This window comes from Vibrio taketomensis (assembly GCF_009938165.1).
Lineage (GTDB): Bacteria > Pseudomonadota > Gammaproteobacteria > Enterobacterales > Vibrionaceae > Vibrio > Vibrio taketomensis.
On the sequence record NZ_AP019649.1, the window covers coordinates 2,306,861 to 2,422,203 of the forward strand.

At 44.6% G+C, this 115,343-nt stretch carries 100 protein-coding genes, 4 tRNA genes, 3 rRNA genes, 6 pseudogenes and 1 other annotated feature (2 of these 114 running past the window's edge); of the genes and pseudogenes, 32 read left to right on the forward strand and 81 right to left on the reverse strand.

Annotated elements, in window-relative coordinates:
- The 5 genes from uppS to rpsB all read right to left on the reverse strand — a co-directional run.
- Window positions 1-521, reverse strand: the 5' portion of a protein-coding gene (uppS, locus tag Vt282_RS10630; RefSeq protein ID WP_162063349.1) for a polyprenyl diphosphate synthase. It extends 235 nt beyond the left edge of the window; 521 of the gene's 756 nt are visible here — the first part of the coding sequence; its start codon is at window positions 519-521; the stop codon falls past the left edge of the window.
- Window positions 522-614: 93 nt separating this feature from the next.
- Window positions 615-1,172, reverse strand: a complete 558-nt coding sequence (gene frr / locus Vt282_RS10635; protein WP_162063350.1) for a ribosome recycling factor — start codon at window positions 1,170-1,172, stop codon at window positions 615-617.
- A gap of 93 nt (window positions 1,173-1,265) precedes the next feature.
- A complete protein-coding gene (pyrH, locus tag Vt282_RS10640; RefSeq protein WP_162045738.1) occupies window positions 1,266-1,997 on the reverse strand; it encodes a UMP kinase in 732 nt (243 codons plus the stop codon).
- 135 nt (window positions 1,998-2,132) lie between these two features.
- Window positions 2,133-2,978, reverse strand: coding sequence for a translation elongation factor Ts (gene tsf / locus Vt282_RS10645; RefSeq protein WP_162063351.1), 846 nt, complete (start codon window positions 2,976-2,978; stop codon window positions 2,133-2,135).
- A gap of 129 nt (window positions 2,979-3,107) precedes the next feature.
- Window positions 3,108-3,836, reverse strand: a complete 729-nt coding sequence (gene rpsB, locus Vt282_RS10650) for a 30S ribosomal protein S2 (protein WP_162045736.1) — start codon at window positions 3,834-3,836, stop codon at window positions 3,108-3,110.
- 346 nt (window positions 3,837-4,182) lie between these two features.
- On the opposite strand from rpsB, the gene map reads away from it, so the two are divergent.
- The 3 genes from map to Vt282_RS10665 all read left to right on the forward strand — a co-directional run bounded on the left by map (window position 4,183) and on the right by Vt282_RS10665 (window position 8,306).
- The gene (map, locus tag Vt282_RS10655) at window positions 4,183-5,061 is read left to right on the forward strand and encodes a type I methionyl aminopeptidase (RefSeq protein WP_162045735.1); all 879 of its coding nucleotides are present in this window, start codon (window positions 4,183-4,185) and stop codon (window positions 5,059-5,061) included.
- 130 nt (window positions 5,062-5,191) lie between these two features.
- Entirely contained in the window at window positions 5,192-7,816 is a 2,625-nt protein-coding gene (glnD, locus tag Vt282_RS10660) for a bifunctional uridylyltransferase/uridylyl-removing protein GlnD (RefSeq protein WP_162063352.1), read from the forward strand.
- A gap of 106 nt (window positions 7,817-7,922) precedes the next feature.
- The gene (locus Vt282_RS10665; protein WP_162063353.1) at window positions 7,923-8,306 is read left to right on the forward strand and encodes a DUF3461 family protein; all 384 of its coding nucleotides are present in this window, start codon (window positions 7,923-7,925) and stop codon (window positions 8,304-8,306) included.
- A 161-nt stretch (window positions 8,307-8,467) separates the two neighbouring features.
- Here Vt282_RS10665 and pgpA read toward each other — a convergent pair whose 3' ends face one another.
- The 14 genes and pseudogenes from pgpA to Vt282_RS10735 form a co-directional block, all read right to left on the reverse strand.
- Window positions 8,468-8,971, reverse strand: coding sequence for a phosphatidylglycerophosphatase A (gene pgpA, locus Vt282_RS10670; RefSeq protein ID WP_162045732.1), 504 nt, complete (start codon window positions 8,969-8,971; stop codon window positions 8,468-8,470).
- A 9-nt stretch (window positions 8,972-8,980) separates the two neighbouring features.
- Window positions 8,981-9,952: a thiamine-phosphate kinase gene (gene thiL, locus Vt282_RS10675; RefSeq protein ID WP_162063354.1), complete on the reverse strand. Its 972-nt coding sequence runs from the start codon at window positions 9,950-9,952 to the stop codon at window positions 8,981-8,983.
- An 80-nt stretch (window positions 9,953-10,032) separates the two neighbouring features.
- A complete protein-coding gene (gene nusB, locus Vt282_RS10680; RefSeq protein WP_162045730.1) occupies window positions 10,033-10,500 on the reverse strand; it encodes a transcription antitermination factor NusB in 468 nt (155 codons plus the stop codon).
- Window positions 10,500-10,970, reverse strand: a complete 471-nt coding sequence (gene ribH / locus Vt282_RS10685) for a 6,7-dimethyl-8-ribityllumazine synthase (RefSeq protein WP_162045729.1) — start codon at window positions 10,968-10,970, stop codon at window positions 10,500-10,502. The genes nusB and ribH overlap by 1 nt, the downstream gene beginning before the upstream one ends.
- A 178-nt stretch (window positions 10,971-11,148) precedes the next feature.
- Window positions 11,149-12,258, reverse strand: a complete 1,110-nt coding sequence (ribBA, locus tag Vt282_RS10690; RefSeq protein WP_162045728.1) for a bifunctional 3,4-dihydroxy-2-butanone-4-phosphate synthase/GTP cyclohydrolase II — start codon at window positions 12,256-12,258, stop codon at window positions 11,149-11,151.
- A gap of 40 nt (window positions 12,259-12,298) precedes the next feature.
- Window positions 12,299-12,955 (reverse strand): riboflavin synthase, encoded by a 657-nt coding sequence (locus tag Vt282_RS10695; protein ID WP_162063355.1) that lies wholly within the window; start codon window positions 12,953-12,955, stop codon window positions 12,299-12,301.
- Complete coding sequence (gene ribD, locus Vt282_RS10700) at window positions 12,955-14,064, reverse strand: bifunctional diaminohydroxyphosphoribosylaminopyrimidine deaminase/5-amino-6-(5-phosphoribosylamino)uracil reductase RibD (RefSeq protein WP_162063356.1); 1,110 nt, start codon at window positions 14,062-14,064, stop codon at window positions 12,955-12,957. Before ribD ends, Vt282_RS10695 begins: the two co-directional genes overlap by 1 nt.
- Window positions 14,065-14,077: 13 nt before the next feature.
- On the reverse strand, window positions 14,078-14,527 hold the full coding sequence (gene nrdR / locus Vt282_RS10705) for a transcriptional regulator NrdR (RefSeq protein ID WP_162045725.1): 450 nt from the start codon (window positions 14,525-14,527) through the stop codon (window positions 14,078-14,080).
- Between the two features lie 118 nt (window positions 14,528-14,645).
- On the reverse strand, window positions 14,646-15,896 hold the full coding sequence (locus tag Vt282_RS10710; protein ID WP_162063357.1) for a glutamate-5-semialdehyde dehydrogenase: 1,251 nt from the start codon (window positions 15,894-15,896) through the stop codon (window positions 14,646-14,648).
- An 84-nt stretch (window positions 15,897-15,980) separates the two neighbouring features.
- Window positions 15,981-17,120: a glutamate 5-kinase gene (gene proB / locus Vt282_RS10715; RefSeq protein ID WP_162045723.1), complete on the reverse strand. Its 1,140-nt coding sequence runs from the start codon at window positions 17,118-17,120 to the stop codon at window positions 15,981-15,983.
- 117 nt (window positions 17,121-17,237) lie between these two features.
- Entirely contained in the window at window positions 17,238-17,627 is a 390-nt protein-coding gene (gene crl, locus Vt282_RS10720) for a sigma factor-binding protein Crl (protein ID WP_162063358.1), read from the reverse strand.
- Window positions 17,628-17,700: 73 nt separating this feature from the next.
- Window positions 17,701-18,947, reverse strand: a pseudogene (gene frsA / locus Vt282_RS10725) (esterase FrsA).
- Between the two features lie 156 nt (window positions 18,948-19,103).
- The gene (gpt, locus tag Vt282_RS10730; protein ID WP_162045721.1) at window positions 19,104-19,568 is read right to left on the reverse strand and encodes a xanthine phosphoribosyltransferase Tet(34); all 465 of its coding nucleotides are present in this window, start codon (window positions 19,566-19,568) and stop codon (window positions 19,104-19,106) included.
- Between the two features lie 243 nt (window positions 19,569-19,811).
- Window positions 19,812-21,101, reverse strand: a complete 1,290-nt coding sequence (locus Vt282_RS10735; protein WP_162045720.1) for an NCS2 family permease — start codon at window positions 21,099-21,101, stop codon at window positions 19,812-19,814.
- A 1,025-nt stretch (window positions 21,102-22,126) separates the two neighbouring features.
- On the opposite strand from Vt282_RS10735, the gene Vt282_RS10740 reads away from it, so the two are divergent.
- From Vt282_RS10740 to Vt282_RS10755, 4 genes are all read left to right on the forward strand, one after another.
- On the forward strand, window positions 22,127-23,596 hold the full coding sequence (locus tag Vt282_RS10740) for an aminoacyl-histidine dipeptidase (protein ID WP_162063359.1): 1,470 nt from the start codon (window positions 22,127-22,129) through the stop codon (window positions 23,594-23,596).
- Window positions 23,597-24,007: 411 nt separating this feature from the next.
- Complete coding sequence (locus Vt282_RS10745; RefSeq protein ID WP_162063360.1) at window positions 24,008-24,451, forward strand: ATP-dependent zinc protease family protein; 444 nt, start codon at window positions 24,008-24,010, stop codon at window positions 24,449-24,451.
- Complete coding sequence (rimK, locus tag Vt282_RS10750; RefSeq protein ID WP_162063361.1) at window positions 24,451-25,356, forward strand: 30S ribosomal protein S6--L-glutamate ligase; 906 nt, start codon at window positions 24,451-24,453, stop codon at window positions 25,354-25,356. Before Vt282_RS10745 ends, rimK begins: the two co-directional genes overlap by 1 nt.
- Window positions 25,316-26,407, forward strand: coding sequence for a succinylglutamate desuccinylase/aspartoacylase family protein (locus tag Vt282_RS10755; RefSeq protein WP_162045718.1), 1,092 nt, complete (start codon window positions 25,316-25,318; stop codon window positions 26,405-26,407). Before rimK ends, Vt282_RS10755 begins: the two co-directional genes overlap by 41 nt.
- A 70-nt stretch (window positions 26,408-26,477) precedes the next feature.
- On the opposite strand, the gene Vt282_RS10760 is transcribed toward Vt282_RS10755, so the two are convergent.
- The 4 genes and pseudogenes from Vt282_RS10760 to dinB all read right to left on the reverse strand — a co-directional run bounded on the left by Vt282_RS10760 (window position 26,478) and on the right by dinB (window position 30,429).
- Window positions 26,478-27,836 (reverse strand): sodium-dependent transporter, encoded by a 1,359-nt coding sequence (locus tag Vt282_RS10760; protein ID WP_162045717.1) that lies wholly within the window; start codon window positions 27,834-27,836, stop codon window positions 26,478-26,480.
- Between the two features lie 203 nt (window positions 27,837-28,039).
- The gene (locus Vt282_RS10765) at window positions 28,040-28,783 is read right to left on the reverse strand and encodes a YggN family protein (protein WP_162063362.1); all 744 of its coding nucleotides are present in this window, start codon (window positions 28,781-28,783) and stop codon (window positions 28,040-28,042) included.
- 61 nt (window positions 28,784-28,844) lie between these two features.
- Complete coding sequence (locus tag Vt282_RS10770) at window positions 28,845-29,324, reverse strand: GreA/GreB family elongation factor (RefSeq protein ID WP_162063363.1); 480 nt, start codon at window positions 29,322-29,324, stop codon at window positions 28,845-28,847.
- Between the two features lie 45 nt (window positions 29,325-29,369).
- Window positions 29,370-30,429 (reverse strand): annotated as a pseudogene (dinB, locus tag Vt282_RS10775) (DNA polymerase IV).
- A gap of 161 nt (window positions 30,430-30,590) precedes the next feature.
- On the opposite strand from dinB, the gene Vt282_RS10780 reads away from it, so the two are divergent.
- A complete protein-coding gene (locus tag Vt282_RS10780; RefSeq protein ID WP_162063364.1) occupies window positions 30,591-31,805 on the forward strand; it encodes a GGDEF domain-containing response regulator in 1,215 nt (404 codons plus the stop codon).
- Window positions 31,806-31,861: 56 nt separating this feature from the next.
- On the opposite strand, the gene nqrM is transcribed toward Vt282_RS10780, so the two are convergent.
- The 9 genes and pseudogenes from nqrM to Vt282_RS10825 form a co-directional block, all read right to left on the reverse strand.
- A complete protein-coding gene (nqrM, locus tag Vt282_RS10785) occupies window positions 31,862-32,095 on the reverse strand; it encodes a (Na+)-NQR maturation NqrM (protein WP_162063365.1) in 234 nt (77 codons plus the stop codon).
- A gap of 22 nt (window positions 32,096-32,117) precedes the next feature.
- A complete protein-coding gene (locus Vt282_RS10790; protein ID WP_162063366.1) occupies window positions 32,118-33,122 on the reverse strand; it encodes an FAD:protein FMN transferase in 1,005 nt (334 codons plus the stop codon).
- Between the two features lie 259 nt (window positions 33,123-33,381).
- On the reverse strand, window positions 33,382-34,605 hold the full coding sequence (gene nqrF, locus Vt282_RS10795) for an NADH:ubiquinone reductase (Na(+)-transporting) subunit F (RefSeq protein WP_162063367.1): 1,224 nt from the start codon (window positions 34,603-34,605) through the stop codon (window positions 33,382-33,384).
- A 33-nt stretch (window positions 34,606-34,638) separates the two neighbouring features.
- Window positions 34,639-35,229: pseudogene (gene nqrE / locus Vt282_RS10800) on the reverse strand (NADH:ubiquinone reductase (Na(+)-transporting) subunit E).
- A gap of 7 nt (window positions 35,230-35,236) precedes the next feature.
- Window positions 35,237-35,869: an NADH:ubiquinone reductase (Na(+)-transporting) subunit D gene (locus Vt282_RS10805; RefSeq protein ID WP_162045710.1), complete on the reverse strand. Its 633-nt coding sequence runs from the start codon at window positions 35,867-35,869 to the stop codon at window positions 35,237-35,239.
- Window positions 35,869-36,654, reverse strand: a complete 786-nt coding sequence (locus Vt282_RS10810; RefSeq protein ID WP_162045709.1) for a Na(+)-translocating NADH-quinone reductase subunit C — start codon at window positions 36,652-36,654, stop codon at window positions 35,869-35,871. Before Vt282_RS10810 ends, Vt282_RS10805 begins: the two co-directional genes overlap by 1 nt.
- A complete protein-coding gene (locus Vt282_RS10815; RefSeq protein WP_162045708.1) occupies window positions 36,644-37,885 on the reverse strand; it encodes an NADH:ubiquinone reductase (Na(+)-transporting) subunit B in 1,242 nt (413 codons plus the stop codon). The genes Vt282_RS10810 and Vt282_RS10815 overlap by 11 nt, the downstream gene beginning before the upstream one ends.
- 5 nt (window positions 37,886-37,890) lie before the next feature.
- Complete coding sequence (locus Vt282_RS10820) at window positions 37,891-39,231, reverse strand: Na(+)-translocating NADH-quinone reductase subunit A (protein WP_162063368.1); 1,341 nt, start codon at window positions 39,229-39,231, stop codon at window positions 37,891-37,893.
- A gap of 414 nt (window positions 39,232-39,645) precedes the next feature.
- Window positions 39,646-39,951 carry a BolA family protein gene (locus Vt282_RS10825; RefSeq protein WP_162063369.1) on the reverse strand — a complete coding sequence of 102 codons (306 nt, stop codon included), beginning with the start codon at window positions 39,949-39,951 and terminating at the stop codon, window positions 39,646-39,648.
- 138 nt (window positions 39,952-40,089) lie between these two features.
- Here Vt282_RS10825 and Vt282_RS10830 point away from each other — a divergent pair.
- The 4 genes and pseudogenes from Vt282_RS10830 to Vt282_RS10845 all read left to right on the forward strand — a co-directional run bounded on the left by Vt282_RS10830 (window position 40,090) and on the right by Vt282_RS10845 (window position 43,821).
- Window positions 40,090-41,218: pseudogene (locus Vt282_RS10830) on the forward strand (methyltransferase).
- A 55-nt stretch (window positions 41,219-41,273) separates the two neighbouring features.
- On the forward strand, window positions 41,274-41,843 hold the full coding sequence (locus Vt282_RS10835) for a YajG family lipoprotein (RefSeq protein WP_162045704.1): 570 nt from the start codon (window positions 41,274-41,276) through the stop codon (window positions 41,841-41,843).
- Window positions 41,843-42,388, forward strand: a complete 546-nt coding sequence (locus Vt282_RS10840; protein WP_162063370.1) for a peptidylprolyl isomerase — start codon at window positions 41,843-41,845, stop codon at window positions 42,386-42,388. Before Vt282_RS10835 ends, Vt282_RS10840 begins: the two co-directional genes overlap by 1 nt.
- An 80-nt stretch (window positions 42,389-42,468) precedes the next feature.
- Window positions 42,469-43,821 carry an AmpG family muropeptide MFS transporter gene (locus Vt282_RS10845; RefSeq protein WP_162063371.1) on the forward strand — a complete coding sequence of 451 codons (1,353 nt, stop codon included), beginning with the start codon at window positions 42,469-42,471 and terminating at the stop codon, window positions 43,819-43,821.
- 81 nt (window positions 43,822-43,902) lie between these two features.
- Here Vt282_RS10845 and Vt282_RS10850 read toward each other — a convergent pair whose 3' ends face one another.
- The 3 genes from Vt282_RS10850 to Vt282_RS10860 are packed head-to-tail and all read right to left on the reverse strand — an operon-like array spanning window position 43,903 to window position 45,777.
- Entirely contained in the window at window positions 43,903-44,565 is a 663-nt protein-coding gene (locus tag Vt282_RS10850) for a ChrR family anti-sigma-E factor (RefSeq protein ID WP_162063372.1), read from the reverse strand.
- Window positions 44,562-45,146 carry an RNA polymerase sigma factor gene (locus Vt282_RS10855; RefSeq protein ID WP_162045700.1) on the reverse strand — a complete coding sequence of 195 codons (585 nt, stop codon included), beginning with the start codon at window positions 45,144-45,146 and terminating at the stop codon, window positions 44,562-44,564. The genes Vt282_RS10850 and Vt282_RS10855 overlap by 4 nt, the downstream gene beginning before the upstream one ends.
- A 58-nt stretch (window positions 45,147-45,204) precedes the next feature.
- Window positions 45,205-45,777, reverse strand: coding sequence for an LON peptidase substrate-binding domain-containing protein (locus Vt282_RS10860; protein WP_162045699.1), 573 nt, complete (start codon window positions 45,775-45,777; stop codon window positions 45,205-45,207).
- 336 nt (window positions 45,778-46,113) lie between these two features.
- Between Vt282_RS10860 and Vt282_RS10865 the strand changes: the two genes are divergently transcribed.
- From Vt282_RS10865 to csdA, 4 genes are all read left to right on the forward strand, one after another.
- A complete protein-coding gene (locus tag Vt282_RS10865) occupies window positions 46,114-46,896 on the forward strand; it encodes an outer membrane protein OmpK (protein ID WP_162045698.1) in 783 nt (260 codons plus the stop codon).
- A 129-nt stretch (window positions 46,897-47,025) separates the two neighbouring features.
- Window positions 47,026-47,907: a 2-dehydropantoate 2-reductase gene (gene panE, locus Vt282_RS10870; protein ID WP_162063730.1), complete on the forward strand. Its 882-nt coding sequence runs from the start codon at window positions 47,026-47,028 to the stop codon at window positions 47,905-47,907.
- 3 nt (window positions 47,908-47,910) lie between these two features.
- Window positions 47,911-48,510: a DJ-1 family glyoxalase III gene (locus Vt282_RS10875; protein WP_162045697.1), complete on the forward strand. Its 600-nt coding sequence runs from the start codon at window positions 47,911-47,913 to the stop codon at window positions 48,508-48,510.
- Complete coding sequence (gene csdA, locus Vt282_RS10880) at window positions 48,510-49,721, forward strand: cysteine desulfurase CsdA (RefSeq protein WP_162063373.1); 1,212 nt, start codon at window positions 48,510-48,512, stop codon at window positions 49,719-49,721. The genes Vt282_RS10875 and csdA overlap by 1 nt, the downstream gene beginning before the upstream one ends.
- A gap of 58 nt (window positions 49,722-49,779) precedes the next feature.
- Here the strand turns inward: csdA and ndk are convergent, their stop codons facing one another.
- From ndk to trmJ, 11 genes are all read right to left on the reverse strand, one after another.
- Window positions 49,780-50,205, reverse strand: a complete 426-nt coding sequence (gene ndk / locus Vt282_RS10885) for a nucleoside-diphosphate kinase (RefSeq protein ID WP_162063374.1) — start codon at window positions 50,203-50,205, stop codon at window positions 49,780-49,782.
- 72 nt (window positions 50,206-50,277) lie between these two features.
- A complete protein-coding gene (gene pepB / locus Vt282_RS10890; protein WP_162045694.1) occupies window positions 50,278-51,564 on the reverse strand; it encodes an aminopeptidase PepB in 1,287 nt (428 codons plus the stop codon).
- Between the two features lie 151 nt (window positions 51,565-51,715).
- Window positions 51,716-51,910, reverse strand: a complete 195-nt coding sequence (iscX, locus tag Vt282_RS10895; protein WP_162063375.1) for a Fe-S cluster assembly protein IscX — start codon at window positions 51,908-51,910, stop codon at window positions 51,716-51,718.
- A gap of 186 nt (window positions 51,911-52,096) precedes the next feature.
- On the reverse strand, window positions 52,097-52,435 hold the full coding sequence (fdx, locus tag Vt282_RS10900) for an ISC system 2Fe-2S type ferredoxin (RefSeq protein ID WP_162045692.1): 339 nt from the start codon (window positions 52,433-52,435) through the stop codon (window positions 52,097-52,099).
- A gap of 11 nt (window positions 52,436-52,446) precedes the next feature.
- A complete protein-coding gene (gene hscA / locus Vt282_RS10905; protein WP_162063376.1) occupies window positions 52,447-54,300 on the reverse strand; it encodes a Fe-S protein assembly chaperone HscA in 1,854 nt (617 codons plus the stop codon).
- A gap of 20 nt (window positions 54,301-54,320) precedes the next feature.
- Window positions 54,321-54,836, reverse strand: a complete 516-nt coding sequence (gene hscB, locus Vt282_RS10910) for a co-chaperone HscB (protein WP_162063377.1) — start codon at window positions 54,834-54,836, stop codon at window positions 54,321-54,323.
- A 58-nt stretch (window positions 54,837-54,894) separates the two neighbouring features.
- A complete protein-coding gene (iscA, locus tag Vt282_RS10915; RefSeq protein ID WP_162045689.1) occupies window positions 54,895-55,221 on the reverse strand; it encodes an iron-sulfur cluster assembly protein IscA in 327 nt (108 codons plus the stop codon).
- 67 nt (window positions 55,222-55,288) lie between these two features.
- Window positions 55,289-55,669, reverse strand: a complete 381-nt coding sequence (gene iscU / locus Vt282_RS10920) for a Fe-S cluster assembly scaffold IscU (protein ID WP_005592829.1) — start codon at window positions 55,667-55,669, stop codon at window positions 55,289-55,291.
- Between the two features lie 44 nt (window positions 55,670-55,713).
- The gene (locus Vt282_RS10925) at window positions 55,714-56,928 is read right to left on the reverse strand and encodes an IscS subfamily cysteine desulfurase (RefSeq protein ID WP_162045688.1); all 1,215 of its coding nucleotides are present in this window, start codon (window positions 56,926-56,928) and stop codon (window positions 55,714-55,716) included.
- Between the two features lie 30 nt (window positions 56,929-56,958).
- The gene (gene iscR, locus Vt282_RS10930) at window positions 56,959-57,465 is read right to left on the reverse strand and encodes a Fe-S cluster assembly transcriptional regulator IscR (protein WP_162045687.1); all 507 of its coding nucleotides are present in this window, start codon (window positions 57,463-57,465) and stop codon (window positions 56,959-56,961) included.
- Window positions 57,466-57,580: 115 nt separating this feature from the next.
- Window positions 57,581-58,309, reverse strand: coding sequence for a tRNA (cytosine(32)/uridine(32)-2'-O)-methyltransferase TrmJ (gene trmJ / locus Vt282_RS10935; protein WP_162063378.1), 729 nt, complete (start codon window positions 58,307-58,309; stop codon window positions 57,581-57,583).
- Between the two features lie 176 nt (window positions 58,310-58,485).
- On the opposite strand from trmJ, the gene suhB reads away from it, so the two are divergent.
- Window positions 58,486-59,289 carry an inositol-1-monophosphatase gene (suhB, locus tag Vt282_RS10940; protein ID WP_075652173.1) on the forward strand — a complete coding sequence of 268 codons (804 nt, stop codon included), beginning with the start codon at window positions 58,486-58,488 and terminating at the stop codon, window positions 59,287-59,289.
- 60 nt (window positions 59,290-59,349) lie between these two features.
- Here the strand turns inward: suhB and Vt282_RS10945 are convergent, their stop codons facing one another.
- From Vt282_RS10945 to rluD, 11 genes are all read right to left on the reverse strand, one after another.
- Window positions 59,350-60,111: a hypothetical protein gene (locus tag Vt282_RS10945; RefSeq protein ID WP_162063379.1), complete on the reverse strand. Its 762-nt coding sequence runs from the start codon at window positions 60,109-60,111 to the stop codon at window positions 59,350-59,352.
- A 273-nt stretch (window positions 60,112-60,384) separates the two neighbouring features.
- Window positions 60,385-60,460 (reverse strand) — tRNA-Trp (locus tag Vt282_RS10950).
- A gap of 33 nt (window positions 60,461-60,493) precedes the next feature.
- A tRNA-Asp gene (locus tag Vt282_RS10955) sits at window positions 60,494-60,570 on the reverse strand.
- 44 nt (window positions 60,571-60,614) lie between these two features.
- Window positions 60,615-60,729: ribosomal RNA gene (gene rrf, locus Vt282_RS10960) — 5S ribosomal RNA — on the reverse strand.
- 85 nt (window positions 60,730-60,814) lie between these two features.
- Window positions 60,815-63,679: ribosomal RNA gene (locus Vt282_RS10965) — 23S ribosomal RNA — on the reverse strand.
- Window positions 63,680-63,943: 264 nt separating this feature from the next.
- A tRNA-Glu gene (locus tag Vt282_RS10970) sits at window positions 63,944-64,019 on the reverse strand.
- A 3-nt stretch (window positions 64,020-64,022) separates the two neighbouring features.
- Window positions 64,023-64,098: transfer RNA gene (locus Vt282_RS10975), tRNA-Ala, on the reverse strand.
- 62 nt (window positions 64,099-64,160) lie between these two features.
- Window positions 64,161-65,700, reverse strand: a 16S ribosomal RNA gene (locus Vt282_RS10980).
- Together the 16S, 23S and 5S rRNA genes with 4 tRNA genes alongside form the textbook arrangement of a ribosomal RNA operon.
- 475 nt (window positions 65,701-66,175) lie before the next feature.
- Window positions 66,176-68,749, reverse strand: a complete 2,574-nt coding sequence (gene clpB, locus Vt282_RS10985; protein ID WP_162063380.1) for an ATP-dependent chaperone ClpB — start codon at window positions 68,747-68,749, stop codon at window positions 66,176-66,178.
- A 127-nt stretch (window positions 68,750-68,876) separates the two neighbouring features.
- Window positions 68,877-69,602: a peptidoglycan editing factor PgeF gene (gene pgeF / locus Vt282_RS10990; protein ID WP_162063381.1), complete on the reverse strand. Its 726-nt coding sequence runs from the start codon at window positions 69,600-69,602 to the stop codon at window positions 68,877-68,879.
- Between the two features lies 1 nt (window position 69,603).
- Window positions 69,604-70,581 (reverse strand): 23S rRNA pseudouridine(1911/1915/1917) synthase RluD, encoded by a 978-nt coding sequence (gene rluD, locus Vt282_RS10995; protein ID WP_162045683.1) that lies wholly within the window; start codon window positions 70,579-70,581, stop codon window positions 69,604-69,606.
- A 130-nt stretch (window positions 70,582-70,711) separates the two neighbouring features.
- Here rluD and Vt282_RS11000 point away from each other — a divergent pair, with 130 nt between their 5' ends.
- The 7 genes from Vt282_RS11000 (at window position 70,712) to yjjX (ending at window position 79,124) form a co-directional block, all read left to right on the forward strand.
- Window positions 70,712-71,437, forward strand: a complete 726-nt coding sequence (locus Vt282_RS11000; protein WP_162063382.1) for an outer membrane protein assembly factor BamD — start codon at window positions 70,712-70,714, stop codon at window positions 71,435-71,437.
- 126 nt (window positions 71,438-71,563) lie between these two features.
- Entirely contained in the window at window positions 71,564-73,000 is a 1,437-nt protein-coding gene (locus tag Vt282_RS11005) for an MltF family protein (protein ID WP_162063383.1), read from the forward strand.
- Between the two features lie 342 nt (window positions 73,001-73,342).
- Window positions 73,343-73,672, forward strand: coding sequence for a ribosome hibernation-promoting factor, HPF/YfiA family (hpf, locus tag Vt282_RS11010; protein ID WP_162045682.1), 330 nt, complete (start codon window positions 73,343-73,345; stop codon window positions 73,670-73,672).
- Between the two features lie 107 nt (window positions 73,673-73,779).
- Window positions 73,780-73,899: a sequence feature (Phe leader region), on the forward strand.
- A gap of 14 nt (window positions 73,900-73,913) precedes the next feature.
- Window positions 73,914-75,092 (forward strand): prephenate dehydratase, encoded by a 1,179-nt coding sequence (gene pheA, locus Vt282_RS11015; RefSeq protein WP_162063384.1) that lies wholly within the window; start codon window positions 73,914-73,916, stop codon window positions 75,090-75,092.
- Between the two features lie 160 nt (window positions 75,093-75,252).
- Window positions 75,253-76,299 (forward strand): polyamine ABC transporter substrate-binding protein, encoded by a 1,047-nt coding sequence (locus Vt282_RS11020; protein WP_232055052.1) that lies wholly within the window; start codon window positions 75,253-75,255, stop codon window positions 76,297-76,299.
- Window positions 76,283-78,625, forward strand: coding sequence for a putative bifunctional diguanylate cyclase/phosphodiesterase (locus Vt282_RS11025; protein WP_162063385.1), 2,343 nt, complete (start codon window positions 76,283-76,285; stop codon window positions 78,623-78,625). The genes Vt282_RS11020 and Vt282_RS11025 overlap by 17 nt, the downstream gene beginning before the upstream one ends.
- Window positions 78,591-79,124 (forward strand): inosine/xanthosine triphosphatase, encoded by a 534-nt coding sequence (gene yjjX, locus Vt282_RS11030; protein WP_162063386.1) that lies wholly within the window; start codon window positions 78,591-78,593, stop codon window positions 79,122-79,124. The genes Vt282_RS11025 and yjjX overlap by 35 nt, the downstream gene beginning before the upstream one ends.
- 55 nt (window positions 79,125-79,179) lie before the next feature.
- On the opposite strand, the gene trpR is transcribed toward yjjX, so the two are convergent.
- Window positions 79,180-79,476, reverse strand: a complete 297-nt coding sequence (gene trpR, locus Vt282_RS11035; protein ID WP_162045680.1) for a trp operon repressor — start codon at window positions 79,474-79,476, stop codon at window positions 79,180-79,182.
- A 15-nt stretch (window positions 79,477-79,491) separates the two neighbouring features.
- Entirely contained in the window at window positions 79,492-81,444 is a 1,953-nt protein-coding gene (gene sltY / locus Vt282_RS11040) for a murein transglycosylase (protein ID WP_162063387.1), read from the reverse strand.
- A gap of 348 nt (window positions 81,445-81,792) precedes the next feature.
- Between sltY and ettA the strand changes: the two genes are divergently transcribed.
- From ettA to Vt282_RS11055, 3 genes are all read left to right on the forward strand, one after another.
- On the forward strand, window positions 81,793-83,460 hold the full coding sequence (ettA, locus tag Vt282_RS11045; RefSeq protein ID WP_162045678.1) for an energy-dependent translational throttle protein EttA: 1,668 nt from the start codon (window positions 81,793-81,795) through the stop codon (window positions 83,458-83,460).
- 199 nt (window positions 83,461-83,659) lie between these two features.
- Window positions 83,660-84,031 carry a PilZ domain-containing protein gene (locus tag Vt282_RS11050; RefSeq protein ID WP_162063388.1) on the forward strand — a complete coding sequence of 124 codons (372 nt, stop codon included), beginning with the start codon at window positions 83,660-83,662 and terminating at the stop codon, window positions 84,029-84,031.
- Between the two features lie 9 nt (window positions 84,032-84,040).
- Window positions 84,041-85,033, forward strand: a complete 993-nt coding sequence (locus Vt282_RS11055; RefSeq protein ID WP_162063389.1) for a M23 family metallopeptidase — start codon at window positions 84,041-84,043, stop codon at window positions 85,031-85,033.
- Between the two features lie 37 nt (window positions 85,034-85,070).
- Here the strand turns inward: Vt282_RS11055 and tyrA are convergent, their stop codons facing one another.
- From tyrA to nagZ, 3 genes are all read right to left on the reverse strand, one after another.
- Complete coding sequence (tyrA, locus tag Vt282_RS11060; RefSeq protein WP_162063390.1) at window positions 85,071-86,198, reverse strand: bifunctional chorismate mutase/prephenate dehydrogenase; 1,128 nt, start codon at window positions 86,196-86,198, stop codon at window positions 85,071-85,073.
- A gap of 20 nt (window positions 86,199-86,218) precedes the next feature.
- Window positions 86,219-87,292: a 3-deoxy-7-phosphoheptulonate synthase gene (locus tag Vt282_RS11065; protein WP_162045675.1), complete on the reverse strand. Its 1,074-nt coding sequence runs from the start codon at window positions 87,290-87,292 to the stop codon at window positions 86,219-86,221.
- A gap of 218 nt (window positions 87,293-87,510) precedes the next feature.
- Window positions 87,511-88,497, reverse strand: a complete 987-nt coding sequence (gene nagZ / locus Vt282_RS11070; protein ID WP_162063391.1) for a beta-N-acetylhexosaminidase — start codon at window positions 88,495-88,497, stop codon at window positions 87,511-87,513.
- Window positions 88,498-88,597: 100 nt separating this feature from the next.
- Between nagZ and Vt282_RS11075 the strand changes: the two genes are divergently transcribed.
- Complete coding sequence (locus Vt282_RS11075; RefSeq protein WP_162063732.1) at window positions 88,598-89,707, forward strand: anhydro-N-acetylmuramic acid kinase; 1,110 nt, start codon at window positions 88,598-88,600, stop codon at window positions 89,705-89,707.
- A 71-nt stretch (window positions 89,708-89,778) separates the two neighbouring features.
- Here Vt282_RS11075 and Vt282_RS11080 read toward each other — a convergent pair whose 3' ends face one another.
- From Vt282_RS11080 to murJ, 8 genes and pseudogenes are all read right to left on the reverse strand, one after another.
- On the reverse strand, window positions 89,779-90,126 hold the full coding sequence (locus tag Vt282_RS11080) for a DUF2799 domain-containing protein (protein ID WP_162063392.1): 348 nt from the start codon (window positions 90,124-90,126) through the stop codon (window positions 89,779-89,781).
- A gap of 158 nt (window positions 90,127-90,284) precedes the next feature.
- A complete protein-coding gene (locus Vt282_RS11085) occupies window positions 90,285-93,047 on the reverse strand; it encodes a M16 family metallopeptidase (RefSeq protein ID WP_162063393.1) in 2,763 nt (920 codons plus the stop codon).
- A 208-nt stretch (window positions 93,048-93,255) separates the two neighbouring features.
- Window positions 93,256-94,221: a 4-hydroxy-3-methylbut-2-enyl diphosphate reductase gene (ispH, locus tag Vt282_RS11090; protein ID WP_162045672.1), complete on the reverse strand. Its 966-nt coding sequence runs from the start codon at window positions 94,219-94,221 to the stop codon at window positions 93,256-93,258.
- Between the two features lie 23 nt (window positions 94,222-94,244).
- Entirely contained in the window at window positions 94,245-94,676 is a 432-nt protein-coding gene (gene fkpB, locus Vt282_RS11095; RefSeq protein ID WP_162045671.1) for an FKBP-type peptidyl-prolyl cis-trans isomerase, read from the reverse strand.
- A gap of 106 nt (window positions 94,677-94,782) precedes the next feature.
- Window positions 94,783-95,292 carry a signal peptidase II gene (lspA, locus tag Vt282_RS11100; RefSeq protein WP_162045670.1) on the reverse strand — a complete coding sequence of 170 codons (510 nt, stop codon included), beginning with the start codon at window positions 95,290-95,292 and terminating at the stop codon, window positions 94,783-94,785.
- 143 nt (window positions 95,293-95,435) lie between these two features.
- Window positions 95,436-98,262, reverse strand: a pseudogene (ileS, locus tag Vt282_RS11105) (isoleucine--tRNA ligase).
- 64 nt (window positions 98,263-98,326) lie between these two features.
- Window positions 98,327-99,262, reverse strand: coding sequence for a bifunctional riboflavin kinase/FAD synthetase (ribF, locus tag Vt282_RS11110; RefSeq protein WP_162063394.1), 936 nt, complete (start codon window positions 99,260-99,262; stop codon window positions 98,327-98,329).
- A 65-nt stretch (window positions 99,263-99,327) separates the two neighbouring features.
- The gene (gene murJ / locus Vt282_RS11115; protein WP_162063395.1) at window positions 99,328-100,890 is read right to left on the reverse strand and encodes a murein biosynthesis integral membrane protein MurJ; all 1,563 of its coding nucleotides are present in this window, start codon (window positions 100,888-100,890) and stop codon (window positions 99,328-99,330) included.
- 259 nt (window positions 100,891-101,149) lie between these two features.
- On the opposite strand from murJ, the gene rpsT reads away from it, so the two are divergent.
- Complete coding sequence (rpsT, locus tag Vt282_RS11120) at window positions 101,150-101,410, forward strand: 30S ribosomal protein S20 (RefSeq protein ID WP_075651474.1); 261 nt, start codon at window positions 101,150-101,152, stop codon at window positions 101,408-101,410.
- A gap of 252 nt (window positions 101,411-101,662) precedes the next feature.
- On the opposite strand, the gene nhaR is transcribed toward rpsT, so the two are convergent.
- Window positions 101,663-102,556, reverse strand: coding sequence for a transcriptional activator NhaR (nhaR, locus tag Vt282_RS11125; RefSeq protein ID WP_162045667.1), 894 nt, complete (start codon window positions 102,554-102,556; stop codon window positions 101,663-101,665).
- Window positions 102,557-102,971: 415 nt separating this feature from the next.
- Here nhaR and Vt282_RS11130 point away from each other — a divergent pair, with 415 nt between their 5' ends.
- Window positions 102,972-104,117, forward strand: coding sequence for a Na/Pi symporter (locus tag Vt282_RS11130; RefSeq protein ID WP_162045666.1), 1,146 nt, complete (start codon window positions 102,972-102,974; stop codon window positions 104,115-104,117).
- Window positions 104,118-104,557: 440 nt separating this feature from the next.
- On the opposite strand, the gene Vt282_RS11135 is transcribed toward Vt282_RS11130, so the two are convergent.
- The 5 genes and pseudogenes from Vt282_RS11135 to rppH form a co-directional block, all read right to left on the reverse strand.
- Window positions 104,558-105,409 (reverse strand): thymidylate synthase, encoded by an 852-nt coding sequence (locus tag Vt282_RS11135; RefSeq protein WP_162063396.1) that lies wholly within the window; start codon window positions 105,407-105,409, stop codon window positions 104,558-104,560.
- Between the two features lie 9 nt (window positions 105,410-105,418).
- A pseudogene (gene lgt / locus Vt282_RS11140) lies at window positions 105,419-106,260 on the reverse strand (prolipoprotein diacylglyceryl transferase).
- Window positions 106,261-106,281: 21 nt separating this feature from the next.
- Window positions 106,282-107,049: a sulfite exporter TauE/SafE family protein gene (locus Vt282_RS11145; protein WP_415663449.1), complete on the reverse strand. Its 768-nt coding sequence runs from the start codon at window positions 107,047-107,049 to the stop codon at window positions 106,282-106,284.
- A gap of 33 nt (window positions 107,050-107,082) precedes the next feature.
- Window positions 107,083-109,329 (reverse strand): phosphoenolpyruvate--protein phosphotransferase, encoded by a 2,247-nt coding sequence (gene ptsP / locus Vt282_RS11150; RefSeq protein WP_162063398.1) that lies wholly within the window; start codon window positions 109,327-109,329, stop codon window positions 107,083-107,085.
- 2 nt (window positions 109,330-109,331) lie between these two features.
- The gene (rppH, locus tag Vt282_RS11155; RefSeq protein WP_162045661.1) at window positions 109,332-109,850 is read right to left on the reverse strand and encodes an RNA pyrophosphohydrolase; all 519 of its coding nucleotides are present in this window, start codon (window positions 109,848-109,850) and stop codon (window positions 109,332-109,334) included.
- Between the two features lie 613 nt (window positions 109,851-110,463).
- Here rppH and mutH point away from each other — a divergent pair.
- Window positions 110,464-111,129, forward strand: a complete 666-nt coding sequence (gene mutH / locus Vt282_RS11160) for a DNA mismatch repair endonuclease MutH (RefSeq protein ID WP_162045660.1) — start codon at window positions 110,464-110,466, stop codon at window positions 111,127-111,129.
- Between the two features lie 11 nt (window positions 111,130-111,140).
- Here mutH and Vt282_RS11165 read toward each other — a convergent pair whose 3' ends face one another.
- Window positions 111,141-111,452 (reverse strand): DUF6482 family protein, encoded by a 312-nt coding sequence (locus Vt282_RS11165; protein WP_162045659.1) that lies wholly within the window; start codon window positions 111,450-111,452, stop codon window positions 111,141-111,143.
- Window positions 111,453-111,621: 169 nt separating this feature from the next.
- Between Vt282_RS11165 and Vt282_RS11170 the strand changes: the two genes are divergently transcribed.
- The gene (locus Vt282_RS11170) at window positions 111,622-112,656 is read left to right on the forward strand and encodes an NADP(H)-dependent aldo-keto reductase (protein ID WP_162063399.1); all 1,035 of its coding nucleotides are present in this window, start codon (window positions 111,622-111,624) and stop codon (window positions 112,654-112,656) included.
- A 52-nt stretch (window positions 112,657-112,708) separates the two neighbouring features.
- On the opposite strand, the gene Vt282_RS11175 is transcribed toward Vt282_RS11170, so the two are convergent.
- From Vt282_RS11175 to arcB, 4 genes are all read right to left on the reverse strand, one after another.
- Window positions 112,709-112,960, reverse strand: a complete 252-nt coding sequence (locus Vt282_RS11175) for a DUF1127 domain-containing protein (RefSeq protein WP_162063400.1) — start codon at window positions 112,958-112,960, stop codon at window positions 112,709-112,711.
- Between the two features lie 110 nt (window positions 112,961-113,070).
- On the reverse strand, window positions 113,071-113,193 hold the full coding sequence (locus tag Vt282_RS21250) for a hypothetical protein (RefSeq protein WP_269472553.1): 123 nt from the start codon (window positions 113,191-113,193) through the stop codon (window positions 113,071-113,073).
- Between the two features lie 295 nt (window positions 113,194-113,488).
- Window positions 113,489-113,935 carry a hypothetical protein gene (locus tag Vt282_RS11180; protein WP_162063401.1) on the reverse strand — a complete coding sequence of 149 codons (447 nt, stop codon included), beginning with the start codon at window positions 113,933-113,935 and terminating at the stop codon, window positions 113,489-113,491.
- Between the two features lie 4 nt (window positions 113,936-113,939).
- Window positions 113,940-115,343 carry the 3' portion of an aerobic respiration two-component sensor histidine kinase ArcB gene (gene arcB, locus Vt282_RS11185; protein ID WP_162045656.1) on the reverse strand. Its footprint extends 942 nt past the window's final position, so only the last 1,404 of its 2,346 coding nucleotides appear in the window; its start codon lies beyond the right edge, outside the window — the gene reads right to left on this strand; it ends in the stop codon at window positions 113,940-113,942.

Consider the following 115,343-nt stretch of genomic DNA (forward strand, 5'->3'; position numbering starts at 1 on the left):
TGTTGAGTAATAAGAGCTTCATCAATCTGCTCAGGTGAAATGTCACCCTGCTGGACTTGCTGTGCAAGCTGCTTTGCGGCTTGAGTAATATCCCATTTACCACCGTAATTAGCAGCAATATTGATCACCATGCCTGTATTGTTTGCAGTTAATGCTTCTGCTTGAGCGATTTTTGCTTGTAGTTTTTCATTGAAGCGACTGGTATCGCCAATCACACGCAGGCGAAGCCCATTTTTGTGCAGTTTTTTGACTTCTGTTGAAAGCACTGTAATGAACAGTTCCATTAGCACACCTACTTCTTCTTGAGGTCGGCGCCAATTTTCACTGCTAAATGCAAATAAGGTGATGGCTTTGATGCCCAAACGTGCAGCGGTTGAAATGGTTTTACGCACGGCTGCCACGCCATTTTTATGCCCGAAGACTCTTGGTTTGCCTTGTGCTTTAGCCCAACGACCATTACCGTCCATAATAATAGCGATATGTTTAGGAAGCACTTCAGGTGAGAGTTGTGAATTTTGCATAGGAGTTTAAGGGTTACTAGCAGGGGTCAAAGAGTAGCACAAAAAAGCACTGCGCGGTGAGCACAGTGCTTTTTTTTGAAGAAGGTTGAGAAATTAAACTTCCATCAACTCTTTTTCTTTTGCAGCTAGTACGTCGTCAACATTCTTCACTGCTGCGTCAGTAAGCTTTTGAATCTCGTCTTGGCCTTTACGCTCTTCATCTTCAGAGATTTCTTTGTCTTTAAGTAGACCTTTAAGATCGCTGTTTGCGTCACGACGGATGTTACGTACAGCAACACGTGCGCCTTCCGCTTCGCCACGAACGATCTTTACTAGATCCTTACGGCGCTCTTCTGTTAGCGGTGGAAGTGGAACGCGAATAATTGTGCCTGCAGACATAGGGTTTAGACCTAGGTCAGATTGCATGATCGCTTTTTCTACTTTCTGTGTTAGTTCGCGGTCAAACACTGTGATTGCTAGAGTACGTGCGTCTTCTGCAACAACGTTAGCCACTTGGTTAAGAGGCGTTGGAGCACCGTAGTACTCGACAGAAAGACCTGATAGTAAGCTTGGGTGTGCGCGACCCGTACGAACTTTAGAAAGGTTGTTTCTAAGAGCTTCTACGCTCTTTTCCATGCGCTCTTGCGCGTCTTTTTTGATTTCGTTAATCACGGTTTCACCTTAATAATTCTTCTTTCTCAAAAGAAATTCTAATCGGGTTATTCGTTAAAGCGCCGCAGGTTATATCTACGGCGATTTTCTCGATTAAGCTTTATCGGTAATTAGTGTACCTTCAGCTTCACCCATCACCACGCGGCGTAGTGCGCCTGGCTTGTTCATGTTGAATACGCGGATTGGCATTTTGTGGTCACGAGCCAGTGTGAACGCTGCTAAATCCATCACTTTCAGTTCTTTATCAAGAATCTCTGCGTAAGATAGCTTATCATACAGCTCTGCGTCTGGGTTTGCTACTGGGTCAGCACTAAATACGCCATCAACTTTGGTCGCTTTTAGAACTACGTCAGCTTCGATTTCGATACCACGCAGACATGCAGCAGAGTCTGTTGTAAAGAATGGGTTACCAGTACCTGCAGAGAAGATTACTACACGGCCTTGGCGCAATTCACGAATTGCATCAGCCCAATTGTAGTCGTCACATACACCTTTTAGAGGGATAGCTGACATCACGCGAGCATTTACGTACGCACGATGAAGTGCATCACGCATTGCTAGACCATTCATCACTGTCGCTAGCATACCCATGTGGTCGCCTACAACGCGGTTCATACCAGCTTCTGCTAGACCAGCACCACGGAACAGGTTACCGCCACCGATTACCACGCCAACTTGAACACCTAGCTCTACCAGCTCTTTTACTTCTTGAGCCATACGGTCAAGAATCGCAGGATCAATGCCAAAACCTTCTGAGCCTTGAAGTGCTTCGCCACTCAGTTTTAACAGAATACGTTGATATGCTGGTTTAGGGTTCGTAGTCATGGATTATACCTTCCAAAAAGAGAGTTATTAATTAACAGTCATGGATAGAGACTCTCAAAATCTGTATCCATCACGACTAATCGTAAAAAGACCGCAGCCTAGGCTACGGTCTTAGATTCTCTGTATCGCTAAGGATTAACCTTTTTGAGCTAGAGCTACTTCTTCTGCGAAGCTTAGGCCTTCAGCTTTCTCGATACCTTCACCAACTTCTAGGCGAACGAAAGTAGAAACAGCAGCGCCTTTTTCTTTCAGCATTTCACCTACAGTTTTCTTAGGTTCCATGATGAAAGCTTGACCAGTTAGAGAAACTTCGCCAGTGAATTTCTTCATGCGGCCTTCAACCATTTTCTCTGCGATTTCTTTTGGCTTGCCTTCGTTCATAGCGATTTCAACTTGAACTTCACGCTCTTTAGCTACTACATCTGCAGGTACGTCTTCTGGGTTAACGTATTCTGGACGAGAAGCTGCTACGTGCATAGCAACGTGTTTTAGAGTTTCAGCATCGCCTTCACCAGCAACAACTACACCGATTTTCTCGCCGTGACGGTAAGAAGCGATTGCAGTACCTTCAACGTATTGTACGCGACGGATGTTGATGTTTTCGCCGATTTTAGCTACTAGAGTAACGCGAGCTTCTTCGAATTGAGCTTGTAGCTCTTCTACAGATGCTTTAGACGCTAGAGCTGCAGCAGCAACTTCTTGTGCGAATGCAGTAAAGTTACCATCTTTAGCAACGAAGTCAGTTTGGCAGTTAACTTCAAGAAGAACAGCAGAACCGTTTTCTTCTTTGATGATGATCGCGCCTTCAGCTGCAACGTTACCAGCTTTTTTAGCTGCTTTAGCTGCGCCAGATTTACGCATGTTGTCAATTGCTAGTTCGATGTCAGCGTTTGCTTCTACAAGCGCTTTTTTACATTCCATCATGCCAGCGCCAGTGCGCTCGCGAAGTTCTTTAACTAGAGCAGCAGTTACAGTTGCCATTCTCTATTCCTCGTTTGGTTCGAATAAGGTAAAAAACAGGGGCCTACATTGTCGGCCCCTGCTGATAACTATAGCTCAATCTATGCACGAAAAAACGTGCAAATAGACCAAGTAGACTCGGAGCCGCTATTATTCAGCTTCTACGAAACCGTCTTTTTCAGCTACAACAGCAACGTCTTTGTTACGACCTTCAGTTACAGCAGAAGCTGCAGCGTTTAGGTATAGTTGTACTGCGCGGATCGCGTCGTCGTTACCTGGGATGATGAAGTCTACGCCGTCTGGGTTAGAGTTAGTATCTACCACTGCGTATACTGGAATACCTAGGTTGTTAGCTTCTTTGATCGCGATGTGTTCGTGGTCAGCGTCGATTACGAATAGAGCGTCTGGTAGACCGCCCATATCTTTGATACCACCAAGAGATTTCTCAAGCTTCTCCATTTCGCGAGTACGCATTAGAGCTTCTTTCTTAGTTAGTTTGTCAAAAGTACCGTCTTGAGACTGTGCTTCAAGATCTTTTAGACGCTTGATAGACTGACGAACAGTTTTGTAGTTTGTTAGCATACCGCCTAACCAGCGGTTGTTAACGTAGTACTGGTTGCTTGCGATAGCAGCTTCTTTAACAGCTTCAGATGCAGCGCGTTTAGTACCTACGAATAGAACTTTACCTTTCTTCTCGCCAACTTTAGCTAGTTCAGCTAGAGCTTCGTTGAACATTGGTACAGTTTTTTCTAGGTTAATGATGTGAACGCGGTTACGAGCACCAAAGATGAATGGCTTCATTTTTGGGTTCCAGTAACGAGTTTGGTGACCGAAGTGAACACCAGCTTTCAGCATATCGCGCATTGATACAGTTGCCATTTTAAAATCCTCTACGGGGTTAGGCCTCCACATCCCCCATGATTCCGACTAAGCTTCTGCTCAGCACCCCGGAATATGTGTCGGAATGTGTGTGATTTAAAGATAAAAGTTTATGGAGCTTACCAGCTTCGCCATCTCGACTAAGCAAGATGAAGAGAACAGATAAGGTATCCGGCGCGCTTTATACCATATTTCACCCTTATTTGGCTAGTATAAATTCCTTTCCAGCAATTTTAAGCCAAGTTCAAAAGCTCAGGTTTCGAGCTAGATACACTTTATGCTCGCTTAATGTTAAAATGTGCTAATTCGCACACTTCTGTGCAGTTGAATAAGTAGAGATCAGCCAATGTCAATCAAGATTAAAACGGCCACTGAAGTCGAACGTATGCGTCTAGCAGGTAGTTTAGCTGCCGATGTTCTAGAAATGATTGAGCCTCATATTAAAGAAGGCGTTACAACTGAAGAGTTGAACCAAATCTGTCACGATTACGCTCTAGAACGAGGCGCTTACTCTGCTCCACTCGATTACCATGGTTTTCCTAAGTCTATCTGTACCTCAATTAACCATATTGTGTGTCACGGTATTCCTGCAACTGAAGACCAAATGGGTGCAAACGGCCACATGAAGCCTGCTGTACTTAAAAACGGTGACATCATCAACGTCGATATCACAGTTATTGTTCCTGATGATGAAAACGCAGACCTAAGCGTACGCCCTGCAGGTTACCACGGTGACACTTCAAAAATGTTCCTAGTAGGTGATGTATCGCCAGAAGACAAACGCCTGTGTATGGTGACTCAAGAAGCACTTTATGTCGGTATGCGCCAAGTTAAACCGGGTGCAACCGTGGGTGATATTGGTACCGCGATTGAGAAGTACATCAAGACCAACAACAAAAATAACCCACGCAATAAATTCTCTATTGTGAAGGATTTCTGTGGTCACGGCATCGGCAATGAGTTCCATGAAGAACCACAAGTTGTGCACTACCGCAACATGGATCGCCGAGTGCTTAAAGAAGGCATGTGTTTCACTATCGAGCCGATGATCAATGCAGGTAAATTCGGTTGTACTGTTGACGCACAAGATGACTGGACGGTTTACACAGGCGACGGTAAAAAATCAGCGCAATACGAACACACCATCGTGGTAACGAAAGAAGGTTGTGAAGTACTGACACTGCGCAGCGACGACACCATCCCACGTTTCATGAAAAACGCTTAATCGACTTATCTATCCCCGCTTTATGCGGGGATATTTTTTTGTCGGCCATGATTTGATAAAGTGAAAAAAATCAGACATTCAGTTCGAATCTGTCGCATCTTCGAACTGAACTACAGCACGGATAGCCGCTATGCCTTTTCAATCGCCGCTTACCTTCAGTGACGAGCAAATCACAGTCAGTGAACTGAAATCCCAACTAGAAGTCTTCGCTGAATACCAAAAGCAAGAGTTTAGCAATCACCACCCTGTGAGTGACTTGGTGCTTGGCCGCTCAGAATACACCGATCTATTGCTGACCCGCTTATGGCAGCACTATGAATTTGACCAAATACCTCATCTTTGTTTGGTGGCCGTCGGCGGTTATGGCCGTGGTGAACTGCACCCACTCTCAGATATCGACATTCTCGTTGTATCACAAAAAAACTTACCTGAATCACTTGGGGCCAAAGTCAGTGAATTTATCACTCTGCTTTGGGATTTGCGGCTAGAAATTGGCCATGCGGTGCGCACGGTTGAAGAGTGTGGTCATATTGGCCGCACCGATTTAACTGTTGCGACCAATCTGCAAGAAGCTCGGTTGCTCACCGGATGTGAAGAGACTTTCCACCAACTTAAAATGTTGGTGCACTCTGAATCATTCTGGCCAAGCGAGATTTTCTACAAAGCCAAAGTTCAAGAACAGCGTGAACGCCATGCTCGTTATCACGACACCACTTACAACTTAGAACCTGATATAAAGTCCACCCCCGGAGGACTGCGTGATATTCACACGCTAAGTTGGGTTGCTCGCCGTCATTTTGGTGCTACCTCATTATTTGAAATGAGTCGTTATGGCTTTCTCACCGACGCAGAATATCGAGAACTGCTCGAGTGCCAGGAATTTTTATGGCGAGTACGCTTTGCTCTGCATATTGAATTAAGACGCTACGACAATCGCCTCACTTTTGCTCACCAACCATCCGTTGCGAGCTCTCTCGGCTTTGTGGGTGAAGGTAATCGCGGTGTCGAAATGATGATGAAAGAGTTTTACCGCACTTTGCGACGCGTGGCAGAGCTCAACAAAATGTTGCTCAAGTTGTTCGGCCAAGTCATTCTCAATCGCGGCGTTGAAAGCTCAGTACAAATCATTAGCGATGATTTCCAGCGCCGTGGCAATTTGATTGAAGCTCGCAAACCTGCGCTATTTCAAGCTCGCCCTGAAACCATTTTGGATATGTTTTTGCATATCGCCAACGACTCCACCATTGACGGTGTCGCACCGCCTACGCTGCGACAGTTGCGCACCGCAAGACGCCGACTCAATAAGTTTTTACACACCATTCCTGAAGCGAGAGAGAAATTCCTCGAACTCTGTCGCCACCCGAATGCACTACATAAAGCTTTTAGCTTAATGCACAAGCTCGGCGTGTTATCCGCTTACTTGCCTCAGTGGAACCAAATTGTTGGGCAAATGCAGTTTGACCTGTTCCACGTCTATACGGTCGACGAGCATAGCGTGCGCCTGCTTAAGCACATCAATACCTTCAGCTATGCTAAAAACCATAGCAAGCATCCGATCTGCTGCGAAGTGTTTCCAAGAATTCAAAAGAAAGAACTGCTTATCATTGCGGCTATTTTCCACGACATCGGCAAAGGTAGACCTGGTGATCACTCTGTCATCGGTGCAGAAGAAGCCTATGCATTTTGCCGAGAACACGGTTTATCAACACCAGAAGCTAACCTCGTCTCATGGCTGGTGCGCCATCACTTATTGATGTCTGTGACCGCTCAGCGACGTGATATTTACGATCCTGATGTGATCGCTGAATTTGCCAAACAGGTGCGCGATGAAGAGTATCTCGAATACTTGGTGTGTTTAACCGTCGCAGATATCTGTGCGACTAACCCAGAATTGTGGAACAGTTGGAAACGCACACTATTAGCCGAGTTGTTTTATTCTACTCAGCGAGCTTTGCGTCGCGGGCTCGAAAACCCAGTCGATGTGCGCGAGCGTATTCGTCACAACCAGCAAATGGCGTCAGCGCTGTTACGTAAAGAAAACTTCTCAAGTCGTGAAATAGAACTGGTATGGCAACGTTTTAAAGCGGACTATTTCTTGCGTCATACGCCAAAGCAAATTGCTTGGCATTGTACTCATTTACTGCGCCACGAAGACAGTACTCAGCCATTAGTGCTGATCAGCAAAAAACCAACCCGTGGTGGCACTGAGGTGTTTGTTTATACCCAAGACCAAAAAGGTATATTTGCCAAAGTCGTCGCAGAGCTTGACCGTCGCAACTTTAACGTTCATGACGCTCAGGTCATGACGAGTAAAGATGGTTATGTGTTGGATACCTTTATGGTGCTCGACCAAAACGGCAATCCTATCGAAGAAAACCGACATAATGCGGTCGAAAAACATCTGGTTTCAGTCTTACAAACCGCTGGTGCAATGCAAATTCGTACTCGTCGCATACCCAGAAACCTACAGCACTTTACTGTCAAAACCAAAGTGGACTTTCTGCCAAGTAAGAGCAAAAAAAGCACCACGATGGAGTTTGTCGCTTTAGATACTCCCGGACTTTTGGCAACTGTTGGCGCCACCTTTGCCGATCAAAATATCAATTTGCATGCTGCTAAAATCACCACCATCGGTGAGCGAGCTGAGGACTTTTTTATTATTACTGGCGCTGAAGGCGGCAAGTTAAGTGAGCAAGAAGAGTTACTGTTGCGAGAAGCCTTGATTGCCAATGTGGCTGAGCTGGCGCCAAACTGATCTCAACCACAATTTGCTAAAAATATAGGCAATTCAACTATATTGTGACCACATCGGCTGCTACATTAAAAGTGTTCAATTTATCAACACGATTAAGAGGCAGCCTATGTTTCCCTACCTTACCGGTCTAGGCATTCAAGATCCCCAGCAGATTGAGCGCTACTCATTACGTCAAGAAGCTCACAAAGACGTGCTCAAAATCTACTTTCGCAAACAAAAAGGCGAGTTATTTGCCAAAAGCGTCAAATACAAATACCCACGTCAAACTAAAAACGTTCGTGTCGACAGCAGTAGCAATAGCTACAAGCAAGTTTCTGAAATCAACCGTAACCTAACGCTGGTGATGGATGAGCTGAATAAAATCACCAAACCACAGAAAATAGCATATGTGGATGTGAAACAGAAAATTCTGTCTGACTTGCGCCATTTAGAGAAAGTCGTCTCAAGTAAGATAGCCGAGATAGAGGCGGACTTGGAGAAATTGAAATAAATTGAAGAATTGAAAAGCAAGAAATAAGAGTTGCGATGAAGCGTTATCGTATAGTTTGAGGCTCTTAAATCTCTAAACGAGGCTTTTCGAGTGTTCGAAGCTCCCAACGCAAGGTTCGACATTAGCGTACCTTGCGTTCTTTAGTTAGTGTATAGCTACGACTACATCCAACCTGCGTACTTGCCCACTAGATACAGAGCAATTCCGGCCATCGCACCAGCAACGATATCATCAAGCATAATACCGACACCACCATGTACACGCTTATCTAACCAGCCAATAGGCCATGGTTTTAGCATGTCAAAGAAGCGGAACAGAATGAAGCCAGTAATAAGCCACTTCCAATCGGTAGCAGAAAGCTGAAATACCGGCACCACCAGCATCGTGATCCAAAAACCAACAAATTCATCCCATACGATGGAGCCGTGATCATGCACACCCATATCTGTCGAGGTTACTTGGCAAATTTTAACCCCGACCAAACACGCTGCAATGACCACAATCACATACCAACTCAGAGGTAATTGAACCAACAGTAAATACAAAGGAATGGCAGCCAAAGTGCCCATAGTACCTGGAACAACAGGTGATAACCCACTACCAAATCCGGTAGCCAGCAAGTGCCATGGGTTCTTCAGTGAAATAAGAGAGAGAGGGTTGGGCATAGTCATTTCTTAATTAATTCTAAAATGGTCATAACCACAAAGCTGCCAAGATATTACTTGATCATTTTGGGTTAGCTCTATGGTATTACTATCAGTGATTCGACCGATACAAGTGATTTGGCAATCTAAATTTTTAGCTACCATTTCCAATTGCACTTGCTTGTCTGACGGCACAGTGAAACATAACTCGTACTCTTCCCCACTGCTCAAGGCGTATTGCAAAGCAAGATCTCGGTCACCAACAAAAGCGACCAGCTCTGGAGAGACAGGTAACGCCTCAACGTCAAGGCAAGCGCCAACATCAGAGCGCTTTATGATGTGGCCAAGATCGGAAGTCAAACCATCGGAAATATCAATCGCTGCGCTCGCAATATTACGCAGTGCTTCACCAACATGAGTACGCGGCAAAGAAAGATAATGGCGCTGTTCAAGATCCGCGGCAAACGGCTTAGTAATATTTTCAGGCGTAAGCACTACATCCAGCCCAGCTTTACTATCACCTAATGTACCAGTGACATAAATCAAGTCACCCACTTTAGCACCGCTGCGCAAAATCGCCTGCCCTTTTGGCATTAAGCCTTGCACGGTCAAGGTCAAACTGAGCGGCCCTTTGGTGGTGTCACCGCCAATTAACTGAATGCCATAGTGATCAGCAAGAGCGAAAAAAGCATCACAAAAAGGTTGCAGCCAAGCTTCATCTAACTCAGGCATGGTAAGTGCAAAAGAGACCCAAGCTGGCGTGGCGCCCATGGCTGCGAGGTCACTGATATTTGAAGCTAATGCTTTATGCGCCACCCAAGCAGGGTTCGCCTCAGCGAGAAAATGCGTACCAGCGACCAGCGTATCGGTACTGATTGCAATCACACTACCCGATGGGACTTCTACCACCGCGCAATCATCGCCGGCAGCGAGCAGTACATCATCGCGCTGCGCCTGACGACCAACTAAATACGTATCTATAAAATTAAATTCACCAGACATAGAATAACTACCTGATTTAGCATGGTCGTAGTATATAAAAAAGGTCAGCAAATGCTGACCTTTTTAGTTTTTAAATTCGATTATTTCTTACGAACGTGTGGTGCAGCTTTATCTAGCACACCGTTAACGAATTTGTGGCTGTCTTCCGCTGCGAATACTTTCGCAAGTTCGATAGCTTCGTTAATTACCACTTTGTAAGGAACGTCTTCACGACGAGTCATCTCATACATAGCTAGACGTAGCAGTGCAAGTTCCATTAGGTCAAGATCTTGCATTGGACGTGAAGTGTATGGACGAATCTTACTATCTAGCTCTGTGTGACTTAGCACAACACCTGCAAGCAGGTCACGGAAGTAAGCAACGTCTGTGTCTGGTGCAGCTAGTGCAGGTTCTGCAGCGCGATGTTCTTCTTCATCGTACTTATCACCTGATAAAAACTGCTCTTCAATTGTGGCAACATTTTCTTTAGTAATTTGCCAAGAGTAGATCGCTTGTAGAGCGAATCGACGTGCATTACGACGTGCGGCTGGTTTCACACTGGCCCCCATTAGGAATCAATTTCTGAAAGAACGTTAATCATCTCAAGTGCGCTTAGTGCAGCCTCTGCACCTTTATTACCAGCCTTGGTTCCTGCGCGCTCAATTGCTTGGTCAATTGTATCAACCGTCAATACACCAAATGCTACTGGAAGGCTGTATTCCAGAGATACTTGTGCAAGACCTTTGTTACATTCACTGCAAACATAGTCGAAGTGAGGTGTACCGCCACGAATTACTGTACCTAAAGATACAATCGCATCGTACTTACCTGTTTTCGCTACACGCTGAGCAACCAATGGTAGCTCAACTGCACCTGGACAGCGTACAACAGTGATGTTGTCTTCGCTTACTTGCCCATGACGCTTTAAAGTATCGATTGCACCAGACAATAGACTTTCGTTAATAAAACTGTTGAAACGAGAAATAACGATAGCAATTTTTGCGTGTGGAGCTGGGAAGCCACCCTCGATCACTTTCATAAGCCTTCCTTTAACTATGTTCATCAAGTGAGAATCGCCGGATTCTAGCACAAAACTGTGAGCAATATCTAATAGGTTTTTACAGAATAGAAACGAAAAAACGAGATGTCATCGACACCTCGTTTAATTAGTTGAAAATAAAAGCGCTTGCGAACACTATGCTCGCACTGCGATTTCATTATTCAGTAATGTACTCAACCACATTGAGACCAAAACCGCCCAACGCATGGTAACGTTTATTAGTTGAAGACAATAAGCGCATGTCGTGTACGCCAAGATCCGCCAAAATTTGTGAACCAACGCCGACTCGACGTGATGTGCCCTGTTTTTTTGCTAGAGTTGGCGCGGTGCCTTGATCTTGTGCTTCAAACATTTTCACGCGGTGAATCAGCAGATCCGTTGGTTCTTCATTACCAAGAATCACCAGCACACCACCCTCTTGGCCGATGCGCTTCATCGCTTTGTCTAACGTCCAACTGCGTTCTGCGTTGCGATCGCTGCGCAGCAAATCGGTAAAGGTATCTTGCAAATGCACGCGAACTAACGGGGCTTGCCCAGCTTTGCTTTCTCTGCATAGTGCGTAATGAACTTGGTTATCAATCGTGTCGCGGTACGTCACCAAATTGAACTCACCGAATTCGGTTGGCAATTTACACTCTGCCACTCGCTCAATCGTTGTTTCAGTATTATTGCGGTACTCGATTAGATCGGCGATGGTACCAAGCTTTAAGCCGTGTTTCTCTGCAAAAATTTCCAGATCAGGGCGACGAGCCATGGTGCCGTCTTCATTAAGGATCTCGACAATCACCGAAGCAGGTTCAAGACCGGCTAAACGCGCTAAATCGCACCCGGCTTCCGTATGACCAGCACGGGTTAAGACACCGCCCTCTTGTGCTGCAAGTGGGAAAATATGACCCGGCTGAACCAAGTCCGCCGCTTTTGCATTTGGCGCAACGGCTGCTTGCACCGTACGTGCACGGTCTGCTGCTGAAATGCCGGTGGTAACACCTTCCGCAGCTTCAATCGATACCGTAAAGTTAGTGGTATATTGTGCATTGTTGTCTTGCACCATTGGTGGCAAGCCAAGCATGTCACAACGAGCACGAGTCATCGTTAAGCAGATCAAACCACGGCCATATGTGGCCATAAAGTTGATCGCTTCAGGCGTGATATGCTCTGCGGCCATAATAAGATCGCCTTCATTCTCACGATCTTCATCATCCATTAGGATGACCATTTTTCCTAAACGAATATCTTCAATGATTTCTTGAGGCGTACTGATTGGCATGTTCTGTTCCTATTAATGGCTGATGTTATGGCTTTATCAATTAAGCAAAGCCATTTTGTTGTAGAAATTCCATCGTAATTCTTGATTCTGGTGCACTCGCCTCTGTTTGAGCCGTTAACAAGCGCTCCATATAACGAGCTAATACATCCACTTCCAAGTTTACTTTACGGCCAACATGAAAGTCAGCAATCGTGGTTTCTGCGCCAGTATGTGGCACGATAGTCAATTTAAAGGCGTTTTTGCGTAGGCCGTTTACTGTCAGGCTTATGCCATCAACCGTAATGGAACCTTTCTCTGCCACATATTTGCTTAGAGATTCTGGCATCGCAACCCAAAACTCGATCGCTCTGCCAACAGAATTACGCTCGATGATTTCACCCACTCCGTCAACGTGACCAGAAACAATATGGCCGCCAAAACGAGTGGTTGGCAGCATCGCCTTTTCAAGGTTGACACGATCACCCACTTGGTAATGGGCAAACCCGGTTTTTTGCAGGGTTTCTAAAGAAAGGTCTGCGGTGTAGCTGTTGCCATTAAACTCAACAACGGTTAAGCACACCCCATTGGTTGCGATACTGTCACCCAGTTTCACATCTAACATATCAAGTTTGCCACTGCGCACTGTTACGCTGATGTCTTCGCCTTTCGGCGTGATAGCAGCAAGCGTACCCACTGCTTCTACAATTCCAGTAAACATTAGTTTGATTCTTTATAAATCGGTGTAGCAATAATACGGATATCACTGCCCACTTGTGTCAATTGTTTAATCTCGAGTTCAATCACTTGTGACATCGCTTCGAGCCCCAATGCGCCAATCAAACCTCGACCATCACTGCCCATTAGTTTCGGGGCAAGATACAGTACGAGTTCATCAACCAAGCGGGCTTGGATAAATGCACCAGCGAGTGTCGCTCCAGCTTCCACCCAAAGATGGTTAATGTTGTATTCGCGAGTAAGCGCATCCAAAGTTGCGGCTAAGTCAATCTTTCCTTCACTGTTGAGCTCGGGAGCCATGTCGCCTTGGGGGCTGACTTGAACCACATCACCTTCCGTGTGGAATAGTTTCAAATCTGATGTCAATTGACCGGTTCGGTCGAGAATTACACGTAGTGGTTGGCGCAAGTTGCTACGATCATAACGAGCTTGAACTGAGGCTGGCAGATCATCAAAACGCACATTCAGCGAAGCGTTATCATCGATAACCGTCTTACTCGTAGAAAGAATTGCGCCAGATTTGGCGCGCCATGCTTGCACATCTTGACGTGCTTGCGAAGAGGTAATCCACTGGCTCTGACCATTGGCTAATGCAGTTTGACCATCCAAACTCGCCGCCATTTTCAGTTGTACGAACGGTCGCCCTGTTTCCATGCGCTTAATAAATGCAGGATTGAGCGCTCGAGCATCCTCTTCAAGTAAGCCTACTTGCACTTCAATGCCCGCATCACGCAACATTTGAATGCCTCTGCCGGCAACTTGTGGATTAGGATCTTGCATCGCACAAATCACTTTGGCGACTTTGGCTTTAATCAACCCTTCAGCGCAAGGCGGTGTACGGCCATAGTGAGAGCAAGGCTCTAGAGTTACATAAGCAGTAGCACCCACCGCTTTATCACCCGCCATACGCAGCGCATGTACTTCAGCGTGTGGCTCACCCGCTTTAAAGTGAAAACCCTCACCAACAATTTCACCATTATTGGTGATGACACAACCAACATTTGGATTTGGCGGAGTGGTAAATACGCCACCGCGGGCAAGTTTAATCGCACGCAGCATCATCGCGTGATCTTGTGGTGTAAATTGAGCCATTATCAAAACCGTCTTAGTCTTCTAATTTGGCGATCTCTTCACCAAATTCACGAATATCTTCAAAACTACGATAAACGGAAGCAAAGCGAATATAAGCCACTTTATCGAGCTCTTTTAATTGCTCCATAACTAAGTTACCGACCATTTCACTTGGTACTTCACGCTCACCTGTCGCTCTAAGCTTAGATTTGATCATGCTAATTGCTAGCTCAACCGCATCTGCGCTGACTGGACGTTTTTCTAACGCACGTTGCAACCCGCCAATCATCTTATCTTCATTAAATGGTTCGCGGTTACCGTTAGATTTGATCACACGTGGCATGACAAGTTCAGCGGTTTCAAAAGTGGTAAAACGCTCATTACACGTTAAACACTGTCTGCGACGGCGCACTTGATGACCATCGGCTACGAGTCGAGAATCGATAACTTTAGTATCAGTCTCGGTGCAAAAAGGACAATGCATATCACCTCCATATCAATGCTGCTAGTGTAACGGAATTAACAACTTGAGGAAAAGAAAAAGGGGCTAGACAGCCCCTTTTCACTACATATTTCGCAGAATACTGCCAATCGCTAACAAATTAGCTACGCGACAGATAATTCGCTTTGCCTACCCATTTGTAACTGGTGAGCTCTTCTAAACCCATAGGGCCACGTGCATGCAGTTTTTGCGTCGATACCGCCACTTCAGCTCCTAGGCCAAACTGCGCGCCATCAGTAAAACGGGTTGACGCGTTTACATAAACCGCCGCCGAACCGACCGAGTTAATAAAACGTTCAGCATTCTCTAGACTATTCGTCATAATCGCATCAGAGTGGCTCGCATTGTGTACATGCATATGCTCAATAGCTTCAGCTACGTCTTGCACGACTTTTACGCCTAGTGTGTAGCTCAGCCATTCAGTATCAAAATCACCTTCGCCTGCGTCACGCACATCTTGCGCATTACCAAGCAATGCTTTTGCTTTAGGCTCAGCAACAAAAGCCACTTTACCGTTCAGACGCTCTGCAAGCATTGGTAAAAACTCAGTGGCAACCGCTTGATGTACCAATAGTGTATCTAGTGAGTTACATGCTGATGGACGTTGTACTTTAGCGTTTTCTATCACATCGACAGACTTCGCTAAATCTGCACTGTCATCGACAAAGATATGACTGATACCAAAACCACCGATAATCACTGGAATAGTGCTGTTTTCTTTACACATTTTGTGCAAACCTGCACCGCCACGTGGAATGATCATATCCACGTAATCATCCAGTTTAAGAAGTTGAGAAACTAATTCACGGTCTGGTTTTTCAATGTATTGCACTGACGCTGCTGGTAAACCTGCTTTTGCGAGTGCCAATTGAATCACTTTCACCAACTCCATATTTGAGAAGAAGGTTTCTTTGCCGCCACGCAAAATGCTGGCATTACCGGTTTTTAGACATAGAGCTGCAATATCAATCGTCACGTTCGGGCGCGCTTCATATATCACACCCACCACGCCAAGTGGCACGCGGCGACGAGAGAGCGACATGCCGTTTTCCAGTACTTTGCTGTCAATTTCACTGCCAACAGGATCGTTTAGACTGATCACGTTTCGTACATCATTAGCAATCGCGCTTAAACGTGCTTCATTAAGCATTAGACGATCAATCAACGCTTCCGTTAGACCCGCTTGACGAGCCAACTCTAAATCTTTTTCATTTGCAGCCAAAATGTCGGCTGCATTCGCTTCTAGCTCATCGGCAATAATCGCTAAAGCCTGGTTTTTTTGCGCAGTCGCTGCTGTCGCTAGTTGAAAAGCCGCCTCTTTGGCCGCTTTACCCATAGTAATTAGTTCCACGTTACTTCCTTCTGTCCCTGCCCACTTGAAACTGCCTCTGGCACTAACCATATTTAGCATTCCAAGTGGTGGGATGATTACTTGTTATTCTTGAATCACGACCATATTGTCGCGGTGCATCACTTCTGAGCCATAGTCATAGCCTAAAATGGTTAGGATATCTTTACTATGATGACCAAGGATTTTATCCATATCGCAGCTAGAATAAGCCGAAATACCACGGGCAACCAATTTGCCCTGTTGATCATTGATGCGTACTACATCACCACGACTGAATTTGCCGCTGACTTTAATTACACCTTTTGCCAGCAAGCTACTGCCTTTACCGACAACCGCATTGACTGCGCCTTGGTCAATCACAAACTCGCCCGTTGCTGCAGGACCAGCCAAAATCCAACGCTTGCGGTTTTCTAACGACTCTTCACAAGGAATAAAACGTGTACCTTGCGGCTCAGCACCCAGTGAATCAAAAATCACGTTTGGTGCACTGCCTGCAGCGATAATCACTTCAATACCTGCGCGGCGAGCAATGTCAGCGGCTTGCAGTTTGGTTGCCATACCACCAGTACCTAACGTTGTACCGCTACCACCTGCAATTTTACGCAACGTATCATCGATAGTTTTGACTTCTTTGATCAGCTCTGCATTTGGGTCTTTACGTGGATCCGCAGTAAACAAACCTTTTTGGTCAGTCAGAAGCAATAGCTTATCCGCACCACATAAAATACCAACTAATGCAGATAGGTTGTCGTTGTCACCGACTTTGATTTCGTTGGTTGCAACGGCATCGTTTTCGTTCACGACCGGGATAATTTCATGTTCGATCAGGGCATTAATGGTGTCACGCGCGTTAAGAAAACGCTCACGATCATTCAGATCGGCACGCGTTAGCAGCATTTGACCAATTTTCATGCCGTAAATAGCAAACAGAGATTCCCAAGTTTGAATCAACTGGCTCTGACCAACCGCCGCAAGCAACTGTTTGCTCGACATCGCGTTGGGCAGTGCGGGGTAACCAAGGTGCTCACGACCTGCCGCAATGGCGCCAGACGTTACAATAACCACTGAGTGGCCAAGTTTCTTGAGCTCTGCACACTGACGTACCAACTCCACCATATGAGCACGGTTTAGTTGTAGCGTACCGCCAGTTAATACACTGGTACCTAGTTTTACAACCACTGTTTGTGGCTGTGCAACTTTTCCGCTTTGTTGATTCGTTGTCATGATAAATTGATTTAATAAAAAACAAGAGCTGTTGTTTTATCAATCAAAGGAAATTAGACAAGCAGAAAAGGCGCTTTCAAGCGCCTTTTATTCGTCAATGAGAAATCTCAATATCAATTACACAAATTCGACCGATTCTTGGTGTAAAACCACTTCAATTTCATATTCATCTTTGAGCATTTCAAGCAACGACTGATGAAAACTGTTTTGAATGCGATAGACATCTTCAATCGCCGATTTTGGCAATGATTCTTCGACCCACTCACCGGATTTATTATATTTACCAATCCGATAACGCGCGGCAAATTGAGATTCCTGTTGCTCAAGTTCAAGCCACCAGCCCCAAAACTCGCGTTCTTCCGGTGATTTCTTGTCACTGACACAAACGCCAAGACAATCAAATAAATAATAACCTTCCTGACTTTGAGGCTCCCTTAAATAAGGCCCTAGCGCGCGTAAACTGGTTAGCAAGCGAAAATGAGTCGGAATTTTTGTCACTTTTGACATTGGACTCTCCATGTTTTTAGTTATTAATCAACGTGTACCCTAACTACAACTGTTAACTAATTTTACAAACATGTCACCTTAATAACTCATCTTCTAGCCATTTAATCGCTAAATCGAGGGATTGCTCATATCCTTGTGAAATTGTCTTTGCACTTATTTTCTTTGCTTTGCCGTAATCACTAAATAATGCCACCAATTGATTATCGCTATAAGGTGAGACCGGATCGCCCTCTAAACTCATTGCTAAAATTGGCACTCGAGTCTTACGGCTCGCCAAAATACCTTGAGCTTTCAAAGACCAAGCTCGCATTTGTCCTGCCAAGCTATTGATGTCCACCACTTCCTTACCCAAACGTGCCGCCAATAAATCGAGATACATTTTCGACATTTTCTTCAATTTATCCGGCGAAGAAAGCACATCATGAATTGGAGCGCCCATGGTCACGCAGGCTTTAATTTTCGTTGGTTCCATAAAAGACAAACGCACCAACGCATTGCCACCAAAGCGAAAACCGATTAAGCCAACGCGGTAATGATTACCCATGGGATTGACGGTAATTCATTGAGTACCGCTTGATGCAAACACGACGAATCCTCGCTCAACGGCCAGTGACTAGAATAACCGACCGACGGCATGTCCACGGTTAACATCGCAATATTTTTCTTTGAAAGATAATCACGGAATAATCGCCACATATCCCCTTGCAGCGTATCCAAACCAGCACTAACGATCACCACGGGTTGAGGTTTTTCAGTGCTTGTCAGATGAAGATGAGCGGTGATTTTTTTGCCTTTGTACGGCACTTCGATACGTTTAATAACAAATTGCGTTTTCTTAGCAGCATCATTATAAGCCTTAGTGGCTAGGGTTTGCGCTTGAAGTGCAAGATTGTCATTTTTGAGGTGTGGGTAACCAGCAATACTAAAACACAGTGAGGCGGTAAACAGTTCATTCGCCCCCTCATCGCCGACTAATTCATGCCCTTTTTTTTGGTGCTCCATACCCAGTTTGGTCCACTCATAAGTCCAGTTGCCACTGTGATAACCCATTACCGTGTCGAGCCATTTATCATGCGTACGAGAGTGTTGTGAGCCAGCAATCCTCGCTAACACTTCTTCCATTTCAATCGGGTCGATACCCTGCCATGACCATTGCAGACGATGTAAATTGCGGTACCAGTTGGATTGCCCTTTCTCACGCATTTCATCCAGCAACTCTTGGTTGGTTGGCATGTAACGCGTTAACTCTGACGTTTCTTTAGCTTGTTTATGTTTCACAAAAAGAGTTTCAGAGAGGTTGGTGTTATCTGTTTCTGACATGGTGCTACCTAACTAAGACATTCGTAATCATAATAAACCTAATCAGCAATAACAGAGAAGGCAATTCATGGCTTACCGTATTATGAATTCACACCATAAATAACGAATAGGTAAAAAAAATGACCCTTGCGGGTCATCTTTGAATATCTGCAAACTTTATTTCTGCTTGCGATTGATAGGCTCAACGTACTGAACAGTTGTATCCCATGGTTGCTCAATCCATGTGTCTTGAGCGATATCAACCACGTATTCGTCCAGCAGTGCAGCACCTGATGGTTTAGCACAAACCGCAATCAGTTTTGCTTTCGGGTACATTTCACGCAGTTTACGTGCAGTATCACCGCTATCTACTAGGTCTTCTACGATTAGGTAACCTTCACCATCACCTTCTGGCGCTTTTAGTACACTCATATCACGTTGGTGATCGTGGTCGTAGCTTGAGATACAGATGGTATCTACGTAACGAATACCCAGTTCACGCGCAAGGATTGCGCCAGGAACTAGACCACCACGGCTAACCGCCCAAATACCTTTCCATTGTTCAGCAGGCATTTGTTTTTCTGCCAATTGACGGCAGTAATTCTGCATGGTGTCCCAAGTGATAACGAATTTTTTACTCATTGTAGTAACCTAATTATTTGAAAGTTTTACGTCCCGCTGATACGCCAAATTAGCGTTCATACAGCAACCAGCAGAAAGCGAACAGCTATACGGGGACAGAAGCTACGCAAACGATTATTCTACCTAAACAGCGTAACAATACCAACTATAAAAAAAGCCATAGTAGACAGTTCCACTATGGCTTTCGCTCCCGATAAATGACTTAATTCCACTAATCGTCAATTGGTTAGTGGAATCTACCTACTACATTGCTAGGTATTTAAGAATAAATAGCGCGGATAGACACCATACACTGATCGATACTTCACGACCTTTACCACTTAGCAATTTGATTGCCGCGTAAGAGATAAAGCCAAACGCAATACCTTCTGCAATCGAGTATGTCAGTGGCATCAGCAAACACGTTACAACCACTGGCGCCGCTTCTGTTAGGTCACGCCAATCAACGCTTACCAAACCAGACATCATTAGAATTGCAACGTAGAACAGTGCACCTGCCGTCGCATATGCTGGGATCATGCCCGCTAGCGGAGCAAAGAATAGCGCTAATAAGAATAGTACGCCTACAACCACTGCCGTTAGACCAGTGCGACCACCAGCAGCAACACCTGCTGTTGATTCAACAAATGATGTCGTGCTCGAAGTACCTAGCATTGCACCCACTGACGTTGCTGTTGAGTCAGCCAATAGCGCTTTACTTAGACGAGGTAACTTACCGTCTTCAGTCATTAAGTTTGCTTTAGTCGCAACTCCCACCAAAGTACCTGCGGTATCGAACAAGTCGACAAATAGGAACGCAAATACAACCGTGATCATGCCAACTTCAAATACGTCAGCAATGTTCATTTGCATAAATGTTGGTGCGATGCTTGGAGGTGTAGACATGATGCCGCCGTACTGAACATCACCCACCACAATACCGATCGCAGTGATGATAAGAATGGCAATTAAAACTGCACCGCGAACGCCACGATAAACAAGCGCTATTGTTAAAAAGAAACCCAGTGCTGCTAGCGCAGGCTTAAGGCTAGTGATATCACCACGACTAACCAGTGTTGCTGGGTTATCCACTACAATACCCGCATTTTGCAAGCCGATGAATGCAAGGAACAAACCGATACCGGCAGAAATACCTGTACGCAGTGACAGTGGAATCGAGTTAATGATCCATTCACGGACTTTAAAAACACTCAATGCCATAAATAGCAAACCAGACACAAAAACTGCGCCCAACGCAACTTGCCAAGTATGCCCCATGCCCAAAACAACACCGTAAGTGAAGAATGCGTTAAGACCCATACCCGGAGCCAAAGCGATTGGGTAGTTCGCCACGATACCCATAACAAAACAGCCAATAGCAGCAGCAAGACAGGTAGCAACAAACACTGCACCCTTATCCATGCCAGCATCAGCCAACATTGCAGGGTTAACAAAGATGATGTAAGCCATCGTCAAAAAGGTAGTAATACCCGCGACGAGCTCAGTTTTTACGTTCGTGCCGTTTTCGCTGAGCTTGAACAGTTTTTCGAGCATGATTGAATCCTATTGGAAAATTAAGTAAACGTTTGCGTAATCGATTGGCACGGATTATAGAGTTATCAAAAAGCAAATTCTAGATAGAATTATCACTCTAAGTTATATTTTCTTTCAAATTTTTCATCCCTTGCAAAACATCATTCGAATCAAACAAATATTTTCTTTATTTTCAACAAATAAGATTAAATTCGTTGCAAGCATAAAATTGTAGATTTAGCGAGCGATGTAATAAATTTTCAAGGTAATTTGACTCGAAGTGGCCAAAGAAAAGCGTGGAATATGGTCAAGCAAAGCGAAATATCTCTGCCTCGGTAGGATTTGAAGAGGAATTTTGCTCAAATCATCAAACTGCAGATAAAAAACGCCACTCAATTTGAGTGGCGGTTGAATCATGTCAGCAAAAAACAGGCTGCTGTAAAAAATTCTAAAAATAGGGGGTGAACAAAACTGTTCGAAACAAACTAAAACTTAGTAGCCAAAGCTTGTTGGGTATACAAAATTACTAGTATAAACAGAGCTGTTTATCCAGAACATTGCACTTGGTAAACCTTTCATGCTATCACCTTTTAAATCAATGCAATTAAACAAAACGTTGATTTCTCGGTTCCTTGGAGGCGATAAATCGGACTCATCCTTTGAGCATTTTTTCCTTCGAATAACGAAGTTGGTGCAAATATACCCTAAAGAAATAAAATTACAATAGCATTGATGATAAAAGTCACACTTTTCTTAAAAATGATCTAGATCAAGCTTATTCTGTAAGTAAATTACATTTTCAGAACGTTTTACGACCAATCACAACAAAACCATACGCACACGATTGGGCACACGATTGGCTAAGCACCGCCGGCAAGATTTCAACAATAAAGCTGTAACAAATCGTCTTTATCCCCTACTCACTAATAAAGGAGAGTGATATGCTAGCTTCTTCTAATTTTGTAGACCAACCCTAGTATTTCATGCCATCCGTGGCAGTTATCACTTCAATATACTCTGGTCTTTAGTATTTTAAGGAGTCATCCGTGTCTGAATTCCATTCTGAAATCAGTAAATTATCACCTGCTCCACTTTGGCAGTTCTTTGACAAAATTTGTTCTATCCCTCACCCATCAAAACATGAAGAAGCGCTAGCGCAATACATTGTTAGCTGGGCACAAGAGCAAGGTCTAGATGTTCGCCGCGATCCTACTGGTAACGTATTTATCAAAAAACCAGCGACACCAGGCATGGAAAACAAAAAAGGTGTGGTACTACAAGCGCACATAGACATGGTGCCGCAAAAAAATGAAGACACACAACATGACTTCACGACTGACGCAATCCAACCATATGTAGATGGTGAATGGGTTACAGCGAAAGGCACTACGCTCGGCGCAGATAACGGTATGGGTATGGCATCTTGCTTGGCAGTGCTTGCATCTACTGATATCAAACACGGTCCAATTGAAGTTCTGCTAACGATTGATGAAGAAGCAGGCATGACTGGTGCATTTGGCCTTGAGGCGGGTTGGTTAGAAGGTGACATCCTTCTTAATACAGACTCAGAGCAAGAAGGTGAAGTCTACATGGGTTGTGCTGGCGGTATTGATGGTGAACTGACTGTCGCTGTTGAGCGTGAAGCAATCCCTGCAGGTTACACCACACGTCAACTGATTCTAAAAGGTCTAAAAGGTGGTCACTCAGGCTGTGACATTCACACTGGTCGTGGTAATGCGAACAAGCTTCTTGCTCGCTTCCTAGCTGGTCACGCACAAGAGCTAGACCTACGCTTGGTGGAATTCCGTGGAGGCAGCTTACGTAACGCTATTCCTCGTGAAGCATTTGTGACTGTTGCTGTTCCAGCCGCGAACGAGGCAAAACTTGCCGAGTTATTTGAATTCTACACAGATCTATTGCGCGCTGAACTAGGTCGAGTTGAAACCGATATCGTGACATTCAATCAAGACGTTGCTGTTAACGATGGCGTATTCACTCAAGCAACTCAGCAACGCTTGATTGCAACGCTAAATGCGCTACCAAATGGCGTTGTACGTATGAGCGATGATATTCAAGGCGTGGTTGAAACATCACTAAACGTTGGTGTTATCACGACTGATGCAGATAAAGTGACTATCCTTTGTTTGATTCGTTCTCTGATTGACTCAGGTCGCCAACAAGTAGAAAGCACGCTAACCTCTGTTGCTCAACTGGCCGGTGCTGAAATCAAATTCAGCGGCGCATACCCTGGCTGGAAGCCTGACGCAGATTCAGAAATCATGCATGTCTTCCGCGATCTGTATGAGAACATCTATGGTCGTAAGCCAAACATCATGGTAATTCATGCCGGTCTTGAGTGTGGTCTATTTAAAGAACCATACCCACACATGGACATGCTGTCATTTGGCCCAACGATCAAGTTCCCACACTCACCTGATGAGAAAGTAGAAATCAGCAGCGTGGCACTATTTTGGGAACAAATGGTTGCACTATTGGAAAATATTCCAAACAAATAGTGAATAAGCCATTTCGCATAAGTTAAATTAATCTGAAAAACCAGCTTGCATTAGCTGGCTTTTTACTGTAACAAATAAATTTTATCGTAACGATAGTGTATTTTCGTTAGTCACAGGTAAGTCAGGTTGTTACAGTCCCCCACCTTGAAGCGTCTTTGGGCAAACCATCTTGCCTTCTTCAAGCCATAACACCGTGTTGTTATGTTGGGAGCACTCCATCCCGGAGTGTCTTATTTCTCTCATGTACTAATCTGTAATAGGTAGTCGTTCTCAAGCGCACACTTTGAGACATTGATTGTTGGCATTGATTATAAATCAAGCTAATTCTAATGTGCTCTCGGCATGCCTGCCATATTTGGTAAAGGACGATATTGACACTTTTTGGTACTAACAAATAACTGAATGACTGCGATGAAGAAAGAAAAAATGCTCGTGGGTTGGCGTGAGACGCTAAGCCTACCAGGCCTAGGTATTGATAAAATTAACGCTAAAATCGATACCGGTGCTAGAACATCTTGCTTACACGCGTTTAAAGTAGAGAGCTTCTCAAAGGAAGAGACACAATGGGTGCGTTTTTGGTTACACCCAATTCAGCACAACACGGAAGTAGAAGTGGTATGTGAAGCAAAAGTAATTGACGAACGTGTTGTTCGTGATTCAGGCGGCCACGAAGAAAAACGCTACGTAATCGAAACAGAAATGAGTCTAGGCGGCCAAACTTGGCCAATCGAGTTGACTCTAAATAACCGTGAAAACATGGCGTTTCGTATGCTACTTGGTCGTACAGCAATGCACGATCGTATTCAAGTGGACCCTGTTGAATCGTTTTTAATCCCGTTTGAGGAAAATAATTAATGAAAATTGGTATTCTGTCTCGCAATGCGAATCTGTACTCAACTCGTCGTCTGATCGAAGCGTGTGAGATTCGAGGCCATGAAGTAAAAGTCGTTGATGCTCTGCGCTGTTACATGAATATCAATTCCGAAAAGCCAGAAATTCACTATAAAGGTGAAGAGCTTTCGGGCTATGATGCGATCATTCCTCGCATCGGTGCATCAGTAACTTTCTACGGCACAGCAGTACTACGTCAGTTTGAAATGATGGGTGTTTACCCAGTCAACGAATCTGTAGCGATCACACGCTCTCGAGACAAACTGCGCTCAATGCAATTGCTATCTCGTCAGGGCGTAGGCATGCCTATTACTGGCTTTGCGAGCAAGCCGGATGACGTTAAAGACCTACTAGAAATGGTTGGTGGTGCACCCGTTGTAATCAAATTGCTTGAGGGTACTCAAGGTATCGGTGTTGTTCTAGCTGAAACTCGTAAGGCAGCAGAGAGCGTAGTTGAAGCGTTCATGGGCCTAAAAGCGAACATCATGGTTCAAGAGTACATCAAAGAAGCCGGCGGTGCGGATATCCGTTGTTTCGTTATCGGTGATAAAGTGATTGCAGCAATGAAGCGTCAAGGTGCAGAAGGTGAATTCCGTTCTAACCTTCACCGTGGCGGTACTGCGTCATTAGTAAAAATTACTCCTCAAGAACGCCGTACAGCGGTTGCTGCTGCGAAAATCATGGGGCTAAATGTGGCTGGGGTTGACCTACTGCGTTCTGAACGTGGTCCACTAGTGATGGAAGTGAACTCATCTCCAGGTCTTGAAGGTATTGAGGCCGCAACTGGTAAAGACATTGCTGGAATGATTGTCGAATTTATTGAGAAAAATGCGGCAAGCAAAAGGACTAAAACACGTGGCAAAGGCTAAAAAGAATCGTGCTTTTGAATTTCTCGGTGCCGTTGTGGCACCGGGAGAAAGAAAGGTCATCGAGTTAGAAGCTGCCAAGCTTTACACTCACTCTCCTTTATCGATTCCGGTCGAAATCATCAATGGCAAACTGGAAGGCCCTGTATTGATGGTGAACGCCGCTATCCATGGTGACGAGCTAAATGGCGTAGAAATTGTGCGCCAACTGATCAACACCATTGATGCTAATAAGTTAAAAGGCACGCTAATTGCTGTGCCTATCGTTAACGTCTTCGGCTTTATCCATAAGTCTCGTTACTTACCGGATCGCCGAGATCTTAACCGCTGCTTCCCGGGAAGTGAAAAAGGTTCGCTGGCTTCACGTATGGCGCATACCTTCTTCTCTCAAGTAGCAAAACGTTGCGACTATATCCTCGATCTGCACACAGGTGCAATTCACCGAACTAACCTGCCACAAATTCGTGCTGATTTAAGTAACCCTGAAACGTTACGCATCGCACAAGCATTTGGCACACCAGTAACGGTTGATGCACCACTTCGCGATGGTTCATTGCGCAGTGAAGCTGAGCGTCTAGGCATTCCGGTACTGACTTATGAAGCGGGTGAAGCGCTACGCTTCGAACCAATTTGTATTAATGCAGGTTTCCTTGGCGTACAGCGTGTCATGCAGGCGATTGGTATGCTTCGTGCGAGCCGTAAAAAGCTCCCGACAACAGTGATTGCTAAATCAACCAGTTGGTTGCGAGCTGAAAGCGATGGCATTCTGCGCACCCTCGTTACTTTGGGTGAAAAAGTAGAAAAAGGCCAAGTACTTGCTTATATCAGTGCACCTCTAGGCCATAGTGAAATTGAACTAAAGGCCAGTAAAGGTGGCATTGTCATTGGTCAACAAACGCTCCCTCTTGTTAATGAAGGTGACGCAATCTTCCACCTTGCTTACTTTGAAGGTGATGACGAAGAAGTAGAACAAGCAGTAGAAGAATTTATCGAAGATGTTATCGATGCCGACCTTGAGCCTCTAACGACCGGTCAAATCGTGACACCATCTTAATTAATGACTCGATGCCAAAAAGCCCGCTCTCAAAGCGGGCTTTTTATTAGCTGAACGTTAGTGATTGTAATTAACCAAATGAAGCCCAAATAACCGTTGCCACCAATAATGGGCAAACAAACTTCACGTATACTGGCCATACTTTGCCAAACCAACCTTGGGTGAACTCAGGGAAACCTTGTTCCAGCTCTTTGATTTTGGCATTACGGCTCCATACCCAACCACCAAAGATACAGAACAATAGTGCAGCAATGGGTTGTAAATATTGCGTCGCTATCATCGCAACAAAACCAAACATCGAACCAAAGTTAAATACAATGACGATACTAAATAGAGCGATCAAACCACCTAGCACCCAGCTTGTTGGCCCACGTTTGGTGTTAAAGCGCTCACCAACTAAAGCAACTGGACATTCCAACATTGAGATTGACGACGTTAATGCCGCAATCGTCAACAGAACAAAGAACACCATCGCAAATACTTGACCAAGTAAACCCAAGCTATCAAACATCAATGGCAGTACGGTAAATACCAGCGTATCTGAACTGAGTAGTGAACCATCATCTGCGTAGATTTGAACCCCTTTTTGCATTGCGACAAACATCGCAGGCATCACCACTAGACCAGCAATAAATGCCACTGCAGTATCGACCAAGGTCACGTTGAACGCCATCTTTGGTAGGTTCTCTTTCTTACTCAAGTATGAACCGTAGATAAGCATTGAACAGCCGCCGATCGTCAATGAAAAGAAACCTTGACCCATTGCAGCAAGAATCATCTTACGATCGAGTAACTTGTCAAAATCAGGAACCAAGTAGTGCTTTAAGCCTTCCATCGCACCGTTTTGTGTCATGATGTACACAAACAATACCGCAAACAAAATAAATAGCGCAGGCATTAAGCGAGTCGACCATTTTTCAATGCCTTGTTTCACGCCGCCTTGAACGATCAAAATAGTGAGAACATAGAAAACGACAGTACCAAACAGATTGCGTTCTACACTAAACCCTTTCAACCAAGCCGTTGCCCCTTCCAAACCTAAAATGTCAGTAAATGCGCCTAACAAGAAGCAGATCAACCAACCGCCAACGATGCTGTAAAAAGCCAATACGGCACAAGGAACACTTAAGCCAATCCAACCAACAAGGCTACCAACATTCTTACCTAAAGGATTGGAAGTGAGTGAACGCATGCTATCAACTGGGTTTGCTTGACCATAGCGACCAATAGCCATCTCTACCACCAGCATTGGAAATGCCACAACAAAGATCAGGATAAGGTAAACCAATAAGAATGCGCCGCCGCCATTGCTCGCCGCTTGGGTTGGAAAGCCCCAAATATTACCTAAACCTACCGCAGCACCCGCTGCGGCAAGAATAAAGCCGAGACGCGAACCAAACAGTTCACGATTTGAATTTTCTTGCGCCATACTACTCACACAAACATCAACAAACTAGTTGACTAGTACATTATATCGTTCGGTAAATTAAATCAATATCCGATAGTGAAATATTTCGGTGATTCAGCGAGCTTGCAGGTCATATCACTATTCAATAACGGCACAAAACAGACTAATCGTGACTCACAGGTATAAAAAAAGGCACTCGAAAGTGCCTTTTCATCCTCGATGTACTAAATCAAGAACACCTGATAATCTTTTAACTCGGGAACTTTTTTCAACACATCCTGCTCTTGCTGTGCCATGTCATCGAGAGATTCACAGAACTCTTTGCTCTGCTGTTCTGTCTGTTTGGAATATTCCGCCATGCGCTGTTCGATACGAGCTTTCAATGCATACAACTGCTCGGACAGTTCAGTTAAATTCAGACCACCATCTTGCTGCATCTTTTCTGACAAGACCCCCATCGCATTACCAATAAACTCATTGGTAAAAATCTCTTTCGCTTTAGCAAAATCATCGACCCACTCTTGAGTCATCTCATCGAAGCTTTGAGCTGGTAATACAAGATCGCCATTTTTGTAGTAACGTGCTTCTACATCGGCATAAAACTCTTTTACCGCTTCTTTCACATCATCAAACGCCCCTGGGGCATCGAGACTTTGGGCAATATCGTCAATCATCTTATCTGCCAAAGCGATACTATCACTGGCAATACGTTTCGCCTGAGGGAGGTATTCATTCATCTTTTGACGATAAGCAGCGATAGCAGCCTCTTGTTCAGGGGTTAAGTTCAGCTTTTTACCATCAATAAAGACGTTATTGTCAGCATCAACCGTTGCCACATCACCATCGGCTTGAGTGATAGCGATTTTTTCACCATCTAAAGTGACTTGATTTTGCAAATCAACACGACACTGAGCGGCATAGCTGCCGCTGCTGATCAAAATCAATGATAACGCTAGTAACTGCTTCATAACTTACTCTTAATCACTACTTGTCTTTACTTCACTATAACACCATTGCGAACAACAAGTGTTAGCGTACTGTCACTACCTGATAAACAGTTGATAAGTCGCCCATTTTAAGTACAACCTCATCGCCTTCATACGCACCCTTAAGTTGCTTTCCCAAAGGAGATTGAGTGGTAAGTAGATAGATTTTCCGCTCCTCAAAACGAACCTCAAGCCCGCCGGCACAAGGAGCAATAAAAAAGCACTGCATCATGCCTTCATCATTCTCCAATTCAACATAAGCGCCCACACCGACAGCTTGCTCCCTATAGTCACGCATTTGAAATTGTTGGATTGAGGCGAGTTCCGCTTCGCAAGCTTGTACCCGCATAGCTTGACCATGAGCAAGATAAGAGGCTTCGAGCGCTAAAGTATCGTATTTATGTTCTGGGATGGTCTCTTCGTCCGTTGCTGCATCAATCGCTCTTTGAGTCGATGAGCGAGCCACTTCAAGCTTATCTTGCAATGCGGCAATGATGGCATCGAAAATTGGTTGTTTATCCATAGGAATTAAAGAAAGTGTTCAATAAGGCAAGAATATCACGTTGACTCAGAAGAAGCTTAATTGCTTAGTCTGCTCTTCCGGCTTTAACATCACGTTTAAAACAAACGAATTTCTCGCCCATTTTGCCTTTTAAGCACGTCTCGCAGCAGATACTAAAATCTTCCAGCTCCAAATAAGGATGAATATGCTCAATCGTCGTTAACTGAAAGTCAGCGAACTTCACCTTAATCCCCTGCTTGATGATGGCTTTATCCGGACTGGCTTTGGCAAGACGCACTTCTAGCTCTGGATAGAGTTTTTCCTCTATTACTTGCCAACACTCTTCATAGCTAGAAATATTGTGCGTGAATGTACGTTCAACCCCGACCGATTTGCGTTCTCGTTCAACAATCACTTCACGCTCATCAATACCATGGCTGCGCTTCCACAATGATTCGCCTTGGCGACCAAACTTACGTAGCAAATCACGATAATCGCTGTTCTTAATGTCTTCACAGACGAAAAAACCCGCTTGGTGCAACTTCTCTAAACTCACTTTGCCAACACCGGGAATTTTTTCCAGTGGCAGTTTATCCACCATTTGCTGTACTTGATCCGGCGGGATCACGCATTGCCCGTTAGGCTTATTGATATCTGAAGCTACTTTGGCAAGAAACTTTATTGGCGCAACGCCCGCTGAGGCAGTCAAATTGAGTTCATTAAAAATATCGCGACGTATTGCTTCAGCGATTAAAGTTGCAGAGCCGCGACACGCCGTTGCATGAGTGACATCAAGATAGGCTTCGTCGAGTGATAACGGTTCAATGATAGGCGTGTAACGCTCAAAAATGGCTCGGATTTGTTTCGAGACTTGTTTGTATACATCCATTCGCCCAGGCACAACCAACAACTCAGGACATAATTGCAGCGCGCGTCCAGTTGGCATCGCACTACGCACGCCGAAGCTACGTGCTTGATAATTGCACGTACTAATCACTCCCCGCTGTTTTTCACTGCCACCGACGGCAAGAGGTCGGTTACGGTATTGAGGAAAATCGCGCATTTCAACAGCGGCATAAAAACAATCCATATCAACATGAATAATTTTTCGAACCAGATCTGACATTTGCGCCCTGAATGGTACTGTTTAAAAACAGTATATTCAATATAACCAATAAAGAAAACCGATATTCTTTACACAAGTATCATTTACGCTACCAGTCGTTAGCGCTGACGATCATAACTCCCTATGATGGTTGACATAATTCAGTAGCAGATGGATGTCGCGTGAATAAGAAAATTTTACTGATTGAGGATAGCCTTACCTTTAGAAACTACTTGGAACTGCAATTAACGCAGGCTGGCTATGACGTATTCAGTGCCGTTAACATTGCAGAAGCACGAGAAATTCTCGCTCATCAGCCTGATTTTTTGTGCTGTATCCTCGATTTTTGCCTACCTGATGGACCCAATGGGGAGGCCATTGAGTTAGCACTAACTTACCAACATAAAGTCATCGTGCTTAGTGCTCGCTTTCAAGCTGAAGTCCGTGAACAGATGCTGGCAAAAGGTGTTGTCGATTATTTACTTAAAGACAATACCGCTTCTGTATCTTATTTACTCGCGCTAGTGCAAAGACTTGAAAAGAACAAACACCACAAATGCCTCGTTGTCGATGATTCCGTTACTATTCGCAATCATGTAGTGCAATTACTTCAGCACCAATATATCGATACCATTGAGGCGGAAAATGGTGAGCAAGCACTTACCCTGTTGAAGCAAGATCCTGCGATTACCTTTGTCATTACTGATCATGACATGCCAGAAAAAGATGGTATCGCGATGATTCAAGAAATACGTCAAACATGGAATAGAAATCAACTCGCTGTACTTGGGTTGTCGGCCTCCGATGACCCAATTTTAACAGCTCAATTCCTCAAAGCTGGGGCAAACGATTTTTTGAATAAACCCTTTCATCCAGAAGAGTTCTATTGCCGAATTCATCAAATTCTCGATATGAAAGAGGCAAATGATGAGCTTTATCGTATGGCCAATCAAGACGCCCTTACTGGTTTGTGGAATCGTCGCTACCTGTTTAACCAAGCCTGTAATGGTTGCCAGGACAGAAATATCGCGATGCTAGATATCGACCATTTTAAGCAAGTTAATGACACCTATGGGCATGATGGTGGCGATAGTGCTCTTATCACGATCGCTAAAATTTTACAGCTCTATTTTCCGGAAGATGTGGTAGCACGATTTGGCGGAGAGGAGTTTTGCATTCAAGCATGTGGCGAGTTCGATAACTTTGTTGAACGACTCGATAAACTGAGACAGCGCGTAGAACAAACGACCATTTATCACAATGGTACCGAAATTCGTGTCACCATCAGCATTGGCGTTGCTATAGCTCAGCCCTCATTGGATACACAGATTAAGTTAGCTGATGACAGGCTCTATATGGCTAAAGAGAACGGTCGCAATAGAGTGATCGCTCACTAACTTTTATCAACACAAAAAAACCGGCAAACGCCGGTTTTTCTTAAACTGTCACCTGATTAGGCAATACGGTCTTTTTCCCACGCCGCCAATTTTTCTGCACGAGCCGCTGCGCGAGCTTCACGCTTTTTACGTGCATCACAAGGTTCAGGACAGTTACATACCTTTTCGATACCCACTGACCCAAGGCCGCCACAACTGCCTTTTACCACCTTCTTTTGGAAAATATAACCCACCGCCATCGCAGCGATAACTGCCAAGAAGACGCCGAAAGTAATCAGAAATGTATTCATATTGATTCGCTCACTTAGCTCATTATTTATTGATATATGGCTTATAGGCATCAGATGCCAGCTCTTTGAAGCCATCTGGTGTTTTGATAATCATGAAAACTGGAATGTTGTTTTCATTGGCAATCTCAATACCACGCTTTTCGCCTAACACCATCAAACCTGTTGCCAGACCATCTGCTGTCATTGATGATGGGTTAAGAACCGTTACTGACACCACTTTATGATTGATTGGTTTGCCAGTCTTAGGATTAATGATATGCGAATAACGCACACCATTGCTTTCAAAATAGTTACGGTAATCGCCACTGGTTGCAATCGCCATATCACCCGGCTCGATGATCTCTTGGATACTGCGTTCATTCACGGTTGGCTTTTCAATCGCAATACGCCAAGGTATACCTTCACGGTTTACCCCTTTTAGACGCATCTCACCACCGACTTCTACCATGTAGTTTTTAATGCCTTCTGATTGAAGGTAATCAGCCACCACATCGACACCCCAGCCTTTAGCAATCGGTGATAAGTCAACATACAAGCCTGGAATGTCTTTAGACAGTTTATTGCCCTCAAGTGATAGATGATGGATACCCACATTCACACGACGCGCAGCGAGTTCTTCATCGCTTGGTACCACATCAGGACGCGCTTCGGGGCCAAAACCCCAAAGGTTAACTAACGGCCCAACGGTAACATCCAAACCACCTTCAGTAAGACCGTTAAGGCGAATTGCTTCTTTCACCACTGTTGTCATCTCTGGTGAGATTTCTACCGGATCATTGGCTTGATGCTGGTTAAAACGGCTCAATTCCGAATTTTCTCGGTAAGTCGACATCTGATCATTAACCTTCTCTAACAGGCGGTCAATTTCAGTTTGTAGCGCTTCCGGAGTTGGTAACCCTTCTTGCTCGATATACTTAATATTATAAGTGGTCCCCATCGTAGGACCAGTTAGATGAATTTGTTCTACAGGCTGCTCACAACCGGCCAGCACCAAAAGAGAAGCAAATGCAACAAGCCACTTTTTCACTTGTTTACTCCTATCTCAAAAAAGAAAACATAAGAAAACTATCGAATACAACCACTGTTGCTATTCATCCGCTCTCTTATATTCACTAAGTTAATAAAATTATGGCTGACACAAACGTCAGCCATATTAGATGGTAATTTCGAGTAGTTGTCGCGGTAGCTAGGCAGTAGTGTCTACTTATCGCTATGAGCATAGATAACTATGTGATTAGCGTAAGTTGACACTACTAACAACGCTACAGTGTCAAATACGAAGAAATTTAGCCACCGAAGTCATCTAGAAGAATGTTCTCATCTTCTACACCAAGATCTTTCAGCATGCCGATAACAGCTGCGTTCATCATCGGTGGACCACACATGTAGTATTCACAGTCTTCTGGCGCTTCGTGATCACGTAGGTAGTTCTCGTAAAGCACGTTATGAATGAAGCCTGTGTAACCATCCCAGTTATCTTCTGGTAGTGGATCAGACAGTGCACAGTGCCATACAAAGTTTTCGTTCTCTGCCGCTAGGCCGTCGAAATCTTCTACGTAGAACATCTCACGTTTAGAACGCGCACCGTACCAGTAAGACATCTTACGAGTAGACTTAAGACGCTTAAGTTGGTCAAAGATGTGCGAACGCATTGGTGCCATACCTGCACCACCACCAACGAATACCATTTCTGCATCCGTTTCTTTCGCGAAGAACTCTCCGAATGGACCAGAAATTGTACACTTATCGCCCTCTTTAAGAGACCAAATAAACGAAGACATGATACCTGGTGGTACGTCTGGGTTATTTGGTGGCGGAGTTGCGATACGTACGTTTAGCATGATGATGCCGTGCTCTTCTGGGTAGTTAGCCATAGAATATGCACGAATCGTTTCTTCATTCACTTTAGACTCGTAACGGAACAGGTTGAACTTGTCCCAATCTTCACGATATTCCTCAGGAACGTCAAAATCTGCGTATTTCACGTGGTGAGCAGGCGCTTCAATCTGGATGTAACCACCAGCACGGAAAGGTACTGATTCGCCATCTGGAATTTGTAGCTTAAGCTCTTTGATGAATGTTGCTTTGTTATCGTTAGAGATAACCGTACATTCCCACTTCTTAACGCCGAAGATTTCTTCTGGAAGCTCGATGTCCATGTCAGTTTTCACTGCCACTTGACACGCTAGACGCTCACCTTCACGTGCTTCACCTTTAGTAATATGGTCAAGCTCGGTAGGTAGGATGTCACCACCGCCAGATTTAACTTTTACACGACACTGGCCACATGAGCCACCGCCACCACAAGCAGAAGATACGAATACGCCAGCACCTGCTAGAGCAGTCAGTAGCTTGCCGCCTGGTTGTGTAACGATCGCTTTATCAGCGTCACCGTTCACAGAAATTGTAATGTCACCTGTTGGTACTAGCTTAGATTTAGCGAAAAGAATCACTAAAACTAGCGCCAGTATAATCAGGGTAAACATTACTACAAAAATAATAGTAGACATTAACTATTCCTTATTTGCTGCGGTTTACCCGACTTACAGTTGAACACCAGAGAAAGACATAAAGCCCAACGCCATTAGACCTACAGTGATGAACGTGATACCAAGACCGCGTAGACCAGGAGGAACGTCAGAGTACTTCATTTTCTCACGGATACCTGCAAGAGCAACAATTGCTAGCATCCAGCCCACACCGGAACCGAAACCATACACGATAGATTCAGCAAAGTTGTAGTCACGTTGTACCATGAATGATACGCCATCGACAGATTACACAGATCAGCGGATCAGGAAGATGCCTAGCGCGTTGTACAAAGGTGGGAAGAAACGGTCTAAAACCATCTCTAGGATTTGTACAAGTGCTGCGATTACACCGATAAAGGTGATGAAGTTTAGGAATGTTAAATCCACACCAGCAACCAATGCATTTTCTTTCAATACATAGGTATAAACTAGGTTGTTAACCGGTACCGCAATTGTTAGAACAACAACTACAGCAACGCCTAGACCGAAAGATGTCTTAACTTTCTTAGATACGGCAAGGAAAGTACACATACCTAGGAAGAAAGACAAAGCCATGTTTTCGATGAAAATCGATTTAACTAACAGACTAATGTAATGTTCCATGTCGTCCTTACTCCTTCGCTTCTACTTGTTCTGGTTTCAGAATACGGATTGCCCAGATCATGAAGCCGATTAGGAAGAATGCTGATGGTGCTAGTAGCATCAGACCGTTTGGCTGGTACCAACCACCATTGTTCACTAGAGGAAGCACTTCCATACCAAACAGTTTGCCTGAGCCAAACAGTTCACGGAAGAACGCCACTGTGATAAGAACGAAACCGTAACCAAGACCGTTACCGATACCATCAATAAATGATGGGATTGGCTCTGATTTCATTGCGAAAGCTTCAGCACGACCCATTACGATACAGTTCGTAATGATAAGGCCTACGAATACAGATAGCTGCTTAGAGATATCGTATAGGTATGCTTTCAACACTTGGTCTACCACGATTACTAATGATGCGATAATTGCCATCTGAACGATGATACGCACACTGTTAGGAATGTGATTACGGATTAGTGAAACAAACAAGTTAGAGAAAGCAGTAACGAACATTACCGCTAGCGTCATAACAAATGCTGTTTCTAGTTTAGTTGTTACTGCAAGAGCAGAACAAACACCAAGAACCTGCAGCGCGATTGGGTTGTTATCCAACACCGGCGCCATAATGCTCTTTTTAATGTTTTGTGCACTAGACATTAGTTCAGACCTCCGTCACGTACTTTTGCAAGGAATGGACCGTAGCCCAATTTACCAAACCAAAAGTCGAATGTGCCCTGAACACCATTACCAGTTAGTGTTGCGCCTGATAGGCCATCAACACCGTGCTCAGAACCTGCTGGTGCGCCACCTTTTACAATCTTGATTGCAGGATTGTGGTTTTCGTCGAATAGTTTCTTACCAACGAAAAGGTTACGCCAAGCTGGGTTCTCAACTTCACCACCAAGCCCCGGAGTTTCACCTTGCTCGTAGTAAGTGATACCTGCAATTGTGTTACCGTCAATTTCTACAGCTACGAAAGCGTACATCATTGACCATAGACCAGTACCGTGTACTGGAATGATCACTTTCGATACTTTGTCGCCTTGTTTAACTAGGTAAACAATACCAGTGTCAGCACGACGAATGATCTTCGCTTTGTCGTCTTCAGCACTTAGCTTCATTGACTCAGCTGGATTTTTCGCTGCGGCACGTTGGTTGTAAGTGTCTGCCGTTGAACCGTCTTTTGCAGTATCAACGAAGTCACCCGTTTTGAAGTCAACCAAACGAGGCTCAATGTACTCTTTGTAAAGAGTAGGGATACTTTGGCCTTCAGTTTGAATACCAGCGACTTCGATGATTTTAGATTGCTTATCTAGCACAGCGTTTTCTTGTTGCTTGCTGCGTAGAGCAACCGCCGCAGTTGATACTACGATTGAGCACACTAGGCTCAATGCAATAACAACAAACAGCGTCTTTTTAATGCTATCGTTATTACTTGCCATAGCGTGCTAGTCTCCGCTTGATGTTCTTCTCGATGACTACATGGTCAAACAATGGTGCAAATAGGTTTGCGAATAGAATCGCCAGCATCATACCTTCTGGGTATGCTGGGTTAACTACGCGAACTAACACACACATCACGCCGATCAAAATACCGTACCACCATTTACCACCGTTGGTGAATGATGCCGATACAGGGTCAGTTGCCATGAAGAACATACCGAATGCGAAGCCACCTAGGACTAGGTGCCAGTGCCAAGGCATGCTGAACATTGGGTTAGTATCTGAACCGATAACGTTGAATAGTGTTGAAGTAGCAATCATACCGATCATTACACCAGCGATAATGCGCCAAGAAGCGATTCGCATGTAAACGATCATTGCTGCACCAATCATTAGTGCTAGCGTCGATACTTCACCAATTGAACCTGGAATGTTACCGATGAAAGCATCCATCCAAGTAATTGGAGCACCAGTGATAGTGTTTACTAGCGCACCGTTACCACCTTGAGCCCATTGGCTTAGTGCTGTTGCACCTGAGAAGCCATCCGCTGCCGTCCAAACTAGATCACCCGAGATTTGACCTGGGTAAGCAAAGAAAAGGAAAGCACGGCCAGCAAGAGCTGGGTTTAGGAAGTTACGGCCTGTACCACCAAAGATCTCTTTAGCGACTACAACACCAAAGGTAATACCCAGCGCTGCTTGCCATAGAGGTAGAGTTGGCGGAACAATCAATGCGAACAGAATCGAAGTTACGAAGAAACCTTCGTTTACTTCATGCTTACGCACCATACAGAACAATACTTCCCAGAAACCACCCACAAGGAATACCGTTGCGTAGATTGGTAGGAAGTAAGTTGCACCTAGTAGCATTTTGCTGCCAACACCTGCATCAGCAGCCATTGTGCCGCCAAGCATTTCAGTTAGCCAGTAGTGCCAGTTACCTGCCACAACTGCTGCTAGTTGCTCACCAGTGTATAAATGGTTAAGTGCTGCGATAGCTTGGCCACCCGCGTTGTACATACCCCAGAACATTGCTGGGAATACCGCGAACCAAACCATGATCATGATACGTTTCAAGTCAACGCTATCACGAACATGCGCACTACGTTTTGTTACTGTGCCAGGAGTGTAGAACAGGGTTGCAGTTGCTTCGTACAAAGCAAACCACTTCTCATGCTTACCGCCGGGCTCAAAATGATGCTCGATGTCTTCAAAAAACTTTTTAAGCATTGGAATTACCCTTCCTTCACGATCTTGTCTAGGCATTCACGAAGTAGTACACCGTACTCGTATTTACCCGGACACACATAGGTACACAGTGCTAAATCTTCTTCATCCAGCTCAAGCGCACCCAACGCTTGCGCGCTGTCTGTATCGCCTGCACACAGGTCACGAAGAAGTAAAGTCGGCTCAATATCAAGCGGCATAACGCGCTCGTAGCTACCGATTGGCACCATTGCACGATCACTACCGTTGGTCGTCGTTGTCATGTTGTACAACTGACCTTTGAATAGGTGACCAAGGAAAGATTTCGTAACAGAGAACTTGTTCTTACCAGGCATTGCCCAACCGAACAGTTCTTTCTCACGACCTTCGCGTAAAACAGAAACTTGTAGATGGTAACGACCAAGGTATGCAAGAGGACCAGTAGCTTGAGTACCAGAAAGTACTGAACCAGAAATCACTCGAACTTCACCTGGCATTAGCTCATTGTCTGTTAGCTCATCTAGGCTTGCACCAATAACAGTGCGAACTAGACGTGGCTTATTCACAACAGGACCCGCTAGAGCAACAACGCGCTCAACACATAGCTCACCTGTTAGGAATAATTTACCGAACGCGATCACGTCTTGGTAGTTGATGCTCCACGCCACATTGTTTGCATCTACTGGGTATAGGAAATGCATGTGGGTACCCGCAAGACCTGCAGGGTGAGGGCCATCAAAGACGTGTTCTTCTACATTAGATTGAGAAGAGCGAGGTAGACTTGAGCCAGATTTACATACGTAAACCTTACCTTCAGTTAGGGCTGAAAGAACGTCAAGACCAGCGACGAACGCATCCTTCTCTTCGTTGATAATCAACTCAGGCTGAGCCGCAAGTGGATTAGTATCCATTGCAGTTACAAAGATAGCCTTTGTAGAAGAAGCGATAGCTGGAACCTTGCTGAACGGACGAGTACGTAAAGCTGTCCAAAGACCTGATTCAATTAGTTGAGTTTTGATCGCTTCACGATCAAGACTTGCCAATTGAGCAGCTTCAAACTTGTCGAAAGTTACCTGTTCGTCACCTGCAGCTTCAATCACTACTGATTGAAGCACACGCTTCGCACCACGGTTCACTTCGATCACTTTACCGCAAATTGGAGAAGTAAATTTAACGCCTGGGTTCTTCTTGTCTTCAAAAAGAACTTGAGCTTTCTTCACTTCATCACCTACGCGGACATGCATAGTAGGACGCATGCCGACGTACTCTTCGCCAAGCAAGGCGACTTTTGTGATGGTTTTACCATCATTAATCACCTGGGTAGGAGTTCCTGCGATAGGAAGGTCCAGACCCTTCTTTATTGTAATCATACGCACTTGCACTACTTTATCGGGAAAAAGATTCTTTAATTGCGTAACGTTTAGACACGACATTTGTGTCCGGTCCCGGCGCATCACTCGCACCGAAATCGCAACATCCTATTAAAATTCTCGTCACATATTATATGCGAGATTTGTCAGGGGCGTCATTCTATCATCAATTCTCAATATGATGCCATGACCAAAGGGAGAGATACTGCGATTAAATGACGGTATTTGAGTTTGAAAGGTTAAACAATAGTCATATTTTTGAGCCATCGCACATCGAAGAAAATTGTCGCCACGCCCGCCCGTTAACAAAATTTAACATAATGCAACATCTGCAATTAATTGCGTTTATTTGTTAGATATATGTTGCTGTTGTTTTTATAGAAAAGAAAAGCAGCAACGGCTGCTTTCAGATATTTAGTGTGAACCACCTAAACACATTGGACTATTCGGGGCTGATTGCTGTGTTTTCCACTCCTCTGGAGTGTAAGTATGAATCGCCAACGCGTGAATGGAATTGGCTAATTCATCCGCTAAAGTTTGATTAACTAAACGGTGCCTCGCAAGTAGTCTCAGACCTTCAAATTGCTCACTGACCACGACCACTTTAAAGTGGCTTTCCGATCCCGTAGCAACATTGTGCATATAACTCTCATTGATGACATCAAGATGAATCGGAGACAGTTGCTGATGCAGCTTAGTTTTTATCGTTTCTTCTATCATCGTATTTCTCCACTTCCTATTAACAGCGTGATAACGCACTATAATCCCGCGATGCAGAAATCAAAAGGTTTTAGTTTCCACTTCAGCCCTCATCTGCGACAATTTCACATAATTTGAAATATACCTAGCGTTCCACTTATGAAATCTGAGCTTACCCTGTTTGACCGCACTTTATCTCTCTTACGTTACCCGGAAAGAACGAACGAAACACTTCAAGCATGGGACGCGGGTGATGAATATCTAATTAGCCATATCGAAGAAAAAGATCTCGCTAACGGGCAACATATTTTGGTCCTAAATGATAGCTTTGGCGCTTTATCTTGTTGGTTATCAAACAAACACCATGTCACTGTCATGAGTGATTCATATATCGCTCACCAAGCAATACAACGCAATCTTGAACGCAACCAATGTAACCCGGTTGCGATTATTGATAGCCTAGCGCAATTACCTGCAAAAATAGACTTAGTGTTAATGCAGATTCCACGTAACAATCGCTTTCTGACGTGGCAATTAAGTCAATTGCGCCAATCTATCGCACCTGAAATCCCAGTAATTGCGGTAAATAAGGCCAAAGAAATTCACTCATCAACACTTAAGTTGTTTGAAAAATATCTCGGTGAAACAAAAACTTCATTAGCTTGGAAAAAGCACCGATTAGTATTCTCTTCAGCGACGAGCATTCAGCCTCAACCTGTCGAACCATTTACCACATGGGACGTAGCCGAACATAACATCACGCTCAATAACTTGCCGAATGTCTATTCAGGTGAAAGCCTTGATCAGGGTGCACGCTTTATGTTGGAAAACTTACCTCACGGTGACAAATACCAACGAGCGATTGATTTAGGATGTGGTAACGGTGTGCTCTCGGTTAAGTTGGCGCAGCAAAACCCAACAATGCAAATTAGCTGTGTCGATGAAAGCTACATGGCCGTCGCCTCAGCCAAACAAAACTTAGCTGACAATGTTGGCATGGATCGCGATTTTCAGTTTATCGCCAATAACTGCCTCGATGGATTTACGGCAGGTCAATACGACTTAGTCGTATGTAATCCCCCTTTCCACCAGCAACAAGCGATTACCGACCATATCGCTTGGCAAATGTTCTGTGATGCAAAGCATGTTCTTGACAATGGTGGACAATTATTAGTTATCGGTAATCGCCACCTCGGATACGATGTCAAACTAAAGCGTCTTTTGGTAAGTCGAATGTCAGCTTAGTCGCCGCAAATAAAAATTTGTGATTTTACAAGCAACTAAGTAGTCATTTATTATCCACTTAAATTTGAGCCTTTAATAGTTTAGAAAAGGAAACAACAATGAGAAAATTGGTTCTAGCTGCATCAGTCGCATTATTGGCAGCGTGTTCATCTCCTCAAGAAGAACAGCTTAACTTTTCGCCTCGCGCAACGCTAAGTAACAGCAACATCGTTAATGGCAGCACGTTCATGATTACAAGTCAGGATGTACGTTCAGCACAATACGTGGCTTTAGTTGACAGTGGCCGTTCTAACATTGAGCCTATTCACGCAAAACAAAACGTACGCATTACACTCGAAAATGCATTACTAGAGCAATTCCAATCGCAAGGTTTCCAATCTTCTGTTAGCAGCAAAAACACGATTGAAGTAGAAGTTCAAGAACTGTTGGTGTCAGTGAAGCATTCTGTAATGGAAAACGAGATGGATGCTAAGTTAGTTATGTCTATCACTGCAGAAACGCCGCAAGGCAAACTGGTAAGAACTTACACTGGTACTGCACAACGCACTGGCGCTTTGAGTGCATCAAATGAAGAGATCGAGCAAGTGCTGAATGACGTTACCAGCCTTGTACTGCGTGAAGCGGCAAATGATCGCGAGCTACAAAATTACATGCAGGAGCGCTTCTAATGTTGAAATACGCCATTGCTGCTTTAGCACTGGTTTCTAGTATGGCTTTTGCCGCTCCGAAAGTTGAAATGGAAACAAATTTAGGCTCATTTGTAATCGAGCTGAATGAGCAACAAGCTCCTGTTACCGTGGCTAACTTTCTGAAGTACGTGAAAGATGGCAGTTACGTTGGCACGCAATTCCACCGAGTGATCCCTGGCTTTATGGCTCAAGGTGGCGGTTTTGATAGTAATATGAACCGTGCAAACACCTACGCTCCAATCAAAAATGAAGCGAGCAACGGTTTAGAAAACAATGCCGCAACGATTGCGATGGCGCGAACTAATGATCCAAACTCAGCGACACGTCAGTTCTTCATTAACTTAGTTGATAATGATTTCCTTAATTACAATTCACGCCCACCAGGTTACGCGGTGTTTGGTGAAGTAGTACAAGGTTTTGATGTAGTGCAGAAAATGGCTCAGCAATCAACTCATACTGTAGGCCGTTACCGTGACGTTCCAGTCACCCCAATCGTGATCGAAAAAGTCACACTCATCGATTAAACTCAATGGCTCTCACGATGTGAAGAGCCATTTCTCTTTCTCATTCGATTTAAACCTCATCAACAAGCAGGAATTTTTCCATGGCTAACGCTTCTCTATCTTGGCGAGAGACCGTACGTAGTTACCTTGATAAGCGCTTACTCTGGGTCTTTATGTTGGGTTGTTCCAGTGGCTTTCCATGGGTTTTAATCGGCTCTAATATGTCTGGTTGGCTCAAAGATGCGGGCTTAACTCGAGCTGCGATTGGGTATTTTGGTAGTGTGTTTGCAGTCTATGCGATCAACTTTCTGTGGGCGCCACTGGTTGACCGTGTCAAACTGCCGATACTACATAACCGCTTAGGTCAACGACGCAGTTGGATATTCCTGTGCCAGTTTTTGGTATTAATCTGTACCTTAGCGATTGCTGGCGTCGATCCGGCGCACAATCTGATGCTGACTTCAATGTTAGCACTGTGCATCGCCACCGCTTCTGCAACACAAGACATCGCCATTGATGCATTTCGTATCGATACGTTTCCAAAATCAGAAGCCTCAAAACTACCTCAGGCATCTGCAATGGCAGTCATCGGTTGGTGGACCGGCTATTCGCTACCCGGTTATATCGCATTTATGAACGCCGATGATATCGGTTGGAATGGGGTCTACTACGGCATGGCAGGCATTGTTGCTTTGCTAATGCTATTCACGCTGCTTGTCGGCGAACCTCATACCAAACGTGAAGCTCTGCAAGCTGAGGCAGAACAGCGACACAGTAAAATACTGCATGGCAAAATCACCGCATGGTTTAGTGTGACCGTGCTTGAACCATTTATCGACTTTTTCCGCCGTAACGGAACACAGGTAGCACTGACCTTATTGCTGTTTGTGTTCCTATTTAAGATTGGCGAAGCCTTCTTAGGCCGAATGTCGATTCCATTTTACAAAGAGATCGGTTTTACCAACGAACAAATCGCCTATTACCCTAAACTTATCGGCTGGGGTTTAACCATGCTATTTACCCTATTGGGTAGTATGGTCAATGTGAAGTTCGGTATCGTACGTGGTTTAATGATTGGCGGTATTGCCATGGCAGCGAGTAACTTAATGTTTGCTTGGATTGCCAAAGTAGGCCCAAATGAGACACTTTTCCTTGCGACATTAGTGGTCGATAACTTTACCTCTGCATTTTCAACCGTCGCCTTTGTATCATTTTTAACAGTCGTGACTGGGCAAGCGTTCTCTGCAACTCAATATGCACTGCTCGCTTCACTGGGTAATTTTGGTCGTACCACACTTGCCTCATTTAGTGGTGAGCTGGTTGATTACCTCAATGATTGGTCAATGTTCTTTATTATTACCGCATTAATGGTTATTCCGAGCTTAGTGATGCTCTATTCATTGCGACATTACTTCGCAGATATGTTAGAGCGAGCCAAGCAGCGCAACGATTAAGTGGTGGTGATGATTCATATTACGCACCAGCCAACAAAAAGCCCCGTTGTCAAACGGGGCTGAACATGAAGCGTGAGAAGTCTATGGGTACAATCCCTTACCAAACAAATTGAACACCCGAGCCACACCTTGTGTGAACAGCAATGGCTCGGTTAACACGGTCATACACAAACAATCTTCTCCAGGTCTGGTAAACGGACTGTGCTTAACCGAAGCATCTTTAATCAGATAGTCACCTGCCTCGTAATGTCCATCTTCGTCACTAAAACCGCCATGCAACACCAGTGTAGACTCGTATCCCTTATGAGTATGCTGGGGAATTTGAACGTCTTCTGCAATATACAATAAGCTCACTCGTGCTTGTTCGCCGAGTGGAACTTCGGCGCTAAACACCTTTCCACCGTAGTTTTTCCACTCACCAATGTGATCAGAAAACCGGCTTAAAGATAAGGGCAGAGTAAATTCCTTACCGTTGACGACCACAGTTTTTGCTTTGCGATTAAAATCAAATGGCTCTGGCGCCTCTTCAAGCGCCACAATCTTGTCGAACATGGCATCGAATTCGTCACTCGCCGGAACATCAGCGAAAGCGAATGATTCCGCTGCGCTAGTCTCTAACTGAGCGCACTTTTGACGGCAAATGGGGCATGATTCAACATGGGTTGCAATCGCGAATCCATCAGTTGGGCTGACCTCACCTTCAACATAAGCGCGCAACATTTCAATACTTGGATGATAACTCATAGATGCTCCGCCTCAATTTCGTTTCTCAACTTTTCAACAGCCAAACGCAATCGCGATTTAACAGTGCCTAAAGGAATGTCAAACATGTCTGCCACTTGCTGGTGAGGCAGATCTTCTAAATACACAGCTTGCACAACCTTGCGTTGAGCTTCGGGTAAAATATCCAAAAACTTTACCACTTGCTCTTTTAGCATTTCGTGCTCGGGGGCATAGTGATCGACCAAGTCGGGCGGCAGAAAATCAGACGGCCAAATGTCATCCGCTAAAATATGCGCATCGCGTCCTTTTTGCTTACGCAGCAAATCAAAACACTGATTTCTCGCTATCGTGTATATCCATGTCGATAACGAGCTTTTGCTGCCATCAAACAACGCGCATTTTTGCCACACTGTCGCCATCGTCTCTTGTACAAGCTCTATCGCAACTTGCTCGTTACCCATGTGCTTGTATGCGAACTGTTTTAACCTCGGCGAAAAATGGGTAAATATTTGAGCAAACGCAGATTTGTCACGCTGCTTTACACGCTCCATGCACTCGTGCCAATCAGCTCGAGAGAAGGAACTAGTATCTTGCTTTATCATCTCCGCATCCTTGAATCGATTACCAACAATTACCTTACGTAACTATACACACTATCGATCACTCAGGCTCGATCGCTGATGTCAAAAAGTGCAAAGCTTCACGGCAATCCGGTTGACGCATTAGGTAGTCAAACTGCGCCATGTTCACAGGCAAAAGCTCAAGCCAACGCTGTGTCACCCAAGAAGCATCATCGAAAAAACATTGGTCGTACAACTGCCCGACTTGCGGGAATTTGGCGTATACCCGCTGCAACTGCTCGCTAATGTAATTGTTCTCATCTGATAGCGAGCTCACGTCCCAACTTGGTAGCCAATCCACTTTTGCAAATCGTAATCCGTCAGGTTCGACGCGCATTCTGCGAATCGACAAACGGCGAATTCCAACGACCGTGATCCCAAGTAACCCATCCTCTAGAGTTTCAAAATCCACAATTTTTACTTGTGAGCCGCTGGTAGACAACCCTCCTACTTGGTTGCTTTCATCACGCTCAAACAAGCAAATAGCGAAGGTGCCGTCACCCAAACTGGCTTGTTTTACTAGACGTTTATACCTAGGCTCAAAAATTCTCAGGCGCATTTTCCCTTCGGGTAACACCACCGTACTGAGAGGAAATAGCATTAATTCAGTCATGATGTTTCCTAAATTTTTCACTCAGTTATGTCTACGTAAGCACATCAAGCTTCGATCATTTACCGATCCTGTTGGTTATTCGATTACATTTAAATTTGCTGTAAGCGTTTGCGTAATCGATGTCCCCAACAAATTTTATGCAACACAATACAAATTTTACATTTCAGTTAAGTTTTAGCTCACTCCGTGATCTAGTGCACACATAAATATCGCTTTTGCACAATAAATCACTTTATTTCGAGATAAATATCAATATCATTGCCGCAACCAAATCAAGCACACAACAGTAGTGCAACAGTTTTATAAACATATCGTTTCACAAAAGAGAGTTCACCTATGCGTAAATCACTTTTAGCTCTTGGCGTAGTAACAGCAGTGTCAGCAGTACCAGCACAGGCTGAATACCTATTTGGCTTTGGTAGTATGTACCTTGATTACCAAGTTTGGGATCAAGGCTTTGGTAATGACAACGACAACTTTGGTAACGATGTTTCAGACCGTAATCAGGCGGTAATCGGTATTGAAGGTGGTGCGGTATTCGATTGGGGTCAAATTTACGGCTTCTACGACTATGAAGGTGTGGATCGTGCCGGTGATGACCGTGGTGCTTCTGCAAAAGGTACTATTCATTACAACCTAACAGAATCTGGTATCTCTCTTTACGCGCAAGTGTACAACACCGATGCAGATAAAAGTGCTCTGCATGAGCAAAACCGCGTATTAGGTTTTGGTTACACCGGTCTTAAAGGTGACGGTTGGGCATTTACACCATTTATCGGTGTGCACCAAATCAATACTGATGGTGGTATTAGCGGTAACAACGGCGGTATGTTTGGTTACGTTGGTTACTACAACACCGACATCGGTGGCCAAAACTTTACCTTCTCTACTTGGAACGAACTCGAGTTTGCTCGTAATGATGAGTATTCTGATTTGCAAAGTACTGATTTTAATTCTGGTATTGATTCAGAGAACTGGGGTTTAAACGGTAGCCTAAATGCAATGTGGAATGTTACTGATCACTTCTCAACAGGTGTTCTTTACCGCTACACGGTGAACAAGCTAGCACGTAAAGATTACCAAGACTTAATCATCTACCGCGTACAATACAACTTCTAATTGATATTGATGCGATTCAAGAAAAGTTATCTGTAACGAAAAGGCACCCTTAGGTGCCTTTTTTATTTGCTTTCCCTCAATCAATCATTATTCTCTGGGCAATATGATTGATTGATGCTGACAGCCTTTATGAATATTACCGTGATAGGCCCTGGAGCTATTGGCTCATTATGGGCAAGCTATCTTACAGAAGCTGGGCATAGTGTTAATGTTTGGAGTCGCAGCTTTGATGAACAAATACGAATCCAACGAGATGATCACGACGCTATTGAGCTCGCAAACAATAATATCAACCAGCTAAACAATGCAGATGTGATATTAGTGACGCTAAAAGCGCCTTATGTTACCCAAGTTTTGAGCACATTAGTGGAACACATCAACAGTGATACCATTTTGCTACTAATGCATAACGGCATGGGGACGGCAAGCGATGTACAACAAATGCTCCCAGCCAACCCACTACTGCTTGCGACAACCACTCATGGCGCTTATCGTCCCTCGAGCAAGCAAGTATTGCATACTGGACAAGGCAAAACGTTGTTTGGTGCAGTAAATGAATCAGGTCAGCAATGTCAGTTCCTCGTCGATGTGTTTAATCATGCGTTACCAACTGTTGACTGGCATAGCAATATCGAACAAGCGCTGTGGAACAAACTGGCAATCAACTGTGCCATCAATCCCCTTACTGCGCTATATGCGATTCCTAATGGTCACTTAGGTCAAAGCCAATACCGAGCACAACTTGACTCAGTGATCGATGAAGTGTGCCAAGTAATGCAAGCTGAAGGTATCGAAGTCGAGAACAGTGAACTGCATGCAAGCGTGCATGACGTTATTCGTGCCACCAGCGACAATTATTCTTCGATGCAGCAAGACATTGCCCATCAGCGCTTGAGCGAGATAGACTTTATAACAGGCTATGTCGTGGCAAAAGCTGCGCAACATCGCATTGATGTGCCAAGTAATACTAAGCTTTATCAAGCGATTAAACAGATTGAACAGAGTTGGTAAGTTATGACTAAAAAAGTACTGGTTCCGATTGCCCAAGGCACGGAAGAGATGGAAGCGGTCACCATCATCGATATGATGGTGCGTGCGGGTTATGAAGTCGTGGTAGCAAGCGCAAACTTTGATGGTCAACTGACGATGAAAGCCTCTCGAGGCGTAACGCTAACCGCAGATTGTCGTCTAGTCGATGTGGCGGACGATGAATTTGATGCGGTAATACTGTCTGGTGGTGTCGGCGGTAGTGAAGTCTTTCGTGATAGCACCGTATTGATTGAGATCGTTCGTCAGCAAATGTATGAAGGCAAACTGGTCGCCGCTATTTGCGCAGCACCTGCACTGGTACTCGCTCACCACAAACTCTACCCTGATGCGCTAATGACCTGCCATCCAAGCTTTGAAAGTCACATTGACGCTAACAACTGGCGAGTCAAACGCGTCACCTATGACGTCAACCACAATCTGCTTACCAGCCAAGGCCCTGGGACGGCACTTGAGTTTGCTATGGAAATCATTATTCGTCTTTCTGGAAAAGCACATGCATGGACAGTGGCAGAACCGATGGTGACAATCCCTACACTCCACTACCATGAAATCGGTGACGCATAATGCTTGATATTGCAACAATTCGTCGCCAGTTCCCGGCACTAGCACAACAAGTTAACCAGCAAGCATTGGTGTATTTGGATAGCGCTGCGACCACACAAAAGCCCCAAGTTGTTATTGATGCGATCACTGATTACTACAGCGCACAAAATGCCAACGTCCATCGCGGCAGCCACAGCCTAACAGCAAACGCGACCAGCCAATTTGAAGCGGCTCGCCACTGCGTGGCTGACTTTATCAACGCCAAGAGTGATAAGGAAATCATATGGACTCGCGGCGCGACTGAAGCGCTTAATTTAATCGCTCAAACCTACGCCCGCAGCACGTTACAAGCTGGTGACGAAATTCTCATTGGTGAAATGGAACATCACGCCAATATTGTGCCGTGGCAAATCGTGGCAGAGCAGACTGGCGCAACAATTGTTAAAGCACCAATGACTCCAAATTGCCAGTTAGATACGGCGGCTTTTGAGGCTCTGCTCTCTGATAAAACGAAAATCGTAGCGCTTGCCCATACCACCAATGTCACTGGCACCCGCCAACCGATCGAGAGCTTAATTACTCTTGCACACCAATATGGCGCTGTCGTTGTTATCGATGCGGCACAAGGGATCGTGCATGAAAAAATTGACGTTCAAGCAATGGATGCGGATTTTGTAGTCTTCTCTGGACACAAGATCTTTGCTCCTGCGGGGATTGGGGTTCTATACGGAAAATTATCCATTTTAGACGCTATGCCTCCTTGGCATGGCGGCGGTAAAATGGTGGAAAAAGTATCGTTTAGTGGCACCACCTTTAGCCAACTTCCCGGCAAGTTTGAAGCGGGGACACCCAATGTTGCAGGTGCAATTGCGCTTGCAAAGGCGATTGACTGGTATAGCCAATTTAACCGTGAGCACGTTGAAACTCACATTCATCAATTGGTTCAACAAACGTACCAAGCATTATCTCAATATGACGACGTCAAAGTGGTTGGCTATCAAGAGAATGCCTCGGTCATTTCATTTATCGTCGACGGTGTGCATCATCAAGATGTGGCGACACTACTCGACCAACAAGGTATTGCCGTACGCTCAGGAAACCACTGCGCCCACCCTTTAATGGATGCACTTGGGATAAGTGGTACGATTCGTATTTCCTTCGCTATCTATAACGATCAGCAAGACGTGCAACGTTTACTAGCAGCAATCAATAAATGCCTTGATATGTTGTGATCATCCAACACAAACGAAAAGAGCCTCGATTGAGGCTCTTTTTGATTGATATCGACAATTATCGAGGGCAGATTTCCGACTCAGGAAAGAAAAACGCAATTTCGCGTTCTGCCGATGCAGGGCTATCAGAACCATGGACAGAGTTGTGACGCATACTCAGTGCATAGTCAGCGCGAATGGTGCCGCAAGCCGCTTCTTCTGGGTTAGTTTTACCCATTAGCTCACGGTAACGACAAATCGCATCCTCACCTTCAAGCACCTGAACCATAATAGGACCAGAAGTCATAAATGCCTTCAAATCAGGGAAAAACTCTTTACCTTCATGCTCCGAGTAAAATCCGCTCGCTTGTTCTTCTGTGAGATGAACCATTTTAGCTGCGATAATACTCAGACCAGCTTTTTCAATTCGATGGTAAATTTCGCCAATGAGGTTGCGTTTCACCGCATCAGGCTTAACGATAGAAAAGGTTCTTTCTAGAGCCATAAGGGTTTCCTTCTACTTATCTCTTTTAATTGTCATTGAGCAGTCTAATCGCTACTTAAGTAATTGTTGTATTTAACGGGTTAAAATATGAGCTAGTGTGCGCACACCCATACCTGTGGCACCCGGAGCCAATTTTTGTGTTGCTGACTTACGATAAGTACCAGCACAATCGAAATGTAGCCAGCCTTTTTTGTAGTCTTCAACAAAGAAAGATAAGAAAGCTGCCGCCGTGCTTGCGCCAGGGCTAAAGTCACCGCTGCTGATGTTAGACAGATCAGCAAAGTTTGATGGCAACATACCACGATGGAAATCCGCAAGAGGCAGTGGCCATAGCCCCTCTTTCTCTGCGGTCGCAGCCGTTAACGCATGATGAGCGAGCTCATCATCAAAACTCATCAACGCATGATAATCATTACCCAATGCGTATTTCGCCGCGCCAGTCAGTGTCGCGCAATCAATGATCAGTTCAGGTTTTTGCTCGCTGGCATAAATCAAGCCATCAGCCAACACCAAACGCCCCTCAGCATCGGTATTCATGATCTCAACGGTTTTACCATTTTTGTAGGTAATGATATCGCCAAGTTTCAGCGCACGACCTGAAATCATGTTCTCAGCACAACAAAGAATCAACTTAACGCGCTTGTTCAAACCGCGCATAATCGCCAAGCCTAGACCACCAGTAATCGTTGCTGCTCCGCCCATGTCGGCTTTCATTGCTGTCATAAAATCTGAAGGTTTGATGCTGTAACCACCGGAATCAAAGGTGATGCCTTTACCCACCAAGCAAGCATAGACTGGTGCATTAACGTCGCCAGTTGGGTTGAAGTCTAATTGCAGCATCGCTGATGTACGCTCAGAACCGCGGCCAACCGCATAAATACCTTCCCAGCCTTCGGTAAGAAGATCTTTATCTTTAACGATACGTGCCGTTACCGTGCCTTCTGGAGCAATTGACTTAATAAACTCAGAGGCCATGGTTGCCAATTGACGTGGCGCCACCTCTTCCGCTGATTTATTGATCACATCGCAAGTGAAGTTAGTCGCTTTAATGCGAGCTTCTAACTCTGCTTGATCAGTTTCATTTAATTCTGGCCATTCAAAAGATGTACTTTTCTTTGGTTCACGAAAGCCTTGATGAAAAGCCCAAACACTCTCCAGATCCCATCCTTCACCGGCTAGTAAAACATTCTTAATGCCTTGAGTTACAAATTGACGAGCCGCACGTTGAATCGCACCGAGATCATGCCCTTCACCCTGATGAATATAAGCGCCTTGTTCAGAGAATGAAACAATCGCTTTATCACCCCATATTGGAGCTGCGGTTACTTGGGATAAAAATACTGACATTTGTGTCGACATGGTTACTCCTTGTCTGAATCTTTAGCATTACTCGCTATCTACGTTGTGATGTTAGCATTTTGTCAGATAAAAGTATCAAATCTAAAAAAAACGAGCCATTAGGCCCGTTTATTTACGTAAAAAGTGTTAGCTATTCGAGGTTTTATCGCAACTAATCTGCTTCATCCATCCAGCACAAAATAACCGCTTCAAGAATCTTTTCATTTGAGTGATTTGGTTCATCATCAAAATCTTCCAACTCTAAGATCCACTGATGCAAATCAGTGAAGCGAACTGTTTTTGGATCCATGTCTGGATATTTATCACACAGCTCGATAGCAATATCGCGCGAATCTGTCCATTTCATAACCTATTCCTTATTTAGTTCTTTACTCACATCCATCGATGCAAAATACTCAAAATAACTGGAGTTGCAGCTAGGCAACAAATAAGCTCCCCCCTATGAACATAGGTATTCTATGTGATTAGGGCGGCCGGCGTTCCGGAGATCTTACGCAGTTAACGACACGGCAGTTTCAAGTATGAAAAGTATTTAGTGATCTTCTGAAGCGTGGTTAAGCGTGTACTTAGGAATTTCCACGACTAAATCTTCATCCGCAACACGTGCTTGGCAACCCAGACGAGATTCTGGCTCTAGACCCCATGCTTTATCAAGCATATCGTCTTCCAGCTCATCGCTCTCTTCTAATGAATCAAAACCTTCACGGATAATGACGTGACAAGTAGTACAAGCGCATGATTTCTCACACGCATGTTCGATACCAATACCATTTTTCAGCGCAACATCTAGTACGCTTTCACCTGTTTCTGCTTCTAGTACAGCACCTTCAGGGCATAGGTCTTCATGTGGTAATACGATAATTTTAGGCATAACTTCTACTCTTAAATATCATCGACAGACTGACCTGACAGCGCAGCTCGAATCGATTTATCCATACGACGTGAAGCAAACTCTTGGCTCGCCTTGTCCGTCGCCTTAATTCCTAATTCAATTGCGTCAGCATCATCACCATTACGCAATTCAATCAGCGCTTCAATCGCTTTCAATAAGTCTAGGTTTTCTTGCTCAGACAGTAGTTCTTCACCATCCATCTGCATAGCAGCAATCAGACCTTCTATCACTCGGTCTGCTTCAACGCGTTGCTCGGCGAGAGCACGAGCCTGCATGTCTTCTTTGGCATAAGTCATTGAGTCGCGAAGCATGTTGGCAACTTCATCATCGCTCAGGCCATAAGAAGGCTTAACTTGAATCTCTGACTGTACGCCGGTGCTCTTTTCCATTGCAGTCACTGACAATAGACCATCAGCATCCACTTGGTAAGTCACACGAATGTGCGCAGCACCCGCCGCCATTGGTGGAATACCTTTTAGAGAAAAACGCGCCAATGAACGACAGTCATCAACCATTTCACGTTCACCTTGAACGACATGCACGCTCATTGCCGTTTGACCATCTTTAAAGGTAGTAAACTCTTGTGCTCGAGCAACCGGAATGGTGGTGTTACGAGGAATGATTTTTTCAATCAAGCCACCCATGGTTTCAATGCCCAGTGACAATGGAATTACATCCAAAAGTAGCATTTCTGCATCCGGCTTATTACCGACAAGAATATCCGCTTGAATACCCGCACCGATAGCTACGACTTCATCAGGGTTGATGCTGGTTAACGGCGTACGATCAAAGAATTCACCCACCATTTCACGTACCAGTAATGTGCGAGTTGAACCACCCACCATCACTACTTCGTTCACTTCATCAAGCTCAACGTCTGCGTCTTTAAGCGCTCGACGGCAAGACATCAGCGTTTTCTTCACTAATGGGCGGATCAGCTCTTCAAATTGTGCACGGGTTACGTCGCCTTGCCAGCCAAACACATCAACCATCACTGAGTCTTGCTCAGAGAACAGCTGCTTCGTTTTCTGTGCAATATTAAGCAACGTACGATTTTGCTCTGCGGTAAGCGGCGTCGAAAGCTCAGTTTTCTCAAGTAGGAAATCAGCCAGCAGATGGTCAAAGTCATCACCACCAAGCGCAGAGTCACCACCCGTGGCCAACACTTCAAATACGCCTTTTGACAGGCGTAGAATAGAAATATCAAACGTACCGCCACCTAGGTCGTAAACGGCAATCACACCCTCTTGACCAGAGTCTAAACCATAAGCAATAGCAGCGGCCGTTGGTTCATTCAGTAGGCGTAATACATGTAAGCCTGCCAATTTCGCTGCGTCTTTTGTGCCTGCACGCTGCGCATCATCAAAATACGCAGGTACGGTAATCACCACACCAGCAAGCTCACCGCCAAGTGTATCTTCAGCACGTAGTTTTAACGCTGCTAAGATATCTGCTGATACTTCGATTGGGTTTTTATCACCGCCAGCCGTTGCCAATATTGGCAAGCCGTTTTCGCTGGCTTTTAGCTGGTATGGTAAAGATGGGTAACGCTGCTGAATGTCAGCTAGAGAGCGACCAATCAAACGTTTTACTGAGATAATAGTGTTGGTTGGATCCACTTCTGCACTTTCAAGTGCTAGGTAGCCTACTTGATTCTCATCAGCAGTGTAACGAACGACTGATGGCAAAATGCGACGACCTTGCTGATCCTCTAATGGCGTCACGTTGCCACTACGCGCCGATGCAACCAACGAGTTGGTTGTACCAAGGTCGATACCCGCTGCAAGTTTATGCTCGTGGGGAGCAGAGCTCTGACCCGGTTCTGCAATTTGAAGTAATGCCATTGTTAGTCCTTGCTCTTGGGTTAACCGAGTAGTTTGTCTTCAACTAACTCAATTTCATTTTTTAGTTTGGCAATAAATTTAAGTTTGCGAACGCCATCAGCAGCTTCTGCCCATTGCGCTTGCAATAGTTGCTGTTCAACACAGCTGAGTTGCTGCTTGTACATTTTTGAAACCTTAGCATCAAAATCAAACAGCATGGATTCAGGATCGGAGCAACCTGGAATCTCTTCTAATTCTTCACGCAGTTCCATCTGTTCCATTAAGAACATCGGATCTTGCATTGTTTGTTGCTCACCGCGAATTTCAGTGCCATTCAGTGACAGAATATACTCTGCACGAGTGATAGGATTTTTCAGCACCTGATAAGCATCATTAATTTGTGCCGCTTTCTGCACAGCCAACAAGCGATCTCGTTCTGAGGCCGTAGCAAAATTATCTGGATGAAAACGCTTTTGTAAATCACGGAATTGAGAAGAAAGAAGGCTACCATCCAGTTCAAACTGAGTTGGTAGCCCAAATAATTCAAAGTGGTTCATGTAAATTCGACCTTTGAGAAAGTCTCTCCCACTTTAGGATGTAGCAGGAGAGCAAGAATTAAACGTTGAAGCTCTCACCACAGCCACATTCGCTTTTCGCGTTAGGGTTGTTGAATTCAAAACCTTCATTCAATCCCTGTTTCACGTAATCAAGCTCAGTGCCGTCTAGGTATACAAGGCTTTTCTTATCAATAATGACATTGACGCCTTTGTGCTCAAACACTTCGTCTTCTTCTGCATTTACTTCATCGACAAACTCTAGTACGTAAGCCATACCAGAACAGCCTGTTGTTTTAACTCCAAGACGCAAACCTACGCCCTTTCCTCGGTTATCTAGGAAAGCTTTTACTCGGCTTGCTGCTGCATCTGATAGTGTTATGGCCATACTGCACCTTGAATAAATTTGTACCAATGCGATGGGAGCCTATCGCTCCCATCAATTTACGTCGATTTTACTGATGTTTTTTCTTGTAGTCAGCAACTGCTGCTTTAATTGCATCTTCCGCTAGGATTGAACAGTGCACTTTCACTGGTGGAAGTTCTAGTTCTTCTGCAATTTCAGAGTTTTTGATCGCAGCGGCTTCATCAATCGATTTACCTTTTACCCACTCTGTAACCAGTGAACTTGATGCGATCGCACTACCACAGCCGTAAGTTTTAAACTTCGCATCTTCGATAATGCCTTCTGGCGTTACTTTGATTTGCAGTTTCATTACGTCGCCACATGCTGGTGCACCCACCATGCCGCTACCTACTGATGGATCTTCTTTATCGAAAGAACCAACGTTACGTGGGTTCTCGTAGTGATCAATTACTTTTTCGCTATATGCCATAATCTTTACCTCGAATCCTCTACATAAACTGGGAGATTAACCGATTAGTGGTGTGCCCACTCAACCGTGTCTAAATCAATCCCTTCCTTGTACATATCCCATAGAGGAGACATGTCACGTAGCTTGATTACTGCTACGCGGATTTGTTCAATTGCGTAATCCACTTCTTCTTCAGTCGTAAAACGACCGAATGAGAAACGAACTGAGCTGTGTGCCAATTCATCATTCAGACCAAGAGCACGTAGAACGTATGAAGGCTCTAGACTCGCTGATGTACAAGCACTACCTGACGACACTGCAAGATCTTTTAAAGACATCAGTAGAGATTCGCCTTCCACAAACGCAAAGCTCACGTTAAGGTTATGGGGTACACGTTGCTCTAAATCACCATTAACAGTCACGGCTTCTAGGTCTTTAACACCATTTAGCAGGCGATTGCGTAAGCTAAGTGCGTGATCGTAATCTTTCTGCATCTCTTCTTTTGCGATACGGAAAGCTTCACCCATACCCACAATTTGGTGAGTAGGTAGTGTACCCGAGCGGAAACCGCGCTCATGACCACCGCCATGCATTTGTGCCTCTAGACGAATGCGTGGCTTACGACGCACGTATAGAGCACCGATACCTTTAGGGCCGTAAATTTTGTGCGCAGACAATGAAATTAAGTCTACTTTCATTTCCTGTACGTCAATTGGTAATTTACCTGCAGATTGTGCTGCATCAACGTGGAAAATGATTTTGCGTGCACGGCATAATTCGCCAATCGCAGCGATGTCTTGTACGACACCAATTTCATTGTTCACGTGCATAATTGACACTAAAACTGTGTCTTCACGCATCGCAGCTTCTAGTTTGTTTAGGTCAATCAAACCGTTAGTTTCAGGCTCTAAGTAAGTCACTTCAAAGCCTTCACGCTCTAATTGACGGCATGGATCTAGAACTGCTTTATGTTCTGTTTTACACGTAATTACGTGCTTACCTTTCTTCGAGTAGAAATGAGCCGCGCCCTTGATTGCAAGGTTATCCGACTCAGTTGCACCTGAAGTAAATACGATTTCTCGTGGATCTGCATTTAGCAGGTCAGCAATTTGCTCACGAGCATTGTCGACTGCTTCTTCGGCTTGCCAACCGTAACGGTGTGAACGAGACGCAGGGTTACCAAACGCACCATCCATCGTCATGTACTGAACCATCTTTTCAGCAACTCGAGGATCTACTGGACAAGTAGCTGAATAATCAAGATAAATCGGCAGTTTCATTCTTTACTCCAATGTAACATTGCTGAACGCTTAAGAGCGGACATTTAGTCCCACAGTCGCACTAAACGCTGTGCGATTAGCCAAACCATGGTTTACCGCAAGATCGATATCTTGTCGGTCAGAAATCTCGATGACTTCGTTGTCTTTCATCAACTCACCAAGGGTGATGTTGTTGAGGAAGTCGCTGATACGCGAACTTAAATCACGCCAAAGTGTATGAGTTAAGCAACGAGTTCCACCTTGGCAATCTCCTTTGCCATTACATTTTGTTGCATCAACAGATTCGTCCACGGCAGCGATAACTGTACCAATTGCAATCGTATTTGCGTCTGCGCCTAGACGGTAACCACCACCAGGACCACGCACACTAGCAACCAGACCAGCTTTACGTAACTTAGAAAATAGCTGCTCTAGGTATGAAAGAGAAATACCCTGACGCTCTGAAATGTCGGCTAGCGGAACTGGACTCTGCTGTGAATGTAAAGCTACATCTAGCATAGCTGTAACCGCGTATCTTCCTTTAGATGTAAGTCTCATATAACACCATATCCACTTCGTTTATGTGGTATGAAGTTTTTCATACCTGACAAAAATGGTCAAGTATTTATTTGAGTAAAACAGTCAGGTATTAGACCATGATGTTTGCATGGAATTAACGACTGCCTATTTTTTTCTCAATAGCAGTCAATACGCCGCGAAGAATGTTGAGCTCTTGCTGTTCTGGGCGCGCACGACTGAATAAACGACGTAGTTTATTCATTACCTTGTTGGGTTGGTCTACCGCTATAAATTGGGTATCCATCATCACTTTTTCAAGGTGTTCAAAGAACATTTCTAACTCTTCATGGCGAGGATAAGCTTCTGGGGCTTGAGGTGCGTAATCTTGCTTTTGCTTCTCTAAATGCGCGACGCGAATTTCATAGGCAATTGTTTGTACTGCCATCGCCAAATTCAGTGAACTGTATTCTGGATTGGCTGGAATACACACATGGTAATGGCAAAGCTGAAGCTCTTCGTTAGTAAGACCGGTGCGCTCACGACCAAAAACGATCGCTACCTGACCAGCTTGTGTTTCAACTGCACATTTTTCACCACACTCGCGAGGCTCCAGCATTGGCCAATCAAGTGTACGAGAGCGTGCACTAGAACCAATAACTAAAGAACACTCTTTTACCGCCTCTTCCAGAGTCGCAACCACTTGAGCATTAAGCGCTATTTCACTCGCACCGGCCGCAAGAGCAACCGCTTGACCATCAACCTCACACGCAGGCGCAACTAATGTCATGTTGCTCAATCCCATTACTTTCATCGCGCGAGCTGCAGAACCGATGTTTCCTGAATGAGATGTGCCTACTAGAACGACTTTGACGTTGCTAAGCATGAGAGATTACCTGTACGAAATAAAGTGGTTGATATTATCACATCCCTGAAAAAAATGGTTAAAGTGATTCATATTCCCCAGCCAATAGTGCAACATTTAACCACTTCCATTTATCGAATATTCTGTTATACTGCGCGGCGTTTTTCTGTTCTTTAACATCCGTTGGGAAATTTTGTATGCATCCTATGCTTAATATCGCTATTCGTGCTGCACGAAAAGCTGGCAATCATATTGCTAAATCACTAGAAAATGTTGAGAAGATTGAATCTACTCAAAAAGGCACGAACGACTTTGTTACTAACGTAGACAAAGAAGCAGAAGCAATGATCATCGATACAATCAAAGCCTCTTACCCAGAGCATTGTATCGTGGCAGAAGAAAACGGTCTTATCGACGGTAAAGATAAGGACGTTCAATGGATCATCGACCCACTGGATGGCACTTCTAACTTCGTTAAAGGTCTACCTCACTTCGCTGTATCTATCGCTGTTCGTATTAAAGGCAAAACAGAAGTAGCGTGTGTTTACGACCCAATGCAAAACGAGCTATTCACTGCACAACGCGGTGCTGGAGCTCAACTGAACAATGCACGTATCCGTGTTAAACAAGTTAAAGATCTACAAGGCGCTGTTCTAGCAACAGGTTTCCCATACAAACAGAAGCAACATTCAGAATCTTACTTCAAGATCCTATCTGCTCTATTTGTTGATTGTGCTGACTTCCGTCGCACTGGTTCTGCTGCGCTAGACCTATGTTACGTAGCAGCTGGTCGTGTAGACGGTTTCTTCGAACTTGGTCTAAAACCTTGGGATATCGCAGCTGGTGAACTAATCGCTCGTGAAGCTGGTGCTATCGTAACTGACTTTGCTGGCGGCACTGATTACATGCAATCAGGTAACGTAGTTACAGCTAGCGCTCGTGGCGTTAAAGGTATTCTTAAGCACATCCGTGAAAACGGTAATGCTGCAATGCTTAAATAATCGATCGACTTCTTAGTAGATTGAACAAAAGCTCTGCTCTTTGAGCAGGGCTTTTCTGTATTAGCTGATTCTGGTAAATCTAAACGTCTGAAGTTTTTGCTCTTGCCCATCTATATGAGCATAGCTATCGATTAACCATATTTGATCACCAATAAAGCTTAACTCTAAACGCACATCTTGTGATGGGATATCAGAATAGATCACATCGCTAACGTTGGTAGGATAAAACGAAATTTTGTTATTTCCATTTTCCGCATCACCAACAAAATTTACCACCACATTTTTTGTCTGGTTTTGAACCTGCATTTGATAGCCATTAGCCTGCTCATAGCTAAACGAAGCATTTATGGCTAAGCCTTGCTGATTCGAAATAACGACATTTGCTTTTGATAGTGAAGCTAATTGCCCCTGCGCCAAAATCTGTTGATGCTCAGTTGTCACAACATGGCTTTGAATATTAACGTTCCACTCACCAACAAAATTCTCTAGCTGTTGCCACTGCTGCTGAATTTGTGTTTTCTTCCCATCGCTACCAATAGCAGCCAACGCATCGTTGCGGCTATCATGGCGAATGTTTTCCCGATGACTGTGTAGATCTTGAGTTGCTCCTGCAACTCCTCCCGTGACACCGCCAGCAATAGCCCCTTTGACTGCTAGATCCGATTCCCCAGTCAAAGCCCCCATAGTCAAACCAAGCAAGGCTCCACCAACAGCGCCTTGCTTAGTTGCTGCATTAGGATCATCCTCTCCTAGGGTGACACAGCCAGCTAGAAAAGGAAGTGTGATAAATGATGTTAGTACTAGCTTGTTGTTGAATATCATAGGACACCTCATCTTTTGAACTGCTTGTATGGTAAATAACCAGTGTCAGCGGAACTTCAGACAATGTCCGGGCAATTTAAAAGCAACCACGAGAAATGTTACTGGTTGTTGCTAAAAACGAAAAATAGAGATGGATATCAGAGCGCTGTATAGTTCAGGAGAGAGCAAAGTTGAGAATAGCGATTCGGCGGGCCTGCGTACAAGCTCCCAACACTTACTTTGCAAAAGCAACAGATGTAAAAGCCCCAGCATACTGCTGAGGCTTTAGAAGATAACAGGGGGAGAGATTCGAACTCCCAACACGCGGATTTGGAATCCGCTGCTCTGCCAATTGGAGCTACACCCCTATCTTCAGTTTTAAAGAGCTGAAACTCTAAATAAGTGGCGGAGTGGACGGGACTCGAACCCGCGACCCCCGGCGTGACAGGCCGGTATTCTAACCAACTGAACTACCACTCCGCAGTGGACTACTTGTCGTCGTTGACAAGTGTTCATAATTTAAAGCCTGGCGATGTCCTACTCTCACATGGGAAGCCCCACACTACCATCGGCGCTAATTCGTTTCACTTCTGAGTTCGGCATGGAATCAGGTGGGTCCAAATCGCTATGGTCGCCAAGCAAATTCTTTAATTCGGAAAGCTGTTTTTCAGTTCTTACACATTCAATGTTCTATTTGAGTCCAATCAAAACCCTTGGGTGTTGTATGGTTAAGCCTCACGGGCAATTAGTATCAGTTAGCTCAATGCCTCACAGCACTTACACACCTGACCTATCAACGTCGTAGTCTCCGACAACCCTTTAGGATACTTAAAGTATCAGGGAGAACTCATCTCAAGGCTCGCTTCCCGCTTAGATGCTTTCAGCGGTTATCGATTCCGAACTTAGCTACCGGGCAATGCGTCTGGCGACACAACCCGAACACCAGAGGTTCGTCCACCCGGTCCTCTCGTACTAGGAGCAGCCCTTTCATTCTCCAACGCCCACGGCAGATAGGGACCGAACTGTCTCACGACGTTCTAAACCCAGCTCGCGTACCACTTTAAATGGCGAACAGCCATACCCTTGGGACCGACTTCAGCCCCAGGATGTGATGAGCCGACATCGAGGTGCCAAACACCGCCGTCGATATGAACTCTTGGGCGGTATCAGCCTGTTATCCCCGAGTACCTTTATCCGTTGAGCGATGGCCCTTCCATTCAGAACCACCGGATCACTATGACCTGCTTTCGCACCTGCTCGAACCGTCATTCTCGCAGTTAAGCGGGCTTATGCCATTGCACTAACCTCACGATGTCCAACCGTGATTAGCCCACCTTCGTGCTCCTCCGTTACTTTGGGAGGAGACCGCCCCAGTCAAACTACCCACCAGGCACTGTCCGTAACCCCGATTAGGGTCGACGTTAGAACATCAACACTACAAGGGTGGTATTTCAAGGACGGCTCCACAAATACTGGCGTACTTGCTTCAAAGCCTCCCACCTATCCACACATGTAGGGTCAATGTTCAGTGCCAAGCTGTAGTAAAGGTTCACGGGGTCTTTCCGTCTAGCCGCGGGTACACTGCATCTTCACAGCGATTTCAATTTCACTGAGTCTCGGTGGAGACAGCGTGGCCATCATTACGCCATTCGTGCAGGTCGGAACTTACCCGACAAGGAATTTCGCTACCTTAGGACCGTTATAGTTACGGCCGCCGTTTACCGGGCTTCGATCAAGAGCTTCGACCGAAGTCTAACCCCATCAATTAACCTTCCGGCACCGGGCAGGCGTCACACCGTATACGTCATCTTACGATTTTGCACAGTGCTGTGTTTTAATAAACAGTTGCAGCCACCTGGTATCTGCGACTCTCAATAGCTCCATCCGCGAGGGACTTCACCGTCAAGAGCGTACCTTCTCCCGAAGTTACGGTACCATTTTGCCTAGTTCCTTCACCCGAGTTCTCTCAAGCGCCTTGGTATTCTCTACCCGACCACCTGTGTCGGTTTGGGGTACGATTCCTTACAATCTGAAGCTTAGAGGCTTTTCCTGGAAGCATGGCATCAATGACTTCACTACCGTAGTAGCTCGACGTCGTGTCTCAGCCTTAAAAGAGCCGGATTTACCTAACTCTTAAGCCTACGCACTTGAACCTGGACAACCGTCGCCAGGCCCACCTAGCCTTCTCCGTCCCCCCATCGCAATTGTAAGAAGTACGGGAATATTAACCCGTTTCCCATCGACTACGCCTTTCGGCCTCGCCTTAGGGGTCGACTTACCCTGCCCCGATTAACGTTGGACAGGAACCCTTGGTCTTCCGGCGAGGAGGTTTTCACCCCTTTATCGTTACTCATGTCAGCATTCGCACTTCTGATACCTCCAGCATGCTTTACAACACACCTTCAACGGCTTACAGAACGCTCCCCTACCCAATAACTAAAAGTTATTGCCGCAGCTTCGGTTTATAGCTTAGCCCCGTTACATCTTCCGCGCAGGCCGACTCGACTAGTGAGCTATTACGCTTTCTTTAAATGATGGCTGCTTCTAAGCCAACATCCTAGCTGTCTAAGCCTTCCCACATCGTTTCCCACTTAGCTATAATTTGGGACCTTAGCTGGCGGTCTGTTTCCTCTCCACGACGGACGTTAGCACCCGCCGTGTGTCTCCCGGATAGTACTTACTGGTATTCGGAGTTTGCAAAGGGTTGGTAAGTCGGGATGACCCCCTAGCCTTAACAGTGCTCTACCCCCAGTAGTATTCGTCCGAGGCGCTACCTAAATAGCTTTCGGGGAGAACCAGCTATCTCCAGGTTTGATTGGCCTTTCACCCCTAGCCACAAGTCATCCGCTAATTTTTCAACATTAGTCGGTTCGGTCCTCCAGTTGATGTTACTCAACCTTCAACCTGCCCATGGCTAGATCACCTGGTTTCGGGTCTATATCCAGAGACTGAACGCCCAGTTAAGACTCGGTTTCCCTACGGCTCCCCTAGATGGTTAACCTTGCCACTGAATATAAGTCGCTGACCCATTATACAAAAGGTACGCAGTCACACCACGAAGGTGCTCCTACTGCTTGTACGTACACGGTTTCAGGTTCTATTTCACTCCCCTCACAGGGGTTCTTTTCGCCTTTCCCTCACGGTACTGGTTCACTATCGGTCAGTCAGTAGTATTTAGCCTTGGAGGATGGTCCCCCCATATTCAGACAGGATAACACGTGTCCCGCCCTACTCGATTTCACTGAACACACATCGTCAACTACGGGACTATCACCCTGTATCGTCGGACTTTCCAGACCGTTCGTCTAACGCGTGTAAAGCTTAAGGGCTAGTCCAATTTCGCTCGCCGCTACTTTCGGAATCTCGGTTGATTTCTTTTCCTCGGGGTACTTAGATGTTTCAGTTCCCCCGGTTCGCCTCGTTACGCTATGTATTCACGTAACGATACTTACTTATGTAAGTGGGTTTCCATTCGGAAATCCCAGACTCAAGTGGCTTTTACTGCTAATCTGGGCTTATCGCAAGTTAATACGTCCTTCATCGCCTCTGACTGCCAAGGCATCCACCGTGTACGCTTAGTCACTTAACCATACAACCCGAAGGAGTTTCGAGTTGATGTTCAAATCACCAAAGTTGTCTGCAATTTTATACATGATGCAGACTCGATTTTGCCGGACTCAAATTCCAAGAACACTTGAATGTGTTTTAGTTGTATTCAATAAATGAATACTTTGAGAACTTTACAAACAACAATAAATTGTTGTTTTGTCAGCTTTCCAAATTGTTAAAGAGCAATGTGCATTCCGAAGAAAACACCATTTTTAATAGCACTAAATGTAAATGCTTTTAAAGATGGTATCCCGTAGGGGAGTCGAACCCCTGTTACCGCCGTGAAAGGGCGGTGTCCTAGGCCTCTAGACGAACGGGACACATGGTGGAGCTAACCGGGATCGAACCGGTGACCTCTTGCCTGCCAGGCAAGCGCTCTCCCAGCTGAGCTATAGCCCCACTAAAAATGCTCTAACTAAACATATCAATCTGTGTGGACACTCATCGCAATAATCATCGTATAAGGAGGTGATCCAGCGCCAGGTTCCCCTAGCGCTACCTTGTTACGACTTCACCCCAGTCATGAACCACAAAGTGGTGAGCGTCCTCCCGAAGGTTAAACTACCCACTTCTTTGCAGCCCACTCCCATGGTGTGACGGGCGGTGTGTACAAGGCCCGGGAACGTATTCACCGTGGCATTCTGATCCACGATTACTAGCGATTCCGACTTCATGGAGTCGAGTTGCAGACTCCAATCCGGACTACGACGTACTTTTTGGGATTCGCTCACTCTCGCGAGTTGGCAGCCCTCTGTATACGCCATTGTAGCACGTGTAGCCCTACTGTAAGGGCCATGATGACTTGACGTCGTCCCCACCTTCCTCCGGTTTATCACCGGCAGTCTCCTGAGTTCCCGACATTACTCGCTGGCAAACAAGGATAAGGGTTGCGCTCGTTGCGGGACTTAACCCAACATTTCACAACACGAGCTGACGACAGCCATGCAGCACCTGTCTCATAGTTCCCGAAGGCACCAAAGCATCTCTGCTAAGTTCTATGGATGTCAAGAGTAGGTAAGGTTCTTCGCGTTGCATCGAATTAAACCACATGCTCCACCGCTTGTGCGGGCCCCGTCAATTCATTTGAGTTTTAATCTTGCGACCGTACTCCCAGGCGGTCTACTTAACGCGTTAGCTCCGAAAGCCACGGCTCAAGGCCACAACCTCAAGTAGACATCGTTTACGGCGTGGACTACCAGGGTATCTAATCCTGTTTGCTCCCCACGCTTTCGCATCTGAGTGTCAGTATCTGTCCAGGGGGCCGCCTTCGCCACCGGTATTCCTTCAGATCTCTACGCATTTCACCGCTACACCTGAAATTCTACCCCCTACAGTACTCTAGTCAGCCAGTTTCAAATGCAATTCCGAGGTTGAGCCCCGGGCTTTCACATCTGACTTAACTAACCACCTGCATGCGCTTTACGCCCAGTAATTCCGATTAACGCTCGCACCCTCCGTATTACCGCGGCTGCTGGCACGGAGTTAGCCGGTGCTTCTTCTGTCGCTAACGTCAAATCCGTACGCTATTAACTACCAACCTTCCTCACGACTGAAAGTGCTTTACAACCCGAAGGCCTTCTTCACACACGCGGCATGGCTGCATCAGGCTTGCGCCCATTGTGCAATATTCCCCACTGCTGCCTCCCGTAGGAGTCTGGACCGTGTCTCAGTTCCAGTGTGGCTGATCATCCTCTCAGACCAGCTAGGGATCGTCGCCTTGGTGAGCCCTTACCTCACCAACTAGCTAATCCCACCTAGGCATATCCTGACGCGAGAGGCCCGAAGGTCCCCCTCTTTGGCCCGTAGGCATCATGCGGTATTAGCCATCGTTTCCAATGGTTATCCCCCACATCAGGGCAATTTCCTAGGCATTACTCACCCGTCCGCCGCTCGCCGCCCAACAAATCCCCCGAAGGTTCAATGTTGTCGCTGCCGCTCGACTTGCATGTGTTAGGCCTGCCGCCAGCGTTCAATCTGAGCCATGATCAAACTCTTCAATTTAAGATTTTGTGACTCAATGAATACTGATTACATTACATAGTAATGTTGAATTGACTGTGCCGATACTAAGTATCGAATTGGTCACTCAGTTCATTGAAATCAATTTGAAGCCCCTCTTCATTTAGAGGAAGTTTCTAATTGGATTATCATCAACGAGTGCCCACACAGATTGATAGGTTTATATTGTTAAAGAGCTGCTTTAAGTCTTTCTCTCAAAGCGGACGGCCATTTTAGCGATATAACCTTTGGTGTCAAACACTTTTTGGTTATTTCTCTGAAAGTTAATTAACTTTCTTAGACCATCTGTCGTCTTGCTATTTAGCTCGGTATCCCGTGACAACGAGAGCGGATTATAGGGACAAAATTTACGATGACAACTGTTATTTTGTGCACCAAGAATCGTTTGTCTGCTATTTAATCAAATCACGCAATTATTAAACAAAAAGGCTTAACAGCCCTTTTCCTATCAGTCGCCTTATTGATGAGCCACTATTTGGTCGTTGTGTACGATCAACTTAATCGTTTTATCTGGGACGACACGTCCTGAAAGAATCGCTTTCGCCAATGGGTTTTCAACACTTTGCTGAATGGCACGTTTTAGTGGACGTGCACCATACACTGGGTCAAACCCTACTTGAGCGATAAGATCCAACGCTTTTTCTGATACTTCCATATGGAAGCCTCGCTCTTCCATGCGTTTTGATAAACGTAGTAGTTGAATCGCAGCAATCGACTTGATGTGGTCTTCACCTAATGGATGGAATACCACGCTCTCATCAACACGGTTCAAGAACTCAGGTCTAAAGTGTTTGGTAACCACTTCCATTACTTCATCCTTAATACCTTGGTAGTCCAAAGTATTGAAGTTCTCTTGAATACGAGAGGAGCCCAAGTTCGACGTCATAATTACAACGGTATTACGAAAATCTACCGTACGGCCTTGACCATCAGTTAAACGACCATCATCGAGTACTTGCAGCAGAATGTTAAACACGTCCGGATGCGCCTTTTCAACTTCATCTAACAAAATTACTGAATAAGGTTTGCGTCTAACCGCCTCGGTTAAATAGCCACCCTCTTCATAACCAACATAGCCTGGAGGCGCACCAACCAATCGAGCAACAGAGTGTTTCTCCATAAACTCCGACATATCAATACGTACCATTGCATCTTCACTATCAAACATAAAGTTAGCCAGTGTTTTGCAAAGTTCAGTTTTACCCACACCCGTTGGGCCCAAGAATAAGAACGAACCAATTGGTTTATTTGGATCTGATAACCCCGCACGACTACGACGAATCGCATTGGAAACCACTTCTACCGCTTCTTTTTGACCGATCACACGTTTGTGCAGCACTTGCTCCATACGCAGCAGTTTTTCTTTCTCAGCTTCGAGCATTTTCGACACAGGAATACCCGTCTGTTTCGACAATACTTCGGCAATTTCTGCATCAGTGACTTTATTGCGCAATAACGTCATCTCTTGCATTTCAGCTTGAGTTGCCAAATCAAGTTGTTTCTCAAGCTCTGGAATACGTCCATATTGCAATTCAGACATACGACTCAAATCACCGGCACGACGAGCTAGCTCCATATCAAGACGCGCTTGTTCTAATTCAGTCTTAATATGTTGTGTACCAGATAGTGCTGCTTTCTCGGTATTCCACACTTCTTCCAGTTCTGCAAACTCACGTTCTTTTTCTTGCAGTTCTTGATTGAGGATATCTAAGCGTTTTTCGCTCGCCTCATCTTGCTCGTTAACCAGTGCTTGTTGCTCAATCTTAAGCTGAATAATTTTACGTTCTAGCTTATCTAGAGATTCTGGCTTTGAGTCCATCTGCATGCGAATGCTTGATGCAGCTTCATCGATCAAATCAATCGCTTTATCTGGTAACTGACGGTCTGATACATAACGATGAGACAACGTTGCGGCTGCCACAATCGCAGGGTCAGTAATTTCAACGTGATGGTGAAGCTCATAACGCTCTTTCAAACCACGTAAAATCGCCACTGTATCTTCTACCGTTGGTTCATCCACCAACACTTTTTGGAAACGGCGCTCTAGTGCCGGATCTTTTTCCATATATTGACGATATTCATCGAGCGTAGTGGCACCCACACAGTGCAGTTCACCACGAGCTAGGGCTGGTTTTAGCATGTTACCGGCATCCATTGAGCCTTCGCCTTTACCTGCGCCGACCATGGTATGAATTTCATCAATAAATAGAATGATGTTACCTTCTTCTTTGGCAAGTTCATTCAATACCGATTTTAGGCGTTCTTCGAACTCACCACGATATTTCGCACCCGCAACCAGTGCGCCCATATCTAATGACAGGACACGACGGCCGCGCAGACCTTCTGGCACTTCATTATTAATGATGCGCTGAGCGAGACCTTCAACAATAGCGGTTTTACCTACACCAGGCTCACCGATGATAACTGGATTATTTTTAGTTCGGCGTTGCAATACTTGAATGGTACGACGAATTTCATCATCACGCCCAATAACTGGATCAAGCTTGCCCTGCTCTGCCCGTTCAGTTAGATCCACGGTGAATTTTTCTAACGCTTGACGCATTTCCTCTGCGTTAGGATCATTAACTTTTTGACCACCTCGAATCTGATCAATCGCATCACTGACTTTTTTCTCGGTAATACCAAACTCTTTAAGCAGTGCCCCTAGCGGACCACGATCCTCAATTGCTGCAAGTAGGAAGATTTCGGATGAGATATAGGTATCTTGGCGTTTTTGAGCAATCTTATCGCACATGTTAAACAACGTGCCCATGCTACCTGACAACTGCACATCACCACCAATACCACTGACTTTCGGTAAGCGATCTAGCATCTCTCCTAGTTTTGAACGTACTTGAGAAACATCAACGCTTAGCATCGTCAATAGCGGACGGATCGGGCTGCCATTTTGGTCCATCAGCGCCACCATCAGGTGCACTGGTTCAATGTATTGGTGATCACGACCTAACGCCAAAGACTGCGCGTCAGAAATAGCGATTTGGAACTTGCTAGTAAATCTGTCTAGACGCATTTCAACCTTCCTAACTCAACTGAGAAAATCTAATAACAGTAGAAAGATGGCTACGCTGACAATGTTTTTCAAGAGCGTAAAAATGAAAAAAGGCTGACATATAGTCAACCTAATATTACCTAAAGCATTATTCAATCCAGATGAGACTGGCTTGACGCCCTGTCACGCCATCACGGCGATAAGAGTAGAATCGCTCGGGATCAGAAAACGTACACATGCCACTGGCAAACACTTGGCTAACGCCAAGTTTGTTCAAGCGCTGCGCGGCAATTTGGTCCATATTTGCCCACCATTTTCCAACGCTGCCAGTAGGTTTAAATGCCGTACTGGCTTGTGGATCGAAATCGCAAAATGCTTCTAAAACATCCTCACCAACCTCAAATGCCGAAGGACCAATCGCAGGGCCGAGCCATGCAATCACTTCACCATCAAACATCTCGACTGCATTTTCCACAATGCCATGTGCCAGCCCGCGCCATCCAGCATGCACCGCTGCAACTTGTGTACCTTGAGTATTGGTTAATAATACGGGTAGGCAATCTGCCGTCATCGCAGAGCACACCACACCTTGAACTGAAGTAAACAAACCATCTGCATCCAAAATTGAATTTGTTGGTTGATTAACTTTTGCCACCTCGGTTGAGTGTGTTTGGTTTAACCAAATCGGCGCACTTGGCATAGAAGCGAGTTCTATCAATGCTTGGCGATTACTCAATACTGTCGTTAAATCATCCCCAACGTGGCTACCAAGGTTGAAGCCTTGATAAGGCGCAGCAGAATAACCACCCAGACGCGTGGTCGAAATCGCTTTCACCTGCTTTGGCACTTTCCAGTTAGGAATAATCAGCGACATATTAGTACTCTTCTTCTAAACCGTGCTCTTGAGCATCTTGGCGCAGCGCTTCCGTCATTGCCACCATGTCATCAGGCACTGGAGCGTGGAATTCTAGCTCTTCACCTGTGATTGGGTGTTCAAAACGTAGCATCACTGCGTGCAGTGCTTGACGGTCAAAGCCACGAATCATATCCGTCAATTCTTGCGTTGCACCTGCTGGAATACGAGCACGACCGCCGTATGCAGCATCGCCTAGCAGTGGATGCTGCAGGTATGACATATGCACACGAATCTGGTGCGTACGGCCGGTTTCTAGACGAAGGCGAATACGTGTATGTTCACGGAAGTGTTCAGCCACACGGTAGTGCGTCACGGCTGGTTTACCCATTGGGCTTACTGCCATCAAGGTACGCTTAGTCGAGTGGCGACCAATTGCTTTGTCTATTTTTCCGCCCGCAGTCATACGACCGATGGCAATCGCTTCGTATTCACGGGTGATATTACGTTTTTGTAGCGCTCGAACAAGGCGAGTCTGTGCCGGAACGGTCTTCGCCACCACCATCAAACCGGTAGTATCTTTATCTAGGCGGTGCACAATACCCGCACGAGGTACTTCCGCGATGTCAGGGTAGTGATGTAGCAATGCATTAAGCACTGTACCATCTGGCGTACCCGCACCTGGATGCACCACGAAATCACGCGGCTTGTTAATTACAATGATGTCATCATCTTCGTAGACGATATCCAATGGGATATCTTGCGCTTCCCAGCGCTCTTCATCTTCAAGCTCCGCTTGTAGTGTGATGATTTCGCCGCCCATTACCTTAGTACGCGGTTTGGTTACGACCTCGCCGTCAACTTGTACTTTACCCGCAAGCAACCACTCTTTGAGTCGCGAACGAGAGAAGTCGGCAAAAATTTCTGCGATAGCTTGGTCAAGACGTTGACCTAGTTGACTATCTTTTACTGTATCTGTTAATTCAATCTGCTGAGCCATATCGAACTTTTTTAAAAACTATGGGACTAATTGTCACTAGTATGGAAGAATATTGCTCCATTGTATCTGCTACCGACAAGAAAGTAACGGAAGCGAGAGAATTATTTACTTCAAGGAATCGACTCCTGACATGAAACAGCATAGTTTATCTGGATTATTGGCACTTACTTTACTCGTCGGTTGTACTAGCAGCGAAGAGATTGTTCCAGATGTTCCACCGTCAGAGCTTTACACCGAAGCTCAGACATTACTGCAAGAAGGTAGTTGGACAACCGCGATTGAGAGACTCGAAGCGCTTGATTCTCGCTACCCGTTTGGCCCATATTCTGAACAAGTTCAGCTCGACCTAATTTACGCTTATTACAAAAATGATGATTTAGCATTAGGTTTGGCCACCATTGAACGTTTTACTCGCCTCAACCCAACCAACGATAAATTGGACTGGGTACTCTATATGCGCGGGTTAACTTACATGGCGCAAGATCGTAACTTCATGCACGATCTGTTCAATATGAATCGTTTTGACCGAGATCCAGAGCCGGTAAAAGCCGCTTTTGCTGATTTTAAGAAACTATTAGAACGTTATCCAAATAGCCCTTATGCCGAAGACGCCCAAAAGCGCATGTACGCGTTAAAAAATCGCCTTGCTGAGTATGACCTAGCGACTGCAGATTTCTATTTACGTCGTGAAGCATGGATTGCTGCCATTAATCGCTGTCAAGAGTTACAAAAAACCTTCCCGAATACGGAAGCAGCACGTAAATCTCTTGCGATTCAGCTTGAAGCATACGAAAAACTTGGATTGACTGAAGCTGTTGAGCGAACTCGCGAACTCATGGTATTAAACCCAATTTAAGTTGCAATAAACACTCACTCTGATGCCAAAGCCACGCGTTACTGCATGGCTTTTTTATGGTGGTAAGCCAAGCAAAATTGCTGGAAACGACTACTTTTAAAAGACAAAAAGTAGAAAGGTCAGACAATGCTTCGCACTCTCATAGTTTCCGTCATACTCATGCTTAGCACTCATTTTAGCTACGCACTCTCATTAAGTCCTTTAGACAAAGACCCTCACTTTGGCGATCTTCCCGCACTAGAAAAACAAGGGGTGATTCGCGTGTTGGTTGCTGCTGATATTGGGTTTTATTATATCGAAGCCGGCCAACCAAGAGGTATTTTGGCAGAACTGCTCTATCATTTTGAAAAACGGCTTAAACAGCGATCTTCGTACCTTAATCTGCAAATCATCCCCGTAACTCGAGATGAGCTTCTGCCTTCATTAGAAAAAGGTCTCGGTGATTTAGCGGTGGCGAATCTCACTATCACCCCACAAAGAGAGAAAAAGGTATCTTTTAGTATTCCCATCAGACGTGATGTAGAAGAATGGGTAATTACCAACCGCACCCAACCGTCATTTAAAACCATCAACCAACTCAGTGGCAAAGAAATATGGGTCAGAGCCAGTTCAAGCTACTTTGAGAGCCTACAAGCGCTCAACCATAAACTTAATATCGTCGGCAAACCGCCAGTCGTCGTACACTTTTTAGATGAAAACCTGCAAGACTACGAAATTATGGAGATGGTCAATCAAGGGATCATTTCAGCCACTGTACTCGATAGCCATAAAGCCAAACTGTGGTTACGTGTAATGCGCCACTTAAAAGCACATACTTCCGTTCCGTTAAGAGAGCAAGGTCAGATTGCATGGGCGATGCGTAAAGACAGCCCAAAGCTCAAGCAATTTGTGGATCAATACCTAAGTAAATATCGCTCAGGTACATTAATGGGGAATGTAATTTATGGAAAATATCTGAATAACACTGGTTGGCTAAAGGCGTTACTTAATCCTAAGAACATTGAAAAACTAAATTCGATGTCTCAGGTATTCGTTCGCTATTCAGATCAATACGATTTCGATCCACTTATGATTGCTGCTCAAGGTTATCAAGAGTCAGGCCTCGACCAGAGTAAGGTATCACCGAAAGGTGCCGTTGGGATTATGCAAGTTTTACCTAGTACAGCTCGTGACCCTAACATCAACATTCGTAATATTTATCGACTGGATAATAATGTACATGCGGGGGTGAAATACCTCCGTTTTCTTAAGAATCGATATTTTAGAGATAGAGAGATAAACGAAGAGAACCAAGTTTATTTTTCTCTGGCAGCTTATAACGCAGGGCCCGGCAACATCCTAAAAATGCGCCGAATAGCGAGACAACAAGGATTCGATGACAACAAATGGTTTAAGAATGTCGAAATCGTTACACGGCGTAACATAGGCCGAGAACCCGTTCACTACGTATCCAACATTAATCGCTACTTCATCATCTATACCCAATTGTCCAAACTGCAAAAAGCAGCTATCCGCAGCAACGACTCTCCACCGCTGATTTTTCCGATTGAATCTCAACGTTAACATCACTCATCGCCACTAGGTTGAGAAATGGTTAGCGCGTATAGAAAACAAAATGACAGGGATCACATTTAGTGACTGAGCAAGAATTGAACGATGACTTTATTTAGGCCGCATAAATGCCCTAAAAAACTGCGGATTTTTAGCTAGATACCTTTACCAATCTAGCGCGTTTTTTTACTTTCACAAGCTTTTTTGCATGAATAAACCAAGACACTTTGAGTAAGATCACAAATGGCTTGGAGAGCAAAAAAGTTGCGACTTTATGTGATATAAATCACATTTTTCATGGTTGAATCAGTAATCTGAGTTAACCCATGAGGGATGCTACAGAGGAAAACATCTATGAAAGTAAACATCACTGGTAAAAATATTGAAATCACCTCTGCAATCCGCAATCACATTGAGAGCAAATTTAAGAAGCTTGAAAAGTGGCAAGTAGACATTATTGGCTGTCAAACTTCGTTCAGCGAAGAGCCAAACAAACAGATGAAATTTGAGGCGGTTATTACTATTCCAAAAGGCAAGCTCGTCGCTTCCGCCATTCATGAAGATTTATACGCTGCCGTTAATGAGGTCGAACAGAAGCTAGAACGTCAGCTAAACAAACTACGCCACAAACCCGAAGCTCGTCGTACTGATAAACCTGAGCTCGAAGAGGAAGAAGCGGAATAATCCACTTTGCAGAGAAATAGCGCCGATAGGCGCTATTTTTTTGCTTGACGCTGAAAACTCGGTTGCTTATTGTGTTGAAGAACTTAGGAAATGAAGAAATATTATGCAACGCTCTCAACTATTCTTTTTTGACTTGTTTTTTCTCAAGTAATCTTGGGGGCTAACTCGTTTTCGAAAGATAAGTCAAAAACGAATAGGAAGCCTCCCTAAATGGGAGGCTTTTTCATGTAAGGATCTTAAAATGACTGAACAGCAATACTCACTTGATGAAATTCGACTTCGACTCAACGAGCTTGATGACAAACTTCTACAGCTTTTGTCTGAACGTCGTAAGATGAGTATTGAAGTTGCCAAAAGCAAAGTTGAAACCGCAAAGCCCATTCGTGATGCAGAGCGTGAGCAACAACTTTTGGTAAAGCTTATCAATAATGGCTTAAAAAAATACGACCTTGATGCCCAATACATCACCAAGCTGTTTCACACCATTATTGAAGACTCAGTCTTACTTCAACAGGCTTATTTACAAAACTTAGCCAACCCAGAACTCAGTCGAAAACCACTGGCTCGTGTCGCTTTCTTGGGCTCAAAAGGTTCCTACTCTCATTTAGCTAGCCGCGAATATTTCAGTCGTAAAAATACTGAGCTCATTGAGTTGAACTGTGATGGGTTTAGAGAAGTCGCAAAAACCGTAGAGTCAGGTCATGCTGATTTTGGAGTGTTACCGATCGAAAACACCAGTTCGGGTTCGATTAATGAAGTCTACGATCTACTGCAACACACCACACTGTACATCGTTGGGGAGATCACCTTACCGATTGAACATTGTTTAGTTGCCACTGACGATGTTCGTTTAGAAGACTTAACCACGCTTTATTCACACCCTCAACCGCACCAACAATGCAGTGAATTTATTGGTCGACTAAAAAATATCGAACTAAAAACCTGTGCCAGCACAGCGGATGCAATGCAAAAAGTACGCGAGCTAAATCGTAAAGACGTTGCTGCCATTGGCAATGCGTCTTCCGGCAAAATTTATGGCCTACAATCGATTCAAGGTAACATTGCCAACCAAACCGAAAACCATACGCGCTTTATAGTTGTAGCAAGAAAACCGGTCGAAGTATCAGCTCAGATTCCAGCGAAAACAACGCTCATCATGTCTACCTCACAAGAGGCAGGTTCACTGGTAGAAACATTGCTTGTACTGCAACGCTACCAAATCAACATGACAAAGCTCGAATCTCGCCCAATTATGGGGAATCCTTGGGAAGAAATGTTCTATGTGGATGTAGATGCCCACTTAGGTGCAGACAACATGCAAAATGCGCTAGCTGAACTGACTAAAATAACAAAGCACTTAAAAGTGTTGGGTTGTTACCCAAGTGAAAACATCAAACCGACCCAAGTAAAATTAATGTGAATTAATTTTACTTCGCTCAAAAAAAACACATTTCACACCTGACATACAGCCGCTTTCTTAATAGCATGCCAAACCTCAATGAGCTTGCTGCTGTGTGTCGGTGTTAGACTCTACAAAGCTCGGCGTTATCCAATATAAATAAGGATTCGGTAACTCCGCTATGACTTTGAAGCCCCTACCTGTTTTTTCCATTGTGTTGGCATTTTTATACAGCAATTCGGTCGTTGCGAAACAACTGAACTTGTTGATGTGGCAAGACACACTATCAGAACAAGTCATTGACCTCTGGCATCAGCAAACCAATATCACTCTCAATATCACATATTTCGACAACGATGATGATAGAGATTCCTTGTTGACGAACAACCGCCACCAGCACTTCGATGTATTAATCTTGGATAACATTGCGACTAATGTTTTTGGCAATTTAGAAAAACTGACTGATCTGTCACAACTCACTAACCGCCAACACCATAATGAAGTTTGGAATCAAATGTGCGGTGATTATGGACAGCCATACTTTTGGGGCACTCTCGGTGTTGTCTATCGGCAAGACAAAGTGCCCTCGCCTCCAGAGACTTGGCAACAGTTTATCAATCCAGTACCGGAGCTATCCGGGCATATTGGAATGCTTAACGATACTACCGACAGCTTTGTCCCATTTCTGCTTAGTCAAAAACATGACCTGTATACCGCCGATTCAAACGCACTAAAAAACAGCTACGCTGCAATGCAACAGTTTAGTCGCCATATACTGACATACGAATACCCGCTTAGTTACATCACTCACCATAAACAAGATGAACTGCATATGGCATTAGCCTATAGCGGTGACGAGCATCAACTCAACAAAGTGCAAAACACCCATCATTGGCAATTTATCCAACCACTTGAGCAACCCCTAATTTGGCTGGACTGTTGGGCGATAAGTAAAAACTCTGCGAAAAAAATACAAGCAAAACAGCTGTTAAATTTTCTAGCTGATCCAAAAATTGCTGCAATCAATGCAACAGACATCAAAGCTGCAACGACCAATGTAAGTGCGTTAAAACTTATGCCGGATTGGTACTTAAATAATGCATTATGGCAGCAAGAAGAAAAAATACTGACGGAAGGAAAAATCGACAGCGCACTATCGGCGGAAAATATTCGATTGAGAGCAAAGATTTTGACCCAACTATTAAATATTCATGAAGCTCAATACTAGAGTCTTATTATTGGTAGCGCCGGTAATTTTATTAAGTGCAGCAATTTCTAGCTACGGCATCTATCAAAACCAACAAGACGCATTAATCAAACGAGAACACAGCTATCTTCAACTGACAATGGAAAAACTCGCTGGTCATTTCAGGCAATCTTACGCATTAGTTAATAGCTACGCCCAGACCCTGTCCCGAAGCGAGATCGTACGGCAGTACTTACAACATCAAAGCAATCCACTGATTGAAATAGACATGTTAGATAATATGCAACGTATCATAGACAGCTTTCAGTCCATTTCTCAAGATTCTATTGGTATCGCCATACTCGACAATAAACTCAAGACTCGTTTTTTTGTCGACAATCAAGATGATCCATTTTCGCAAATTGACCCCAAAGCATTGGCTTACGTCAAAGACGTGTTTCAGCAGAGTGGTGATAAAGAGCATATCGGCTATAGCAAAAACGCCCAAGGTCAAAGCATTCTCATCCATTACCAAACCATAGAGAACGAGGCCTTACTGACGCCGAACAACCAAACTAATTACCCTGCTTACTTTGTGGTTTATTTGACTCTAGAGCACTTTGATCAACTACAACGACTCATCGAGTTCGACAATGACAGTTCAATCTTCTTTACCGCTCACCCTGTTGAAGAGTCTGGGCTTACTCAATCTATTGAACTCAAATCAGGCCTGTTCGCGACCCTTGACCCAGCAAAATACTTAGTAGATGAACAGCTAATTAAAATCAAAAGTAAACTGTTGCTGTTTTTCGTTTCATCTTCGTTTGTGACTTTATTAATCTTATTGATGTTGCTTTATCGTCACGTAACCAGTCCATTAGCCAAACTTGACCGTCAATTACTAGAAGTCGAGAAAAACCAAAGATATAACATCGAAAAACTCCAAAGCAATGATGAAATTGGCCGGTTATCTCAACGCTTTTACTCGATGTATCAAGAGTTGCAATCAAGCTATCAAAAAACCAAAGTGTTGGCAGAAAATGACCATCTCACGGGTTTACCAAACCGATATCAATTTCAGACTTATGTCGATAAGTGCTTGTCGTTTAACCCCGCTAACCATCAGGCGTGGATGCTTTATATCGACTTAGACAATTTTAAGTACGTGAATGACAAATACGGACATAGTGTCGGTGATGAATTACTAATAAATTTTGCTAACCACATTAATCACTTATGTTATGACTGGCAGAATCTTCATCAACTAAAATGCCTCGCAGCGCGGCTATCCGGTGATGAGTTTTCTATTTTCATCATGGCAAAAGAAACCGCGGCCCATGCTGACATGCTTGCTCAGGCGATTCTTAATCCGTTAAAGCGCAACTCAAAGTCCTCACTGAATCGCTTTCCAATCACTGCAAGTATTGGTATCGCAACATACCCAACAGATGGAGAAACCCTTGAAGGCTTGCTTTCAAATGCCGATACCGCGATGTACCAAGCGAAAGGAGCCGGCAAAAACCAGATTTCTCACTACTCTCCAGAGCTAGATAAAACAATACGTCGGCAAACTCAAATCGAACGTGAACTGCGTTGTGGTGAGTTTAATAAAGAGTTCTCGTTACGCTATCAACCGTACTACGACCGAGCTGGCGATAAAATCGTTGGCGTCGAAGCATTACTTCGATGGGACTCTCCTAAATTAGGTAGCGTGCCTCCTGAAGAGTTTATTCCGATATCCGAACAAATCGGTATGTTTGGCACCGTTGACCGATGGGTAATAGAGCACGCTTTTCAGGACTTTGCCCACATACAATCCAGTGTTGAGCATGACATTCAGCTTTCAATCAACCTCTCTTCTGCTGAGTTGGACTCAAAACAACTCGCAGAGTTTATTCAAACAGTGACGATTCAATACCAAGTCACTCCGCACTTGATTGACTTTGAAATCACCGAAACGTTTGCAACTAACTCTCAAAGTTATTCTTTACTCCACGAACTGACCACCATGGGTTTTAAACTCACGATAGATGACTTTGGTTCAGGCTATACTTCCATCGCACAACTAGTAGAATATCCGGTACAAAAAATTAAGTTAGATCGTGAATTCTTAGCTGCGCTAATCAAAACAGACAATCGGAAAGTGATCAAACCTCTCGTCGATCTATGCCATTCACAATCGATGATTGTGACGGCCGAGGGTATTGAGTCAGAAGATATGCATACATGGCTTGCAGACAATCAATGCGATTACATGCAAGGTTATTATCTCTCTCCTCCCGTTGAACTTAGCCAGTTAAAGCATTTCGTCATATCCCAAAAGGTAGAGAAGGATGTCCTGCAAAACTGTTATAGTCGCCTCGCTTAACCCAGCAAAAATCAACGCGGTAAAAAGTGCATTTGAATCCACGTTTCCCGAACAGGATTTTGAGTTCATTGGTGTGAGCGTAGCCAGTGAGGTTGCCGAGCAACCCATGAGTGATAGTGAAACCTATCAAGGGGCATGCAATCGTGTACGCAATGCAAAATTACTGCGCCATGATGCCAACTACTACGTGGGTTTAGAAGCGGGCGTCGAAGAGGGCGTCACGTTCGCGTGGATGGTGATCGAATCAGACACGCATCGAGGCCAATCTCGCTCTGCAAGTATGATGTTACCGCCCAAAGTGGCCTCACAGTTATCAGCAAAGATGGAATTAGGTACGGTTATGGACCAAACCTTCAATACCACCAATATTAAACAGCAAGGTGGAGCCATCGGCTTGTTAACTCAGCATCAGCTAACTCGTAGCTCAGTTTATCATCAAGCCTTGATTCTGGCTCTCATTCCTTTTACCAACCCAAATCACTACTCAGCTAACTTGTAACATTCAAACCCGCTCAGTAGAAAAAAGGCACCATTGGGTGCCTTTTAATTCGTCTTTATTTGCTGTCTAACAACTCGATTATCGCTTGCTTTTCTTGCTCGCTTTTGGATTTCAGCTCGTTCGAACCTCGAGTGATGGTCGCAACACCAACCCCCAGCATCTGACTGATTTGACGCTGAGATAATTCACCTCGTAACAACTCTCGCAAAATATTGACTCGAGCGACTAATGAGTCTCTTTCATCCGGCGTTAAAAGCATAGTTAGCAGGACTTCATGCTGCTCTTTTTCCATACTTTGTTTCATCAAATCGAGGATTTGTTGCCAGTCAGTATACTCAGGTTGTTGTGACATGTTTTACGCGCCCACTTAATAGCTAGTCTTCATTTCGTTTGGTTTGAGAAAAGCGCCGTCTGCACTGAGCAGATCTCGATAGTAAAGTTCAAACATTAAAATGTTCTGAACATAACCTCGCGTTTCATTGAACGGGATAGCTTCGATAAATGCGTAAGCATCTAATTTTCCCTGCGTTCTTCCACGCCACGTTTTTACTCTTCCTGGCCCAGCATTATACGCAGCGAACGCAAAAATTCGATTGTTATCGTATTTATCCAACAAACTCTGCAAGTAGCGACTGCCAATCTCGATGTTTTTACCCACCTGATACAAATCATGACTGCCTTGATACGATAACTCGTATTTACGCGCTGTGTATTTTGCGGTTGAAGGCATGATTTGCATGATACCTCTGGCCCCTACTGGTGATTTAGCCTCAATATCCATCGCACTCTCTTGACGCGCTAGAGACATGAGAGTGATTGGATCAACATTGTGTTTTTCACCATAGAAGTTAAACCACCAGCGATGAGCAAGCGGAAAACGCAACTTCACGTTGTCCCACATTTTGGCTTCAATACTGCCTGTGACGGTTAAGTGATGCCAATTTTTATGCGCCGCGTAAGCAGTGAGCATTTCCTGCTGTTGTTTATCGACTCTACGCAGCAGGTGACGCCATTCACTTTTGGCTGCGCTTATCTTGTCGCGCGCAATTAACTCGTCAATACGAAGCAGGGCTTTGTTATACGGTTTGACAAGTGACATATCGAGCTCAAGCGTAGACGTCGGGTAATCAATTGAACGACCTAATTCTCTTGCCGCGGCGACGCTATAAAAATTACGTTTACCGACAATTTTCTCTAAGCGTTCTTTTCCTTGCTTCTGCTTTCCTTCAGCAAGCTCTGCGCGCGCTAACCAATACTGCCAACGTAAATTGTTTTGGCTTTGACTTGGTAACAATTCGATCCATTGTATCAACCCAGGCCAATCGGCTTGCTGAATCGCTAAACGCGCTCGCCGCTCAATCAATTTCACGTTACTTGACGTGGTAATCTGCTGATCACGCCATTTCTGTAAAGTGCTAGAGTCCGTATTGATTAAGCGAAACGAAATATAGTCCGCTAATGCCTGAGCCTGCTTGGCTGGGATCTTTTGACTCTTCACCACATTCGCCCATGCCTGCTGGGCATCAACAACATCCATTCGCGCCAATTTTTCCAGCGCCATTTCACTCTGTTGTCGATTAAAATCATTCACTGCTTGTTGCTTGGCAAACTTTTCAACACTGTTGGGTTGATTAAAAAGAGCCAACATATGCTGCGCTTGCTGCTTCGCTTTCGATGAAGACAATTGCTTGGATAGGTACTTTAATAAACTGCCATTTCGAGCGTCGAAAGCCAGCAACATTCTCTCCAGCACTAACTGATCAGTGCGCAATCCAGCTTTATCCCAAGCATCAAATAACGGATCACATGCCTTGGAAACACTGCTACCGTGCAACCACATATCTTCCGCACCTTTAAAAGCGAGCTGTGAATGACCCGTTTTCAACTGAGCATAGTAATAATGACATTGGTAGCTCTCACCACGGGGTAACTCGGTTTGAAACTCCAGCAGCTTGGTCCACTGTTTATTGCTGGCTAAGCGATCAATATATGGGGCTCGAATTCGCTTAGAGAAAGGAAAATCACGGTATTGTTCGATGAAACCTTCCACTTGTTGCGGTGACTTTTGGTCTAGGTCAACTAAAAATGCACGATAGTCCACGTAAGGCGTCAATGGATAATTCGCGATCTTATCTCGCATCGCGAGATACGCATCGACCTGTTTCTTATCCAATAAAGTTTGAGCTTGGTCATACCAATCTCGTTGTTGTGTCAAGGTGCTATGCGAGCTAGCACTGCCAGTTGCGCTGTAGATCATCGCAGAGATAACGACTAACGATGAAGGAAGACGATACAGCGTCTTAGGAATTTTTGGCGTCATGTGTTCTCGTCCTAGTGAGAATCGATTTGTCCGTTCTAAGCATTCCCGTAAGACGGCAAACTGATAAAGCTGAATGCACGGGCTGCTTGGAATAAACAACTTCTATACTCAAGTGACCTCAAAGGCTCGGGTATAAAAAGTATTTTAATTATTTCCGCTGGGTATAAAGCGATATGCTCAGATTATTTCATATAAGTGTGACACATTTAATGAAATCCGCTTCCCTGATTAGCAAATTTCGCTAGTATGCTTTGTCTGTCTACACCAATTGTCAGGATCGGTAACATTGCTTGTTCGGTTGGTGTAAAATACACGTTTATGTATATGGAAAGTTAGGAACGATCGGCAATGGCTGAATACGTATATACCATGTCGCGGGTGAGCAAAATTGTGCCACCGAAGCGTCAAATTCTTAAAGACATTTCTCTAAGCTTCTTCCCGGGTGCAAAAATCGGCGTACTTGGTCTAAACGGTGCAGGTAAATCGACTCTACTACGCATCATGGCCGGTATCGATACTGATATCGACGGTGAAGCACGTCCACAACCAGGTCTTAACGTAGGTTACCTACCACAAGAGCCTGTACTGGATGAATCAAAAACGGTTCGTGAAGTAGTAGAAGAAGCCGTAGCCGATGTCGCTGGTGCACTAAAGCGCCTTGACGAGGTATATGCTGCTTACGCTGAAGAAGATGCTGATTTTGATGCGCTAGCAAAAGAGCAAGGTGAACTTGAAGCGCTTATTCAAGCGAAAGATGGTCACAACTTAGAAAATGCTCTAGAGCGTGCAGCTAATGCTCTACGCCTACCGGAATGGGATCAAAAAATCCAATTCCTATCGGGTGGTGAGCGTCGCCGTGTGGCTATCTGTCGTCTACTACTAGAAAAACCAGACATGCTACTACTCGACGAACCAACCAACCACTTGGATGCTGAATCCGTGGCATGGCTAGAACGTTTCCTAGTGGATTACACCGGTACTGTAGTGGCTATCACGCACGACCGTTACTTCCTAGATAACGCGGCGGGCTGGATTCTAGAACTTGACCGTGGTGAAGGTATTCCATGGCAAGGTAACTACACCTCTTGGCTAGAGCAAAAAGATGCACGTCTACAACAAGAAGCATCACAAGAAAGCGCTCGTCAAAAGACCATCGAGAAAGAACTTGAGTGGGTACGTAAAAACCCTAAAGGTCGCCAAGCAAAATCTAAAGCACGTATGGCGCGCTTTGAAGAACTGCAAAGCACTGATCACCAAAAACGTAATGAGACCAACGAGCTGTTCATTCCGCCAGGTGAGCGCCTAGGTGACAAAGTTATCGAAGTTAAGAACCTGACCAAGTCATTTGACGGCCGTGTTCTGATTGATGACCTGTCATTCAACATGCCTAAAGGTGCAATCGTCGGTATCATCGGTGCCAACGGTGCAGGTAAATCGACTCTGTTCAAAATGCTAAGCGGAACAGAACAACCTGACTCAGGTACTATCGAGATGGGTGACACTGTGAAACTGGCGTCAGTGGATCAGTTCCGTGACTCGATGAACGATAAGAACACCGTATTCCAAGAAATCTCGGAAGGCGCTGATATCATCAAGATCAACAACTTTGAAATCCCAGCACGTGCTTACTGCTCTCGCTTTAACTTCAAAGGCTCTGATCAACAAAAAGTGATTGGTGAGCTGTCTGGTGGTGAGCGTAACCGTGTTCACCTCGCGAAACTACTAAAAGCAGGCGGTAACGTACTGCTACTCGATGAACCAACCAACGACCTAGACGTTGAAACTCTACGTGCACTTGAAGAAGCGCTACTAGAATTCCCAGGTTGTGCAATGGTTATCTCGCACGACCGTTGGTTCCTAGACCGTATCGCAACACACATCATCGACTACCGTGATGAAGGCCAAGTTAACTACTACGAAGGTAACTACTCTGAATACATGGATTGGTTGAAGAAGACATTGGGTCCTGAAGCTGCTGAACCGCATCGCATCAAGTACAAACGAATTGCGAAATAATTGAATTAAATTGCAACGCAGAGCGTGTGAGTTCTGTGCTTGAAATTTATCCAAAGGCCGCTATCATAGCGGCCTTTCTTATAATGAAGGGCGCGTATGCATCCGGAAAACGACCTTCATCACTAAGTTAAAATAAATCCAAATGGTAACTGGACATCTTCTGTTAAGCTGAATAAAAACCGAAGATAGAGAGTAAATCATGATTGAACGTCGCCGATTTTCACGCATCGTATACCAAGCTGTCGCATTGATTACCCAAGGTAACCAACAAGTAGAAGCGAGCGTCAAAGACCTTTCATTGCATGGTTTATTACTCCATTGCCCAACAAATCATCAACTCAATCGTGACCAAGCTATCAAAGTGAAATTTCCACTTGCAGACAGCCATATTGAGATTGCTTTGCATGGGCGCATTGTCAGTGACATGAACGGACTTACCCGCGTGATCATTGAACACATAGATGTCGAAAGTATCAGCCACCTCAAACGCATTGTGGAACTCAACGTCGGTGACGACGAGTTGCTACACCGCGAATTAGAACAATTATCAGACCTCGGTCCATTTTCATAATCAAGCTGTATGAGTCGTAAAAAAATCACCATTTCCATTCCGACTAGCCAAGGTGCTCAACACTTTTTTGTCAGTCGAAATACTGCCCTAATCTCTATTGTCACTCTAATATCGGTTGTTATCTTTATCGCCAGTTACATGGGATATCGTACCGTACAGATTGAACATCTGAGTCAAGCGTACACTGACACAAACGCGAAAAAACTGGCTTTAGAGCAGTTGTATGAAGAACAACTCGACACGTCGCATACTCTGTCACAAGAACTAGAACAAAAGCGCGACCAATTACACCTATTAGGCAAACGAGTTTATGATGTTGAAAGCGTGCTCGGCCTGTCTGACGATACGCCATTAGATGAAAACAATCTTGAATATCGCCTAGACGCAGCAGCGATTGATTCTGCAGTACGTGCCACCATGTTTCGCATGATCCCTAATGAGTCTCCTCTTGATTATCAACGTGTTTCTTCCTCTTACGGCAGACGCACTAACCCAATCAGCGGCAAACGCCACACGCATACTGGGATTGATTTAACTTGTAAACGTGGCACTGTCATCATTGCCCCTGCGGATGGTGTTGTGGAGACTGTGCGACCAAGTAAAAAAGGCTTTGGTAACTTCCTTACTGTCCGCCACGCATACGGCTTTATGACCTCCTATGCTCACTTGGATAAGTTTAAAGTCAAAAGCGGACAATTTGTCACTAAAGGGGAAGAAATTGCGCTATGTGGTAACTCAGGAAACTCAACGGGCCCACATTTACATTATGAAGTGCGTTTTTTAGGTCGTTCACTCAATCCGCAATACACTATGGACTGGACACCAGAGAACTTTAACTACTTGTTCGAAAAAGAGAAGAAAGTAAAGTGGAGCTCATTGGTTAAATTAATCGACGACAATGTGCGCCTTCAAGTGAACCTCACCCAGAAACCTTTTGTTGAGCAGGCGGTCGATACAGTAAAAAACACGACCAAACAAGCGCAACAAGTCAGTGTTCAGTAGCTAATAAAGCAAAAAAGCTGCCTTTCGGCAGCTTTTTTTAGCTTCTTTGGATTGCGTCGTTTGCTTGTTTTAACAAGTTTTGACTCTCTTGCATAAACTGATGCGAATAGTCACCAAACCAATCTCCAACCTGATTAAAGCTATCAATAAACGCCGCTTTATCGTGATTATCCAACACCTGAATCGCTTCACCAAAACGTTGATGGAAACGTTTAATCATATCGATGTTCTCTTGAGACGAGAGAATGATATCACCGTACAGATTGGGGTCTTGGCCAAATAAGCGTCCAACCATTGCTAATTCCAAGCGATAAATTGGCGAGCTTAATTGCATCAATTTATCGATATTTGGGTTTTCTTTGCTCAAATGCAAACCGTAGGCGTACGAAGTAAAGTGACGCAATGCCTGAATAAGCGTCATACCATGATCATGCTCTTCTGCATCAATTTGACACAGACTCGCCCCCCAGATGACAAACTGTTTGAGTAACCATTGGTATTGCTCTTCTCCACGACCATCACAGTACACGATCACCTGTTTAGCAAGACTAGGTACGTCAGGGCCAAACATTGGATGTAAACCAATAACCGGACCTTGATGCACTCTCAACATCGCATTGAGTGGTTTCGATTTGATGGATGTTAAATCACACAGAATACAATCCTGCGGCAAGTTACCCAGTTTTTCGATCACACCCTCAGTAAGATGAATCGGTACCGTGACCACCACAAGCCCTGCACCATCGAGTATTTCCTCAGCTCGATGCCAATCTTGGCTGCCGAGAATTTTCACCTGATAGCCAGAAAGAGTAAACATACGCGCAAATAAACCGCCTAATTGGCCTTTACCACCGATGATCACCACAGAACGTAACTCAGGGTTCAAACACTTAAATCCTGAATCTTTTTCACTGGCATACGACTCACGCATAGTGCGACGCAAAATATCTTCGATCAGCTGAGGCGGAACGCCGATCCTCTCAGCTTCAGCTCGGCGCGAGGCTAACATCGCCGCTTCGCGATCAGGGGCATAAATGGGTAAGCCATGCTGACTCTTAACCTCACCCACTTGCTCTACCAGCGCGAGGCGCTGAGAGAGAAGATTCAGTATTTGCTTATCTACTGCGTCAATTTGATCGCGCAGTTGGTTTAACTCTTCGGCCATGGGTATCCTTACTCTGCTACTTAGGCTGGCAAACGGTCTTTCAAAAATGGGACTAATGCGGTATGCGCATGACGTAATAATGTCTCAGTTGTTTGCCAGTCAATACAAGCATCTGTTATCGAAACACCATATTGCATCTCATTTATTGGCAAATCTGACGACTGATTACCCGCATTGATATGGCTTTCGATCATTAAACCAATAATCGATTTGTTACCTTCACGAATCTGATGAATCACATCTTCAGCCACTAAAGGTTGGCGACGGTAATCTTTACGAGAGTTCGCGTGGCTGCAATCCACCATTAGCGAAGCGTCTAACCCCATCTTCGCCATTTCCTGTTCGCACTCAGCGACTGACACGGAATCATAATTGGTTTGTTTACCGCCACGTAAAATCACATGACCATTTGGGTTACCTTGTGTCGTCAGTAACGCGACTTCCCCTTCACGGCTGATACCCATGAAGCGATGGCTTGATGATGCTGCTTGCATCGCATTAATCGCGGTAGAAAGACTACCATCAGTGCCATTTTTAAAACCGATCGGCATCGAGAGGCCACTGGCCATTTCACGGTGCGTTTGTGATTCCGTAGTTCGAGCACCAATCGCGGCCCAGCTAAATGTATCTGCTAAGTATTGTGGACTAATTGGATCCAGCGCTTCGGTCGCAAGAGGAATCTCCATTTCAGCCAGCTCGACCAACAATTGGCGTCCCACATGCAAACCATGCTCAATATCAAAGCTGCCATCAAGATGTGGGTCATTAATTAGCCCTTTCCAACCAACCGTTGTACGAGGTTTTTCAAAGTAAACGCGCATCACAATGTAAAGTTGGTCGCTTAATTGTTCAGACAATGATTTTAAGCGTTTGGCGTATTCTTTTGCCGCTTCGACATCGTGGATTGAACATGGACCGCAGACCACGAGCATACGGTGATCTTTCTTGTGAATAATATCAGCGATAGTTTGACGGGATTGTTGAATAAAGCGACGCGCTTTTTCACTAAGAGGCAATTTGGCTTTCAATTCATCAGGAGTAATAAGTACCTGTTCATCGATAATATTAACGTTGCTCAATTCACTTTTTTGCATGACCCACTCCGTGTACTTATTTATTTACACCTTAATTTCCATTTAGTTAAGGTTCGTATGAGCAATAAGATAACAGGTCGATTTATATTTTCAAGCGTAAACATTAATAAACATTTGGTGTAAAAGTTAAATTACACACCAACAGTGAGCGGCATTAATTGCCCAATATAACGAGCCGTCTACTCAGACGGCTCTATTAATCATCGTGTAAATAGACGTTATTGGTCCAGAATACGCTTCATCGCATCAGAGGCTTGACGCCATTTGTCACTACTTTGTAGTTCACCCAGAGTAAATGACTGCTTTTTCAGCAACTGCATCGCTTCAGGGAATTCTAAAATAGGTAAGTTATCCAAGACTTCAATTTGCGAATCACGATTATTGCAAACCAGCACCATATCGCATCCAGCCACTAATGCTTGGTGAGAACGTTCAGCAGGCCCGCCCATCACGGCAGCACCTTCCATGTTTAAGTCATCCGAGAAAACAATGCCTTTAAAACCTAATTGTTCACGCAACACTTTTTTTAGCCAGAACTGAGAACCACTGGCAGGTTGATCATCATAATTAGGATAAATCACATGCGCTGGCATCATGGCATCTAACGTTCCTGCTTCTATCTGTGCTTTGAAAATCGCCATGTCGCGCTCAAGAATGGTTTGACGATCATCATATGGAGTTTCAAGATGTGAATCGGCCAATACGCCGCCATGCCCAGGGAAATGCTTACCCGTCGTCGCCATACCTACCGATTTCATACCACGCATGTAGGCGCTGCTGTGACGTAAAACGGTATCGATATCCTCACCAAAAGCGCGATCGCCAATCGCCTTACACTCAAAACCTTGGTCTAAAACAGGGGCGAAACTAAGGTCTATATCATGAGCGATTAACTCCGCTGCCATTAACCAACCACCCAGCTCCGCCATCTGTTCGCTGTTTGATTGCTCTGCATATAGCTTGGCTGCTGGAATGCGAGAGAAACCGTCACGAAAGCGCTGAACGCGTCCCCCTTCTTGATCAACACCAATCAAAATAGGTCGTTTTGCTGCTTTACGAATTTCATGATTCAACGCTAATAATTGTTTACTGTCATGATAGTTACGCGCAAATAGAATCACCCCACCCACGGTTGGGTGCTGCAAAATTTCTTTGTCTTCGGCGCTTAACTCATATCCAGCCACGTCCAGCCATAACGGTCCCATAATTTCTCCTCTTTGCGCTGTAATTTCGCTTTGGGTTTGAGGTTATTCTGATTATTCTAGGTTTACAACGGATAAGTGAGCGAGTGGTGAAAAATTGGATATGAATACAAAACAGCGCTTTGTAGGTGTGATGTCTGGCACCAGTATGGATGGTGTGGATACCGTTTTAGTTGAAATTGAAAACAACCAAATAAGACTGCTTAATTCCCTTGATTTCCCATTTCCGGATCAACTCAAACAGCGTTTGCTAAATATTTGCCTTGGGCAACCTACCAATCTCGCCGAGGTTGGAGAACTCGATCACCTACTTGGTCATCTCTTTGCCGATGCAGTCAATGCTTTGCTTAAGCACGCAAATTGCCCGGCCGAAAGTGTTACGGCCATCGGTAACCATGGACAAACGGTTTATCACCGCCCTGACGGTGATGCGCCTTTCACCATGCAAATCGGTGATGCCAACATTATTGCTACCAAAACTGGTATCGATACTGTTGCAGATTTTCGCCGCAAAGATATGGCGCTAGGCGGACAAGGCGCACCTTTGGTCCCTGCTTTTCATCACTCTATTTTTGCCACTAGTGAATCAAGCGTCGTCGTCCTCAATATTGGTGGCATCGCCAATATTTCCGTATTGCGACCAAATCAGCCCGTCATTGGCTATGATACAGGGCCTGGCAACATGCTGATGGATGCTTGGTGCAGCATTCATCGCGGCAGTAAATACGATAAAGACGCACAATTTGCTCGTGAAGGTGTGGTTGTGCCTGAGTTATTAACTCAATTGATGACAGAACCTTATCTACTACGCAGTGCGCCCAAAAGTACCGGGCGCGAATTGTTCAACCTGCCGTGGTTAGAACAGCAATTAGAAACCATGACACTAACTAGTCAGGATGTTCAACGTACTTTATGTGAATACACAGCTGTCACGATTGCAAATGAAGTTGAACGCTATAGCGTTGGGGACAAACCTGAATTATTAGTCTGTGGTGGTGGTGCTTATAATCCGCTATTAATGGAACGTTTGACTGAATTATTGCCGCAATGGTGCGTGTTAACTACCGATCAAAGAGGGGTAGATAGCAACAATATGGAAGCGATGGCATTTGCATGGCTTGCCCAGCGTCGCATTCACAATTTACCGAGCAACTTACCGGAAGTGACAGGGGCCAGTCAGCTAGCTTCTCTTGGCGTTCTTTACCCTGCATAACCATCAGTCTCTTCTGACGAACGAAAAAGGCTTGGATTTCACCAAGCCTTTTTCTTAAAAACCGAATTTACTTAATACGAGAGCCGCGAATCATCCCAACCACGCTGCCATTCCATGCGAAAACGTTGTGCATCCTCTGTACCTTCGCACACACCTTCATAAAACTGCCCAGATAAACCGATTTGATAAGCCGCATTTGGATCGCAGTATTCCGTTACCCCTTGAAGGTACCCTTGGTCATAATCCGCAGTGTTTACATTCCCCATGCTTGATAGCTCATTAATACTACGAGCTGTTACCCCTCTTATCCCATCTTGATAACCAACTTGATACCAATCACCAGCCTGAGCGAAATCTTCAATTGAGCTACTGCAGCCAGCAAGAGCGCTCAGTATCATCACGCTAAACAGCTTTTTCATTATTTTTCCTTGTCATACACACTATCGAATTAGTGTAACTAGTAATCGCTATCGTTGAGAACAACAAACTTAAATTATCGTGAATTTAGCGAAGTATTTATTAAAGAGTCACCTTCAAAAAAAATGAAAGCCCCTTCTGGAGCTCGCAATAATAGTCACTATTGCTTGGGAGTTAACAACGCTGTGGCTTTGAAACTCCCCATTCCAAACGTCCATAATGCTCTTTGCTGCATGTAATCGAGTGAAATATTTTGAGCCGTTTCTTCAAGCTTCAATAAGGCATCAATGCCGTAGCCATGAACTAAATAGCGAGAATAGAACCAAGCGCGTTGCGCAGGATCGATATCCAGAGGCTCAAGCGCTAACGTCAATTGTTTCGCAGCGGTTGTCACTTCTTGCTGTGTCAGTGATGTACTCAAACCTGCGACAAATTGTTCCAATTCTTTCTCTACAATGGCAACATTTTTACTGGCGACATTCATTTCTATCATCCAGTCAGAAATAGTTTCACCATCCGCCGCGACAGGAAAAATTTTCGGCGCATAATCGAAACCATGCTTTTCCCTAATATGGCGATACAAGCGTGCGCTACTGATCCTCTGCAGCATATCATCAGCAAAAACAGCTTTGGCAGTTCTTGGTTGTGGGGAGGTATTGATAATACGTTGAACGACAGTAACTTTATCTTCGTGCGCCTCTGCAAGCGCAAGAGCAGGTTCTGCTGCAGTATTAAAGCCACTACCCAAATCCAACGGTGCTTTCGGTGTCGTCATATCAATAGAGGCAACATATTGACGCAACAATGGGGCCAGTTGAGTCGGCTCCATATCGGCAATAATCACCAGTTTATTGCCTCGCTGATATGAAAATAAATGATGATGCACTTGCTGTAGCTGTTCGACCGTCACAGACGCAAAATCATTATCGGTAAGAAAGCGATAACGACTCTCTGGAAGATAAATATTATCAACTTGAGCTTTGGCAAACTTACCTTCAGGTGTATTTAGATAAGTGTAGCTACGTAGTTTCGCTTCTTGTTTCACCGCATCTAATTGACGCGGCTTTATGTTTAGCTCGGTAGCAATATTGAACATCACATTAAACACTAATGCGAGATGCTCTGTCGCCGCATTGATCTCCAAACCATGCGATGTTGGGTGAATAAAGGGGTAAATGGCGCTATCGTGCTTACGCATCAAACGATCTAATTGCGGGCCATCTAAGTGGCCTAAGCCACTACGCATACCTACATCAATCAACAACATACTGGCAGGATGAAGATCTTGAGGGAGTGCAGCTCTCCCCCCTTGGCTGACGTAAACAATGTGCGCGCGCTGACCTGCTTTCGAATCTTGTTGTAGCCATACTTCGACCCCGTTGCTTAAAGTCCAAACGGTCAGATTACCATCGTGTTGTGTTCTTGAAAGTAACTCCCCTTTATGGGCCGGTTGAACCAAATCTGCCACTTCGGTGGTTGTGTTAACCGGTTTAAAACCTTGTTTGGCATATAAGGTTGGTAGTGCATCTAACCGACTAGAAAGTTGTGCAGGATCCTCCCCCTCACCTTGCCCAATTACCCACTGTATTGGTGATGAAAGTAGTTGAGTCAACTGCTGGTTTACCTCTTTTAGCGTCGCTAACTCGATAAATTCCTGTAAGCTATCTCGTTGTTTTTCCTGGCCTTGAACAATAAAATCATGCTCAATTGAATGGGCTTTTTGCTGGGCAATTTGTGCCGGTTTGCGCTTATTCCACTGAGTATCAAAGTTGCCAAGGCTATCTCGATAATATGACATCGCAGCATCTAACTCATCCTGATTCACGCCGTGATCTCGAAGAGAACGTAACGTGGCCAAAAACAGCGCTTCGACCTGCGCCCTGTGCTCTGGCGCAAATGAAATTCCCCCCGCCGAATAACGTTGATAATGAATCAGCTCACCATACGCTCGTGCATACTGCACAGACAGTGCTGAATCATTAACGGTCGCCATTAAACGCAGGTTGATCAACTGCTCACTGAGTGCGTCAAACCACTCTTGATTGAGTTGTTGTTGAGTACGAGAAGCGCTACTCGAACGCGCAATGAAATAGTTCAAGCTCGGCGATTCTTTTGAACTGACAGAAATGAGTTGTGGCTGCGTATTGATATTGAAGACGCGCTGTTTAACTAATGATTCATCGCCTTGGTTTTCCCAATTCGAAAAATGTTCAGTAATGAGTTGCCCCGCGGTGGCGGCATCGATATTTCCCGCGATAATCAACTCAACATGTTGGGGCTGGTACCATTGCTGGTAATATGCTTCTAATCCATCCGCAGTTGCTGTTTCAATCGACACCTCAGTGCCAAGCGGGTCGGCATGCTCAAGCGGGGTTGACTTTATTAAGTTTAAATAGGACTGCTCAAACAGACTCTTGTTTTCTAACCTTGATAAACGGAATTCCCCAAGAATGACTCCTTTCTCTGATTCAACCTGCTGAGGGTCAAACTCAATGCCATCTCCCACATCTCTCATCCAAGTTAAAGCCATCGTTAAATCAGCTGCGCTGGCTAAATCTAGCTGGTAATGCGTTAATTGATAGGCAGTAAATGCATTGATATCCCGACCAAAAGATTTTCCGGATTTCTCCACTAACTGAATAATCTCGTTGCCACTAAAGTTACGCGTACCATTAAATGCCATATGTTCGACAAAATGGGCATACCCCTTTTGATTATCATTTTCTTGAAGAGAGCCGACATGTACCAGCATACGTACCGAAACTTCTTCATCACTGGTTGGGTAGATATGATAACGAAGTCCATTTTCCAATTGTCCTTGCGTCCAATTTTCATCAGCGATCAGTGCTTTTTCCTCATGACGCTCACACGCAGAAAGAATGGCCACAATGAACACCAACATCACTTTAAAAATGAATTGCATATCAGTCCCTTACTTCACAGTTAGAGCTTTACTATACTTTCAAATATCAGCGCTATGACTTTCATTCCCGATGACAAAGAGAAAAACACCATTGAGAACACAATTTCATGCAATCATTCATCTTAATGGGTGTTCAACTCTGTGCTCACGCGCAAAAAAAACCGCTGAACTTTCGTTAACAGCGGCTTTTTTATTTTAGTAGATTGAATCAATCAACTTGCTTAATTTGTAGCTCTTTTGGCACTTCAAAGAACATGTTCTCTTCACGGCCCGTCACTTCTTCTACAGAGCGCGTACCTACCAATTCTTTGATGCGCTCCATGATTTGGTTAACTAACTCTTCAGGAGCTGAAGCACCCGCTGTAACGCCGACTTTGCGCTTACCCTCAAACCACTGGGTTTGAATATCTTCAGGGCAATCGGTGAGATAACCAGGCGTACCCAGCTTTTCAGCCAACTCTTTAAGGCGAGTGGAATTTGATGAGTTTTTAGAACCCACCACGATCATCACATCGACTTTTTCAGCGATTTCACGCACAGCGTCTTGGCGGTTTTGCGTAGCGTAGCAGATGTCATCTTTACGCGGGCCTTGGATCTCAGGAAATACTCGGCGCAGTTCAGCAATTACATCTGCCGTTTCATCAACTGATAGCGTGGTTTGACTTACATAATGTAAATCGCTTGGATCTTTCACGACATCAAGTAACTTCGCTACATCAGCAGGCTTTTCAACTAAATACATGCCACCCGTTGCGCTTGAGTATTGGCCCATCGTGCCTTCCACTTCAGGATGGCCAGCATGACCAATTAGCACCACTTCCAAGTTGCGACGACTCGCTCGTGCTACTTCCATATGCACTTTGGTCACCAATGGACAGGTAGCATCAAAGACCGTCAATGCACGTGCTTTGGCTTCTTGACGCACAGCTTGTGATACACCATGAGCAGAAAAGATCACAATGTTGTCGTCTGGCACTTCATGCAGTTCTTCAACAAAAATAGCACCACGCTGTTTTAGCCCTTCTACGACAAAGCGGTTGTGCACCACTTCATGACGAACGTAAATTGGTGGCTGGTAGATTTCCAGGGCACGTTCTACGATGCTAATGGCTCGGTCTACACCGGCACAAAAACCGCGTGGATTGGCTAACAGGATTTTCATTTCATTGCTCATGGCGTCATTTCTTCTATGGGGCATTATTCTACTGACAAAATTTCAACTTCAAAAGTCACATCTTGTCCTGCCAGAGGGTGGTTAAAGTCAACCGTGACCGAATCGCCAGCAATATCGGTAATAATTCCGGGAATTTCCATCCCATCAGGGCCGCTAAATGCCATGATGGTACCCACTTCTACCTCGGCATCACCAACAAACTTGGCGCGATCCATATAATGGATGTTGTCTGGATTTGGCATGCCAAAAGCATCTGCTGCGGCAAGTTCGATTGCTTTGTTGTCACCAGAGTTTAACCCCAGCAAACACTGCTCAAAGTTATCACTCAAGCTACCATCACCAATGACTAACTTGGCAGGCTTTCCCATATTATGGGTACTATCGGCAACGGAGCCGTCTTTCATCTTAATGGTAAAATGCAAAGTAACGGTAGAGTTATGGGCTATTGCGGTCACGTTCTGACTTCCTTGTGAATATTATTATCTTCGTAAACTGACGTTATAAAAAAAACGCTGTCGAATCAACGGACAGCGTTTATGGTTATTCATTTTTTTGCCACTTTTAGGCCTTGGTTTTATCTTTGCTGATAAAACCGTCTAAAATGATCATCGCAGCACCAATACAGATCGTAGTATCGGCTAAGTTGAATGCAGGCCAATGGTAGGTACCCCAGTAAAAATCTAGGTAATCCACCACAAAACCATGTACAACACGGTCGAATACGTTACCAACCGCACCACCGATGATCATCGCATAGGCAATGTTATTCCATTTCTCTTTGGCTGGTAACTTACTCATCCAGTAAGTCAGCATTGCTGTTACCACAAAAGCAATACCAGTAAACAACCAACGTTGCCAACCCGCTTGATCGCTCAGAAAGCTAAATGCTGCGCCATAGTTATGCACATACAGTAGGTTAAAGAATGGCAGGATTTCAATACGGTTATTCCAGCCATACCCCATGGTGTTCATCACCACCAATTTGATCGCAATATCAGCCACAAAGATAATTAAGGCCAACCACAGCCAACGTACGCCAGACTCTTTCAGTGTTAGTGCTTTTTCACTCATTTCATTACCTAAAAACAACCCCAGTAAAGACTGGGGCTATTTGAATGTTAAAAAGTTCCGAGCTTTCGCCTATCTTATTCAAAATTATTGGTTTTATCGTTAAACGTAGTCGATAACGCTATAGAACCAAGAATGATGAGTAATTATGCGAATTTGCGAACTTCACCTTCACCATCAATATTCGACACACAACGACCACACACTGTCTCGTGACCTGCGATTGTGCCTACATCTGGCGTGTGGTGCCAACAACGGTCACACTTCTCAGCTTCAGTTGCTTTTACTTCCACAAACAGACCTTCAATATCTGTTGCTTTCGCTGCATCTGATTTCTCGCTTAGCGGTTTAACCACTGCTGCTGAAGTTAGCAGTACAAAACGCAGTTCATCTTCAAGCTTGTTGATTTTCGCTGCTAGTGCGTCATCTGCGTATAGCGTTACTTCCGCTTGTAGCGCACCACCGATTACTTTTTCAGTACGTGCTGCTTCTAGCAGTTTGTTTACCCACCACGAACTTTTGGATTTCAGTCCAGAATTCGTTGTTAAGCTCTTCGCCTACAGCTAGACCAAATAGACCATCGAACCACTCACCAGTGAATACGAATTTTTCGCGCTCGCCTGGCATTTCGTTCCAGATTTCATCTGCTGTGAACGACATGATTGGCGCCATCCAACGAACTAGTGCTTCTACGATGTAGTAAAGCGCAGTTTGACAGCTACGTTGTGCGTGGCCACCTAGTTTCGCGGTGTATTGACGGTCTTTGATCACGTCTAGGTAGAATGAACCCATTTCTACTGAACAGAAGTGCATCAGACGCTGCATAACGGCGTGCGTGTTGTACTCTTCGTAAGCTTTTACGATTTCTTCTTGTGCTGCTAGTGCGCGGCCTACAGCCCAACGATCTAGCGCCACCATTTCTTCAGCAGGAACGATGTCTGTTGCTGGGTTGAAACCATTTAGGTTTGCAAGGAAGAAACGTGCAGTGTTACGAATACGACGGTATGCATCTGCAGAGCGTTTTAGGATTTCATCAGAGACTGCCACTTCACCTGTGTAGTCCGTTGATGCAACCCATAGACGTAGAATATCTGCACCTAGCTTGTTAGTTACGTCTTTAGGCGCAACAACGTTACCGATAGATTTAGACATCTTACGACCATGACCATCGACCACAAAACCGTGGGTTAGCACTTGTTTGTATGGTGCTACGTCTTTCATCGCAATTGATGAAATGAGAGACGACTGGAACCAACCGCGGTGTTGGTCTGAACCTTCAAGGTATAGGTCTGCACTATGGCCGTTGAACTCTTCACGAGCATCAACGACTGCGTAGTGAGTAACACCTGAGTCGAACCATACGTCTAGAGTATCGAGTACTTTTTCGTATTGGTCTGCGTCTTCACCTAGTAGTTCTGCGTTATCCACATCCCACCAAGCTTGAATGCCTTTTTGCTCAACTAGTTGTGCTACTTTTTCAATTAGCTCTAGTGAGTTAGGGTGCAGTTCAGCGGTCTCTTTGTGTACGAATAGAGCGATTGGCACACCCCAAGTACGTTGACGAGAGATACACCATTCTGGGCGACCTTCGATCATACCTTCGATACGGCTTTGACCCCATTCTGGCATCCATTGAACACCTTTGATTGACTCTAGTGCTTTAGCACGTAGGCCAGCTTGATCCATTGAGATGAACCATTGTGGTGTTGCACGGAAGATGATCGGAGTCTTATGACGCCAGCAATGTGGGTAGCTATGCTCGTAAGCGTGATGGTGTAGTAGTGCACCAACTTCTTTTAGCTTTTCAACCACAGCATCATTTGCTTTAAACACATGTTGACCAGCAAATAGCTCAGTATCTGGTAGGTAAACACCGTTTGAACCCACTGGGTTTGCTACTTCTAGACCGTATTTTTGACCTACTGCAAAGTCTTCTTGACCGTGGCCAGGTGCTGTATGAACCACACCCGTACCTGAATCCGTTGTTACGTGATCGCCAAGGATCGCAGGAACAGTGAAGTCGTAGAATGGGTGGTTGAACTGAGCAAGCTCGAGATCTGCACCTTTAGCAAAACCAAGATTATGGAAGTGCTCGATACCCGCACGATCCATCACATCTTTCGCAAGCTCAGATGCAACGATGATACGCTCAGGGTTTTCGCCTTCAATTTGAATTAGCACGTATTCTAGATCGTCACGTAGACATACTGCGCGGTTTGCAGGCAGAGTCCATGGCGTTGTTGTCCAGATTACGATAGATACGTCGCCGTGACCTTCATGACCTTCGTTAAGGGCAAATTTAGCAAGTACTGCTGCTTCATCTGCGGCTTTAAAACGTACGTCGATAGATGGCGATACTTTGTCTTTGTACTCTACTTCTGCTTCAGCCAATGCGCTGCCACAGTCCGTACACCAGTGAACTGGTTTGAAACCTTTTAGTAGGTGACCTTTATCAGCGATTTTACCTAGCGCACGAATGATGTTTGCTTCAGTAGCAAAATCCATTGTGCGGTATGGCTTATCCCACTCACCCATGATACCAAGACGCTTGAAGCTCTCTTTTTGACCTTCAACTTGGCCTGCTGCGTATTCGCGACATTTTTCACGGAACTCAGCGGCCGTTACTTTTTGGCCTGGCTTACCTACTTTCTTCTCTACCATTAGTTCGATAGGAAGACCGTGACAGTCCCAACCAGGAATGTATGGTGCGTCAAAACCTGAAAGTGTTTTGGATTTAATAATAATGTCTTTAAGAATCTTGTTTAGTGCGTGGCCAATATGAATGTCACCGTTCGCATATGGAGGACCATCGTGCAATACGAATGACTTTTTGCCTTTTTTAGCTTTACGGATTTCACCGTAAAGATCTTCTTTATACCAACGCTCAAGCATTTCTGGCTCACGTTGTGCCAGATTGCCGCGCATCGGAAACCCTGTTTCAGGTAAGTTCAGGGTATCTTTATACTCACTCATCGATTCTTAATTCCGTTATATTGGGCGAAAGTTAGACATTACGTTAATCGGTGGAATAAACCGATCAACCCTTAAACTGACGCAGCCACACCCTAGCTGCCTCAGCATCCAATTCAATTTGCTGTTTAAGCGCTTCAAACGATTCAAACTTATGTTCATCGCGAAGCTTTTCTAGAAGTACGATTTCTAGCTGCTTGCCATATAAATCGCCTTGAAAGTCGAATAAATGTACTTCTAATTGTTGGCGAACACCATTCACAGTTGGTCGTTGACCAATGTTCGCTACCCCACCAATTGCTGAGTCACCAAGACCTAAGGCTTGAACAACATACACCCCAGAGACTGGAGATACACTGCGTTTTAGCGGAATGTTGGCTGTAGGAAAACCAATAGTTCTTCCTAATTTGCGGCCATGAGAAACACGACCACTAATACTGTAATCACGCCCAAGCATGTTTGCCGCTTGCGGCAAATCATCTTCAGCCAGCGCAGTGCGAATCGCAGTACTGCTTACACGTAATTGCTGTAAACAGAAGCTTTGGGTACTTACGACCTCAAAACCATACTTTTTGCCGGCTTGTTGCAGCATCGCAAAGTTACCTGTGCGGCCACGGCCAAAGCAAAAATCATCACCCACTACGAGAAACTTAACACCCAATCGCTTGACCAACAAGTCACTAATAAACTCCTCCGCGGTTAAAGCTGAGAAATGCTTATTAAAGATAACGCACAATAAACGATCGATATTGAGCTTACTTAATTGAACAAACTTATCACGTAAACGAGTTAAACGTGCTGGCGCTTTGCCCTGAGCAAATAACTCCAATGGCTGCGGTTCAAAGGTCATCACCATTGAAGGTAAATTAAGCGCCTTCGCTTGTTGTGAGACCTGTTGTAAAACGGCTTGGTGACCAAGATGAACACCATCGAAGTTTCCTATGGTTAACACACACCCTTGATGATGTGGCTGAATATTATGAATACCTCGTATCAATTCCATGGGAAGCTACACTTGCCTTTTCAATTTACACTGCGTGAAACCGACGGATTATATATCAACAACGACTAGTCTGTCGCTGCTTTTAAATCTTTTAGGCGCACACCTAATACTAATAGACTCACTAGGTAAACCAGAGCTCCGAGGCCAATTAACGCCGCTAACCACATCACTCGATGAGCAAAACTCCAAGATAACCAAACACTCATCTCTTCTAATTGCCAAATAATCGCCGCCACCATTAAGCCACCAGCAACAATGAGACGCGCAGCAAAAAGTGCGGTTTTCTTTGAAATTTGATAAACACCTTGTAGATGTAAGCCTCTATATAGCAGCGCCATATTGACGAAAGCAGATAGTGCTGTTGCCATCGCCAGTCCAACATAACCATAGAAATAAGCAAAGATTGCGTTAAAGCCCATATTAGTGACCATAGCAACAATGCCGTATTTCACTGGCGTTTTGGTGTCCTGACGTGAGTAGTAGCCCGGAGCCAATACCTTAATCAGCATGAAGTTGAGTAGACCCGATGAGTAAGCGAGTAATGATAATGAGGCTTGCTGAACATCATGAGGTGAAAACTCACCGCGCATAAATAGTACCATTAGCATAGGTTTCGCTAATACCATTAAGCCAAGCATGGCAGGTAAGCCTAGCAGCATCACCATACGCACGCCCCAATCCATGGTACTAGCAAACCCTTCGCTGTGCGCATCGACATGCTTGCGTGATAACGCGGGTAAAATCACAGTCGCAATAGCAATGCCAAACAAGCCCAATGGAAACTCGAGTAAACGATCTGAGTAATAAAGCCAACTGATTGAACCGGTTTGTAGAAAACTGGCAATAAAGGTATCAAGTAATAGGTTGATTTGACTCACCGAGACACCGAATAAAGCAGGGATCATCAGGGTGCGAATTTTAACGACACCCGGATCGCGCCAACCCCATTTGGGCTTAACCATTACGCCTGCTTTTATAAGGAAGGGAATCTGGAATAAAAACTGCACCAAACCACCTAAAAACACGCCGATCGCTAGGCCGATTTCTGGCTGCGCTAGTTGTGGTGCAATAAACCAAGCTGAGAGAATGATCATCACGTTGAGGAAAACAGGGGTAAATGAAGAGACCGCAAATTTACCTAGCGTATTGAGAATCGCACCCGATAGCGCAACAAAAGTGATAAACCATAAATAAGGGAAGGTAATTTTAAGTAGGAAACTAGCTAACTCAAATTTTGGTGCTGCTGGCCCATCATTCAGCCAATCTAAAAACCAGCCAAAACCAAACAGCGCGGTCACCACACCCGAACCTAAAATACCTAATAAGGTAACAATAGAGACAATCACGCCAAGCGTGCCGGATGCTTTGGCAATCAAATCACGGGTTTTATCCATATCACCTTGTGCGTGGCTTTCAGTAAGCACGGGCACAAACGCTTGTGAAAAGGCACCTTCTGCAAACAAGCGACGCAGAAAGTTAGGAATTTTGTTAGCAAAGAAAAATACATCCGCGCTAGCGCCAGCACCCATGAGGTTTGCAACCACCACATCACGAACTAAGCCCAAAACACGAGAAATCAAAGTCATTGCACTGACGATCATGCCAGACTTAAGCAGACGTTTACTCACAACTACCTCAAATATCTGCAATACTTAGTCACTCTGCCAAAATTAGATGAAGGAAAGTCGTTTTCAAGGCAGATAAGTATTAGCATTAAAAAAAGAATACTGATAGAATCCCCGCCATCTTAACCGCGATGACTCGTCGAATCCAAAAATTGTTTGGGCCAGACTGGTTTTGCACAAATCATTTGACATTTGGGTGCAAATAGGGGATATTCCCTGCCCTTAAATTGTCACCGAACTAAAGTTTTTGGGAGTTAGACCCTTGGCAAATAGTAAATCTGCTAAGAAGCGCGCTATCCAAGCTGAGAAACGTCGCCAGCACAATGCTAGCCGTCGTTCTATGATGCGCACTTACATGAAGAAAACTGTTGCTGCTATCGAAGCAGGCGACAAAGAAGCTGCAACTGCTGCATTCGCTGCAGTTACACCAATCCTAGACCGTATGGCGACTAAAGGTCTTGTTCACAAGAACAAAGCTGCTCGTCATAAGTCTCGTTTCGCTGCTGCAATCAAAGCTCTATAATAGAACTTGGATTTCCAGTGAAGAAAAACCGGCCTTGCCGGTTTTTATCTATACTCAAGTAGTTTGACGCAGAAATCTAGGCAGTAACTTGCTCCCAAAGGGCGAGTTTAGTTGACTCGCATACGTCGTTAACGATTTTTGATTTAGAACCACTAGATCTTCAAATCATTGCCTTATCTGCAATTCAAGTCATTCTCGCTGAACCACGCACCTTGAGGTTACTTGAGTATAAATTATCGTGCTTAATTCAAATTACGCATCAAACAATTCTGTAAAATCCGCATCACACACATTTTTTACTGCCGGATGCTGAATCATACGCTCAGCAAAGATCACGTAATACTCTTCTTTTAACTCATCAATGTGACCTAACAGTTGTGACGATTGGTCATCTTGTATTTCTTTACTATAAAGCGTAGGTGCTAAAAAAATCACATCGTCATGATAACGAGCAAATGCTTTCATCAATGCCACATCATCAAACTCTCCCAAAATATCCGGTTGAATACCTTGGCGATCGAACCACTCTAAGACTTTGCGCCCCATTGCCGTACGACTACCTGGGATTAACAATTTACGTTGCTCGAGTATTGCAGGGAAACTTACATTATCGACATTGCCCGAACAGAAAAAGCTCATACAACTCTCTCCGAGCTTCTTACTAAAGAGACCAGGGCTTTGACTCGAATCAACTGGACAGTCAGACAAAATCATATCGAGCTTGTGCTGAGATAGTTGCTCAAGCAACATTTCATGGGTCGACTCAAAGCAACGTAAGTGAATACTGTTATCACTCGGAACAGTCGTCATCAAAATCTTGCTGACTAGTCTTTTTGATAACGCGTCAGCCACCCCAACATCAAATAAAATATTGGAATGCTGGCTGTAATTGACGATATCGAGCAATTCATAACTGAGGCCGAACATGCGATCCGCATATTTAAATACCAGTTGGCCTAATTCTGTCGGTTCAACACTACGACCATTGCGCTTAGTGAGTTTACCGTCTAGGCGATCTTCCAACGCTTTAATTTGTCCAGTTACCGTCTGTGGTGTCAGGAATAAGGCATCTGCTGCTTTGGTTACTGAACCTTGCTTACATACCATCCAGAAATAATAGAGGTGATTGTAATTTAAATGAGACATACCACTTTGCTTCGAAGAAATATTCAGCCCTCAGTGTAATGCAGCGCTGATAAATGACAACAAAACATCGGTAAAACCGAGCCAAATATCATAAAACAGCTATTTTATCCGAATATATACACACTAAAATATTTCACTGTTGTCATAAAAAGGAGGCAAATTCTGACCTAACGCTGACTTTTTTGACATTTTTGCGATAAAAGGCCAATAAATAAAAACCACATTACAATCCTATATATCAATAAGATAAACAACAAAAATGACAAAAACAGTGTTCATAATGAGTGACAATTTGAAAAAATCACTTTGTTACACTCCACTGTAATATTACTGAAATATTTCCTCTCTACTATCGCCCTCAGATTCAACTTACAGACCAAATCAATAAAGTTAACGGTCCAACGGAGATAAAATTATGAACCAAGCTACTACTACAGCAGCACCAATCTCGAGCACCGCTCGTTGGTTACGCTGGGCTAACTTGGCATTCATGTTGTATTTGCTGCTTCTGGCAGTATCTATGGTAGGTACTGGTTTTAAATGGTCAGTGGGCGACCAAGCTAAAGTTCTTTTTGAATTCGCCGCTCACCCAGTTGCAGGTTTGATGATCGGTTTGGTGGCAACTGCCCTAATCCAATCTTCTAGTACAGTAACTTCTATTATCGTCGGCCTTGTGGCTGGTGGTCTACCAGTGGAAACTGCAATCCCTATGGTTATGGGTGCAAACATTGGTACAACAGTAACAAACACTCTAGTTTCTCTAGGTCACGTTCGTTGCAAAGAAGAATTTCAACGCGCTTTCGCAAGTGCGACAATTCACGACTTCTTCAACCTACTAGCTGTAATGATCTTCCTACCGCTAGAGATGATGTTCGGTATTCTAGACAAAGTGTCACACTGGTTAGTTTCACCACTACTAAACACTGGTGACATGAGCGTGGGTGGTTTTGACTTCATCAAACCAATCACTAAGCCAGTAATCAGTGCACTACAAGGCCCTCTAGGCACATTTGGTAACACTGTTGGCGGCGTACTACTTATCGCTATCGGTATCGCAACTATCTTCGTAGCTATCACTGTAATGGGTAAGCTAATGAAAGGTCTAATGGTTGGCCGTGCTCGTGAGATTCTTAAGAACGCTATCGGTCGTGGCCCTATCCACGGTATCGTATCGGGTTCTGTAGTAACTGTACTAGTTCAGTCTTCTTCTACGACAACGAGCCTAATGGTTCCACTAGTAGGTACAGGTGTTCTAAAAGTACGTGATGTTTACCCATTCACTCTAGGTGCAAACATCGGTACATGTATCACAGCTCTACTAGCAGCTACTGCAGTATCAGGTGAGTTCGCAGTATTTGCTCTGCAAATCGCTCTAGTACACTTAGTGTTTAACCTGATGGCAACGGTTCTAATCTTTGGTACTCCGTTCCTACGTGAGATTCCAGTGAAGTGTGCTGAATACCTTGCAGCAACAGCCGTTAAGAACAAAGCCATTGTTGCAGCATACCTACTATCTGTTTTCATCGTGCTACCAGGCGCAATCCTAGCACTGACAGTATAATTACAAATTAATACACCATCGCTTGCTAAGCCCCAGACTTCGGTCTGGGGCTTTTTTTATGTACAACAGAAATGGACGCGCTTTACTTAAAGATATGAGAAGGAAGAAATGGGAATTGAGGTACAAGGAAAAGTAGAAATAGAAACGCCCTATCGCGCACTACCGCGCTTTAGGGAATGAGAGTATTGAGGGCGAAAGATTGATACCACTCACCTCAACAAAGTATCATCGTGCGTGTAAGACGCAGCCGAATAGGGAATTTCGTCCCAATATGCACGTCAACTCTTGTTGACCACCAGCGGCGACTGACACGCTATGTCATGACTAATCTGACTCTGCAGAGTCACGGCTAAGCTCAAAGATCAGCGTTATCCTCTCTCATTGCTGCGAGGCAAAAAAAAGACTGACACAAGGTCAGTCTTTTTCGTTCAATTTATCGCTTACACCGAGAACGGATATTGGATAGGGTCATGGCATTCGTAGCCTTCAACCCAAAAATCATCCAACGTTACCCATGTTTCCAAGTCTTCTAATGACTTAATCTCAGGGTTAATATGGAAAGTCGCAGGTGATAAAGGCTCACGCTTTAGCTGCACATCACGCATCAATTCCAACTGATCTTCATAGATATGCGCATTCACAATCTTATGGTAAGCAACACCCGGTTTCTTGCCGGTAATTTGCGCCATAATCGCAAGGAACACATAAACTTGCACCATATTGAAGTTTAAACCTAACGGCACATCGCATGAACGTTGTGTACTGTTTAGGTACAGCGTATCACCCAGTAACGAAAAATGGTGACTGTACATACATGGACGCAAGCAACCCATGTGGAATTCACCTGGGTTATAGAAATTTAGAATCTCACCACGATCGTCAACACCGCGACTTAGGTCATCAACAATTTTACGTAGTTGGTCAATATGGCCACCGTCTGGTTTTGCCCAGGCACGACCTTGTACACCATAAACTCGGCCCATGTCATCCTCACCTTTGCGGTAAGGGTTATTGAGCCATGCTTCATTTAGGTTGGCATTGGCATCCCACGTTTTGGTGCCTAACTTACGAAAATCTTCTGCGTTGTCGTAACCACGAATATAACCAAGCAACTCAGCAACCGCAGCTTTCCAAAAGCTCTTGCGTGTGGTCACTAAAGGAAATTGGTTATTCGCTACATCATACGTCAAATCAGCGTTGATCACCGTTAAGCAGCGCTTACCGGTACGTTCGTTTGCAATCCACTCACCATGGTCAACAATTCGCTGACAGAGATCTAAATACTGTTTCACACCAAGTCCTTATTTCGCATTCTGTTGTGGTAATTCGTCTTTGTACTGACCACGTTTGTATGCCCAAGCTATCAACAGCGCACCACCAAAAATCATTGGTGTCGATAGAATCTGCCCCATTGAGATAAAGCCGCCAAACAAACCTAACTGCGCATCAGGTTCACGCACGTACTCGACTAGGAAACGGAATGTACCATAACCCATTAAGAATAGACCTGATACAGATCCAAGTGGACGTGGTTTTCGAATAAACCAGTTCAAAATTAGGAACAACACCACACCTTCTAATGCCATTTCATAGAGTTGTGATGGATGGCGAGGCAATGGGCCACCATTAGGGAAAATCATTGCCCAAGGTACGTCTGTTACGCGGCCCCATAACTCACCATTCATGAAATTACCTAAACGGCCAGCGGCTAAACCAAATGGTACCAAAGGTGCGATAAAATCAGCCACACCAAAGAAAGTACGGTTGTTTTTACGTGCATACCAGAACATCGCGGTAATCACACCAAGTAAGCCACCGTGAAATGACATGCCACCTGTCCAGACTTTAAACAGGTAAAGAGGATCTTGTAGGAACAAATCGAAGTTATAGAACAGCACATAACCTACACGGCCGCCAATCACTACGCCCAAAAAGCAAGCAAACAGCATGTCTGAAATTTGCTCACGAGTCCACCCACTGCCCGGTTTGTCGGCACGACGATTCGCTAACCAAAGCGCGAAAGCAAAGCCGATTAAGTACATCAAACCATACCAACGTACTGACAAAGGTCCTATCGAAAAATAACAGGATCGATATGAGGAAATTCTAGATATCCTGAGACATAAAAGACTACTCGTTTAATAATGATTTATGTGAGAGTGTGTTACAGCAACATAGTTCCTGCGACAAACACTAAAAATACTGCAAATATTTTCTTCAATGCAGCGGTCGGTAAACTGGTCGCTAATTTTGCACCGATACGAGTCGTAAGCATTGAGGTTGAAGCGATGGCAACAAGTGCAGGCAGATAAACATAACCGACACTGAATGCTGGTAAGTTGTCCGCACTATAGCCATGGAGGATGAAGCCTATCATGCCAGAGACAGCAAGAACACAACCACATACCGAAGAAGAGCCGACCGCTTTACGCATTTCGACGCCATGACGATTTAAAAATGGTACCGATAGAGAGCCACCACCAATGCCAGCTAAGCTCGACACTAATCCAATACCTGAGCCATAACCGATGGTTTTCGCACTAGAAGGCATGGTGCGTTGTGTGGTGCTTTTAATGGAAAATAGCATCTGTAGTGCTAAACCAAGCACGATCACACCAAACACTTTGGGTAGATATGCCGTGGGTATCCACTCCGCCAAATTGGCACCAACAAAGCCACCTACGACCACGCCCGGCATGAGCCATTTGATGACGAACATATCAACATTGCCCAATTTGAGATGGTTTAACGCTGACGATCCTGAAGTAACAATAATCGTTGAAAGTGAGGTTGCCAGCGCGATATTCATCGTAATCGAAGGGTCGATACCCGCGTGCGGTAACAAAAGTACTAACGCTGGTACAACAATCAAACCACCGCCAATACCCAACAAACCTGCCATGACGCCCACAAATGAACCGAGCAACAGCATCAATACAACCAGCTCAAGAGTCACAATATTTCCTTACTTCTTACCAGCTCGAATAAAACCTGAGAACCCTTTTAACTCAAAAAAGTCCTGCATCATTGAATAAATGTTATAACCATATGGTTGTTGAAGAGCTTGTTGTGCCAGTGCGTTCAACTCCTCAATACTGGTATGTCGCAGCAAGTACTTCACTTTAGCTACGTTGGACGTGTTCATGCTAAGGCTACGATATCCCATCCCCACCAACAACAAAGCGCCAATCGGATCGCCTGCCAGTTCACCACAAATACAAACGGGCAATTTTAGCTTACTGCAAATCTGATGGATGTGTTCAAGAGCCATAACCACGGCCGGATGCATACTTTCATATACATCCGAAACACGTGAATTGTTGCGATCAACCGCCAGTAAGTATTGGGTTAAGTCATTGGTTCCCACTGACACGAAATCGATCTTGTCGGCAATAAATGGCAACAAGTACAACATCGAAGGTACTTCAATCATGATACCGACTTGAGGACGAGAAATGTCAGGATTCAGTTCGGCAACTTCACTATGGGCTTGATTGATCAACGCCAATGCATCATCTAATTCTTGTGCACCTGACACCATCGGCAGCAATATGCTGAGATTTTTCGTCTCTGCACTCGCCTTCATCATGGCGCGAATTTGCATCAAGAAGATATCGGGATGATCAAGCGTAAAGCGAATGCCACGCCACCCTAAGAAAGGATTATCTTCTTCAATAGGCAAGTAGGGTAAAGGCTTATCACCGCCAATATCGAGCGAACGCATAACAACGCGTTTATTGGGGTAAGTCGTCAGTACGGACTTATATTGCTGCGCTTGCTCATCTTCCGACGGAAAGCGATGCTGCAGTAAAAAACTGATCTCAGTTCGATATAAACCAACACCATCCACCCCCTGATTAACGGCAATATTAGCATCGGCGCTCAAGCCTGCATTAAGCAATACTTCAACGCGTTCACCGTCACTGGTTTGGGCAGGTTCTTCAATGCGCTGATTGACCATATTGGCCAACTCGCGTTCTTCATTAGCCAAAGCTCGGTATTCATTAAGCAGCTGGCGGCTCGGAGAGACCAAAATCTTACCACTGTAGCCATCGACGATACCTTGCTTACCGTTAATGCTGTCGAGGTTTAAATTGACCCCCATCACCGCAGGAATGCCAAGCGCACGAGATAAAATGGCAGCATGTGAGTTTGCCGCACCTTCCAAAGCGATGACGGCTAACAACTGTTCTTTTGGGATCGATGCAATCAAAGATGCCGTTAACTCTCGAACGACAAGAATAACCGGTTGTTCAAAGTTATGTTGCTCTTGCTCAGTATTGCTGAGGAAATAGAGTAAACGCTGGCCCAACTCTCGAATATCTTGTGCTCGTTCACGCAGATAGGTGTCAGACATACGAGCAAAACGATTGGAGTATGACTCAACGACTTGACGAACAGCCCAATCAGCACGATCGCCTTTCTCGATCTGAGCTTTCAGATCTTTACGCAGCATCGGATCGTTCAGTAGATGCGTAAATAAATCAAAAATCGCTAGAGTATCTTTGTTGATGTCGCTATCCAATTTCTTGCGCATACGGCGAAAATCGTTCAAAGCGGCTTCCACAGCCATCAACAACCACTCTTGCTCACGATCGATATCGAGCGTAGAAGCGGGACTGACATCAGACAAAAGGGGTTGACTATCATCCCACCAAAACTGACCAATCGCGACCCCTGATGATGCTGGAATACCTTTGATGGCCTGTTGCGCTTTCTCTAGACGCCATTGCCCTTGTGTTTGAGCGTGCGCAATGATCACCGCTAATTGGGCAGCAAGTGTCACCAAAAAAGATTCTTCTATTTCATCAAACAGACGTGATTGCTTTTGCTGAACGACCAGTACGCCGAGCACTTTCTTGCGATGGATGATCGGAGTACCAAGGAAGCTTTGATATACCTCTTCACCAAGTTGTGAGAAATACTTATAGCAGGGATGTTTTGATGCTTCAGCGAGGTTAAGTGGTTCGGCACTCCGTTTGACCAAACCCACTAAACCTTCATTGAAATTGATATGTATTTTGTCGCCTTTAAAGCGCAAGCCTTTCGTTGCCATTAACTCAAGGCGTTGCATCTCTTCATTGGCTAAGTAAATCGTGCAGCACTCCGTGTGCATAGCGAGACAAGTCTGCTTCACTAACAATTGCAGCGCGGCATGAACATTTTCAACCCGTGAAACCTGTTCAACTATGTCCCTTAGTTGAGAAAGCATCTCTAGCCTCTTCGTGATTTACGTTTGCCTTTTACGCGACGTTCTTTAAATGGCATTGCCATTGAAGCGAACTCTTTCATCGCACGGCGATAAACATCGCGCTTGAAAGAGACGACTTGACGCACTGGGTACCAATAACTAACCCAACGCCAACCATCAAACTCAGGGGAATTACCACGTTGCATATTGATCTTTGATTCATCGCAATCCAATCGCAGTAAAAACCATTTCTGTTTTTGACCGATACAAACAGGTTTTGAATCCCAACGCACAAGTCGTTTTGGTAATTTATATCTTAACCAATGACGACTAGTCGCTATGATTTTAACGTCTTTTTTAGTAAGACCGACCTCTTCATACAACTCTCTAAACATGGCTTGTTCGGGGGTTTCACCGTCGTCAATGCCTCCCTGAGGAAACTGCCATGAGTGTTGTCCGTATCGCTTAGCCCAGAAGACCTGACCATGGTTGTTACAGATTACAATTCCCACATTTAAGCGGTAACCATCGCCATCTATCACTGGCCAACCTCTAAATAATCTTTAATTACGGTAATTTTTCCACATATCCCCAGGCGGAGCAAACTTACTAGTGTGACTAGCACAGAAATTATCGTTGAATCTTTCGTTTCTGAATAAGTAATCACCGAGAATACCGTTATACACACCCACATGAGACATGCCCCACATTTATTCACCTTTTCTGTGTATAAGTATGTGAAAAAGCAGCACCCAAGCGATCATTAATTCAACAGGACAACGTTGCGCAACAAAAGCAACAACCACAACAAAGCAATAAAACCTTTAAATACATAAAGATAATTTAAATAAACTTAACTTCCATCAACTCAGCAACGAATGATATTCGAACTTGTGGCAAACTGTTCAAAGATCAACCACTCCCATTTTATCCACATAGCAAATAGCTAAAACGCTAATTCGCAGAAAAACAAGTAAAAATACCGCAAAACCCTGTTAATTTATACATAACCCGTACCGAGTGACATTTTTCGACCAAATTCTGTGGATAACTAAATCATGGTGATCTTTTGCACAGTTAGATCGATCTTTGCTCAAGTCGTAATTTTGCCAAATATGGTTAAAATAGAGCGATATTTGAAATCGATGAAAAACCATGAAAGCAGAACCCACCTCAGAGCTTGAATTATTACAACGCGCGTATGACATTGCCGGCCTTACATTTCAGCAACTCGCTGATGAAGCGGGCATTGCTGTACCAGCAGATCTTCGTCGTGATAAAGGCTGGGTTGGTCAATTACTCGAATGGCATTTAGGTGCAACGGCGGGCAGTAAGCCGCAGCAAGATTTTGAACAGCTCGGCATTGAGCTAAAAACGATTCCGATCGGATATAACGGCAAACCTCTCGAAACAACGTTTGTCTGTGTCGCACCACTTATTGGTGTCCATGGGTTAACGTGGCAAACAAGCCATGTGCGCAATAAGCTCTCTCGAGTTCTCTGGATACCCGTTGAGGGTGAGCGTGAAATACCATTAGCAGAACGTCGCGTTGGTTCACCACTAATTTGGTCACCTAGCGCTGAAGAAGAACAACAGTTACAAACCGACTGGGAAGAGTTGATGGAATTGATTGTTTTAGGGCAAGTTGAGAAGATCACAGCTCGCCATGGTGAAGTCCTGCAATTGCGGCCAAAAGCCGCCAATAGCCGAGCGCTAACCGAAGCCTATGGAGCAAGTGGTAAGCTCATCAAAACGCTACCGCGAGGCTTTTATCTGCGCACCCAATTTACAGCTCGGATTCTCGAAAATTACTACGCTTAAACAAAAATTTCCTAGTGCGTAATCAAGGTTAACTCTTGATCGAAATAACGTGGTGCATCTGGACAGCCACATTCATCATAGCAATTTTGTGTGCGCAAATAGGCACGCTCAACATCAAGGCGTCTAAGCTCTTCACGCACTTCCGCTAGCGAAGAAAAATGAATCGGTTTCCCTTCAAGAGAGATCGGTTCAACTTTGTTCTTGTACTCAACCGCTAACAAATATTGTGAGAGATCAGAGCAACTAATGACAAACACTTTAGGTGGCTGGTAACTCTTCTTGTGGAAGCCATGTATCCACTTATCTAACTGCTTTCGCTGCATACCTACACTCCTTCTCATTCCCTGAGGTCACTCTCATATTGATAATTATAGCTATAGAGTGCACATTTTTGCGCCAATTCAACTTTCCATCGATACAATTCCTCGCTTATATTGATACATACCACTAGGGTCAGTAATGAATTGAGGCTCGCTTTAGTAAGGACACTCTATGAAATATCATCAACTTCCACACTCCAGCTTAGAAGTCAGTAAAATCTGTTTGGGAACAATGACATTTGGCGAGCAAAATTCACAAGCCGAAGCATTTAATCAACTCGACTTTGCTCTAGAGCGAGGGGTCAATTTTATTGACACGGCAGAGATGTACCCAGTGCCCCCAAAGCCAGAAACGCAAGGTTCAACGGAGACACATATCGGTAACTGGCTGGAAAAATCAGGAAAACGAGATAAAGTCATCCTCGCAACAAAAGTCGCCGGCCCACGCAACGTGCCGCACATTCGCGATGAAATGAAACTGGATAGACGCAACATTCATCTTGCTATCGATGATAGCCTAAAGCGCCTTAAAACCGATTACATCGACCTGTATCAAATCCACTGGCCGCAACGCAAAACCAATACCTTTGGACAGCTTAACTACCCCTATACAAATGACCATGATGACGTTGCTTTGGTTGAAACGCTGGAAGCAATGGCAGATTTAGTGAAGCTCGGAAAAGTCCGTTATATTGGCGTATCAAATGAAACGCCTTGGGGTGTGATGAGTATGCTAAAACTAGCGGAAAAGCACGACCTACCAAGAATCGTTTCGATTCAAAACCCATACAATTTACTCAACCAAAGCTTTGAGGTTGGTTTATCTGAAATCAGTCAACGAGAGGGCGTTGAATTGCTCGCTTATTCTCCGCTTGCCTTTGGCTGTTTAAGTGGCAAATACCTAAACGGCCAAAGACCACCAGGTGCTCGCTGTTCACTCTTTGAACGCTTCGTGCGCTACTTTACTCCGCAAGGTATTGCCGCAACAGAAGCCTATGTTCACTTGGCAAAAAAACACCAACTCGACCCATCACAAATGGCATTGGCATTTGTCAATCAACGTCCTTTTGTTGCCTCAACTATTATCGGGGCGACAAATATTAGGCAATTGGAAGCGAATATTGAGAGTGTTGATATTGAACTCAGTGATGGCTTACTGAGACAAATCCAAGCGATTGGTAGTACCTACTCCAATCCGTGCCCTTGATAGAACAGTTTTGATAAGTGACAGAGGGGGATAGATCATCCCCCTCGCCTCACTACGTGTGCAGTCGCCACGATAGAGCACGGCGTAGATGGCGTACATGACGTTTTGCTTTGCTTTCTGGAGCAAGCGTATTGTGTAGAGGGCGCCCTTCTTTATCCAACCCAATATCGCGCAACAAATACTCATTGTGCCAAGGTATATCATACGCACTTCGGCGTACCTTTCTTTTCCAAATACGCTCCTCGCGCTTCAAATCGGCTTTAACTAAAAAAATAGCAAGTTTTAAGTAAATTGAATGGTTCATTGTTTTCTCCAGTTGAGGTTATTACTGGTGGAAAAACAGCGAGATAAGAAGGAACTATTCAGGAGTTAAATCGGCTGCTTTTCCGCAGCCAATAGAAGTTAGCTAACGGGCTAGATAATGATCGGTTGAGGTTTTCGCATGTTCTTTGCCATCGCTTTGGTCGGAAACCACATCGATGTCAAACGACAAGCTACAGAGGCAAACACAAATGAAATCGCAGTAAATCTTTTCATCACAAGCCTCCTAACCGTATCTAATCCGTATGGTGAATTTATGAGCAATCGCTCACTCTTCCATCATATGTATTGCTGTTCAATCAACCAGCAATCGTAAATAAATTAGAAAACACTTCATTGGGTTTAAAATTCAAACTCAACGACCAAAAACAATTTTCCTTCTTGATATGAGAAACAATTCGCTACCACAGGAGCTGTCTGAAAATAATTTTTCAATATGAACCTAAGCTATTGAATGGTAGAAAAACAAAAGCCAGTTATTTAAACTGGCTTTTTGAGCAACTTAAACTGCTTAATATACTGTATCGATCGCTACGTTCTTTTCGACCATCCACTGTGTTTGCTGCTGATGCGACAACTGCACTGCTACATCAACGGGTTGCTCATTATCAACAGCAAGAGGTTGAGCAAAGACTAATTCCCACTGGTTCTCATCATGGGTTCTCACTTCTATTGCATCCCCCTCAATTAGCCAAACTTGCTCACCTTGACGAATTGAGATACTTGTAATCTCCATATCAGCCGCCAAAGGTTGGGTTGATTCTAGGTACAAAGCACCATGAACATTTTGCAGCTGCAACTCTCCAATGGTCGGCATTTTGTTTAACCATAAATTACTCGTTAGCTGCACGTCGGCCCCGTCAACCGTGATAGATTCATCTTGATCCCAACCGATTTGAGGTGATGAACACCCTGCCAACCATGCTACTAACATGGAAAGTATTAAGATTTTTTTCATATCACTACCTTTGTGCTAACCATTCTTTGAGTATCTCAATGTCACTCTGATACTCCTTCTTAATTTCATCAACCCAATCATCAATATTCTCCCACCAAGCAGGGAGATCCGGCGACTGTGCTTTTTGAGCCACTCTTTGGATATGTTTCAAACCAATCGAACCGGCAGCGCCTTTGATCTTGTGCGCTTCAGACACAATGCCTTCTTGGTCTTTTGCCACCATATTAGAGTCTAACAATTCAAGATAGCCCGGCATCATTTCTTCAAACATCTTGATGCTCTCGAGAACTGGACCTGCACCTACTATGCCGACATAAGAGTCCAACATCTCCAAATCAAGAATCTTCTGATACATTTCTTCGGTATCAATCATAGGCGTCGGCGAAGGTAAATGGGGCATCGATTGCTGTGATTCATAATCACAAAATAGAGCGATAACTTCCTGAACCGCATGAGCAGACAATGGCTTACTGATCGCCTCATCCATGCCCTTTTCATAGTACTCTTGTTTGTTTTTCAAAACATTAGCGGTTAACGCGACCAAAGGCGGTAACTCTGAGTAGTGTTCTCGGTAATACGCAGCAACGTCAAAGCCCGTCATATCTGGCAATTGAATATCAAGGAAGACCAGATCATAGAGCTTGGGATCGAACATATCGATCGCCTCTTGACCTGTCATCGCGACGGTCACTTTATGTCCCATACTTTCTAGTAGAGAGCGAGCAACCGTAATATTGAGCTCGATATCCTCAACCATAAAGATATTCATCTTACATTCGCAAGGTAATACATCGACTTTTGCAATTTCAGCTTCTTCAGCAAGCGGCACGCAAATGGTGACCGTAAACGTACTACCAAAGCCTAGTTCGCTATTGACCGTAATATCACCATGCATCATTTCAATCAGCTGCTTAGAAACCGCAAGGCCAATGCCAGTGCCCACTGCATGCAAGTTGTCTTTCTCAGACTTCACTTGATAATACATGGCGAAAATATTACTCAACTCAGATTCAGGAATACCGACACCGGTATCTTCTACTTCAAGGGTAATGTGCGCCTGTTGATCTTCGATGACAGAGCTAACAGACAGTACGACGCCACCCTCTTTGGTAAATTTCATCGCATTGCTGATCAAATTCCAAATCACTTGACGTAAGCGAGTCGCATCAACACTGATTGCGCTCGGCAACGTATTGAGGCGTTCAAGATCGAATCTTAATCCTTTCTGCTGGGCCATCAAGGCCGCAATACTATCTATTTCAACGATGAAATCTTCAAAGTTAAGTGGTGCTGGATAAAGCTCGAGTTTGCGGCGGTCGAACTTATCCATATCAATGATATCGTTGAATATGTTACCGAGTGTTATCGCACTCACATTGATGGTCTGCATATGATGACGCTGTTCGTC

Excerpts from the sequence above, each read along its gene's own strand:
- glnD (WP_162063352.1), top strand. The coding sequence starts at position 5,192 with ATGCCTTTTCAATCGCCGCTTACCTTCAGTGACGAGCAAATCACAGTC.
- pgeF (WP_162063381.1), bottom strand. The coding sequence starts at position 69,602 with ATGTCGCTGATTATTCCTAACTGGAAAGTGCCAAAGCAGGTGAAAGCG.
- tsf (WP_162063351.1), bottom strand. The coding sequence starts at position 2,978 with ATGGCAACTGTAACTGCTGCTCTAGTTAAAGAACTTCGCGAGCGCACT.
- Vt282_RS10760 (WP_162045717.1), bottom strand. The coding sequence starts at position 27,836 with ATGGCGCAAGAAAATTCAAATCGTGAACTGTTTGGTTCGCGTCTCGGC.
- Vt282_RS11175 (WP_162063400.1), bottom strand. The coding sequence starts at position 112,960 with ATGAACCATTCAATTTACTTAAAACTTGCTATTTTTTTAGTTAAAGCC.
- nrdR (WP_162045725.1), bottom strand. The coding sequence starts at position 14,527 with ATGCATTGTCCTTTTTGCACCGAGACTGATACTAAAGTTATCGATTCT.
- Vt282_RS10855 (WP_162045700.1), bottom strand. The coding sequence starts at position 45,146 with ATGATAAAGCAAGATACTAGTTCCTTCTCTCGAGCTGATTGGCACGAG.
- rimK (WP_162063361.1), top strand. The coding sequence starts at position 24,451 with ATGAAAATTGGTATTCTGTCTCGCAATGCGAATCTGTACTCAACTCGT.
- hscB (WP_162063377.1), bottom strand. The coding sequence starts at position 54,836 with ATGAACCACTTTGAATTATTTGGGCTACCAACTCAGTTTGAACTGGAT.
- ptsP (WP_162063398.1), bottom strand. The coding sequence starts at position 109,329 with ATGCTTTCTCAACTAAGGGACATAGTTGAACAGGTTTCACGGGTTGAA.
- ispH (WP_162045672.1), bottom strand. The coding sequence starts at position 94,221 with ATGAGCAATGAAATGAAAATCCTGTTAGCCAATCCACGCGGTTTTTGT.
- yjjX (WP_162063386.1), top strand. The coding sequence starts at position 78,591 with ATGTCCTGCAAAACTGTTATAGTCGCCTCGCTTAACCCAGCAAAAATC.
- pheA (WP_162063384.1), top strand. The coding sequence starts at position 73,914 with ATGACTGAACAGCAATACTCACTTGATGAAATTCGACTTCGACTCAAC.
- iscU (WP_005592829.1), bottom strand. The coding sequence starts at position 55,669 with ATGGCATATAGCGAAAAAGTAATTGATCACTACGAGAACCCACGTAAC.
- Vt282_RS10925 (WP_162045688.1), bottom strand. The coding sequence starts at position 56,928 with ATGAAACTGCCGATTTATCTTGATTATTCAGCTACTTGTCCAGTAGAT.
- nqrF (WP_162063367.1), bottom strand. The coding sequence starts at position 34,605 with ATGTCTACTATTATTTTTGTAGTAATGTTTACCCTGATTATACTGGCG.
- trpR (WP_162045680.1), bottom strand. The coding sequence starts at position 79,476 with ATGTCACAACAACCTGAGTATACTGACTGGCAACAAATCCTCGATTTG.
- Vt282_RS11180 (WP_162063401.1), bottom strand. The coding sequence starts at position 113,935 with ATGAAAAAAATCTTAATACTTTCCATGTTAGTAGCATGGTTGGCAGGG.
- Vt282_RS10865 (WP_162045698.1), top strand. The coding sequence starts at position 46,114 with ATGCGTAAATCACTTTTAGCTCTTGGCGTAGTAACAGCAGTGTCAGCA.
- ndk (WP_162063374.1), bottom strand. The coding sequence starts at position 50,205 with ATGGCTCTAGAAAGAACCTTTTCTATCGTTAAGCCTGATGCGGTGAAA.
- suhB (WP_075652173.1), top strand. The coding sequence starts at position 58,486 with ATGCATCCTATGCTTAATATCGCTATTCGTGCTGCACGAAAAGCTGGC.
- fdx (WP_162045692.1), bottom strand. The coding sequence starts at position 52,435 with ATGCCTAAAATTATCGTATTACCACATGAAGACCTATGCCCTGAAGGT.
- map (WP_162045735.1), top strand. The coding sequence starts at position 4,183 with ATGTCAATCAAGATTAAAACGGCCACTGAAGTCGAACGTATGCGTCTA.
- csdA (WP_162063373.1), top strand. The coding sequence starts at position 48,510 with ATGCTTGATATTGCAACAATTCGTCGCCAGTTCCCGGCACTAGCACAA.
- mutH (WP_162045660.1), top strand. The coding sequence starts at position 110,464 with ATGAAAGCAGAACCCACCTCAGAGCTTGAATTATTACAACGCGCGTAT.
- Vt282_RS11165 (WP_162045659.1), bottom strand. The coding sequence starts at position 111,452 with ATGCAGCGAAAGCAGTTAGATAAGTGGATACATGGCTTCCACAAGAAG.
- ribF (WP_162063394.1), bottom strand. The coding sequence starts at position 99,262 with ATGGAATTGATACGAGGTATTCATAATATTCAGCCACATCATCAAGGG.
- nagZ (WP_162063391.1), bottom strand. The coding sequence starts at position 88,497 with ATGGGACCGTTATGGCTGGACGTGGCTGGATATGAGTTAAGCGCCGAA.
- Vt282_RS10945 (WP_162063379.1), bottom strand. The coding sequence starts at position 60,111 with ATGATATTCAACAACAAGCTAGTACTAACATCATTTATCACACTTCCT.
- Vt282_RS21250 (WP_269472553.1), bottom strand. The coding sequence starts at position 113,193 with ATGAAAAGATTTACTGCGATTTCATTTGTGTTTGCCTCTGTAGCTTGT.
- Vt282_RS10665 (WP_162063353.1), top strand. The coding sequence starts at position 7,923 with ATGTTTCCCTACCTTACCGGTCTAGGCATTCAAGATCCCCAGCAGATT.
- hpf (WP_162045682.1), top strand. The coding sequence starts at position 73,343 with ATGAAAGTAAACATCACTGGTAAAAATATTGAAATCACCTCTGCAATC.
- gpt (WP_162045721.1), bottom strand. The coding sequence starts at position 19,568 with ATGAGTAAAAAATTCGTTATCACTTGGGACACCATGCAGAATTACTGC.
- tyrA (WP_162063390.1), bottom strand. The coding sequence starts at position 86,198 with ATGGCCGAAGAGTTAAACCAACTGCGCGATCAAATTGACGCAGTAGAT.
- panE (WP_162063730.1), top strand. The coding sequence starts at position 47,026 with ATGAATATTACCGTGATAGGCCCTGGAGCTATTGGCTCATTATGGGCA.
- Vt282_RS10770 (WP_162063363.1), bottom strand. The coding sequence starts at position 29,324 with ATGGATAAACAACCAATTTTCGATGCCATCATTGCCGCATTGCAAGAT.
- Vt282_RS10875 (WP_162045697.1), top strand. The coding sequence starts at position 47,911 with ATGACTAAAAAAGTACTGGTTCCGATTGCCCAAGGCACGGAAGAGATG.
- Vt282_RS10835 (WP_162045704.1), top strand. The coding sequence starts at position 41,274 with ATGAGAAAATTGGTTCTAGCTGCATCAGTCGCATTATTGGCAGCGTGT.
- clpB (WP_162063380.1), bottom strand. The coding sequence starts at position 68,749 with ATGCGTCTAGACAGATTTACTAGCAAGTTCCAAATCGCTATTTCTGAC.
- hscA (WP_162063376.1), bottom strand. The coding sequence starts at position 54,300 with ATGGCATTACTTCAAATTGCAGAACCGGGTCAGAGCTCTGCTCCCCAC.
- Vt282_RS11020 (WP_232055052.1), top strand. The coding sequence starts at position 75,253 with ATGACTTTGAAGCCCCTACCTGTTTTTTCCATTGTGTTGGCATTTTTA.
- Vt282_RS10860 (WP_162045699.1), bottom strand. The coding sequence starts at position 45,777 with ATGACTGAATTAATGCTATTTCCTCTCAGTACGGTGGTGTTACCCGAA.
- Vt282_RS11145 (WP_415663449.1), bottom strand. The coding sequence starts at position 107,049 with ATGCTGTTGCTCGGTTCATTTGTGGGCGTCATGGCAGGTTTGTTGGGT.
- lspA (WP_162045670.1), bottom strand. The coding sequence starts at position 95,292 with ATGAGTGAAAAAGCACTAACACTGAAAGAGTCTGGCGTACGTTGGCTG.
- Vt282_RS11065 (WP_162045675.1), bottom strand. The coding sequence starts at position 87,292 with ATGCAAAAAAGTGAATTGAGCAACGTTAATATTATCGATGAACAGGTA.
- nhaR (WP_162045667.1), bottom strand. The coding sequence starts at position 102,556 with ATGTCTCATTTAAATTACAATCACCTCTATTATTTCTGGATGGTATGT.
- Vt282_RS10745 (WP_162063360.1), top strand. The coding sequence starts at position 24,008 with ATGAAGAAAGAAAAAATGCTCGTGGGTTGGCGTGAGACGCTAAGCCTA.
- ribBA (WP_162045728.1), bottom strand. The coding sequence starts at position 12,258 with ATGCCAATCAGTACGCCTCAAGAAATCATTGAAGATATTCGTTTAGGA.
- iscA (WP_162045689.1), bottom strand. The coding sequence starts at position 55,221 with ATGGCCATAACACTATCAGATGCAGCAGCAAGCCGAGTAAAAGCTTTC.
- Vt282_RS10810 (WP_162045709.1), bottom strand. The coding sequence starts at position 36,654 with ATGGCAAGTAATAACGATAGCATTAAAAAGACGCTGTTTGTTGTTATT.
- crl (WP_162063358.1), bottom strand. The coding sequence starts at position 17,627 with ATGTCAAAAGTGACAAAAATTCCGACTCATTTTCGCTTGCTAACCAGT.
- Vt282_RS10735 (WP_162045720.1), bottom strand. The coding sequence starts at position 21,101 with ATGCTCGAAAAACTGTTCAAGCTCAGCGAAAACGGCACGAACGTAAAA.
- Vt282_RS10815 (WP_162045708.1), bottom strand. The coding sequence starts at position 37,885 with ATGCTTAAAAAGTTTTTTGAAGACATCGAGCATCATTTTGAGCCCGGC.
- ettA (WP_162045678.1), top strand. The coding sequence starts at position 81,793 with ATGGCTGAATACGTATATACCATGTCGCGGGTGAGCAAAATTGTGCCA.
- Vt282_RS11005 (WP_162063383.1), top strand. The coding sequence starts at position 71,564 with ATGCTTCGCACTCTCATAGTTTCCGTCATACTCATGCTTAGCACTCAT.
- Vt282_RS11055 (WP_162063389.1), top strand. The coding sequence starts at position 84,041 with ATGAGTCGTAAAAAAATCACCATTTCCATTCCGACTAGCCAAGGTGCT.
- nusB (WP_162045730.1), bottom strand. The coding sequence starts at position 10,500 with ATGGGGGCCAGTGTGAAACCAGCCGCACGTCGTAATGCACGTCGATTC.
- Vt282_RS10825 (WP_162063369.1), bottom strand. The coding sequence starts at position 39,951 with ATGATAGAAGAAACGATAAAAACTAAGCTGCATCAGCAACTGTCTCCG.
- proB (WP_162045723.1), bottom strand. The coding sequence starts at position 17,120 with ATGACAACGAATCAACAAAGCGGAAAAGTTGCACAGCCACAAACAGTG.
- Vt282_RS11130 (WP_162045666.1), top strand. The coding sequence starts at position 102,972 with ATGAACCAAGCTACTACTACAGCAGCACCAATCTCGAGCACCGCTCGT.
- pyrH (WP_162045738.1), bottom strand. The coding sequence starts at position 1,997 with ATGACTACGAACCCTAAACCAGCATATCAACGTATTCTGTTAAAACTG.
- nqrM (WP_162063365.1), bottom strand. The coding sequence starts at position 32,095 with ATGAATACATTTCTGATTACTTTCGGCGTCTTCTTGGCAGTTATCGCT.
- ribD (WP_162063356.1), bottom strand. The coding sequence starts at position 14,064 with ATGGCTCAATTTACACCACAAGATCACGCGATGATGCTGCGTGCGATT.
- Vt282_RS10755 (WP_162045718.1), top strand. The coding sequence starts at position 25,316 with ATGCGGCAAGCAAAAGGACTAAAACACGTGGCAAAGGCTAAAAAGAAT.
- thiL (WP_162063354.1), bottom strand. The coding sequence starts at position 9,952 with ATGTCTGGTGAATTTAATTTTATAGATACGTATTTAGTTGGTCGTCAG.
- ribH (WP_162045729.1), bottom strand. The coding sequence starts at position 10,970 with ATGAAAGTGATCGAGGGTGGCTTCCCAGCTCCACACGCAAAAATTGCT.
- Vt282_RS10850 (WP_162063372.1), bottom strand. The coding sequence starts at position 44,565 with ATGAGTTATCATCCAAGTATTGAAATGTTGCGCGCTTATGTTGAAGGT.
- iscX (WP_162063375.1), bottom strand. The coding sequence starts at position 51,910 with ATGAAATGGACAGATTCGCGCGATATTGCTATCGAGCTGTGTGATAAA.
- rpsB (WP_162045736.1), bottom strand. The coding sequence starts at position 3,836 with ATGGCAACTGTATCAATGCGCGATATGCTGAAAGCTGGTGTTCACTTC.
- pgpA (WP_162045732.1), bottom strand. The coding sequence starts at position 8,971 with ATGCCCAACCCTCTCTCTCTTATTTCACTGAAGAACCCATGGCACTTG.
- Vt282_RS10765 (WP_162063362.1), bottom strand. The coding sequence starts at position 28,783 with ATGAAGCAGTTACTAGCGTTATCATTGATTTTGATCAGCAGCGGCAGC.
- Vt282_RS11050 (WP_162063388.1), top strand. The coding sequence starts at position 83,660 with ATGATTGAACGTCGCCGATTTTCACGCATCGTATACCAAGCTGTCGCA.
- sltY (WP_162063387.1), bottom strand. The coding sequence starts at position 81,444 with ATGACGCCAAAAATTCCTAAGACGCTGTATCGTCTTCCTTCATCGTTA.
- pepB (WP_162045694.1), bottom strand. The coding sequence starts at position 51,564 with ATGTCGACACAAATGTCAGTATTTTTATCCCAAGTAACCGCAGCTCCA.
- Vt282_RS11085 (WP_162063393.1), bottom strand. The coding sequence starts at position 93,047 with ATGCAATTCATTTTTAAAGTGATGTTGGTGTTCATTGTGGCCATTCTT.
- Vt282_RS10820 (WP_162063368.1), bottom strand. The coding sequence starts at position 39,231 with ATGATTACAATAAAGAAGGGTCTGGACCTTCCTATCGCAGGAACTCCT.
- Vt282_RS11000 (WP_162063382.1), top strand. The coding sequence starts at position 70,712 with ATGAAACAGCATAGTTTATCTGGATTATTGGCACTTACTTTACTCGTC.
- trmJ (WP_162063378.1), bottom strand. The coding sequence starts at position 58,309 with ATGCTTAGCAACGTCAAAGTCGTTCTAGTAGGCACATCTCATTCAGGA.
- Vt282_RS10805 (WP_162045710.1), bottom strand. The coding sequence starts at position 35,869 with ATGTCTAGTGCACAAAACATTAAAAAGAGCATTATGGCGCCGGTGTTG.
- iscR (WP_162045687.1), bottom strand. The coding sequence starts at position 57,465 with ATGAGACTTACATCTAAAGGAAGATACGCGGTTACAGCTATGCTAGAT.
- Vt282_RS10840 (WP_162063370.1), top strand. The coding sequence starts at position 41,843 with ATGTTGAAATACGCCATTGCTGCTTTAGCACTGGTTTCTAGTATGGCT.
- rluD (WP_162045683.1), bottom strand. The coding sequence starts at position 70,581 with ATGGCTCAGCAGATTGAATTAACAGATACAGTAAAAGATAGTCAACTA.
- Vt282_RS11080 (WP_162063392.1), bottom strand. The coding sequence starts at position 90,126 with ATGAAAAAGCTGTTTAGCGTGATGATACTGAGCGCTCTTGCTGGCTGC.
- Vt282_RS10695 (WP_162063355.1), bottom strand. The coding sequence starts at position 12,955 with ATGTTTACTGGAATTGTAGAAGCAGTGGGTACGCTTGCTGCTATCACG.
- Vt282_RS10845 (WP_162063371.1), top strand. The coding sequence starts at position 42,469 with ATGGCTAACGCTTCTCTATCTTGGCGAGAGACCGTACGTAGTTACCTT.
- Vt282_RS11170 (WP_162063399.1), top strand. The coding sequence starts at position 111,622 with ATGAAATATCATCAACTTCCACACTCCAGCTTAGAAGTCAGTAAAATC.
- Vt282_RS11075 (WP_162063732.1), top strand. The coding sequence starts at position 88,598 with ATGAATACAAAACAGCGCTTTGTAGGTGTGATGTCTGGCACCAGTATG.
- Vt282_RS11025 (WP_162063385.1), top strand. The coding sequence starts at position 76,283 with ATGAAGCTCAATACTAGAGTCTTATTATTGGTAGCGCCGGTAATTTTA.